This is a genomic window from Rhodoglobus sp., assembly GCF_053580035.1.
This window is the reverse complement of the sequence record NZ_JBMDVL010000002.1, coordinates 57,672-173,014: the sequence shown is the minus strand read 5'-3', so window position 1 is coordinate 173,014 and position 115,343 is coordinate 57,672. Positions and strand designations below refer to the sequence as shown.

Here is a 115,343-nt window from a genome sequence, read left to right as displayed (position 1 = left end):
TCCCCTCGTGCGTGGCGAAAGCGGAATTGCTGGCGAAACGACTCTCGCCCAATATCAGCCTGAACTTTCCGGTCGCGAAATAGAAATCGTGGACCCGACACCACAGCCAGATCAAGGTTCCGTACAGTCAGTGGTGCTCATCGCCACCACTGCAGTAGTTCTGCTGCTGGCACTGCTGATTCCCACAATCATTGGTCAGGTTCGTGAGCGCCGAGAGCGTCTAGCTGAGGCTGAGGGCGGTGCTGCTGAGCGCGGTGCTGCCGGCGACGCGGGTGATGCGCCTGTCACGGATCCTGCGGGTGCTGCGGTTGACACGGATGCCACGAGTCCTACGGATGCTGCATCTGACGAAACGAACGCCGATGTTCAGTCTTCGACACCGGCAGCTTCGACGCCGGATGTCTCCGAAACAGCTACCTCAACCGTGACGACGGCAGCGACCATCGCGGCAACGAGAGCACCAGCGAAGAAAGCCGCGGTGAAGAAGGCGCCAGCCAAAAAGGCGCCAGCCAAGAAGTCGACGCCGAGCAGTTCTACGACCAAGACGACCGCGGCGAAAAAGCCTGCCGCTAGTAAGGCGACTGTAGGGGCTAAGAAGTCCACGGCTTCGACGTCCACCAGCAAGGCTTCGACGTCCACCAGCAAGGCTGGGTCAACCAAACCAACAGCAACCAAGCGGACAGCAGTCAAGCCGGCCGGAACGAAGCCTGCGGTGAAAAAGGCTACGCCGGCAACGAAGACTGCGCCGGCAACCTCGGCCGCAGCGACGAACGCTGCACCCGCGAAGAAGCCGGCCGCAAAGAAGCCGGCCGCGAAAAAACCTGCCGCGAAGAAAGCGGCGCCGTCAAAGCCTGCAGCGTCACCGTCGCCCAAGGCGACAGAGTCGTCGACAGACTAGCCAGTAGTGAGCCTGCTGCACTCGCCACTTGACCGGGATATCCGGCGCCTTGCGTTACCGGCGCTCGGCGCGCTCGTAGCGGAACCAATCTTTCTCCTCACCGACACCGCTCTCGTTGGTCATCTCGGCAGCGCGCAATTGGGCGGGCTCAGCGTTGCCAGCGCCGTACTGCAAACAGCGGTGGGGTTGCTCATCTTTCTGGCCTACTCGACCACTCCTGCTGTTGCACGCTGGCTCGGCGTCGGCAACCGTGCCCGAGCGGTCGCGGCAGGCGTCGACGGAGTTTGGCTCGCAATCCTGTTGGGTCTCCTATTGGTCATCATTGGAATCCCAGCGACCCCGTGGCTGATCAGCCTCTTCGGAGCAGACCCCAGCATCGTCGGCTTCGCCAACCAGTACCTCGCAATTTCTATTCTCGGGCTGCCGGCGATGCTCATCACTTTTGCGGCCTCCGGACTCCTGCGGGGTTTGCAAGACACCCGAACGCCACTTATCGTGGCGGTCGCAGGATTCATCTCAAACGCCCTGCTCAACGTTCTCTTCATTTACGGATTCGGGTGGGGGCTCGCCGGTTCCGCCATCGGCACCGTAGTGGCCAGTTGGGGAATGGCGATTGCCTACCTCGTGATGCTCATCGTCATCGCGCGCCGGGAAGACGCGCGAGTGCGGCCCCACCTCGGCGGGATGCTCATTGCCGGGCATGCTGGCGCGTGGCTGCTGCTCCGCACGGCATCCTTGAGGGCAGCGATGCTCGCAACAATTGCGGTCGCAACGGGATTCGGGGTTCAGGAACTCGCAACGGTTCAGATCGCCCTCACTATCTTCGCCACCCTCGCGTTCGTGCTTGATGCCCTCGCCATAGCCGGACAAGCAATGATTGGCAAAGAGTTGGGGGCCAGTGATGTTCCTCAAGCGCGAGCGATCACCCGCAGACTCATTGAACTCGGAATCTTCAGCGGCGTCGTGTTGGGAATCGTGATTCTGGCGATGTCACCCTGGCTTGGCTTCGTGTTCAGTAGCGATTCAGAAGTTCGCACAGGGCTAGCGGCTCTTCTTCCCGTGCTGGCTCTCGGCATCCCTGTCGCCGGCTACGTGTTCGTGCTCGACGGGGTGCTAATCGGTGCGGGGGATGCGCGCTACCTTGCCCTCACGGGTCTCATTAACCTTGCCGTCTATCTCCCACTCCTCTGGTGGGTTTCTCTCGCAGAACTCACCGCCGCACCAGCACTGGTCTCACTGTGGTTCGCCTTCGGACTGGGATACATCGGGGCACGAGCAGTGACACTGGGACTGCGAGCTAGAGGCGAGCGGTGGCTCGTCACAGGGGCGACACGGTAGCAACTACCGCGCCGCCCACCAACTCCGCTTAGTCACGGCAGACCTCTCCTGGGTGAAAGCCTCGCAGCGCTACTTCTTTTCGGTCACTGCTCCGTGCTTCAGCTGCAATCGACGCTCAGCCCGCTTCGCAACAGCAGAGTCGTGCGTCACGATAATCAAGGTCAGCCCCTGATCGCGCCACAAGCCCTCAAGCAGTTCCATGATCTCGTCCCGGGTCTGCTCGTCGAGGTTTCCGGTCGGTTCGTCGGCTAGCAACACGGAAGGTTCCTTGACGAGTGCCCGAGCGATCGCAACACGCTGCTGCTGACCACCAGAAAGCTCAGACGGATGGTGAGCTAAACGCTCGCCCAAGCCGACCTTCTCGAGCGCTTCGGTCGCGCGACGCTTACGCTCAGCGTTCGCGAGTCCGAGCGGCGCAAGGGCCGTCTCCACATTCTCTTGAGCAGTAAGAGTGGGGATGAGATTGAAGCCCTGGAAAACAAACCCAATCGTGCGCGCGCGAATGTCTGCAAGTCGAGCATCCGGCATCGCAGACAGTTCGCTATCACCCAGAGTGACCGTGCCGCTGGTCGGACGCTCAAGTGCACCAAGCATTTGCAGCAGTGTCGACTTTCCCCCGCCCGTCGGTCCCTGAATCGCGACCATCTGTCCGGTCGGGATGCTGAGGGTTACGCTGTTGAGTGCGCTGACGGGGCCACGTTTGGTCTCGTAGGTTTTGGTGAGATTAGCTAGTTCGTACATAGAAGGTCTCCTACTGGTCAGAAAAAACGGTGGGATTAGGCAACGCTGCGCAGAGCTTCGGCTGGGCGCAGTTTGGCTGCGCGCCATCCACCGAAGGCGCCAGCGATGAGGCCGCCGAGTATGGCGAGGGCCACGGCGATGCCGATGATGCCGAGAGTTACCGGAATCTGTAGAGCGATCTCGGTCGAGGCAGCAGCAGCCGTGGCCGCGGCATCTCCGAATCGTCCGCCTCCCCCCGGTCCGGCCCCTGGGCCGAACGGAGTAGTCGTTGTCGCGCTCGCGCTCAAGGCGGGGGCCGCTAGATTGATCGCAAGAATGCCCAGCAGCCCAACGGCGACGCCAATCACCCCGCCGATTGCCCCCTGCACCAGTGACTCACCAGCAACCTGACGCACGACCGCACCATTGCTCCAGCCGATCGCCTTCAGGGTGCCAAACTCACGGGTGCGACGAGCGACGCCAGAAGTAGTGAGAAGAACAGAGATCAGGAACGCAGCGGCGAGCACAATGATCGACAACCACGTTCCGAGCTTGCCGACGAGGTCGGAGGCCGTTGACAGCGAGCCGGACACGCTCGAGGCAAGATCCTCTTGAGTCTTGACTGCTGCATCCGGAAGTGCGCTCTGCAGCGAGGCTTGAACTGAAGCAATGTCGGTCGACGATGAAGCCTGCACGTAGACGGTCGAGATTTGACCCTCAAGCTCTGAGATGCGCTGTGCTGTATCAAGCGGAATGTAGGTGTTGGATGCCGTGGTGGCGTCCGATGAAGTGGATGAGACGGTTCCGATGATCTCGAACTTCTCACCACCAATTTCGAGGGTGTCGCCGACGCTGAGTTCGCTCGTTGTGGCGTAGCCGGAGTCCAGCACTACGACGTTGGTTGCAGCATCCGTTGTCTCAAACGCGCGACCGTCGACGAGCCCGACGGAAGTGAGGGGGCCAACACTTTCGCCAGCAACATCAATTCCGGTAACGGTGAAAGTGTCGACGCTGAACGAGCTTCCGCCAGCACCGTCTGGTCCGCCAGGGCCCATTTGCCCTGCCCCGGGCGCTCCGCCCTCTTCGGTAGCGGTAGTGTCGCGGGTCGGAATCTCGCCCGAGAAACTCACGTTGTTGAGCGTCAAGGTGGCAGTGGCTGCGGCAACGTTATCGAGTGCGGCGGAGGTCGTGAGAGCATCCGCATCGAAGGTAGTGCTGCCAACGCCACTGGTCAGACGAGACTGCGCCAGGGCGGTTGTACCATCGGCGGTGGCGCCGTCGTCAGCGCCAAACTCAAAGCGAGGCTGCTGCTGTTGCCCCGCTTCTCCTTCGGCGGGTAATTCTGGTTCTTGAGTGACGGTGATGTCGGTGCCGACACCGTAAATCGATGCGAGCACGCTCGCTTGGGCGTCTCGCACACCAGCAGCGACGCCGCTCACGATCATCACGAGGGCAATGGCGAGAGCCATGCCGGCCGCAATAATTGTTGTCTGTTTGCGTCGGTTGCTGAGTTCTCGATACAGGTACGTTCCGAACATGGGTCTCCTCGGTGCTTCGGGTGGTCAAGGCAAAGGTAGGAAGGAGCCTTATCAGTGCCCTATGGCCAACCTGAGAACTAGCCTTGAGCCGCGAAAGCGTTTCTCAGCGATGACACCAGAAATTCGTACACAGAAATTTCATAGGAAACTCCGAATAACTAGAAGACATGAATCAGTCACGCCACCTTCCGGCAGTCCAGGCGCAACCGCGTTTGAGCCGAGCCGACGGTACAGCCATTCGTGCGGTAGTTGTCGACGACGAAGATTCGCTAACAGACCTTCTCTCGATGGCCCTTCGTTATGAGGGCTGGGATGTTCGGCTCGCCTCTGATGGACATCAAGCCCTCACCACCATTCGCGAATTTCGCCCAGACGTCATCGTTCTCGACATCATGATGCCTGGACTAGATGGGCTTGCAGTTCTCACTCGACTGCGAGCTGACGGCATCGAGACGCCCATACTCTTCCTCACAGCAAAAGACGCTGTCGAGGATCGCGTTGCTGGACTCACGGTTGGCGGCGATGACTATGTGACCAAACCTTTCAGCTTGGAAGAACTCGTGGCACGACTGCGCGCACTCTTGCGTCGTTCTGCGATCACGATTGCTGGCGATGCCGATCCGGTGATTGAAGTCGGGGATCTCTCGCTGGATGAAAGCACGTACGAAGTGAGCCGGGCAGGCACCAAAGTTGACCTCACCGCCACCGAATTCGAGCTCTTGCGCTACTTGATGCGCAACCCCAGGCGTGTGCTCAGTCGCGCGCAAATCCTTGACAGGGTGTGGAGCTACGACTTTGGCGGACGAGCAAGCGTTGTAGAAATCTATATCTCCTACCTGCGCAAGAAGATTGATGTTCTTGGCCCTCCGATGATTCAGACAGTTCGCGGGGTCGGGTACATGTTGCGGGCTGCCGAGTGATCCGACCTCGAGAAGTGAAGGCCCCGGGGACGGGCCGCAGGCTTAGCCTCCGCAATCGCCTAGTCTTGGGCAGCGCCGCACTCATTGCGCTCGCCGCAGTGCTTATCGGCGTCGTGAGTGTGCTTGCGTTGCAGGGCTTTCTGGTTGACCGTCTCGATGTTCAATTGGTTTCCGCTTCAAGCCGTTCCCAAGGTGCGCTTGATGGTCGGCCAACAGGAAACACCCAAAACATTCCCCCGGCTGGCGACTTTCTAGCGCTGCCGGGCCAGCGTGAAGGAACAATTGCGGGTCTCGTGACCTCCAATGGAACTATCACGGCTGGAGTCTTGGGAACCCGGGGCGCACCGTCGCCCTTGACCGCGGATCAGCTCGCAGCGCTGTCTGCTCTGACCGAATCAAGTGAACCGGTCACGGTGAATCTCGGGGGTACGCTCGGCGAATATCGGGTCATCGTTTCGAGCACTCCGTTCAATGGAGAGTCTCTCATCGTTGCGCTACCGCTCGCTGATGTCAGTGACACCGTGTTGCGGCTTACCCTGTTGGTCATTGGCATTGGAATTCTCGCCGTCGTCATTGCCGCAATTGCGGGTGCCATTGCGGTGCGGTTCGCCTTGCGCCCCCTCGAACGAGTTGCCGGCACAGCAACCCGTGTCACCGAAATCCAACTCGATCGCGGAGCTGTTGCGCTTGCCGAACGGGTCTCGCTTGATGACGCTGACCCGCGCACCGAAGTTGGGCAAGTGGGGGCAGCACTCAACCGCTTACTTGAGCATGTGGCATCCGCCCTCAATTCCCGCGAAGCTAGCGAGAACAAAGTGCGTACCTTTGTGGCGGATGCGAGTCACGAGTTGCGCACCCCGCTCGCGTCGATCCGTGGCTACGCGGAACTAACGCGTCGCGGTGGGCATGAGATTCCCGATGATATCGCCCACGCCATCGGTCGAATCGAAGCGGAGTCCGTGCGCATGACGGGACTCGTGGAGAGCCTGCTGCTCTTAGCGAGGCTCGACGAAGATGTGGCAATTCAACATGAGCCAGTCGATCTCTCCCGCATCATCATCGATGCCGTGGGGGACGCTTACGCTGCAGGTCCCGACCATGTCTGGGAGTTGGAGCTTCCGGATGACGCTGTCATGGTCAGCGGTGACCGCCTGCGACTGCACCAGGTGATAGTCAACGTGCTCGCGAATGCGCGAGTGCATACTCCAGCGGGCACTATTGTCACTGCGTGTCTGCAGCGGGAGGGCAAGCGCACGATCATCGAGATTCGCGATACCGGCCCCGGCATCGCTCCAGAATTGCAGTCAACGATATTTGAACGGTTCGTGCGCGGAGATAGCTCGCGCTCTCGGGCGGCCGGCAGCACCGGACTGGGGCTCGCGATCGTTGCCGCAGTCATTGCGGCGCACGGGGGCACGACGAGCGTTTCCAGCGTTCCGGGTAACACGGTGTTCCGCATCGAGCTTCCCTGATTTGCGGCTACGCCGGTGATCCCGTAGTCTTACCGAAGCCAAAGACCGCCGGTCGTTTGCATGCGCGAAAGTGTGTGCGATCGAAGTTCGTGAAAACGAAGGCCAGCGCAGGTGTGTGAAGTAGTTTTTCGGCCAGATCTGGCCGCAACTCAGCTCCGTGCCTCTGCGTTAGCGCAGTAGAGCCGGAGCTTTTCTAGTTTCCAGCCACTCTTTACACTTCCGTGCGGCTCTGAGGCAGACACACATCAACCAGTAGGGAGCACCATGGCGAACAAGGAAGCATCGGTCGCCGAGCTTACGGATCTATTCCGCAACTCGACCGCCGTTCTGCTAACCGAGTATCGCGGACTCACTGTTGCCCAGCTCAAGACGCTGCGCAAGTCAATCAGTGAGCACGCAACATACGCCGTGGTGAAGAACACGCTGACAAAGATTGCAGCTAACGCCGCAGGAATCTCGTCATTCGACGAGGAACTTGTTGGTCCATCTGCAATCGCATTCGTACACGGGGACCCAGTCACCGTTGCGAAGGCTATGCGTGACTTTGCCAAGGCAAATCCTCTTCTCGTGGTGAAGGGTGGTTACTTTGACGGTAACGCGCTCACCGCTGCAGAGGTCACCAAGCTGGCCGACCTGGAAAGCCGGGAGGTGCTCCTTGCGAAGTTTGCAGGAGCAGCAAAGGCTTCACTGTTCGGCGCCGCGTATCTGTTCAACGCACCGCTCGCTCAGGCCGTTCGCACGGTCGACGCGCTGCGCGAGAAGCAGGATTCCGCGCAGTAACGCGCGGGTTAATTAGCTTAAGAAATATAGGAGAAAATCATGGCAAAAATGTCAAGCGACGACCTCATTGAGGCCTTCAAGGAACTGACCCTCATCGAGCTCAGCGAGTTCGTTAAGAAGTTCGAAGAGGTCTTCGAAGTTACTGCTGCTGCCCCGGTTGCTGTTGCAGCTGCTGGTGCACCTGCTGCCGCTGAAGAAGTTGAAGAGAAGGACTCATTCGACGTCGTTCTCGAGTCAGCGGGCGAGAAGAAGATCCAGGTCATCAAGGAGGTGCGCACCCTCACGAGCCTCGGTCTCGGTGAGGCGAAGGCAGTTGTTGATGGCGCACCTAGCGTTGTACTCGAGGGTGCAAGCAAGGACGCTGCGGAGAAGGCAAAGGCTGCTCTTGAAGAAGCCGGCGCAACCGTAACCCTTAAGTAGTCACATCCTTTAAAGAGGATCTGGCCTCATTAGAGGCATGCTTAGCCAGAAAAGCGTCACCCTTCGGGGTGGCGCTTTTCTGCGTTAACGCGCAGAACGGGAGACCACTTGGTGCGTGTGCGCTGACGAACTCGCCAGTCGCAGGCTGGAGGAGAAAGCCGGGAAGAGGGGGTGGGGCGCCTGGTAACCAGCCGAGCGCCCCACCAACGTGCCGATTCCGTTGACACCAGGGATCAGGTTCCGGAGACGGAAATACGGCACGAGAACCGCTGGCCACGCAACGATATGCGGAACCAGCGGAAGTGGTCTACCAAATGTATCGAGGGCAAACATATCCGGCAACACCCGAAAGGGTGAATGGCGGGTTAGTCGCGGGTGATCTCCACTTGGAGCCCCAACTCCCGAGATTTATAGATCGCTTCGGTCCGCGAGGTCACTCCAAGCTTTCTGTAGATGTTCTTAAGATGCGACTTCACGGTATTGACCGAAATGTAAAGGGTCTCAGCGATCTGAGCAGAACTGCTTCCCCGAACGAGTTCCTTGGCGATGGCACGCTCCCGATCGCTCAGCGACAACGAATCTTGAGGCCGGATGACTACCGTTAGGCCATCGAGCCGCTTCACTAGGGCGCCAACCTCCAGAGGCTGGTTTCGGGCAGCCGCCCGAGTGAGCATCGACTGAACAGTCTCACTTGGCACGAGCCGGAAAGGGCTGAACAGACGATTGCGCGCCGCCAGTCGCAAAGATCGATCGAAGGCGACATCCGATGCCTCTTCGTTTCCCAGGCAGAAGTTCGCTGCGGCCTTGAGAAGAAATACATCGGCAAGGTTTCGGCTCGAGTGAGCGTCGCCGAGAGTTTCGCAATCGCGCAACGCCTCTAGCGCACCGCGGTAGTCACCCGTGACAAATCGCAAGTGAGCGACGAGCCGGCTCGGGCACACGGTGTGATGTTGCGTGGGGAAGAGCTGTGCCAAAACATCCCACGCTGTCCCAGAGTCGCCAAGCTGCAGGAACGCTGCCGTTCGCGAACCGCCAATCTCGGTAGCAACGAATCCGACAGGTTGCCAACCGTCGAGGGCATGAAGCGACGAACGCAACAGGTCGAGGCCTTCGTGGGGTTTGCCAACGAACAGCTCAACGAACGCTTGCGCATAGAGTCCTAACGGCTCCCAGTCGGTTTCAACAATCGCCGATTTCACCCGCGCGATCTTGCCGTCTGCGGCGTCAGCACCCCGCTGGTTTACGCTGATCAGTAGGTCGGCGATCAACGCAGGAGCGTTAAAGCGGCTGTCCCGGAGCGCCGGACTAGCGCCGGTGGACTCTGCCCTCGAGACATAGCTCAACGCATGTTCAAAGTCTCCGAGGAAGAACTGGATGAGCGCCAGGCCACCGAAAACCTCAAGCTGATCTGCTACACCTAGATTCGTTTCGGCGAGCGACCCTGCAATGCGATAGTCGGCCTTCGCACGGTCGAAGTCACCACCGTGCAGGTAGACGGCGCCGCGGTGCAACGCGATTTCGGCAGTGAGCGGAATTCGTTTGGCCAGGGGAATGACGTCGGGACTCTCGACAATTGAGTGCGCGATGGTAATTGATGCCAATGCTTCGTCAAGTCGTCCGAGCGAACGGAGGGCCGCAGAATGATGAAGGTGATGCGTGGCGCGCACCAACGGGGGAGTTGTTGGACTGAGTAACGCTAGCGCTGCCTCGAAATAAGGAAGGGCGGCTGACCGGTTTGTTGCATCAATCGATCGAAAGCTTGCGGCATAACACGTTACGAGCCATGGGTCGTTGTGCCACAGTTCGGGAGCTGCGGAATCGAGGAGTTGACGGATTCGTGAGCCATCGGAGCCCACCAGTTGCGGCCAAACCTTGCTGAGTTCAGTGAGCGCGGCGGCAATACCTTCGTCGGTTTGAGCCGCGTCGAAGGCGCGCTCAAGCGTTCTCACATCGGCTGTCGCCATCTTCTACCCCCTCTTCGAAACTATTGTCTCGATGAGTTCGTGGTTCTCGCCTAGTCGGGTGGGTGACGCGAGAGTAGTAAGACTACCCCGCCGCAGGTATCGGCGTGTCTGGCTTGCGTTTGTTTCTGTGAACCCCCCATAATGGGCACGTTGCATTATTGACCCCCGAACGTGTGACACATCCCGATAGAGCTACCCGGAATCCCCCGCCGGTCTGACTCGCTTCCCCGCGCGTCAGGTTCGAATATGTTCCGAGTCGTTCGCTACCCGAGAGCGAATCCCGAAGTGAATAACTTTAAGGTGCGTTGGCGCGCCGCAAATCGAACCCCCCGATTCGATAAGTCCACTGGACAACCGCGAAAGCGTTGGTCTTTGCGTGACACTCGCGGTATTTCCGCGATCGTTGCTTTGGCCCTGGTAGTTGGATCTGGCTTGGCTGTTGTCTCTGTGTCATCGGCTGCCGAAGCTCACACGCCGAGCATCTCTGTCACGTGTGAAGGCGTCACGGTAACCGGTAAGTACTACGAGGCAAGCGGTTCTCGCGAAGGCCAGCAAAACCTCATCAAGTTCCAGCTTGAGGGTGGCAAAGAGCAAGTAATTCCCTTCAGCAAGAACGGTGAGCACTTCTTTGCGTTCCCCAACTCCACTGATGCCCACACCTTCACCGCATCGGTGACAGCGTGGAACGACCCGACGAACACCAGTTGGAACCGTACGTGGACGAAGACGTCAACGCCGTGTGTCTCTCAGAGCATCGTCAACGTCACGGCATCGAGCTGTGATGTACCCGGCGGCACCACCGGAATCACTGCAACCTTCAAGGGACTCGTCGCGGATCGCAAGTATGAACTGACTCTTTCTGGCGGCGCTGCGGGAACCCAAACAGTCATGTACACGCCGACTCAGACCACTGGTAGCTACACGTGGCAGGGAATGGTCGCAGGCGGAACCTATGAGGTGAAGATCACAGACACCACCAACCGTGCTCTTACGGCCTGCAAGACGGTTCAGTCGCTCGCTTGTCCCGAGACTTCAGGAATCGCCATTGTTCCCAACGAGTGCAGCGTTCCTGGTGAAGGCGCATCCATCAAGGTGAACCTCAGTGGCCTCGTCATTGGTCGCGAATACCGCGTCAGTATCGTCAACGCTGGCTCAGACGCCGTCGTTGACAGCCACACCTTCGTCGCTAACTCAGCAACAGGTGCCTACAACTCACCGGCAACACCCTCGGCTAGCTACTACGCGACTGTTGTAGACACGGGGGCAGCAAAGGCTGTGCCGCTGAAGAGCGCAACGCACACATTCCTTCCGTGCCCCGAACTGCTCGTCAAGCCGACCCTGATGGCTACCCAGTGCAACGTCGTCTCTGGCGATGCTGAAGGCGAAATCACGGTTGCGGTTGAGGGCCTCGTTCCTGGCCGCTCGTACACCGTGGTCATCACCGACCCGGCTAACAAGCCGGTACTCACGAACAGCAACTTTGTTGCGACTACTGACCGTTTTGATGCTGAACTGAAAAACCTCGCCGAAGGCACGTACACGGCAACGGTTACTGATGTCATGTTGCCCAACAACACAGCGAGTGCTTCTGCAACGCTGCTTCCGTGTGCCACTAACGACACGACGGTCGAACTGACCGCCGAACAGTGCACGGCTCCTGGTGGCACCGCGGCACTCACCGCTACCGTGTCCAACTTCAGCGTCGGCCGCGACTACACCGTCACACTCATGCGCGACAATGTCGCCGTTGGTGCAGCCCAGAAGCTTGATTCGCGAACCGCTGACGCACAGAAGTTCACCTTCGACGGGCTCGCCCCGGAGAAAAGCTACCGCGTAGTGGTAACGGACACGCTGTCGGATCCCACTGTCACCGCTGCTGCCGACATGTATCTCGCCGCATGCCCGGGAAACCCGATCGTGATGATTAGCCAGACCGAGTGCAACGTACTGGGTGCATCGACAATCGCGGTCTCCGCAAGCGAGCTCGTTGTCGGCCAGAACTACACCGTCACAGTCATCAACAAGGTGACCGGCAAGGCAGTCGAAGGAATCGCACCGATTACCTTCGAAGCGGACCTGCCCACACTTTCGCTCAACATCACCGACGTGCCGAACGGAGAGACCTACACCGTCTCGATCGTCAACGCCGACAAGACATTGAGCGCCGAAGGCGACATCACGCTGGAACTGTGCGACCTGCCCACGTTCCCGCTTCCCCCCGAGGAGCCACCCACAACGGTGCCCCCGACGGTTGACTTGCCGACACTAGACCTGCCGACATTGGCGTTCACAGGCTCGAGCACAATCGCTCCGACACTCGCTGGACTCGGGTTCCTGCAGCTCGGATTGGTGCTCGTAGGGTTCAGCGTGGCGCGACGACGTTCGGTAGTTCGCGAAGGCTGATCCCGACTGTTCGGCGGGTAACTTCGGTTGCCCGCCGAACCTTCTCTCACGGTTTCTCGCACAGCGCACTCTTGCGCTGTGCGATTGGCCGTTAACGAGGTTTTCGCGAACTAGTCTCGAACTATGAGCACAGTAGGTGGCCCCCATCGTGGCGGTCGGGTCAGCGGCGGCGACTATTCGGCACAGAAAGCCGCCAACGCAGCAGCCCCCAAAGTTCCTCACCTCTTGCGGCGTATCGCAGAACTCTTTGAGCCCCACCGCGCGGCTCTAGCGCTCACCATCACGCTCGTGCTCATTGGCGCTGCGGTTAGCGTTCTCCCACCATTGCTCACGAAGCAAGCGTTCGACGAGGGGCTGTTCCCCGCTGGCGGGCCCAACATTCCCATATTGATGCAACTCGTCAGCATCATGGTCGGACTCTGGGTTGCATCCGCAGCCCTCGGCGTGTGGCAGACCTTTCTCACAGCAACAGTCGGCAACAAGGTCATGGGTGCCCTTCGGGTACGGCTTTTTGACCAACTCCAGCACATGGAACTCGCTTTCTTCACGCGAACCAAGACCGGCATCATCCAATCACGACTCCAGAACGACGTCGGTGGTGTCGCCGGAGTATTGAACAACACTGTCTCGAGCGTTATCGGCAATACGGTGACAGTGATCGCCGCGTTCATCAGCATGCTGGTTCTCAGCTGGCAGCTCACGATCGTCGCCATCATCGTGCTGCCAGGCATCGTTATTGCCCAACGCCGAGTCGGTCAAGTTCGTGCGCGAATCGCCACCAAAACTCAAGAGTCACTGAGCAACATGACGGCGATCACTCAAGAGTCACTCAGTGTTTCAGGCATCCTGCTGTCGAAGAGCTTCAACCAACAAGACGTGGAAACCGAACGCTACTCCGACGAAAATGAGCAGCAGGTTGGCCTTCAAGTGCGCCAACAGATGAGTGGGCAATGGTTCTTCGCGACCGTCAACATCTTCCTCTCCATCATCCCCGCGATTGTCTACGTCGTCGCCGCCTATCTGATTACCGATGGTGTCGATGTCACTGCGGGCACAATTGTTGCCTTCACTACAGTTCAGGCGCGGCTCATGTTCCCCCTGCTTGGTCTCATGCGCGTTGCGCTTGATCTGCAAACATCTTCGGCACTCTTTGCCCGCATCTTCGAGTACCTTGACCTCAAGCCGGCCATCACCGATAAGCCTGATGCCCACGAGGTCCGGCCCAAAGCGCTTGGCGCCGTCGCGTTCGACAACGTGACCTTTAGATATCCGGATGCTGACGCATCCACTAAGGCCACTCTCGACTCGGTCTCATTCTCGATCGAGCCTGGGCAGTACGCTGCCTTTGTCGGGCCGTCTGGTGCTGGAAAGACAACGGTCTCGTATCTGATCCCTCGTCTGCACGAAGCGAGCGAGGGCAGAGTACTTTTCGCCGGCGATGATGTGCGAGATCTCACGCAAGACTCACTCATCCAAAACATTGGCATCGTGAGTCAAGAGACGTACCTCTTTCATGCGACGATCGCCGAAAACCTCTCCTATGCACGACCGGACGCCACAATCGATCAACTCGAGGCGGCCGCCCGCGCGGCCAATATCCACAACACGATCATGTCGTTCCCCGAAGGGTACGCAACCGTGGTCGGGGAGCGCGGTTACCGCCTGTCGGGCGGGGAGAAGCAGCGCATCGCGATCGCTAGGGTGCTTCTCAAGGACCCGAGCGTGCTCATCCTTGATGAAGCAACTAGTGCCTTGGATTCCATTTCGGAGCGCACCGTTCAAGGTGCACTGGACACTGCATCGCGGGGCCGTACGACCATTGCTGTAGCGCACCGCTTGTCGACGGTGCGTTCCGCCGACGTGATTTTCGTTGTTGATGGTGGTTCGATCGTGGAACGGGGAACCCACAGCGAGCTCATCACTCTGGGCGGCGTCTACTCGCGGTTGTATGCGGAACAAAACCGTACCGACTAGTTGACGTGTCTTAACCCGACTTTTGCGGCGTCGCAGAGTCCGTCGAAGCGGGCGTAGGCTGGCATAGTCCTCGGGGTTGCGGACACATTGCTTTCTGTCGCGCCCACATCGGGCACTCTCTACGCAAGGATTAGATTGACTACCGTTGTTCATCCCGGTGACTCGCTCTCTGCTCGCCAAAGACTTGTCTATGTTTTGGTGCTTGGGGCGCTGACTGCCCTCGGCCCGTTCACCGTTGATCTCTACCTCCCAGCATTTCCGCTGATTGAAGCAGATCTGCAGACAACGGCTGCCGTTGTGCAGCTCACCCTTACCGCGACCACGCTTGGTTTTGCCCTCGGTCAACTGATTGTCGGCCCGCTGAGCGATCGCCTCGGTCGGCGCCTGCCACTGATCGTTGCTACAAGCGTTCACTTGTTAGCGAGTCTCGGAGTGGCGCTCGCCGGCAATATCGAGTTGCTGTTCGTGTTCCGGCTCATTCAAGGCATGGGCGCTGCTGCGGGCGCTGTGGTCGCCATGGCTGTCGTTCGTGACCTCTTCGGAGGTTTACCGCTCGTGCGCATGTTGTCTCGGCTAGCGCTCGTGCAGGGCTTGGCACCGATTCTGGCCCCGCTCATCGGTTCGCAACTGCTACTGATTACCCCGTGGCGTGGAATGTTTGTCTTCCTCGCAATCTATGGCGCACTCGTGTTGATGGCTGCCTGGTTCTTCATCGTCGAGACCCTCCCAGCCGCACGTCGCCGCGACTTCGGCCATGCCACCACTCGTGAGCGCTACAAGTCACTCTTCACCGACCGCGTATTCGTGGGCACCGCAATCATTGCGGGCATGACGTTCTCCGGGCTATTCGCCTACCTCGCTTCGTCTCCATTCCTGCTACAAAACGTCTATGGTCTTGACCCGCAAGCTTTTGGGCTTGTTTTTGCCGTGAACTCCATCGGCGTCGTAATCGGTGTTCAAACGAGTGCATTCCTCATGCGGTATGTCGGCCCACAGTGGATCCTTGCGGGGGCTGGTGTCATGCTGCTGCTGTCTGCATCCACCATCGTCTTCTTGGATGTGGTGAACGGCGACCTGATTACCGTGCTGATTCCTCTGTTCTTCTTTGTCATGGCGTGTGGTTTCTCGTTCCCCTGCACCCAAGTGTTGGCGCTGGCAAATCACGGGGGAGAGGCTGCTACTGCAGCATCCGTTCTGGGAGCCGTGAACTTCGGTTTGGCCGGTCTTACCTCGCCCATTGTGGGAGCGTTCGGAATTACCAACGCGATTCCTATGGGCATCGTTATGGGAAGCACCGCGATTGTCTCCATCATCGTGATGTGGACCGTCGTACGTCCGCGCTCGGTGCCCGCCCTCTCGCGGTAGAAAACGATCGATCGCTCTGAGGTCGATCAAGCACTGATCGTGAGCGGCCAGGCACAGTCGTGGGTCGGCACGCATAGAGCGAATTGTGAGGATGCGCCGCTAGCGTAGGAGAGTGAACAACGATCTCCCTCACGCGGACGCGCGCCGCATCACCGCACTGTGGCCGCTCATCAGCGGGGTTGGCGCACTTGCTCTCGCTGTTGTGCTCGGAGTGCTCATCGCTACGCGAAACAGCCCCTTCAGCCTTGATCAGCTCTTGCTCGCGGACTTCGTGAATATCCGCTCCCCGCTCTTCACAATGCCAGCGCTGGCCATGAACTTCATCGGCGGCGGCTGGTTCGGTGTGTTCGTTGTTCCTTTGGGTGGCGCACTCGCGTTTTTTCTTGCCAAGCGACGATGGGCTGCGTTCTATTTCATCGCAGCCGCTGCAGCGAGCGCGGGAGTTGTCCAACTCCTCAAGACCACCTTCGGTCGCGCACGGCCAACAGAGATTCTGGTTACGTCCGATCTTGGTTCATTCCCTTCTGGGCATGTTGCAAACGCGGCGACGCTTGCTGTGGTGCTCATCATCTTGCTGCAACGGCGCTGGGTCTGGATCGCCGGCATTATCTACACGATCCTGATGATGGTCAGCCGCACCTACTTGGGCGCTCATTGGCTCAGCGACACGATCGGCGGTGCACTGATCGGAGTTGGCGTTGCCGTGATTCTGTGGGCACCGTTCGCACGAAAACTTTCCGCCGAAACCGGGTAACAGCGTTGCGATACAGCTCGGGCGCACCGCGACTCATTATCCGAAGGGGCACTCGCGGCCCCGTTCGATAAACTCAGGACATGACGGATGCCGCAGCGCAAGTAGAAGCAGCCAAGAAGGCCCTAGCCGAAGCACAGGCCGCGCTCGCGGCAGCCGAGGCGGCGTCTGCAGAGACGAAGGCAGCGCAGGCGGAAGCAGCGCTAGCGGAAGCAGCGCAGTCCACGACAGCAGCGCCTGAGCCAGCAGCGCAGTCCACGCCAGCCGCGCCTGAGGCGGCCGCGCCTGAGCCAGCAGCGCCCGAGCCGGCCGTGTCGAAGTCAGTTTCGTCGAATTCGACAAGTGGCCCGCTCAGTGCTGATGAAGTTAGCGCGATTCGCGACGGTTATGCGTTCGAGGGCGAGGTGCTCGAAATGGGAGCGCTCGTCAATGGTGATGCTCTCTCTGACGTTCCTGTGCGCATTCCTATTGCGATGCTCAATCGCCACGGCTTGGTTGCTGGCGCAACGGGAACCGGCAAGACAAAGACATTGCAGGTACTCGCTGAGCAGCTCTCGGCTGCCGGTGTCCCCGTTTTCGCGGCCGATGTCAAGGGGGACCTTTCCGGCATTGCCACCGCTGGGACGTCAAGCGAACGGTTGCTGGAACGTACAGAATCGATCGGTCAGGATTGGCAGCCCGCGGCATCCCCGACCGAATATTTCACGCTTGGCGGGATGGGCACTGGCGTTCCGATTCGCGCAACCGTGTCGAGTTTTGGGCCGCTGCTGCTGTCGAAAGTGCTCGGCCTCAATGACACTCAAGAGTCGAGTCTCGGCCTAATCTTCCATTACGCAGATCAGGCGGGGTTGCCCCTTGTCGATCTCAGCGATTTGCGGTCCGTTGTTCAGTATCTGCTGAGTGACGATGGCAAAGCCGAGTTGAAGACCCTTGGCGGGCTTTCTTCGGCAACCGCTGGTGTCATCCTGCGTGAGCTTATTGGCTTCGCCAACGAGGGTGCTGATGCGTTCTTTGGTGAACCTGAAATCGACACTTCGTTGTTCTTGCGCACTACTGCCGAGGGCAAAGGCCTTGTGAGTTTGCTCGAAATTCCGGGAGTAAATGACAAGCCGGCGCTGTTCTCAACGTTCCTGATGTGGCTTCTCGCTGACCTTTTCAATGACCTCCCCGAAGTGGGAGACATTGATAAGCCCAAGCTCGTCTTCTTCTTCGACGAAGCGCACTTGTTGTTCAATGACGCGTCAAAGGATTTCATCGACTCGATCACTCAAACAGTTCGGTTGATTCGCTCGAAGGGTGTTGGCGTGGTTTTCGTGACGCAGACGCCGAAGGATGTTCCGAGTGACGTGCTCGCGCAGATCGGTTCGCGTTTCCAACACCAGTTACGAGCGCACACTCCGGATTCGGCTAAGGCGCTCAAAGCGACTGTGTCGACCTATCCGACCTCAGGCTATGACCTCGGTGAGGTGCTAACAAGCTTGGCCACTGGTGAAGCAATCATCACGGTGATGAACGAGAAGGGTGCACCCACTCCGGTGGCCTGGACTCGTCTTCGCGCACCTCGAGGCTCAATGTCTCCGACGGTTGCGGGTGTTATGGAGGCAGCGGTTGCGGCTTCACCGTTGATGGTGACCTATGGCACTGCGGTTGATCGGGAATCTGCGCGCGAGATCTTGGCAGTGAAGATGAATGCTGCCGCCGAAGCGGATGCCGCGGTTGAGGCGGCCGAAGAGGCAGAGAAGGTGGCGAAAGCGACTGCCAAGGAGCAGGCCAAAGTGCAGGCAGAGTATGAGCGCGCGCTCAAGGACATGAACAAAAAGACTGCGCCAAAGTCGTCGACGCGCACCACTCAGCGCACCTCGACGCGCAAACAACCGAACGTTTTGGAAGGCGTCTTGGGTTCACGAACTGGACAGACGGTAGTGCGAGAGGTTCTTCGCGGGATTTTTTCTACGCTCAAGAGGCGCTAGAGCGAGCGCGCCGTTTGGCGCATTCGCGAGTTGTTTCCGTTCCAGTACGCGGTGCCATACCCCCGCGTTTCTGGGGTTCTCGGCGGCAATTCGTGCGAGAAGTGGGGTGTGGGGCCGGCCCATGCCGTTCGCTGTTGCCAAATTGTGATCATCCAATTTCGCTAAAACTGGTTGCGTTCACTTGTCAAACTCAACGGTTCGCAGTTTACTGGGCAAGGTCCGATTCACTTCTTGAACGGAACAGCACTCACTTTCCAATGGAGGAACACAGAATGCGTAAGCCACTTTCCATTATCGCTGGGGCGGTGGCCTTGGGCCTCGTTCTCGCGGGCTGCTCAAGCAACACCGGGTCAGACCCGGAAAACGCTAACCAGGTTGAGGTATTCACCTGGTGGGCATCAGGATCTGAAAAGGTCGGCCTCGACGCTCTCGTCAAGGTATTCCAAGAGCAAAACCCGGATGACGAGTTCATCAATGCTTCGGTAGCTGGCGGCGCTGGCTCCAACGCAAAGGCTGCGTTGGCATCACGTCTCGAAGCTAACAACCCGCCGGACACGTTCCAGGCCCACGCCGGAGCCGAGCTCACGGACTACATCAACGCCGGTCAACTTCAAGACCTCAGCTCGTTCTATGAAGACAACGGGCTCACCGACGTCTTCCCCGCGAGCCTCGTAGAACGCCTCACCGTTGACGGCGCCATCTACTCCGTCCCCAGCAACATCCACCGTGCCAATGTCGTTTGGGCCAACACTCAGGTGCTCACGGATGCCGGCATCGACCCGATGGCTGCCCCCGCTGACATCGACGCGTGGCTTGCAGACCTCGAGAAGCTCAAGGCTGCCGGAGTCGAGACGCCTCTCGCACTCGGTACCGAGTGGACTCAGATGCAGCTCTTCGAAAACGTTCTCATCGCTGACCTCGGCGCAGACGGCTACTCGGGACTCTGGACCGGCGACACCGCTTGGGACGACGCAGGAGTAGAAACTGCGATCGGCCACTATGGCGACCTGCTCGAATACACCAACAGTGACTTTGCTGGTCTCGACTGGGATGCTGCAACGCAAATCGTTCTTGACGGCAACGCTGGTTACAACGTCATGGGTGACTGGGCCGAGTCTGCGTTCCAGCAGGCTGGCTGGACTTACGACAATGAGTACACCACTTGGGCAACTCCCGGCACCGACGGAGTCTTCGACTTCCTCGCTGACTCGTTCACTCTCTCGGTAGGCGCTCCTCACGAAGCAGCTGCCATTGACTGGTTGACGACCATCAGCTCTGCTGAGGGCCAGAAGGCATTCAACCTTGCTAAGGGTTCGATCCCGGCACGTACTGACACGGTTGCCGCTGACTACCCCGCGTACCAGCAGACCGCTATCAAGTCGTTCGGTGAAGACACCGTTGTTAGCTCGCTCGCACACGGTGCAGCAGCAAGCATTGCTTGGTCGGGAGACATCTCCTCGGCCATTGGTAAGTTCGGTGCCGACCGCGACGCAGCATCGCTGCTTTCCGGACTCGTCGCAGCTTCTGACAAGGCTCAGGGCTAACTAGCACAACGAGACATGGTGGGTGGGGGCAGTAATGCTCCCACCCACTTCTACCGTGGCAACCGAGGAGCTTGCGCGTGAAAAAGGGCTATAAAAACTGGGGGCCACCGCTCCTACTGATCACACCGACGATCATCGTCATAGGCGTATTCGTGTATGGCTTGATCGGAGCTAATATTTCGGTGTCGCTCAGCAACCGGCACAGTCTTGTGCCGGCGACCGAGTTCGTTGGTCTCGACAACTACTTCGCTCTCTTCGCAGAAGAGCGCTTCATCCACTCGCTGCAAAACCTCGGTGTCTTCACCGTGTTCTTCATCGGTGGAACCATGCTTTTCGGCTTCTTGTGGGCGTGGATGCTCGACAAGGGCGTTACCGCTGAGGGTGTCTTCCGCTCGGTGTTCCTGTTCCCGATGGCCATCTCGTTCGTGGCATCCGGTGTCGTGTGGCGCTGGTTGCTCAACAGCGCTGAGGGTGATCGCGCATCCGGATTAAACCGCATTTTCGAGATCATGGGTCTCGACTTTCTCCAAAACGCGTGGTGGAGTGAACCGGGTTGGGGCATGGCGGCAATCGCCCTGCCCGCGATCTGGCAACTTGCCGGCTACGTCATGGCGCTGTTCCTCTCCGGGTTCCGCGGAATCCCGATGGAGTTGCGTGAAGCAGCCCGCATGGATGGCGCAACCGAGTGGAAGCTCTACCGTTACGTGATCTTCCCCCAGCTGAGCCCCGTCGCGCTCTCAGCCCTCATCATCGTTGGCCACATGTCGCTCAAGGTCTTCGACCTCATTATGGCGATCACGAAGTCGATCTACCAGACAGAGGTTCCCGCAACCTACCTGTGGGTTGCTCTCACCGCTAACGACTATGCAAAGTCCGCAACGATCGCGACAATCCTGTTGCTCTTCGTCGCCGTACTGATCGTTCCTTACCTCATCTATACGGCTCGTTCAGAGAGGAAGCAGCGATGAGCGTCACTACTGAAACCAAGAAGCCTCGCATCTCAAGCAAGATGGATATGCCGGGAGATTCGACGCTCCGCAACCGTAAGCGTGTGAGTCGCACCATCAAGTACGTGTTCCTCGTACTGTTCCTGATCGTTGTGCTCATGCCCGTCTACGTGCTTATCGTCACGAGCCTCAAGCCACCACAGGATGTAAACCCGGCAACCTCATGGGGACTACCCGTTCGTTGGCCCTGGGAACCCGCTCTCGAGGGCGGACCCACCGGTTTCGACAACTGGTCGCTCGCGTGGAATGCGCTTTCGGCATCCATTGGTCGCACCTTCTTGTTGGCGATTCCTGCCGCACTCATCGCCTCATTCTTGGGCGCAATGAACGGTTTCGTGCTCGCCCGCTGGCGCTTCCCGTATGCCGACATCGTGTTCACGGTCATCCTGTTCGGAATGTTCATTCCTTACCAGGCGATCATGACTCCGCTGGTGCAGATGAAGACAACGTTGGGGTTGCCGAGCGATATTTCGACCCTGCTGATTGTTCACGTTATTTATGGTCTGCCGATTTGTACGCTGATCTTCCGCAACTACTACGCGAGCATTCCGCACGAGTTGATGGAAGCATCGCGCATGGATGGTGCCGGGATGTTGCGCACCTTTGGCAGCATCGTGTTGCCACTGTCGCTGCCTGGCTTCGTTGTGACCATCATCTGGCAGTTCACCTCGGCGTGGAACGACTTCTTGTTCGCGTTGTTCCTGTCTAACCAGAACGAGGGGCCAGTGTCGCTCTCGCTCAACAACCTGGCACAGGGTGCCCAGCTCGCTAACTACGGTGCTGCAATGGCTGGTGCGCTGCTCGCATCGCTGCCAACACTCGTCGTGTACATCGTGCTCGGAAAGTACTTCATCGGCGGACTCATGAGTGGGTCAGTCAAGAGCTAGTTCCCCGTACGGCAGAGTGCCGCGGTATCGACATTCGCTTCGGCGGTGGCGGTACCGCGGCATTTGTCGTTAAGCGGCGTGACGCGTTGAGCGGCGTGATCCGTCAAGCGGCGTGACCCGTCAAGCGGCGTGATCCGTCAAGCGACAGGTGTCGTTACGCGGAGTGGGCTGCTATGCACCGTGCGCTATGGGCGCTGCTCCGCTAGGCAGTGATGGAACGGATGAGCGCGAGCACACCCATGAGGATTGCCGCCGTAGTGACGGTGCCCCCGACCGCGATGATAGCCACGAAGACCGGGTGGCGCTCCATGAAGTAGAGGGCGTGTGGGTGGTCCTCACGGAGTTCACCGGTAGAGACTGCGCCGGGAATGGTGACGACGGGAACGTCGAATTCTGCAGCAACAACATCCATATCTGCTTGGGTCCAATACTGGCCGCGCATGCGAAGCAGGCGCTTATTGTTCGCGCCCAAGATGACCATTTGCGGGCGCGTCTCTGAGCCATCACTCGTATAAACCTCTGCCCGCAATAGTGAGACAGCATCGGATTTAGCGAAGTGGGTGAGTCGTCCGAAGAAAAACCCACGCTCAGTCACCATCGGTGAAGCAGGACCAATCCAGATTGCACTGCGAAAGTAAGAGACGGATGCCGCAACGGCCGCGACTATGGCCGCAACGTGGGTTAGAGCAACAGCTAGCCACGGGCCGTTGGGCACGGTGAGGGTGTAGAGCACGCCGAATACCGGAATGGTGAAAGCGAGCCCAGCAAACAAACCGCGGCGAAAGAGGGATATTGGTGGCCCGAGTCGACGACGCAAGTCATTTCGCAAAGGTGCGCTGCTGTCGATCTCGTGCGGCAACGGCGTTCCCTTCGTATTTTCGCAAATCGCGATCACAACGGGTTAGAGCGGAGAATGGGGGATTCGAACCCCCGAGGGCTTGCACCCAACACGCTTTCCAAGCGTGCGCCATAGGCCACTAGGCGAATTCTCCTGGCGAATCGAACGCGCGATAGCGCAAACGACCTCATGTGATCATAACGGGGTGAACCGTTCAGCGGTAATCGGGCGCGCGTCGCGGCAACCGTTGTGTCTGCCACGGGCGATCGCGGGCTGCCAAAGATTTGGGTAGACTGGTTTCGGCTCCTCGCGTGGCGCCATCCAGGCCAACTCCCCCAGGACGGAAACGTAGCAAGGGTAACCGGGCTCTGGCGGGTGCGCGAGGGGTCTTTTCTTTTCCGTCACGGACTCCTCTTCTCTGTGCCGGGGAGGATTTTCGGGCCCGTTTCCTGTTCGCCGCGTAGTCTGAAGCGGTGGCGAGGAACATTTACATTACTTCCATCGAGGGCCACGCTGGCAAGTCCACCATCGCCCTCGGTCTGCTTGACACGCTCAGTCGTGAAGCGACACGGCTCGGGGTATTCCGGCCCGTCGCGCGAACCAGCGATGAGCGAGACTATGTGCTTGAGATGTTGCTTGGCCATGATGCTGTCGATGTCAGTTATGACGATGCTGTTGGCGTTGGCTATGACGATGTACATGCCGATCCCGAAGCCGCACTGAGCCGCATCATTGAGCGGTTCAAAGCAGTCGAAGCGCAATGCGACATCGTGGTGATTCTCGGTTCTGATTACACGGATGTTGGCAGCCCGACTGAATTGTCGTACAACGCGCGGGTCGCGGCGAACCTGGCAGCCCCGGTCCTCCTTGTTTTGGGGGGTCAGTCTGAGGATGGCGAGAGCCGTACCCCAGACGACCTTGCTCAGGTTTATGCGATTGCCCATCAGGAACTTGATGCCGCTTTCGCACAATTAGTTGGCGTGGTGGTCAACCGTTCTGATCCAGAGCAACTGCCGGAGATTATCGCCGGGGTGAGTGCTGCGGTCGGTGGGGATACCCCGGTGTGGGCGATCCCTGAAGACCCTTTCTTGATTGCTCCGAGTCTGGCATCGCTACTGGAGGCGGTCGATGGTGAGCTGCTCAAGGGCGATCGCGAACTTTTGTTGCGTGAGGCTCTCGGCGTGGTTGTCGCCGGGATGACGATGGAGAACGTTCTTACTCGATTGATCGAGGGTTCGGTTGTTGTGGTTGCCGGCGACCGATCGGATGTGCTGCTAGCGACTCTGATGGCGCATGCGTCTGAGACGTTCCCGTCGTTGGCTGGCATCATCCTAAATGGCGGGTTTGACCTGTTGCCGCAGATCGAACTTCTCATCGATGGTCTCGATTTGTCGTTGCCGGTTATTCGTACCGGATTCGGCACCTATGACACGGCCCGCATTATTACGAAGACGCGGGGGCGTTTGGCGGCAGATTCGCCCCGCAAGTTCGACACCGCTCTTGCCCTGTTTGAGCAGCATGTTGATGCCGAGGTGCTTGTGCAGCGACTCGATCTGCACCCGTCAACGGTGGTTACACCCCTCATGTTCGAATATGGGTTGCTCGATCGTGCACGACAGAATCGGCAACACATCGTTCTTCCTGAAGGCGGAGATGACCGCATCCTTCGGGCATCGAGCACGTTGTTGCGTCGCGGCGTCGCGAAGCTGACGATCCTGGGAGACGAGGGAGAAATCCGCGGTCGGGCCGCTGAGCTTGGTCTCGATATCTCGGCTTCGAGCATCCTGAGCCCTTGTGATGCGGAACTACGCGAACGCTTTGCGACCGAGTATGTGAAGTTGCGTTCCCACAAGGGCATGACGATGGAGGTCGCCCGCGAGACGGTCACCGATGTGTCCTACTTTGGCACCATGATGGTGCACTTGGGGCTGGCAGACGGCATGGTTTCTGGGGCAGCCCATACAACGGCCCATACGATCCGTCCGAGTTTCGAAATCATCAAAACCAAGCCCGATGTCTCAATCGTGTCGAGTGTGTTCTTGATGTGTCTCGAAGATCGGGTGCTGGTTTACGGCGACTGTGCCGTGAACCCTGACCCGGATGCCGCCCAGCTCGCTGACATCGCAATCTCGTCGGCTGCGACGGCCGCACAGTTCGGGATTGACCAGCGCATTGCGATGCTGTCGTACTCGACGGGGTCGTCTGGCAGTGGTGCAGATGTCGACAAGGTTCGCGCGGCGACAGCTCTCGTCGTCGAACGCCGACCAGATCTGGCCGTCGATGGGCCCATCCAATATGACGCGGCAGTGGATGCTGCGGTTGGCAAATCAAAAATGCCAGACTCAGAAGTCGCCGGCCGAGCTACGGTCTTCATCTTTCCCGATCTCAACACCGGCAATAACACCTACAAGGCTGTTCAACGCAGTGCCGGAGCGGTTGCCATCGGGCCAGTACTGCAGGGCCTCCGCAAACCCATCAACGATCTCTCGCGGGGTGCGCTTGTGCAAGACATCGTGAACACCGTTGCAATCACCGCGATTCAGGCTCAAGGGGTTGCCGCCCAAGTTGAGGCAACCGCCGCGACCGCTAAGGCGACTGCAGCCGTGACTGCGACCTCAGCCGCGACCGGCACCACCGCCGCGACCGGCACCGAGTCCAACACGCACCGAAAAGCAGGCAAGCACTCGTGACAACGGTCTTCGTCGTGAACTCGGGTTCTTCATCCATCAAATGGGAACTTCTGGATGCCGAATCCGGCTCCGTCTACAACGGCGGCATCGTGGAACGCATCGGCGAAAGCGGTGGGGGAGCGGCAGACCACGACGATGGGATGCGACAGATTTTGGCGGAGCTCGGGAACGAGCATCCGGCAGTCGTTGGTCATCGTGTGGTGCACGGGGGAGCGGAGTTCACTGCGGCTACCGTCATCACCGATGAGATCGAGGCGCGGCTTGACGAACTTTCGGTGCTCGCGCCGTTGCACAACCCGGAAAACTTGAAGGGCATTCGTGCTGCGCGAGCTGCCTTCGCAGCTGTTCCCCACGTTGCCGTCTTCGATACCGCATTTCACGGCACGCTTGCGCCCGAGGCCTACACGTATGCAATCGACGCTGACGTTGCCCGGGAGCACGGCATCCGCCGGTACGGGTTTCATGGCACGTCCTACCGCTACGTGGCTGGCAGGGCAGCGGAGCTCCTCGGCCGTGAACTGAGTGAACTCAAACTCATCGTGTTTCACCTCGGCAATGGTGCATCGGCGTGCGCCATCGACGGCGGTCGCAGTATCGATACCTCGATGGGGATGACGCCACTCGAGGGACTCGTCATGGGAACACGGTCGGGCGATATCGATCCCGGGGCGCTCTTCCACCTCGGTCGCGCCGGAATGACTGTGCCCGAATTGGATCAACTCCTCAACCGTAGAAGCGGCCTGCTGGGAATGACCGGAACCGGCGATATGCGCGACGTGCAGTCAGCCGCGGAGTCAGGAAACGAGAGCGCCAAGGCTGCGCTCGCCGTCTACTACCACCGCCTTCGTCACTACCTCGGCGCGTACCTGGTGGCGCTTGGCGGTGCAGATGCCATCGTCTTCACGGCAGGCGTTGGAGAGAACAATCCGAACACGCGCCTCGCAACCGTCGAGGGTCTCGAAGGGCTAGGGATTGTGATCGATCCTGAAGCCAACGCTCAAGCGAGCCGAAGCGAGCGCGTGATTTCGGCATCCGATTCACCGGTGAAAATTCTGGTGATCCCGACGAATGAGGAACTTCAGATCGCCCGCGAATCGGTCGCTGCGTCGAATCTCTAGGTAGATCTGCGTTGGGTATCCGACGCACTCAGCGTCTTTCGTGTGCCCGGTTTGGGTGCCTTGTGCGCCTTCCGCGTGCGCCCTAGCGTTGAGTAAGCCGAAAGGAATGAGGTTTAGGGGAACCAACCATTCCGGCATACGAGTGATCTCACAACTGCAGGATCGTTAACTACTCGGCACAACAGCGGCCGCGGCGCGCAACCACAGGGGCCCGGTCTGTCGTGTCTTGAGAATCGAGCGCGTGCAGGGCTCGCCTCCCCCGGGGAGCCCTGCACGTCTATTCGACAACGTTTGCCACGGATCAGGTGTGGCGGTGATCGGTAACCAGCCGACCACAGATGATTCGGAACCGCCGTAGCGATGGATTGCCCGATTCGTAAAAATTCTTTGCCGAGACTTACTGACGCGACCTGATCGCTCTTCGCGCGTTGGGATCGTCAGTGGGCACGACTACGCTAGGGGCGTGGTTGCTGCCCTATATCGTCGATACCGGCCCGAGACTTTTGCTGAACTCATCGGGCAGTCTCAAGTGACCGATCCGCTGCGCACAGCGTTGCGCACCGACCGTGTGAATCACGCCTATTTGTTCAGTGGGCCGCGAGGCTGTGGCAAGACGACATCCGCCCGAATTTTGGCACGCTGTTTGAACTGTGCTGAGGGCCCGACCGACACTCCGTGTGGCGTCTGCCCATCCTGCGTTGAACTTTCTCGTGACGGTGGTGGATCGCTCGACGTTGTTGAGATTGACGCGGCAAGCCACAACGGTGTTGATGATGCCCGTGATTTGCGCGAGCGTGCTGTGTTTGCTCCGGCCCGTGACCGTTTCAAGATTTTCATTCTCGACGAAGCCCACATGGTTACTCCTCAAGGCTTCAACGCGATGCTCAAAATTGTGGAAGAGCCGCCCGAGCATGTGAAGTTCATCTTTGCGACAACCGAGCCAGACAAAGTGATTGGCACGATTCGTTCGCGCACTCACCACTACCCATTCCGGTTGGTGCCGCCCGCTCAAATGCTTGACTACGTTCAGCAGCTCTCCGAGAGCGAAAAGGTAGAAGTTGAGCCAGGTGTTTTGCCGCTCGTCGTGCGGGCAGGTGGCGGATCGGTTCGAGACACGCTCTCGCTACTCGATCAGTTGATCGCCGGCTCAGACACCGCGATGGTCGGCTACGAACGTGCCGTTGCCCTGCTGGGCTATACCCATGCAGAACTGCTTGACGAAGTGATTGATGCCCTCGGCTCTGGTGACGCCGCTGCCGCATTCTCTTCAGTTGATCGCGTCATTCAGACCGGTCAGGATCCGCGCCGTTTCGTTGAAGATCTTCTTGAGCGGATGCGCGACCTCATTGTTGTTGCGGCAACCGCCGACCATGCAGCAAGTGTTTTGCGAGGTATCCCGCAGGATCAACTTGAACGCATGGCCCAACAGGCACACACTCTGGGCGCTGCTGAACTGTCCCGCGCCGCCGACGTCATCAACTCGGCCCTCTCTGAGATGACGGGGGCGACATCCCCACGACTGCACCTTGAGCTGATGATTGCGCGCATTTTGGTTCCGGCGAGCGACAACACCCAGCGCGGTGCGCTCGCTCGTGTCGAACGCCTCGAACGCCGAATCGGCATCGAGGGTGACGGATCGTTGCCCGCGGCAGCTGCCACACCATCCGCTCCCGCGCCCGCAGCGACACCCGCTGCGTCACCAATGACTCCTCCCGTTACGGCGCCAGCGGCGCGTGTCGAGCCACCAGCGCCGGCCGCGCCCTCGGTCTCGTCCCCGGTCTCATCGAAACCCGCGGAATCCGGCAGCGTACTGTCGACTCCTCCCGCAGCAGCGCGCACCACTCCCGTCTCAATCCAGCAGGTGAAAGACGCCTGGCCAGAAATCTTGGATGTCGTGCAAAAGCTCAAGCGCACGGCGTGGATGGTCGTCTTCACCGCCAAGCCGCTTGAGCTTCGTGATGACAAAATTCTGGTACTTTCCTTCCCCAGTGAACGCGATGTTGATGCGCTCAAGCAGCGCAGCGCCCCTGGCGAAGGTGTCGGGGATTACCTCAAGAAAGCCTTCATCCACGTGCTCGGCTTTGAACCGGCACTTATGGCACGCGTTGAAGGCACCTCTCCGGCTCCTGCCGCAACTGCTCCTCAGAACTCATCGGCAGCTCCGACCCCCACGGCTGAATCTCAGCCTCGCGCCACTCCACCCGCTCCGCCAACTCCACCCACTCCGCCCGCCGGCGATGAAGGCCCGGAACCGGAGGAACCAGCGCCAGCGGAAGATCGTGAGCCTGGCGGATGGGCGGTAGCGGCCATCCCCGAGTCCGAGCCAGAGCCAGAGGGTGATCCTTCGATGTCGCGCAGCGCGGCAGCTGCAGCATCGAGCGCGGCCAAACAGGACGTCCCCAAGGCATCGACACCGGCGTCAACTCCCGACGCGGCATCCGCCCCGCCAGCGGAAGAGCCACGACCATCAATGTCAGCTGCGGCAGCAAAGATCGACAAATCTCGCTACGGAGAGTCAGTGGTGCGCGAACTATTGAATGCCACCTTTATCGAAGAGCAGCAGGTTGCTCCACGCGTAACGCCCCAGCCGAGAGACGAGTAACCCGTGTACGACGGAATTGTTCAAGAACTGATCGACGAACTCGGGCGTCTCCCCGGCATTGGTCCCAAATCTGCCCAGCGCATTGCATTTCATATTCTTCAGACGGAAAGCTTCGACGTTCGTCGACTGGCAGAACTGCTCAACGACATCCGTGACAAAGTACATTTCTGTGCAATCTGCGGCAATGTTACCGAGCACGAGACCTGCTCCATTTGTCGTGATCCGCGCCGCTCACCCGCAACAATCTGCGTTGTTGAGGAAGCAAAAGATGTCGTCGCCATCGAGCGCACTCGCGAATTTTCTGGGCTGTATCATGTACTCGGTGGAGCTATCAGCCCCATCGACGGAATCGGTCCAGACCAGTTGCGCATCAAGCAACTCTTAGGCCGGTTGGCTGACGGCGTCGTCACAGAAGTCATCATCGCGACCGACCCCAATCTCGAAGGTGAAGCAACCGCTACCTATCTGACGCGGCTTCTGGTTCAGCCCAACCTTCGAATTTCGCGCCTCGCATCGGGTCTTCCGGTCGGCGGAGATTTGGAATATGCCGACGAGGTCACACTCGGCCGTGCCTTCGAGGGCCGCCGAACAGTAGACCGCTAGCGCATCCCGTAACGAACTCGGCGGGGCGTGCGCACACCGTTAGACTCGCACTTTGGGCAGCATTTGCCCGCCAAATCCCGCTTCAGGAGAACAATGAGCCTCATCGTTCAGAAGTTCGGTGGCTCATCCGTTGCCGACGCTGAGAGTATTAAGCGCGTCGCAAAACGGATCGTCGAGACCCGTAAAGCCGGAAACGACGTCGTTGTCGTAGTTTCTGCGATGGGCGACACCACAGACGAACTCTTTGACCTCGCCGAACAAGTCGTGCCCGTACCGACTGGCCGCGAGCTTGACATGCTACTGACCGCGGGCGAACGAATTTCTATGGCGCTCCTCGCGATGGCCATCAAAAGTTTGGGCGTTGACGCCCGCAGCTACACCGGCAGCCAAGCCGGTATGGTCACGGATGCCCAACACGGGGCCGCACGCATTGTGGAGGTTTCGCCTCGTCGCGTGCAAGAAGCGCTCGATGATGGCGCGATCGCGATCGTCGCCGGGTTCCAAGGCTTCAATCGCGGAACCGGTGACATCACTACTCTCGGTCGCGGAGGATCCGATACGACAGCGGTTGCGCTTGCGGCAGCTCTCGGTGCCGAGACCTGCGAAATTTACACCGATGTTGATGGCATTTTTACGGCCGATCCCCGCATCGTGAAGTCGGCCCGCAAAGTCAATGTCGTCACGTGTGAAGAAATGTTGGAACTGGCCGCTTCTGGCGCAAAGGTTCTCGACGTGCGCGCGGTTGAATACGCTCGTCGGCACGGGGTAACAATTCACGTGCGGTCGTCGTTCAACAACAACACAGGCACGTTAGTAGTCAATCCGAAGGATGGAGAGAGCGTGGAAGAAGCAATCATCACAGGTGTTGCCTCCGATCTGAGCGAAGCGAAGATCACGGTAGTTGGGGTTCCCGACGTGCCAGGTAAGGCCGCGCAAATCTTTACGATCGTGGCCTCGGCAGATGCCAACATCGACATGATCGTTCAGAACGTTTCGCTGGCATCCACGGGTCGCACCGATATTTCATTCACCTTGAAGAAGTCGGATGCCGAAGACGTGCTTCGTGCGTTGACGTTCCATCAAGAAGAAGTTGGCTTTGAGTCGCTGCAGCACGATGACCAGATCGGAAAGCTCTCGGTCGTTGGCGGCGGAATGCGCACGAATGCTGGTGTTTCGGCGCGACTCTTTACGGCGCTATTTGAGGCCGGGATCAACATGGAGATGATTTCCACCAGTGAGATTCGCATCTCGGTTGTCACTCGGGCCGATACGGTTGCAGAGGCGGTGCGGGTTGTCCACACCGCATTCGGGCTTGATGGCGATGAAGACGCGGTCGTTCACGCAGGCACTGGTCGCTAGTCGGCCATAATTGTTCATCGTTTGCTGCGATGGTGGCGAACACAGAGTTTCAGGTAGAGGGTCTCATGGTTAACGCGGGCATCCGTATTGGTGTTGTTGGTGCAACGGGTCAGGTTGGCGCTGTTGTGCGTCGTCTGCTTGAGGAGCGCGATTTTCCGGTTGCAGAGATTCGCTTCTTCGCGTCGGCACGAAGCGCTGGCACGACTCTGCCGTTCAAGGGTGAGCAGATCACTGTTGAAGATGCGTCGATTGCCGACCCAACGGGCCTCGATATCGCGATTTTCTCGGCCGGAGCCACGACGTCGTTGGCGCAGGCTCCGCGGTTCGCTACTGCCGGTGTCACCGTGATCGATAACTCTTCGGGCTGGCGCATGGACCCTGACGTTCCTTTGGTCGTCAGTGAGGTTAACCCGCACGCGATTGATCAGGCAGTCAAGGGAATCATTGCGAACCCGAACTGCACCACGATGGCCGCAATGCCCGTATTGAAGGTTCTGGATGCCGAAGCGGGCCTTGAACGCCTCATCGTGAGTACGTACCAGGCTGTGTCGGGCGCTGGTCTTGCTGGTGGCGAAGAGCTGCTCGAGCAGGCTGCTGCTGCGGTCGCCCAAAACACGATGGGACTCGTTGAGGATGGCGCGGCGGTCACGATGCCGGCCCCGAACAAGTTCCCCAAGAACATTGCGTTCAACGTTGTACCTCTCGCGGGCAACATTGTCGACGACGGGCTCAACGAGACCGACGAAGAGAAGAAGCTGCGCAACGAGAGCCGTAAGATTCTCGAACTGCCCGGCCTGTTGGTCAGTGGCACGTGCGTTCGCGTCCCGGTGTTCACGGGTCATTCGCTGTCGATCAACGCCGAGTTCGGCAAGCCCCTGAGCCCGGAGCGGGCGAAGGAATTGCTGGCGGATGCTCCGGGTGTCAGCCTCAGCGACATCCCGACGCCTCTCGACGCTGCCGGTGCCGACCCGAGTTTCGTGGGCAGAATTCGCGCGGACGAGGGTGTACCGAACGGCCGTGGTCTTGCGCTCTTCATTAGCAATGACAACCTACGCAAGGGTGCGGCTCTTAACGCTGTTCAGATTGCCGAGCTCGTTGCCGCCAAAATCGCCGCGAAGGCATCGGCGTAACGGGAACCACTTCCCGCTACAGTCGCACAGAATTCCCGATGAGGTTCGACACTTTCACTCGCACGATCATGGTTGCCGTTCTTGTCGCGGTCACGCTAGGGCTTGCGTCGTGTACAAGCGCCGCAGCAATGAACGAACCCGCCCTTTTTGCCGCTGCCGACTCCGAAGCGCCTCGAGTCGCTTTCTATGGGGATTCCTACACGCGAGGAACGGGAGCTACAGATCAGGCCTCGCGGTGGTCGACCGTTCTCAGCAACCAGAATGGCTGGAGCGAATTCAACCCGAGCGTTAGCGGCTTAGGCTTCATGCGAAATCGCACACTGTTTGGGCAGGGTGACCTTCCTGACCTCATCATCGAAGAGAATCCTGACGTGGTGATTGTGGTGATGGGCCTTAACGACAACTTCACTTTCGATGCCTTTGCCGATGAGCTTCCCGGCCAGATATTGAGCGACTTCGAGCGTCTGTCGGCAGAGCTTCCTGATGCGCGACTCGTCGTCGTTGAACCGTTTTGGTACAAGGAAGAACGTCCAGCTTCCGTCGAGGCAATTATTTCGTGGGTGCACGATGCCGCGGCTGAAGTCGATGCCGATTATGTGCCCTATGCGTCATATTGGCTGACGGGGCATCCGGAATGGATGTCTAGTGACAACCTTCATCCGAATGACGCCGGTCACGCCGCAATTGCCGCACGGATGGAGCGCGCACTCCGCGCCTTGGATTTCTAACGGGTTCACTGTGCGGTCGAGGCGAAGTGCAAGCAATCGCTTGGGGCGTCTGCGTCGAACTCCTGTCATGAAATTTGATTCCGTTGCACGCACTATTGCGGCGACAGTTGCCATGGCCGCAGCTCTTGGCCTCGCGGGCTGTAGTGCGACAGAGCCAGCGGATGACCGTGACCCGAACGCGGTGCGTGTCGCGTTCTATGGTGATTCCTACACTCTCGGCACCGGTGCATCCACTGCCGAGAACCGCTGGTCGACCGTGATCTGCCAGCAACGGGGCTGGAGCGAGTTCAATCCGAGCGTCAATGGGCTGGGGTTTATCAACAATCGCGGCGCCTTTGGTGACGGTGACCTACCGAGTCTTGTGATTGCCGACGATCCCGACATCGTTTTCGTAACCATGGGCCTCAATGACAATTTCAGTTTCGATGCTCGAGCTAGCGACATCCGCTCGCAAATTAGCGCCGATTTTGATCGATTGAAGACAGCCCTTCCTGATGCCCGATTCATTGTTGTCGAGCCATTCTGGTACACGGATGCGCGCCCAGAGTCCGTGGCAACGATCATTGGTTGGGTAGAGGATGAGGCCTCCGCGATCGGCGCCGACTACATCTCCGGTGCCTCGCACTGGATCGAGGGACACCCTGAGTGGATGGCGAGTGACGGACTGCACCCCAACGACGACGGTTACGCGGAGCTGGCGCGGCGGATGGATCAGGCGCTTCGCAACTTAGGTCTCTAATGGACGGCTAAAGTAGAGCCGTGAAGAAAACCGTCGACGTCGCGCTTATCGGCGGCGGAATTATGAGTGCCACCTTGGGAACGCTGCTTCAGAAGCTGCAGCCCGACTGGGATATCCAGATCTTCGAGCGTTTGGGCGATCTTGCCCAAGAGAGTTCGAACCCGTGGAACAATGCTGGCACCGGTCATTCCGCGCTGTGCGAGCTTAATTACACTCCGCAAAAGAGCGATGGCTCTATTGAGATTTCGAGCGCGGTGAAAGTCAATGAGCAGTTCCAGGTGTCGCGCCAGTTCTGGTCATACCTCGTGAACGAGGGTGCGTTGCCCGAGCCCAGCTCATTCATCAACCCGACCCCGCACATGAGCTTCGTGTGGGGCGAAACAAACGTCGAGTACCTGCGCAAACGTTTTGATGCGCTCAAGGATCATCCACTATTCGCTGGCATGGAATACAGCGAAGACCCGGCAGTCATTCATGGGTGGGCACCGCTCATGATGCCGGGTCGACGCAAGTCGGAGCCCATAGCCGCTACCCACATTCCTTCGGGGACTGATGTTGACTTCGGAGCGCTCTCGCACTTCATGGTTGACACTCTTGTCGAGTCTGGCGCACAGCTTAATACCGGAATCCGGGTGACCAATCTCAAGAAACAGCGGGATGGTCTCTGGAATCTCTCGCTTCGTCATGACGTGGGCGGAACCCCGGTGGAATCCGTAGCCGCCCGATTTGTTTTCGTTGGCGCCGGCGGTTATGCCCTCAATTTGCTTCAGAAGTCTGGCATCAAGGAGATCCGCGGTTTCGGCGGCTTCCCAGTCAGCGGCGAGTTCTTGCGCACTGACAATCCAGAAGTTGTTGCCGCCCACAGTGCCAAGGTCTATGGCAAGGCTGCCGTCGGTTCACCTCCAATGTCGGTTCCTCACCTCGATCTTCGTGTGGTCGATGGTCAGGGCAGCCTGATGTTTGGCCCCTACGCCGGATTCAGCCCCAAGTTCTTGAAAACTGGGTCAGTTCTTGACCTCTTTGCTTCCATTCGCTGGCACAACCTGCTGCCGATGGTTGCCGCAGGCATCAGCAACCTCTCGCTCGTGAAGTACCTCATTGGGCAACTCCTCGCGAGCCCAGAGACGAAGTTTGATGAACTCAAGAACTTTGTTCCCAATGCCAAGCCTGAAGACTGGTACCGCATTACGGCCGGTCAACGCGTGCAGGTGATGAAGAAAGACCCGAAGAAGATCGGCGTCCTGCAGTTTGGTACCGAGGTGGTGTCGTCGGCTGACGGCAGCATTGCTGGTCTTCTTGGAGCGTCTCCAGGCGCGTCTACCGCTGTTCCGATCATGCTGGGTTTGGTGGAGAAGTGCTTCCCTGAGCGCATGAACGACTGGCGTCCGAAGATCGAGAAGATGATTCCGAGCTTCGGGCAACAGCTTTCGGACTCACCTCAGCTTGCACACGAAACACTCGAACGCACAGCGAAGGCTCTCCACATCCACCCGTAGCACTGCCGCTCGCGCTGATGCAGAGCAAGGCGCGTAGACGTACCCCGAGAGTGGGGTACGTAACGTACCCCGATAAGTGGCATACTGTAGCTGTTGTTGCAGTATGGCGAAGGGGGTGGGCGGATGTCTATTGGCTTGCCCGCGCACTTGCGCCAAGAGAGCGTTCGCCGTGCCTTTGCCCGTACCGCCAATACCGTCGCATTTCTTTTGCTTTCGCTTGCATTTGTCGGAGTGCTCAGCATTTACGCCAACGACGACGCTATTTCGCTCTGGTCTGCATCACTTGCGCTGATTCCGCTGCTCGTTACGGTGTGGCTGGTCAACTCCAACCGAACGCCTTTTTTCTCTGTCGCACACGTCTTAATCGGCGGCCCAGCACTCTATTGGTACGCGCTCACTGTCGTCTCGCAGCTCAGGCCGTTGGGGGACGCGGGCCGGTATCTCCTCGATCTCCCTCAAATCGCGATCATGCTTATCGGTGGTTCGGGACTTACGTTAGTTTCCGCCATCGTTTGGTGCACTATTGGGCTCGTGGTGGCCGAGCTCGCCGTAACGCTAGCGGTCTGGCAAGTGCTCGGCACATTTGCACTTCAACCTGCCGTGTTGGTGACCTATTTCGTGGTCGTCGCGGTCTTAATCACGTTGCGGTTCAGTCAGCGCGGTGTTCGCCGCGTTCAATCAAATTTGCATCGGGCCGCCCGTGATGAGGAGATGGCATCGTTGCGATACGGGATCGAAGCAACGTCGGCCGCAGTGATGCACGATACGGTGCTCGGGCATCTTGCTGCGATTGCTCACGCACCCTTTGGTGCGATTGACTCTCGGCTGCAAGTTCAAATCAATCGCGATCTCGAAGTGCTCGTTGGCGAGGAGTGGCTCTCCGAATCGAACTCCGACGGTATTGAATCAGCACGAGCGGACTGGCACAGCAGCGAGTTGCTTGTTGCGGTGACTGAAGCTCGTGAACTTGGACTTGAGGTCGAAGTCACTGGGGACTTGACCGCACTCTCATTGCTCGATGCGCGCGGAGCTTCTGCCCTCGGGCCTGCGGTCAAGCAGTGCCTTGTCAACGTCATCAAGCACTCGGGAACGCTGCACGCTGAGGTGGCGATCTTTGGATCCGCTGACGAAGTGAGTGTTCTCGTTGTGGATGCGGGCAAAGGTTTCGAAGAGGCGGAAACGGGGGAGGACCGTCTCGGTTTGCGGCAGTCAGTGCGTCGTCGAATCGAACTCGTCGCCGGAACCGTTCAAGTGTGGTCGACTCCCGGTCGAGGAACATCCGTAATGATTCGTGTACCAACCGGATCGACCAACTCCGTCACTTCACCGGGCGGAACGCTATGAATGCGAAGACTGCCCCGACACCGATTGCGGGCGCCTCATCGCCGCAGACCGGATCAACGCGGGTGGCGATCCAGCAACTCGATCCGCTGGGAACTCTCGACGGGCGCCCCATTAGCGTGACCGCAGGCATTGCCGTGGTGTTGTTCACGGCTCTCATGCTGTGGAGCAGCGCGGGTGACCCTGTCGATCCCTGGCTCGCTGGCTTGGCGCTTATCGCCGTGCTGGTTACAGCAGTGGTACTGATTTTGGGAACGAGCCCCCTGAGGGCGCCGTTTACGGGCGCTATGCACGCGCTCGGGGTGGGGTCGTCCATCATAGCTTTCGCCTTGATCTCGGCAGCCCTAGGCGGCGCAACCGCACTCCCCACGGCGTATTGGGCACCTCTGGTTGTTGGCACGACGTGCATTGCGCTCGCACCCTATCGCCCGGTGCGTGAACTCGTTGCCGTGGGAATCGTGGCGTCCATTTTCACTGGATTTGCGGCTCTCGTGTGGTCGAGTGGATCGACGAATACGAGCCAGATGATCGTGATTCTATTTTCGATCACACCAGTGCTGACGATGTCGCTCGGCGGCGCCGCTTTCGCCCGCTCACTGGCATTGAGCCACCAGCGGTGGGAGTCGCGGGCAGTCTATGGGGCTCGTCGTCTGCGTGAGCGTCAGCACGTGAGCGTTGCCCGTTCTGTGCAGCAAGACCGAGTAACCATTCTGAATCGCTTTGTTGTGCCACTCTTTGCCGAACTCTCCTCCCGAGGAATAGTGTCACCAGACGATCGCGCGAAAGCGGCAGAATACTCTGCATCGCTTCGCGAGCTCATGGTCACGGAGGTCAATCGCAGTTGGCTTGAGTCCGTGGTGGCGCAAGCGTTCGGTTCCCTGGATGACGGCACTCTCGTGCAAGACCCTCATCGGCTGGCGAACGCCATGACAGCTCACCAGCGCACAGCGCTGCGGGCAGCAGTGCTTGCTGTGGCAACGGGGGGAGAGCTCTCCCGTGACAGCGTGCGGCTCTCAATCGAGAAAACGTCAACGGGAGCGATGATCGTTGTGCGGGCAACAGTGACTTCGTCAGAATCGTCTTGGCGGTCATCCCTTGCTCCCTATTTTGCGGTACTTCGCGTGGTATTTACTGGACTTCAGATTTCCTATCGATCACCCTCACTCACCGTTAGGTTCACTTATGACACCCCCTGATTCTCAACTCAGTGCGCATCTTGGGGATCGCGCACCGATTCGACTGGCGATCTTGGACGATCACGAAGTTCTCCTCGACAGTCTCAACAGTTGGATAACCAACAACGCCCCAGACTTCGACGTAGTGCTCACGGCCAGCACGTGGCTGCAATTGGTGCACAGCGACCGTTTCCCGACCGAGTTGGTCTTTCTTGATTTCCAGCTCAAGGAGCCGGTATCAATCGAAGCGCGAGTGCGCACGTGTCGAGCTGCTGGCGCCAAAGTTATCGTGCTCTCAAGCCTTGATAGTCGAGAAGCACGCGAACGAGCGCTTTCGGCGGGAGCGGCGACGTTCTTGTCAAAATCGTTGCCGATGCAAGAGGTGATGGATGCTGCTCGCGAAATCATGGGCGTAGAGCCCGAGGGTGGTGCGCAGCTTGATTGGCGGCCGCTACCCTCTGGCTCCGCTGACCAATCAAAGCCAAAGCTCAGTGCCGGTGAGGCGGATGCTCTAACGCTGTACGCTTCTGGACTAAGCACACCCCAGGTCGCAGAACGCATGAATGTGCAATACGAGACTGCGAAGACATATCTTCGTAGGGTGCGTGAAAAGTACGCAAAGGCAAACCGGCCGGCAAGCAAAAAGGCTGACCTGATCCGTCGGGCCGCTGAGGATGGATTTCTACGCTGATGAGCAAACTGTATTTCCGCTACGGAGCCATGAACAGTGGCAAGAGCACCGCGCTGCTGCAGGCTGCGTACAACTACGAGGAACGCGACCAGCAGGTGCTTCTGGCCAAGCCTCACGTCGATACCAAAGGCGACAACTACATCATTTCGCGCCTCGGTGTCACCCGCCAGGTCGATTTCACCGTTTCTCCAACCGATGACGTCTACGAAGTCTTTGCCCGAGAACGCGCCAGAGTGTTTGAGAAGACCGGTTTGCCTGTGAGCTGCCTGCTCGTGGATGAGGCGCAGTTCTTCACCGAGGCTCAAGTGGATGACCTCTTGCGTATCGCGATCGTTGAGCGCGTGCCCGTGTTGGCGTACGGCATCCGTACTGACTTTCAGACTGTAGCTTTTCCGGGCAGCCGGCGGTTGCTTGAGATCGCCCACTCGCTTGAAGAACTCAAGACCATCTGTCGTTGTGGGCGCAAGGCTGTTTTCAATGCACGCACGGTCGGTGACGAGTTCATCTTTGATGGCGATCAGGTCGCCATTGACGGCGTGGATGTCGGCTACCAGTCGCTCTGCGGAGCCTGCTACCTAGAAGAGAGCGGCGGCGTTCTCAATAGTGGGTGGCGCCCGAAGATCGATTTCAGCTATGGAAGCGCGCCCGACGCAGACTTCTCGTAGATAGCAGCAATTTGCACACGCTTTAACGACTAAACGCCTTCCCGAGGGAAGGCGTTTAGTCGTCTCTGTGATGAAACAGATTTTTTGTCGGGGTAGCGGGATTTGAACCCACGACCTCTTCGTCCCGAACGAAGCGCGCTACCAAGCTGCGCCACACCCCGATCATTAACCACTGACGTGATCAACAGATCAAGAATAGCCGATATCTCCGGCGGTGAGAGTCACAACCACCGCTTCTGGCTTGCAGGCGAAGCGAACCGGGGCATAAATTGATGTTCCGAGGCCTGCGCTGACGTTCAAGAACGCGGCGCGACGCAAGTGGTGCCAGATGCTGAGACCGCTAGCCTGCTCGCGAGGAATGTCGCAATTGGTGACCAAGGCCGGCATTCCGGGAATCCGCACCTGACCACCGTGAGTGTGTCCAGCAAAAATCGCATCGGCACCATTCGTGACCAGAGCGTCGAGCACGCGGCGGTAGGGGGCGTGTGTGACACCGAGCGCGACAGTTTCTGGGCCGTGACGGTCATCTGCCCACCCGACGTTTTCGCGCATCTCTTCGATGTTGGCTGGCAGGCGATCTAGGCGCTCCCAGCCGCGGTGTGCGTCGGCGGTGCCAAAGAGTTCAAGGCGGGAACCGCGGAGTTCGATGGCACGAGCATGGTTGTTGAGGGAGAGCCAGCCGAGTTGATCCTCGAAGTACGCATTAAGGGCATCCGTGTCGAGGTGTTCGACGGGCCGGTGATTCGAGGTTGGCGCAGTGAAGTAGGTGAACGGGTTCTTGAACTGAGGACCGTAATAGTCGTTCGATCCGTGAACGAAGACTCCCAGGGTGCCCTTAAACGGCTCGAAAGCACGCTTAATGCCGAGGATGCCGTCGGCGTGCCCCAAATTGTCACCCGTGTTGATGATGAGGTCGGGTTCGTAGGCGGTGAGGCCGCGAACCCAGTCTTGCTTACGGGTCTGCCACGGTGCCATGTGCAGGTCGGAGATGTGAAGCACCGTGATGTCACGTGCGCCAGGGTCAAGGATCGGCAGCGTCTCGTGACGAACAGTGAACGCGTTGCGCTCAACGAGCGAACCCCAGGCGAAGGCAGCTACCCCTGCTGCGGCTATCGCACCGAGTGCGGTAGCCGCAGGGGAGAGATGTCGGCTCATGGACAAGGCGTAATCTGACCCACGGTTAGGGTGATCGTTGTCGATAGCTTCACTTTCAAACCAGCCGCGGGGCTTGAAGATATGACCTTTCCGTCGCGAGGATCCCCAGGCGGAACGGTTTCGCAGCCCTGACTCACATTCGAGAATCCCGCGTCGTTCACAATGCTCTTGCCGGCGTTGTAACTGTTAGATTGACCATCGCCGACCGCGTCGGGAATCTCTCTCAAATTTTGTTTGCTGGTGTAAACGGTGATCGTTGCACCCGCAGCGGACTGCGTTCCCGCTGCAGGATTAGTTTGTACAACCTGTCCAGCAGGTAAATCGGAGTCGATTGCACCGCCATCTTTAACGGTGAAGCCTAAGCTCACAAGCACCGACTTCGCTTGCTCTAAAGTTTGCAGTCGCACGTCGGGCACTTCAGTGCCAGAGCCGGTCAGCAGGGATGGGTCTGGTTCGCTAAAGGCAGTACCGGGGTACTTCGCGTTGAGTACTGTATCGGTCGCTTTCGTAATGTAGTGACGTAAGCGATACCCCTGTACGCCCGCATACGAGACGCGGCTGATGTCTTGCTCTCCGATGCTATTACCTACCCAGGTAGCAGTGCCATAACGGGTAGTTCCAGTCGCCATCCACGTTTGGTTTGCACCGTCAGTGGTTCCCGTCTTACCGAAGATCGGAATGCCATCGTTCGGGTCTGCATACGCGGCGTTTCCGCGGTTCAGAACCTCTTTCATGACAAACGCAGCAGTGGCAGCGACTTCTGGCGAAATCGCTTGACGGCAGTTCTGCTCTTGTCCTCCCAAATCGTTGTTTCGGGAGTCAATTGCTTTGTCGATGATGATTGGCTCGCACCACAGCCCTCCAGCGCCGATCGCTGCATAGGCAGAGGCCAGACTTAGAGGGGTAACAGTGTTTGTTCCAATTACCGAGGACGGGTAACTTTCTAGCTCTTTGCCATCGGCGCGTTGGACGCCCAAAGCTGCAGCGACGTTGCGGATATTGCATTGGTCGAGTTGGCTGGCCATCGAAAAGAAGATTCCGTTGATCGATTCTGCAGTGCCCTCAGCAACGGTATAAATTCCGCGCTCACCACCGTTGTTCTTGAATTCCACGGGACCCGAGTATGGTCCGTTGCAGGTATCAAGGAACTGTGAACCTTGCATCGTGCGCGCGGTTCCCTCGAGGCGGTCATAGATTCCGTTGCCCTGATTGAGCCACTCGATCAGGGTGAATGCCTTATAAGTGGAGCCGGGCTGGAAACCTGTCGAACCGCCGTAGTTGAAGCTGGTGTTGTAATTGACGGCTGAGGTGTCGACACCACCACCGCTAGCGGTGTCGTCGAAGACCTTATTTTCGGCCATCACCCGTACGCGACCCGTGCCGCCTTCAACGGTCGAGGTCGCGCTACCGAGCGCATACGAAGTCTCGCTTGGTGGAGCGTAAGTCCAAGTCGCGTTTTGTGAGGCAATCTGCGCGTCGAGATCGAGGGTCGTGTAGAGCTTGTAGCCTCCCTTTTTCCAGTTGGCAGCGCGTTCATCAGGAGTGTCGCCCAAGAATCCGAAGTCGCCAACACTCTTGACCACGTAGTCGCAGAACCACTTGGCGTATTTATTAGCAGCGATGCAGCCGTTCTTGGGTGCTGACGGAACGACGCTTGTCTCATCCACTTGAATCGCTACAGCTTCGTCATACTCTGCCTGCGTGATCGATCCCACTTCGAGCATCGCGTAGAGAATTACATCGCGACGCTCTTGATTGGCGGCGAAGTACTCAGGGTCTGCGAGGTTGCGCACGCTTGGCTCTTGCACGATTGCGATGAGGCTCGCTGATTGCTCAAGCGAAAGGTCCTTAGCGTCGACACTGTAATAGCGTTGTGCAGCCGCTTGGATGCCATAGGTGGCATTGCCGAAGTTGGCGATATTGAGATACGCGGTGACGATCTCTTTCTTCGTGTATCGCTTCTCTAGCCCGATCGCTAGCTTCATCTCTTTCAACTTGCGGTCAAATGAAGTGGCGACAGCCTTCTCGTAGGCGGCTTTGCGCTCGTCTTCGTTTGGCAGTGATTCCGCTTCGGAAATATAGGTGTTCTTCACCAGCTGCATGGTGAGAGTAGAGGCACCACTCTCAATTCCGGAGCTGATGACGTTGCCCAGGGCTGCACGCACGAGGGACGTGAGGTCAACCCCACCGTGATCAAAGAAGCGACGGTCTTCACCGTCAACGGTGGCGTCAATCGCGTACTGAGAGATCTGGTCGTAACTGACCTCTTGGCGGTTCTGGTCGTAGATCGTAGCTATGGGGTAATAGCCATCAACGTTGCCCTTGCCGGTGAAGTTGGCATAGATCGTGTTGCGCTCTGGCTGCTGGTCGATCTCGAGATAATCCGGGAGACCATCAAAAATGCCGATAGTACTGGAAGCAGTGATGCCGGTCACGGCGAGGGCGGGGGCGACCATCGCGGTAATGAGGAGACCAGCGAGCGCACTGAAGCTAACAAGTCCGGCAATTGCCGACACTATGCCACGACGCGGAATATTTTGGGCAGACATATGATCAAGAGTAAGGGATCATTGATAACGCCATGCTGAACGGGAGCCGCAAATATGCCCACTTGGGAGTACCTGACTACACCACTGATGGTGCACAATTCCACCGCAATCCTCAATAACTGGGGTTCTGAGGGCTGGGAACTCGTGCAAGTCGGCACCGGCCCCGAGGGCGGCCCGGTTGCTTATTTCAAACGCATCAAGGAAGAGAACAAGTAATGTCACAGCTTGATGAGCGTCTTGCCGAGCTTAATCTCACCGTTCCTGAATTTTCGAAGCCTCTCGCTTCCTATCTGCCAGCGATGGTCACGGGCAACCTTGTCTTCACCTCGGGCCAGTTGCCTCTGGTTGACGGTGCGCTTCCTGCTACCGGCAAGGTTGGCGCGGAAGTGGATGCTGATGCAGCCCACGAGTACGCCAAAACGTGTGTTCTCAACGGCCTCGCTGCCGCTAAGGGCGTCATCGGGTCTCTCGATCGCATCACCCGGGTAGTGAAGGTCGTAGGCTTCGTAGCGTCCGACCCCAGCTTCACGGGGCAGCCTGGAGTCATCAATGGAGCTTCGGAACTGCTCGGCGAGATCTTTGGTGAGGCAGGCAAGCATGCTCGTAGTGCTGTTGGTGTTGCCGTTTTGCCCCTCGATGCTCCCGTTGAGATCGAGTTCGTTTTCGAGTTCGCGTGATCGAAGTGTGGTACCCCGGCCAAGCTGGGGAGAACGCTCCATTTCGCCGATTTGAGTTGGGCGAGTGGGATCCGACGCATGCTGGCGTAACTCTCAGCGCGCGCCGACTCGTGCAAGATAGCCGTGAAGTGGGGGATGGCGACATTTTTGTTGCCATCGGCACTGCGGCATCCCCGGCACTGCCCTACATTGCCCCGGCGCTCGAGCAGGGCGCTGTTGCGGTGCTCGTCGATGCGGCGGCCGCTGACGGTGCGAGCTTTGGCGAACGTGTGTTTGCGATTGAGAACCTCCGTGACGTGATCGGTGTCATGGCGGATGCGTTTGTCGGGCATCCATCGCGGTCGATGTCGATGGTCGGCATCACAGGCACAAACGGAAAGACATCAACCGCTCACTTGTTGACGCAGGCGTGGCATCGGTTGGGAGTGACATCGGCGACGATCGGCACTCTCGGTGCGGGTATCACGGGAGAGCACCGCATCAACATGGGGATGACGACTCCGCAGGTTACGGCTGTTCACCAATTCTTGGATGATTTTCACCGTGCCGGGGTAGAAAACGTCGCCATGGAGGTCAGCTCCCATGCGCTAGAGCAGCGTCGTGTCGACGGCGTCGAGTTCGACATTGTGGCGTTCACCAACTTCACGCGCGATCACCTCGACTATCACGGGTCGATGGAGGAGTACGCGGCGCAAAAGGCGAAGATCTTCTCTCTCCCCGGTGTACAAACCGCCATCCTCAACTTGGATGACGCGGCGGCCGAGAATCACTTTCATCACACGCTTCCTGAGGGAATGCGTGGAATCGGAATGACCTCAAATGGTCACTCTGAAGCCATTGTTCGAGCAGAGAACGTGCAGCTCACGACTGAGGGTCTCGAGTTTGATCTCGTGATCGACAGTGAACGCCATCACGTTGCTAGCGGACTTATCGGCCGGTTCAACGTCGACAACTTGCTGACGTGTGCGGCAGTCTTGTGGGCTCAGGGCAGTGAGCCGCGAGTGATCGCTGAAGTGCTTGCCCCACTTGAGCCGGTGCTTGGTCGGATGACCCGCATCCGTGAAAACGACCAGCTGCCATTGGTCGTTGTGGACGCTGGGCACACCCCCGATGCCGTGCGCCACGCCGTCACGGCATTGCGCGAGTCTGGCCATGCTCGAGTCGTCACGGTATTTGGCGCGACCGGTGATCGTGACCCAGGTAAGCGCCCCGAGATGGCGCGCATCGTCGAAGAGGGCTCCGACCTGATCGTTGTTACCGACGACGACGTGCACAACGAAGATGGCGACCAGATTGTGGCGCACATTCGGGCCGGCTTCGAGCATCCGGAACGTGTTGTCGAAATTCGTGATCGGGCCACAGCAATTGCCTATGCGATCGATGCTGCGAATGCCGATGACGTTGTGTTGTTGCAGGGCAAGGGTCACGAGCCGTACCAAATTGTTGGCAATGAGCGCGTGCCATTCAGCGATATTGACACGGCTATTCGGCTGCTCAAGGAGCGCGCGAAGTAGCAGAACTACACGAAGGCCGGGTCGCAATCGCGACCCGGCCTTCGTGTGTGCTCCAGCGAACTATTTGAGCTTGTCGGAGATGATCTGCATCACTGTAGTGTCAGCGAGGGTGGTGGTGTCACCAATCTCGCGACCCTCCGCGACATCCTGAAGCAGGCGGCGCATGATCTTGCCAGAACGTGTCTTGGGCAGTTCAGAGACGATGAAGATCTCGCGCGGGCGTGCAATCGCGCCGATCTCCTTCGCGACGTGCTGACGCAGTAGGGCACTAGCTTCGGCTGCAGTCTGGGCGTGCTCTTGGTTCGACTTGATGATGACGAAGGCAACGACGGCCTGACCTGTCGCTTCATCAGCGGCGCCGACGACTGCGGCTTCGGCCACGATCGGATTCGAGACGAGAGCGGATTCGATCTCGGTGGTCGACAGGCGGTGACCGGAGACATTCATGACGTCATCCACTCGGCCAAGCAACCAAATGTCACCATCTTCGTCGACGTGGGCGCCGTCGCCAGCAAAGTACTGTTCGCCGTCGAGCTGGGGGAACTTCGACCAGTACGTTTCCTTGAAACGCTCCGGGTCGCCCCAAATGCCGCGCAGCATTGCAGGCCACGGTTCGGAGACGACAAGCAACCCGCCATTAGGTGGGTCAACCCGGGTGCCATCTTCGCCGAGGATATCGATTTTGATTCCCGGGATCGGAACCTGCGCCGAACCGGGCTTGAGTGTCGTCAGGCCAGGCAACGCCGAGACCATGATCGCGCCCGTTTCGGTCTGCCACCACGTATCAACGATCGGGGTGGAGCCTCCACCGATCACGTCGCGGTACCAAATCCACGCTTCCGGGTTGATGGGCTCACCCACGGAACCGAGCACGCGAATCGAGCTGAGGTCGTACTGCTCGGGAATCTGACGCCCGGCCTTCATGAACGAACGGATGGCGGTGGGCGCCGTATAAAAAACGCTCACCCCAAATTTTTGGATGATCTCCCACCAGCGGCCCTGGTTGGGAGCGTCAGGGGTTCCTTCGTACAGAACCTGCGTTGCGCCGTTCGCGAGGGGACCATAGGTCACGTAGGTGTGGCCGGTGATCCACCCAACGTCGGCGGTGCACCAGTACACATCAGTTTCGGGCTTCAGATCGAACACGTTCTTGTGAGTGAAAGCGGCCTGCGTGAGGTACCCACCACTCGTGTGCAGGATGCCCTTCGGCTTGCCCGTCGTGCCCGAGGTGTAGAGCACGAAGAGAGGGTTCTCGGCGGGGAACCCCTGTGCCTCGTGCTCGGGCTCCGCTGCCTCAATCTGATCGTGCCACCACAGGTCGCGGCCCTCGGTCCACTCGACATCGTTGTCGCCGCGCTTGACGACCAACACATTGGTGACACTGGATTCCCCGTTGGCGAGTGCGGCATCCACTGCGGATTTGAGGGGAAAGACTTTACCCTTGCGCCAGCCACCATCGGCGGTGACAACAAGCTTGGCGCTCGCGTCGTCGATGCGGCTGCGCAGGCTTTCGGCACTGAAGCCGCCGAAGACCACCGAATGGGCGGCGCCGAGGCGAACTGTGGCAAGCATCGCGATGACCGCTTCGGGCACGAGGGGCATGTAGATGGCAACAACGTCGCCCTGACCAACGCCGAGCGCTGACATTGCATTAGCGGCGCGCTTTACTTCGGCGGTGAGTTCGGCGTAGGTGATGCTGACGCTGTCGCCTGGCTCGCCTTCCCAGTGGATGGCTATGCGGTCGCCGTTGCCAGCGAGGACGTGACGGTCAAGGCAGTTGTAGGCAACGTTGAGCTCGCCGTCGGCGAACCACTTGGCGAATGGAGGAGTAGACCAATCTAGGGTTTCGGTGAATGGCTTGTGCCAGTGGACGTATTCCCGAGCTTTATCGGCCCAGAATTCGACACGATCCTCTTTGGCTGAGCTGTAGAGGTCGGCGCTCGCCTCCGAGGCAGCAGAAAAGGCCTCTGACGGGGCAAAACGGCGAGATTCGTGCAAAAGACTGTCAATGGAATTACTGGGCATTTGATCCTCTTCGATCGTGTGATTACGTTTCTTGACCACGTGCTTTCTGAAAGTATTCCACCGATTCTAGAACCTCCATTGCGGCCGCATACCGTTGCGTTACACTGAAAGTCGTCGAATGCAAGTTCGGCACGCGGCAATCTTGATTCCCCCCAATCGATTGCCGCGGTGGCGGCGTCTATTCCCCCCAATGGACGCCGCCCCTCTCTCGTTAACGGGCAGTCGTCGATTAACGGGCAGTCGTCGATTGATGGGCGGTTGTCGATCAGCCGAAGCAACTCCTCCACACTCCTTGCCATTGTCGTTGGGACACGAGTTCGAGCGGGCGCCCGTTCCTGTCGGATGATCGCTCTTACTGTTGCGGCGTGACTGAGACAGCGAGTGCCCCCGATACCGTTCCTTTTGTCGCCCGTCGACAACTGACTGCCGAGACCACTCGCAGGGTGGGTGTGCCCGTTGGCGGTACACACCGGGAGAGTGGGCCTATGCCGAGCGCGCCAGAGCTGAGTGGGTCAGAACCGAGTGGGCCGCTCGATGTTTCGGCGTCTGTCAACTCGGGAATCAGTCGCGCAATTGCCCCACCTCATGGAGGGCTGGTTCGGGATACCGCAGCACAGGTTGTGCACGAATTCGGGCCACTCGCCCCCTACGTCGGCCGGCCCAACATCACTGACGTATTTGTGAATGGTGCAGCGCACGTCTGGATCGACCGGGGTGGTGGCCTAGAGACGGTCGGCGACGTGGGGATGACCGAGGCGGATTTGCGCGCGCTCACGGTGCGCCTCATCAACCTTGGCGGCCGCCACATTGATGAAGCGACCCCCTGCGTCGACGTGCGGTTGGCCGGGGGCATCCGCGTGCACGCCGTACTGCCACCGATTTCACCAACCGGAACACTGCTATCGATTCGGGTCCCCAGCCGCCAACCATTAGGGCTTGGCGAACTCGACCTCGCCGGGTTCTTCTCCGAGGTGCCGCTTGCGCGAGTGAAGGCCCTCATCGACGGGCGCTCGAATGTTCTCATTTCTGGAGCATCGGGAGCAGGCAAGACCACGTTTCTTGGCGCACTATTAGGGGCGGCATCCGAGTCAGAACGCATTGTGGCCATTGAAGATGTTGCTGAGCTTCGAGTGGAGCATCCCCACTTCGTCTCGCTTGAGGCTCGGCAAGCAAACCTTGAGGGTGCTGGCGGCTATGGTTTGCCCGCTCTCGTGCGAGAAGCACTGCGGATGCGGCCAGACAGGCTCGTCTTAGGGGAGTGCCGTGGAGCGGAGATCCGCGAACTTTTGAGTGCGTTGAACACCGGCCACGATGGCGGTGCTGGCACGGTGCATGCGAATTCGCTCAAGGATGTTCCTAGCCGTCTTGAGGCGCTTGGCGCGCTCGCGGGGTTGGATGCTCCCGCAATCGCGCGGCAGGCAGTGAGTGCGATTGGGGCGGTGCTCCACATCGATCGAATTGATGGCAAGCGCAGGCTCACCCATGTTGGGCGGCTCGTGCTCGATGATCATGACCGGCTAGCGATAGCCGATCTCGAATGAAACGCGCTCCCTCGCAACTCCCTGAAGTCGCCAGTGTTACGCAGCGTTTGGCGGTCCTCCTGAACGCGGGGCTCGCTCCGTCGTCAGCGTGGCGGCACGTTGCTCGAGGGCGGCCAATCGAGAGCATTGCGGCGGCGGTAGCTGCGGCAGGTGATGATTCCGGTGGTGCTCCCGAACGGATCGTGCGTGCATCCGAGACTCTGCCCGCACTTGATCGGCAGGCGTGGAACTCTCTCGCTGCGGCTTGGTTCGTGGCTGGCCAGGTCGGAGCACCTCTTGCTGGTGCGCTCCGAACACACGCGAGGGCGCTGCGGATGCTCGTGCAGGTGCAGCGCGAAGTTGCCACAGCCCTCGCCGCCCCGGTAGCGACAGCCCGCATGGTGTTGGCGTTGCCTGCGGTCGGACTCCTGTTCGGCGCGCTGCTGGGTTTTGACACGTTCGGAGTGCTCGCAACAACTCCGATCGGGTGGGGCTGTGTGGTGATCGGCGTCGGACTCATTCTTGTGGCAGTGCGGTGGAACCGGCGGCTTGTGACGTCCGCGACACCCACTCGGGCGGCTCCGGGTTTGGAGTGCGAACTTATGGCAATCGCTGTCACTGGTGGTGGGTCACTTGTGCAGGCGCGGACTGTTGTGGCGCGGGCTCTTGAGCGATTCGAGCTTCCCGGCGACGGTGATCACCTAGACGAGGTGTTGCAGCTCTCACAGGAGGCAGGAATTCCGGCAGCTGAGCTATTGCGCGCCGAAGCCGATGAACTGCGCTTGACGGCAGATGCGGATGCCCGTGCCCGAGCCGCAGCGCTCTCTGTGCGGCTCATGCTCCCGCTTGGGCTGTGTGTGCTTCCCGCTTTCATGGTGCTCGGGGTGCTGCCGCTTATGGTCGCGGTCATCTCATCCACCGTCGCCGGATTCTGACCGTGTTCCACACCTTGGGGGCTGGCGCCTCGAGTGCTGCTCGGGCTCGACAGGCTAAAGGGACTCGGCCGCAGACTGCGCTACAGCGCACGAAGGAGTACTTCATGAACGATCCGCACCTTGCCCGTTTTCCCGCCCTCGAACCGGGTCGGGGGAGTCGCCGACGATTGTTCGAGCAACGAGCGCAGCCGCAGCGTACTCTAGGGCTCCGCGCTCGAGATCGCGGTCGAGCCTCGGTTCTACTCCGCTCCGAACGTGGCGCCGCCACCGCCGAATACGCCATCACCACCCTTGCGGCGGTCGGCTTCGCTGGCCTTCTCGTCGTTGTGCTTCGTTCTGGAGAAGTGCGTGGCATGCTCACCGACCTCATCCGCAGTGCGCTCTCCATCCCCTCCTAGAACTGCGAGACAGGGCAACGGCGAACGCCTTGGCCTCCCCGACCGTGGCAGCGTCACCGCAGAATTTGCTCTGGCGCTGCCCGCCGTCGTCCTTGTACTCGTGTGTTGCCTCAGCGGGGTGCAACTGGCCGGGCTGCAAGTGCGACTGCAGGATGCAGCAGCAGCGTCAGCGCGCAGTCTCGCTCGCGACGAAAGTGTCGCAAGTGTCGCAGCCACGGCATCCGCCCTCGTCTCCTCGGCACGACTCACCCCTCAACACCGCGACGACCTCGTGTGCGCCACCGTAAGCGCTCCAGCGCGCAACGCCCTGCTCGGGTTGCTGCCGATCACGCTCAGCGCCAGCAGCTGCGCGCTCGCAGGAGGTAAGTAGTGTCCTTCGGGCTCGAGCGGCCGGGTGCGAAGCGGCCCGGAGTGCGCAGTCAGGTGAGGGAAGCACGGGGCGCGGGCACCATCCTGATGGTCGGCCTCGTCGCTACCGTCATCGCACTTACCGCGCTCGTCATCCCGCTCTACTGGGCGCTGAGCGTGAAGCACGCGCTCGCCGGAGCAACCGATGCTGCTGCACTTGCGGCGGCCGACACCGCTAGTGGCCTCATCGCGGGTTTTCCCTGCACCAACGCCGAGCGACTCGCGGTCGCAAATGACGCCCATATAGAGGAGTGCACAGTTGATGGGCGTATTGTCACGGTTACCGCTAGTCGCCGCATCCTCGGCATACTGGTCACAACGAGCGCCACAGCAGGGCCACCCCCAACCAGGGCGGATTAGGCAACTGAGCGGTCGGTGTGTGTATTGTGTCGCTGACAGTGGCGCTGCCACCGGTCAAGTGCGTCATCACCCAAGGAGTCCCGTGTCTGGCACCAAAAAGCTTGTCATTGTCGAGTCGCCCACCAAGGCCAAGACGATAGCCAAGTATCTCGGTGACGACTACGACGTGCTCTCCTCGGTCGGCCACATTCGAGACCTCGTCGAACCTCGCAACCTGCCACCCGAGCTCAAAAAGGGTTCCCTTGGCAAGTTCTCTGTCGATGTCGACAACGACTTTGAGCCCTACTACGTCGTTTCCGACGCCAAAAAGAAAACCGTTTCCGAACTCAAGAAAGCGCTCAGCGGAGCCAACGAGCTCTACCTCGCAACTGATGAGGACCGCGAAGGAGAAGCCATCGCGTGGCACCTCCTCCAAGTGCTCAAGCCCAAAGTTCCCGTCAAGCGCATGGTGTTCCACGAAATCACCGAAGACGCCATTGAAGCGGCCATCAACAACACCCGCGACGTCGATACTGCACTTGTCGACGCTCAAGAAACCCGCCGCATCCTCGACCGCCTCTACGGTTACGAAATCTCCCCAGTGCTCTGGCGCAAAGTCGGCCCCGGCCTCTCCGCCGGCCGCGTCCAGTCAGCCGCCACCCGCCTCGTTGTTGAGCGCGAACGTGAACGCCTCGCCTTCATCACCGCCAACTACTGGGACCTCATCGCTCAGCTCTCGCCAGATAGCGAAACCAACGGCTTCGAATCAAAGCTTGTTCGCCTCGACGGCAAGCGTGTAGCCGCCGGCCGCGACTTCGACGACCGCGGAAACCTCAAGGGCGACGCTGTAGCGCTCGACGAGAAAGCTGCCCAAACCCTCGCAGACGCACTACGGATGCCCAGCACCACCATCACCGTGAAGACGGTTGAGACCAAGCCATACACGCGTCGCCCCGCAGCACCATTCACCACATCGACGCTGCAGCAGGAGGCCGGCCGCAAGCTGCGCTACTCCGCACGCCAAACCATGAGCGTCGCGCAGTCGCTCTACGAAAATGGTTACATCACCTATATGCGAACCGACTCTTCGTCGCTGTCGCAACAGGCCATCACCGCCGCGCGCACTCAAGCCGTCGCGCTCTACGGTGCTGACGCCGTGCCAGACAAGCCCCGCGTCTACGCCAGCAAAAGCAAGAACGCTCAAGAAGCCCACGAAGCAATCCGCCCTTCCGGTGACACTTTCCGCACCCCAAGCGAATTGCAGTCAACGCTGCGCGGCAACGACTTCAAACTCTATGAACTGATCTGGAAGCGCACCGTCGCCTCACAGATGGCCGATGCCAAAGGCTCAACGGCATCCATCACCATCACTGCCGGTGAAGCGCCCGTCGCCGAATTCTCGGCAAGCGGAACCATCATCACCTTCCGCGGCTTCATGCAGGCCTACGAAGAAGGCCAAGACGAAGAGCGCAACGCCACCGCCGAGCCAAAAGAAGCAAAGCTGCCTCCGCTCAAAGAAGGTCAGACGCTCACGCTGCTCGAGGTCGAAGCCAAAGGCCACGAGACCAGCCCGCCGCCTCGCTACACCGAGGCAAGCCTCGTCAAGAAGCTTGAAGAGCTCGGTATCGGTCGCCCATCAACCTACGCGTCGATCATCTCCACGATCATCGACCGGGGCTACATAACCCCGCGTGGCCAAGCACTTGTGCCCAACTGGATCGCCTTCTCGGTCATCCGTTTGCTCGAAGAATATTTCGGCGACTTGGTGCAATACGACTTCACCGCTGGCATGGAAGATGACCTCGACCGCATCGCCGGTGGCAGCCAGAACCGGGTCGAATGGCTCAAGTCGTTCTACTTCGGCGACGACAAGTACCGCGGCCTTCGCACTGTTATCGACAACCTCGGCGAAATTGATGCCAAGGAAATTAACTCGATGAAGCTGTCGGATGAAGTGACCCTGCGCATCGGAAAGTACGGCCCGTACCTGGAGACCCCCAGTGACGACCCCGAGAAACCGCGCCGCGTCAACATTCCCGAAGCACTTGCGCCAGACGAACTCACACTCGCTAAAGCCGTCGAACTTATCGAGGCCCCCGTTGTCGGCGACCGCGTTATCGGCGTGAACCCCGAAAACGGCAAAGAGATTGTCGCCAAGGATGGACGCTTCGGCCCCTACGTCACAGAGCTCGAACCAGAACCTGAGCCCGTTCCTGAGCCAGTCGAAGAGATTGACCCCAAGACTGGCGAAGTAAAAAAGGCTAAGAAGCCTAAAAAGGTCGCCGTCGTAAAGCCGCGCACTGCATCCATCTTCAAAACGATGGAACTCGACGCAATCGACCTCGATACTGCGCTCAAACTGCTTAGCCTGCCCCGCGTTGTTGGTGTTGACCCCGAAACCGGTGTGGAAATTACCGCCCAAAACGGACGCTACGGCCCCTACCTCAAGAAGGGCGTAGAGACTCGATCACTCACCAGCGAAGACCTCATCTTCGAGATCGACGTAGCCGGGGCTGTTGAACTTTACGCGCAGCCCAAATACGGAAACCGCGCAGCATCCAGTGCCCTCAAAGAGTTCGATGCCGACCCTGTCAGCGAAAAGCCGATCAAGATTAAGGATGGCCGCTTCGGTGCTTACGTAACCGACGGCACGACTAACGCCACGATCCCTCGCGGCGAAACTGTCGAAGACGTCGACTTTGAGCGCGCCGTGCAATTGCTCGCCGACAAGCGTGCCAAGGGGCCAGTCAAGCGCAAGACGGCAGCAAAGAAGCCTGCCGCGAAAAAGCCCGCAGCCAAGAAGCCCGCAGCCAAGAAGCCAGCGGCCAAGAAGCCAGCGGCCAAAAAGCCTGCAGCCAAGTCGGCCACCGCAAAAACGACTGCGGCAAAGACCACCGCTGCGGCAAAGAAACCGGCGGCCAAGAAGCCGGCAGCCGTGAAAGCTGCCGCATCGTCGGCTGACGAAATCAAGTAGCGTGCCCGGACTCTTCATTACCCTCGAGGGCGGAGATGGTGCGGGTAAAACCACACAATCGAAACTTCTCGTTGAGTGGCTTACCGCTGCCGGTCACACTGTAGTCGTCACCCGCGAACCCGGCGGAACCGACCTAGGGCTTGAGCTGCGCGAAATTGTCTTGCACCGCCGCGGCGAGATGAATCCGCGCGCTGAGGCACTGATCTATGCCGCCGACCGTGCGCATCACATCGCGACGGTGGTTCGCCCGGCGCTCGAACGCGGCGAAATTGTGGTTCAGGATCGCTACATCGACTCATCTGAGGCCTACCAAGGTGCCGGGCGAGTGCTCGGCGCTGACGAAGTACGCGAGCTGTCGCTGTGGGCAACGCAGGGGCTACTGCCCGATGTGACTGTGCTGCTCGACGTCGACCCGACCGACGGCCGCAAGCGCCTCGATAGCGCCCGCACCCGCTATGACCGGCTCGAAGCTGAGAAACAAGATTTCCACACCCGCGTGCGTGACGCCTTCCTCACTCGGGCTGCTCAGGAGCCCGATCGCATCCTTGTCGTGGATGCCGCACGCGACCTGAATGAGATCGCCGCCACAATCCGTGAGCGCATCCAGAATCACCTGCCACAACCCGCTTAGACTGAGCGCATGTCGTTGTGGGAGGGCCTAACAGGTCAAACTGAGGCGATCGCCGTTCTGTCGGCGGCAGCATCATCGTCGGCTTTGGGAAGCACAGACGAATCGTCAATGACTCACTCGTGGCTGATCACGGGGCCGCCCGGTTCCGGCCGGTCAAACATTGCCTACGCGTTTGCTGCCGCACTACTCGGCACCCGCGGCGACGAGACCGAAGAATCTGTGTACAAGCAGGTCCTGGCCCGCACTCACCCCGATTTGGGAGTCCTCAGCACCGAACGCGTCATCATCTCGATTGACGAAGTGCGCAAACTCGTCTCGTCATCGCAATTTTCGCCCTCGGTTGGCCACTACCGCGTGATGATTATCGAAGATGCCGACCGCATGGCTGAGCGCACCTCCAACGTGCTGCTCAAAGCGTTAGAAGAGCCGCCGCCGCGCACCGTCTGGATTCTGTGTGCTCCAAGCGAAGCAGACCTCATCCCCACCATCCGCTCACGCGTGCGCAGCGTTCGCCTTCGCACCCCCGCAATTGACGATGTCGCGCAACTGCTGCAAGACCGCGATGGTGTTGCCCCCGACATCGCCTTGCGTGCCGCGCGTGAAGCTCAAAGCCACATCGGCATGGCACACCGTCTTGCCACCAATTCGGAGGCCCGCGAACGACGCGAACGCACCCTCACCACCGTTCTCGACATCCGTTCGGTGTCCAATGCTGTGATTGCTGCCACGACTTTGCTTGACCTATCGAAGGCGGATGCCACAGCGCTCACCGAAGAGCGGGATGCCCAGGAACGTGAGTCAGCGCTTCGCTCGCTCGGTGTCGCCCCCGGCGGAACTATCCCGCCAGCGCTGCGCGCTCAACTGAAAACGATGGAAGAGGACCAGAAGCGTCGAGCTACCCGTGGACTGCGTGATGGCATCGACCGCATCATGGTTGACCTGCTTTCGCTGTATCGCGACATTCTGCTGACCCAGATCGGCGCTCCTGGCGAACTCATCAACCTCAGCATCCTCAACAACATCAACGCGGTCGCTGCCAGAACCACGCCCGTAGCGACCCTTGCGATCATGGATGGTATCGCTGAAGCGCGCCGCCGGATCGAGAGCAATGTCGCGCCAGCGCTCGCGCTCGAGGCAATGCTCGTGAAGGTCGCTGTTTCCGGTCGCGGCGCATGAGGCGCATCTTCGGCGTCACTGCCGCTGCGATTGCTGTCTCGCTCTTGCTGAGCGGTTGCGTCTCGTGGTTCATGCCGCCGGCATCAAACATGACGTCAACACCGACCGACGAGCCAGTGACTCCGGGACTTGAGCCCTACTACCAGCAGGTGTTGGAATGGGCGAACTGTGGTGATGCGCTGCAGTGTGCCACGGCGATTGCGCCGGTGGATTGGGAGAACCCCGAGGGCGAAAAAATCGAGTTGGCGCTAGTTCGTCAGACAGCGCGCGGCAATGACCGCATCGGTTCGTTGTTGGTGAATCCTGGTGGTCCTGGTGGCTCTGGGTTTGATTTCATCGCCGACAGTGTGGATTACGCCACGAGTGAGGCGCTCCAGTCACAGTTCGATGTGGTTGGTTTTGATCCTCGTGGGGTGAACCGTTCGACGCCGGTGTCGTGCTACTCAGAGCCGGCGGAGCTCGACGAGTACATCTACGGGATTACACCGGGGGAGAAGGGCAGCGACGAGTGGCTTGCGGCTTCCACGGAGGCATCTGCTCAGTTTGCGGAGCGCTGCCTTGAGGAGACGGGGCCTCTTCTGGGGTTTGTCGACACTCTGAGTGCTGCCCGCGATCTCGACATGCTTCGGGCCGCGCTTGGTGACACCACGCTGAACTATTTGGGCTACTCCTACGGAACGTTGCTTGGACAGGTCTACGCGGAGTTGTTCCCGGAGAAGACGGGGAGACTCGTTCTTGACGGTGCGGTTGACCCCGCGGCATCCGAATTTGAGGCAACGAAGGCTCAAGCTCAAGGCTTTGAGGGTGCACTTGATGCGTTCTTGGAGGATTGTGCTGGCGCCAACGATTGTCCTTTCACCGGATCGACTGAGCAGTCGCGGGCATCGATTCGCACTCTGCTAGATCGCCTCGATCAGAGTCCACTTGCGAATGCTGATGGTCGCCAGCTGGGCAGTGCGACGATGTTTACCGCGATCATTTTGCCGCTCTATAGCCAGGGCAATTGGGCGTATTTGCGCCAACTTTTCACCACCGTGATGGAGGGCGATGCGAGCATTGCGTTCGATCTCGCCGACAGCTACAACGGTCGTGGCGCAGATGGCAGCTATGCGGAGAATCAGACGGAAGCGTTCGTTGCAATCAATTGTTTGGATGCCCGCGAGCCCGCCGATTCTGCCCGCATGCGCGAACAGGCTGCTGCCTTAGCTGTCGCTGCTCCGATCTTTGGGCCGCAGATGTCTTACGGAGATCCGGGGTGCGCTAATTGGCCGGTGGAGGCGAAGCGCGAGCGGGTGGCGATTGCGGCTCCTGGAGCGGCCGACATGTTGGTGATCGGTACGACAAACGATCCCGCAACTCCGTATGCGTGGGCGGAGACTGTTGCCGCCAATCTTGAGAGCGGGCACCTCATTACCTACAACGGTGAGGGCCACACAGCATACAACAAGTCGAACGACTGCGTGAATTCCACCGTGGAAGACTTTCTGTTGAAGGGCGTGGTTCCGGCCGCCGACCCCAACTGCTAACCGCTAGGCTCAGGGCCGTGAAGTTCACCCGTGCTAGTTCCTCTGTCCGCGCCCGCAGGTTCAGCCTTGTGGCGACTGCCGCGGCAGTGACGGTGCTGCTGAGTGGCTGTGTGAATATCCTCGACTTGCTCGTCGGCGAACGTTCGGAACCAACCGGCGAAACGGTTTCCGCGGAACTTGCCCCGTACTACGAGCAAGTACTCACGTGGGTTGACTGTGATGACGGCGCTCAGTGCGCGACGGCGACAGCGCCAATGGATTGGGCTAATCCCTCGCCCGAAACAGACATCACTCTGGCGCTTGCTCGACATGAGGCGACCGGCGAAAGCTTGGGGTCGCTGTTTGTGAATCCTGGTGGGCCTGGGGCTTCAGGTTTTGATCTCATTCATGATGATGTCGATTTTGCGGTGAGTTCGACGCTTCGCGAAAATTACGATGTTATCGGATGGGATCCTCGCGGGGTTGGCCGCTCGACTCCGGTGACGTGTCTCGACGACGATGGACTCGATGATTTCGTTTACGGGATCCCGGATGCCGAGGTCGGCAGCGATGCGTGGCTTGCTGAGAGTGAAGAAGCGGCGATCAGCTTTGGTCAAGCGTGCTTTAACAACACCGGTCCGATCCTGCAGTTCATCGACACCCAGAGCACGGTGCACGATCTCGACATGTTGCGGGCGATTGTTGGCGACGAGAAGCTGCAGTACTTGGGTTATTCCTATGGCAGCGATATCGGTTCGTACTATCTAGAAAACTTTCCCCAGAACGCTGGGCGCATTGTGCTCGACGGTGCAACAGACTCGTCAATCTCGGTGTTCGAGGTGGGGCTCGTGCAAACGGCGGGATTCCAGCGGGCGCTCGAAAACTATTTGGCAGCCTGCCCCACGTCGTTTGACGATTGTCCTTTCACAGCGGGCGTGGATGCCGCACTCGCGACCATCCGCGAACTTTATGACCGCTATGACGCTCAACCGGTTGCTGCCCCCGATGGCCGCATGATGGATGCCGGTGTCATCGATATTGCGATGAGTACTGCACTCTATTCTCAAGATTCGTGGCCGTTTCTTAACGATCTCTTCTCAGAGGCTGCTCGAGGCGGAACGGATACCGCATTCTTCTTGGCCGATTTCTACTACAGCCGCGATAGCGATGGCACCTACACCGACAACTCGCTTGAAGCTTTTATCGCGATTTACTGTGTTGACTACCCGGTCGAGACTGACCCTGCCGTGTTAGTCGAACAACAGAAATTGATGCAGGCGGCATCGCCAACCACGTATCGGGACTTCCCCCCGACCGCAGACCTCACGTGCCTGAATTGGCCCTATAAGTACATCGGCCCTGGTATCACTGAGCTGACAGGTGCCGGGGCACCACCGGTCCTCATCATTTCGACAACCGGTGACCCAGCGACACCGTACGAGTGGGGGGTCGCCTTGAGTAAGCAGCTTCAGAGCGCTCAACTCATCACCTACAACGGAGAAGGGCACACCGCCTACAACGGCGGAGTTGCCTGTGTGGATGATGCTGTCGACAACTACTTCGTGCGCGGAACGGTGCCCAATACCGACCCCAACTGTGGCGCCAAGCGCTGACTTCACGGTGACGGCTTTGGAGCCCCGAATCTTCGGCTAAGCTATCTTGCTGTGCCTCATGAAAATGCGGCCGGCCGCCTTAGCTCAGTTGGTAGAGCATCTCACTCGTAATGAGAAGGTCGTCAGTTCGATTCTGACAGGCGGCTCCACCAGAGTGCAGCTACGTCGCCAGTTCGCCGATTTCAAGGCTTGTCAGGCAAGCTCCCATGCCCGTCTCTTAAACTCGGGTTATGAAGTACCGAAATGAGCCGATCTATACCGCAGCGATTGGCGCTGGTCGCGCAATGTTTGGTGCCCTCCGGGTGCGTCGCACCGTTATCGGTGCGGAGAATATGCCCGATACGGGCGGTGCCGTCATAGCGATGACCCACTTTGGGTATTTGGAATTTGCTCTCGTCGAGTGGGCGACCTGGTTGCATAACCGCCGCCGCATCCGCTTCATGGCGAAGAAGAGTGTCTTCGACAAACGGGTGGTCGGGTCATTCATGCGCAACATGAAGCACATCCCGGTCGATATGAAGGCGGGAGCAAGCGCATATGCCGCGGCCGTGTCAGCACTGAAGTCTGGCGAATTGATCGGAGTCTTTCCCGAAGCCGGGGTGAGCGCGTCATTCACGATTCGTGATTTTAAGACTGGCGCGGTGCGATTGGCCGCTGAAGCTGGAGTGCCCCTCATTCCGCTCGCGGTGTGGGGCGGGCAACGCCTCATGACCAAAAACCGCAAGATCACACTGCGCGAGCGAATCGGTGTTCCCATCATGATGGTCGTCGGTGAGCCCATCATGGTGTCGGTTGCGGATGACGCGAATGCCGCAACCGCGCAACTCAAGGCAACTATGGAACGTCTCCTTGAAAAGGCGCAACAGAACTATCCGCTTGAGGGAACCGGGCAGTGGTGGCAGCCACGCCAGCTCGGGGGAACAGCCCCGACCCCAGAAGAGGCCGCGGCAGCCGATGCCGAGCGCGAATTGCGCCGGGCTCAGTCTTCTCGCAATCGTCGATAGTCGAGCAATGCCCTTGGGTTGTGGTCCCGTCCCCAACTGGGGCTACCCGTGTGGATGAAATCGCCAGCAGGTCTGCTTAGGATTAGATTAACCAACGACATGCGATTGCGGCGCGACTCTACAGAGCTGACCGCGTTCGCATCCATCTAAACGGCATACCCGGTGTGAACCGGCGATGCTACGCCACGGGACCTCACAAAGGTTGGCCGGGTTATTGAACTGAAACTTTATTTGTCATGCGCAAGAACGTCCCCACTGCTAAATCCGTTGCGTGTACCGGCGCCGCTGAGGCTGCTATCGAAGTCTTGGATCGCGACAGGACGGTTGCGCCGGTTGCTACCACGTCGCCAAGGAGCGCCGTACGAAGCTGGCTTTCCTCATTCGTTCTGCGCGCGGGCGTCGCAGCCGGAGAGAGACGTGCTCGGGATCTTCCGAGCCCCACTGACCATCCCAGCGGGCACGCACGGGGCGCGAACAGCCAGAGGTTGCTCCTGGTGGGATCTGGACCAGCAGTTGGTTGGGGGGTCACCAGTCACGAACTCGCCCTGCCCGGTGCCCTCGCCCGGGCCTTATCGAATCTGACCGGTTTCGGCTTCACGGTAGATGTCATCGCCGATCCGAGCATGGATGCTGCCAGCGCTCTCGACGCGATAACATCCGTTCCCTCCCATCGCTACGACGCTGTGATTGTCACGGTCGGGGTCAACGACGCTCTGACTCTTACGCCGCCGAGGCAGTGGAGAAGCCGGATACGCGAAATGATGGATGGATTTGTGGCCAGTTTCCCGATGGATTCGCCACTTTTTGTTGTGGGCATTCAGCCCATCGAGTCCATCCCCCTCTTTAGCGCCAGGGTTAGCGCGATAGCTGATGCTCATGCGCGCCTTCTCAACCAGGCGACTGTGGATCTGACATCGCTCGAACCACGTGCCGTGTACCTGCCGCTGCAGCCTCCTTCCGCTCAGGATTCTCCCCTAAATGACGACCGATATCGGACAGGGCAGGAGTACGCGCGTTGGGCATCACAGCTCGCCCCCGAGATCGTCGACCATCTTGGTGGTGCTCCGCGCGACACCCGTGATACCGGCACTCCGATTTCGGGGGAGGAAAGTGCTCGCCAGCTCGCTGTCGACCTTCTCTCCGCTGCTCCTCACGACAATGACCTCACTCTCAGCCTTAATCGCATTGCCACGCTAGCGAAAAGCGCGTTTCAGGCCCAAACGGCTCTCATTACCGTCCTCGGCCCAGACTCTCAATGGAATCTTGCCCAATCCGGCCCTGAGCTGGGGGAAGTGCCACGCAACGTTTCGCTCTGCGAAACCACTATCCAGTTCGGCGACATCTTCGTCATCCCTGACACGCTTGCGGATGCGCGTTTTCGCGATAATCCGCTGGTAACTTCCGGCCCCCAGATCCGCTTCTATGCAGGATTTCCGATAGAGGCGCCCTCCGGCGTCCGGATTGGGGCTCTCTGCGTCATAGACACACGAGCCCGGAGCCACGACGGCGACCTGAATGAGCCGCTGTTGCGAGAATTGGCCCTCATGGCTCAGCGGGAACTCTGGCGACACTTGCGTGCAGACGGGCCGTCTGAATCATGATCCGCAAAGTTCACGATGCGGTTGTGGACGCTCAACTAAGGCGACCTAAATAGCGAAAGCCCGCTCTTCACGCTCGAGCAAAGTCGTGGACTCGGCCCGATTTGGGTCAACTCGCAGTCAAGCTCCTCATGCTGAATTTGGGCCACGGACCTGTCCCCCAAAGGGAGGATAGAAGCGTCACCCAGACCCCCCATTAACGGGTATTTCCGCATGTTTCCGGGGTTTTTTCCTTGCAAATCGGGAACTTCACGCCTAGTTTTGGGCCTAGGACGCAGGGGGAACTGCGTCCAATCATTCGTCTGGGGGACGATTTTCATGGGGAGAGTTCCGTGGTTAACGGCGGCATTTACTGTCGTACTTGTTGGGGTAGTTCCATTCGTCGGGGGAGGCGGACCGGGTCTCACTGACAGCGCAACCGCAAACGCGGCAGCACGCTCACCGTTGTTCGCATCGACCGCAACTGGTCCGATCGAACAATCGACGACCGCGATTGCGATCGCCAGCGTTGAACGTGTCACTGAAGCATCATTGGCGGCAGAGCTTAAATCAGAAGCCAAAGCGCTCACCGTCGACTCTGAGCACCTCGCGCAGAAGGCAGTGCCCAAGCCGAAGCCAATCGTCGTTGCAGCGGCAATCGGAGGCAGCGCATCCATCGCTCAAATTCGTGCAGTGTATGCCGCAGCCGGCCAGTCTTGTCCCGGTAACGTTGGTGGTGGCGTACCTGGTGCACCAAGCCGCAGCTCATCGCAGGGTGTACCCGGCACTACATCGGGCGACCTTGCATCCTTCGCCTACACCTATAACTCGATCCGCGTCGCTAACTGCTTGCAGCCAATCGCGCTGTCGAAGTTCCGCTACGACTCCTGCATGGAAGAGCGTCTCTTCTGGATGGCGGAGTCGCCAAGCTCGAACCCGCTCGACGCTTGGGGTCACATGGGAAGCACACGTGCCGATGGTGTTCCTTCGCGCGGTTGTGACGGAAACCTCGCAGGAGGTTCAGGAAACAGCGGAGCGACGGTGGCATCCAAGTGGTGGGCATCCAGCTCGCACCGGGCATCGCTTTACCGCCCGGGTGCCAGCACCGCAGGCGCTTGTATCGCTTTCGCTATGACGCACGGTGGAATCGATGAACCATACAGCTTCACCCGCGCCGCAGCACGATGGACGTGGTGCTAGGCCCACTCGCACAAGCTGATTCGGGCATCCGGGTACTATAACCGGGTGACTGAATCAGCTAGCAGTGAGCCGAAGGCGCCAGGAGGAATCCGGGCGTTGTTCGCCAAACACCCCACCGCATTCACGGTGACGGTCGCGGCACTAGTTTTTGTACTGCTTGGAGTTGGAGCAGTATTCGCCGGAATTTCGGTTGGCTCCGCCAACTCGGCAGATGATGTCACCCCAGACGAAGTCACTGCTGAGCAGCGGAGCCAACCGGATGTTACACCCGCGGGAACTACGGTGCGCACTTGTTCAGTAGAAAACTTTGCGACAGTAGCAACTTTTCCCAGCCTGGTTGGCATAGTTACGGATGCCGCAACGGGTGAGGCGCTGTGGAGTCGCTCAGGAAAAGAAGCGGCAATCCCCGCGCACATTGTGACCGCATTTACGGGCGCTGCCGCCCTGCAAGCACTCGGCCCTGACACTCGGATCAGTACGAAAGTGATCGACGGCTCGACACCGGGAACCATTGTTTTGGTGGGTGGCGGAGATCCGACACTCGCGACGACGAACGCGTCGTTCTACCGCGATGCCCCTCAAATTTCCGATCTGGCCTCGCAGGCTATGACACGTTATGACGAGCTTCACCCGGCGACACCCATCACGCAGATCGTGCTCGATTCCACGCTGTGGAACTCGAGCGACGCGTGGAACGCAGACTGGCCGGAGCGGGAGCGCACAGGCGGATATCATTCCGCGGTGACCGCTCTCATGGTGAATGGCGATCGGGCCGATCCCACAATTGCGATCAGTCCGCGCGGCACTGACCCCGTACAGTCTGCCGGCGAAGCGTTCGCGCAGGCCGCCGGACTTCCCGCTGTCTCATTCACCAAGGGTGCCGCCGTTGGCAGCACTGTTCTTGCTGAAGTGAAATCGCAGCCGGTGAGCATTCTTGTGGAACAAATGCTGCTCAGCGGCGATGACTCCCTCGCAGAGTCTTTGGCACGACTTGTCTCCAAGAAGCTCAATCTCAACGGGTCGGCATCCTCCCTCACCCAGGCGCTCTCTAGCGCTCTGACAGATGCTGGACTCGAAGACACCTCGACGATCACCATCGCCGACGGCTCGGGTCTCAGCCCCAAGAATCAGGTACCGCCGGTATTTGTCACGCAGTTCATGTCTGAGGGCGCCTCGGGGAATGGGGCGATTGCCGCCGTCTTCGCGATGCTGCCGGTTGGCGGTGAGAGCGGTGACCTGTACAACCGCTTTGTGGGGGATTCTGCTGCGGCATCCGGTCAGGTTGTAGCGAAGTCAGGTTGGACTAATCAAGAACATTCGCTCGGCGGTGTCGTGAATGCTGCAGACGGCACTGAGTTGGCGTTCGCGTTTTATGCGATCGGCGAGGGCATCTCGAGCGACGCTCGCACTGCGCTCGACAATCTCGTCGCCGGGGTTTACGCGTGTGGAAACAATCTCTCCAACTACTAGCGAGAGCAACCTAGACTTGAAGTGTGGTTGCCGCACTGTTCATTATTGACGTTCAAAACGACTTCACTGAGGGCGGGGCCCTCGGCGTTGCGGGTGGTGCTGCCGTCGCGGCCGATATCACCACGTATCTGTGGGCACATGCGCAGCACTACGCCGTGGTGGTTGCTTCCCGCGACTGGCACGATGCGAATAATGACAACGGTGGCCATTTTGCGACCGACGCCGAACCCAACTTCGTCGACACCTGGCCTGTTCACTGTGTCGCTGGCACTACCGGTGCCGAGTATCATCCGGCGATCAACACCGGGCAGATTACTGTTCATGTGCGCAAGGGGCAGGGCGTGCCTGCGTACTCAATCTTCGAGGGCGTTACGGACGACGGTGAGCCTGTGCCTGCCCTGCTCGATCGCCTAGAAATCGACAGAATTGATGTTGCGGGAATTGCGACTGACTATTGCGTGCTCGCCTCAGCGCTGGATGCCGCAGCCACGGGCCGTGAGGTCCGAGTGCTCACTGATCTGATTGCGGGAGTTGCGCCGGAGTCGAGCGCTGCTGCTCTTGAGACGATGAGTGAGGCGGGCATCACGCTTGTGTCCGATGATGAGTGACGCCGAAGAGCTGACCCTTCCTGGCTTCATCGCCGAATCGGAGGTGCTGCCTCCGAGCAAGAATTTGGGGCTGCGGTTACTTGCTGTTCTCATCGGTCTTGGGCTTCTCATCGGACTCTCGGTCGCCGGCGGCGCTGCGGTTCTTACCGCAATCTGGCCTGACCGCGCAGGGATGTGCGATGCCTCAGCCGGACCATGCAGCGACCTCACTATTGAACAGATTTCCTCGTTCTCGGGAATCGATCTGCCGTCGACGGCAACGATTGACGCCGCCGAGTATGAGCGGGTGGATGGCACCGGGCTGCTTTCCGCAACCGTTGTCTTGAGCGCTGGCGAGGTGGATCCACTACTCAATGGTGACTATCGGGTGTCTCCAGCACTCTCGTGGGCGTCGGAAGCGGATGCGCTCAGGCTCGACAATTTGGTGCTCTACGAAGGTGTCGATTCCCTTACCGGGCCCGGCTATGAAGCGGCCAGTGGTCAGCGTGCCGATGGCAGCACCGTTATTCTCATTCGCACCGCTCGGGTCATCTAGAGTGCCGATTATTGCCGTCACCGAGCTCAGCGATCCGCGGCTTGCTGACTATTCGCACCAGACCGACGTTGCTCTGCGCAAGGCGAGAGGAACTGAACACGGCCTCTACCTCGCTGAGTCGTCGCTCGTGTTGCAGCGGGCGCTCCGCTCTGGCCATCGCGTGCGCTCAGTGCTTGCCCTCGACACTTCCGTAGAAGAGATCGTTGAGCTTGTCGGCGACGACGTACCGGTCTTCACGGGCGGTGGATCGCTGCTCGCCGAACTGACAGGCTACGTGCTGCACCGCGGAGTGATCGCGTCGATGCATCGCCCGCCCCTGCCGACTCCCGAGGCTTTGCTGACGGATGCTCGCCGCATCGTCATTCTCGAAAACGTCGTTGATCCCACCAACGTCGGCGCGATCTTCCGCTCGGTCGCCGGCATCGGGGCGGATGCGGTGCTCGTCACCGAGCAGTGCTCCGACCCGTTCTACCGGCGCGCAATCCGTGTCTCAATGGGGACCGTGCTGCAGGTGCCGTGGACCCGCATCGGCAACTGGACTGACATTCGTACGCTGCTCACGGCATCCGGATTTCAGATTGCGGCGTTAGCGCTCGAAGACGGTGCGGTGTCGCTGCGTGACTATGCGGCGGATGCTCCCGCGAAGGTTGCGCTCGTGCTCGGCACCGAGGGCCACGGTCTCACCTGCGAGGCTATCGCTGCCGCTGACACGATCGTGCAGATTCCGATGCGTCACGGCATCGATTCGTTGAATGTTGCCGCGACCGCTGCGGTCGCGATGTTCGCGCTGGCGGTGGAGTAGCGGCTGCGGCAGACCTGCACCGGCAGCACAGAGCTGCGGCGCACTAGCAGGCGGGCGCACGGCCGAAGCAGTACACCCGCGAGCCGCTACACGAGCAGTTGGTGCTTGGCGAGGTCCTTGTAGAGCGGGGTCGACTTCACGAGTTCGGAGTGAGTGCCGACGCCAACAACCTTGCCCTTGTCGAGCACGACGATCTGGTCGGAATCAACGACCGTCGAAAGGCGGTGGGCGATCACGATGAGGGTGCGGTTCTCGGCAACAGCGTCGATGGCTTCGCGGAGCATCTGCTCGTTGAGCCCGTCCAAGCTGGAGGTCGATTCGTCGAGCAGCAGAATCGGGGGAGCCGCGAGCAGCGTGCGGGCGATCGCGAGACGCTGACGTTCTCCACCGGAGAGCATTACTCCGTCTTCGCCGACCGCGGCATCCAAACCGGCAGGGTTGCGGTCGAGCACAGCGGTGAGGTTCACGGCAGCGATGACCTTGATGCATTCTTCGTCGGTCGCGTTGGGGGCACCGATCAGTAGGTTCTGGCGGATGGTGCCCGCGAGCACGGGAGCGTCCTGTTCGACGTAGCCGATCTGCGCGCGCAGCTCTTCACGGTTAAGACCGCGAAGGTCGTCGCCGCCCAGACGCACAACGCCACCCGTTGGGTCGTAGAAGCGTTCGATGAGGGCCAAGATGGTGCTCTTGCCGGCGCCCGATGGGCCAACAATGGCGGTGCGCTCGCCACGGTTGACGGCGAAGCTAACTCCGCGCAGAACGGTGAGGTCGATTTCTTCGCCTGTGGGTTCGGTGCCGGCGTGCTTGAGTTCGGCCAGTTCGGTTTCAGCTTGTACAAGTACCGAATCGCGGGGGTACGAGAATTCGACGTTGTCGAAAGTGATCGCGGCATCCAATTCGACGCTGGCGACGGCAACGACGTTGGCATCTGACTCGAGCTCACTGGGCAGCTTGATGATCTCTTGGATGCGACCAAGGGCACCAAGAGCCTGGTTCACGGCAGTAATCGCGCCGAAGGCTTGGCCGAGCGGCATGATCATGAGGAAGAGGAACAGGATGAACGCCACCAGGTTCGCGACCGTGATCGCACCGCTGGCGACACGGTAGCCACCAACGCCGAGCACGACCAGGAACGAGACCTGCAGAGCGATCCCCGCGATCGGAACAACGAGGGCCGAGATCTTCGCAACGCTGATGCCCATCTTCCAGGCACCGAGGGCATCCTCGTTCACAGCCTCAATTTCACGTTCAGTGGCGTTGGATGCTCGCAGCGTGCGAACCGCAGAGATGGCGCGTTCTACGGCAGCCGCCAGATCGCCGACCTTGCGCTGGGCCCGCTGGCTCGCAATCCGGATGCGCTTCGACAACGTTGTGACGGTGACAACGGCGATGGCAACCACCAGCACGGTGAGGCCGAGCAGCACGGGGTCGATGATGAGCATCGCGATGAGTGCACCAACGAAGGTGATGGAACCACCGATTGCCTCGACGAGTCCTTGCGTGAGTACAGCGCGCAGCAGGGTCGTATCGCTGCCGACGCGCGAGACGAGGTCACCGGTGCGGCGACGGTCGAACTCTGAGATGGGGAGATTGAGCATCCGACTCACTAGACGGCGACGGCTGGAGAGCACGACACCTTCACCGGTGCGCTGGAGGAGGTAGTGCTGATAGCCGCTGATGAGGCCCGAGACGACGACGAGACCGACGAGCAACCAGACGAGCGTGCCGAGCGATTTGTTTGCCTCGACGATCGTGATGACTTGGCTGACGAGCAGGGGTTGAGCCAGCGAAGCGCCGGCGCCGAGGATGCTCAGGATGATCACAAAGATCAAAACTTTGCGATGTTCCAGGAGGTAGGGAAACAGTTCGCTGAACTTGGCGCGAGGGCCGTCATCGGCGTTGTCGCGTGATGCAGAACGTCCGCGACGAGGAGCAGAGGTGTGTGAAGTCGAGCTCATGAGATTTCTCGTTGTCCCAAAAATGTAGGGCGAAGGTGCCGCGGAAAATCAGCGACATCGGCATCAGCAATCAGCCTCTAAAACACTAAGCCTTCTGTCTGGGCGCTGCGTACAACATCCGGTGTATCTGTGGACCGGTTGCTACTCCCCGGAGAGCGCTAGGAGGCGAAGAAGATCCCGATCACGGCGAACACCGCACCGAGGATGGCAAGCACAAACACGGCCAGCGCCCAGAGAAAGAGCGGTGCCGCGCTTGCCAGACGAATGCGGTCGGTGGATGCCTGCACCAGTGTCGTATGCACGGCGCGGTATCTACGGTGCCCGACCCAAAACAGCACGGCGGTCATGATGAGGCCGAGAGCGGCAACAGCGTAGCTTCCGATGCTCACGGTGTTGAGCAGGAGCCGGGCAGAGACCAGCGCGGCAATGGCAAACGACAGCACGGTGCGTTGCCAGGCGAGGGCGGTGCGTTCCGCTTGCAGGCCGGCATCGAAGGGGCGGTCGAAGGCGCGCGTCACTGGAGGAGGGTACCGATCGCGAGCAGCAGCCCGGCCACGACAACGCCGCCGCCGATGGGGCCAGCAAGATTGGGGGAGGGCAGCGGGCGTCCGAGACGCAGCGACTGCTCGGCTTTCATCCAGCCGAACCACGCCTGCATCGGCGCGAGTACGCCCAACAGAATCAGCAGCACGGATGCGCCCAAACGGAACCCCGGAGCGATCGGCAATACGAATGCCTCCAGCGCCACACCCGCAGCGATCAGCGCGAGGGCAGTGCGGATCCATGCCAAGAACGTGCGCTCGTTCGCCAGGCTGAAACGGGCATCCGGTTCTGTGCCGACTCCGTAGACGCGGCGCGGAAAGCGGCGAGGAGGCGGCTGTACTGGTTCGGTCACGAGCGATCCTTCATGCGTCGAGCCTAGCGTCTGGCTTCCGGGTCATCCCCGGTTGCGAAGCTTTCGGAGGACGTGCGGCTCAGCCTTAGCCCTGTGAAGCGGCTAGTGGTCGGGAGTGGTCTTCGCGGAGCTCGAATACAGCCACAGCGATCCAACCGCGATAAGCAAGACCACGGGCACAGCGGAATTAATGCTGCCCTCCGCCAACCAGCCGACCCACCCTGGTTCGATCCCTACCGACGCGCCAACCTTCGGTCCCCTCAACGGACCAAGTAGGAACGAAACAGAAAGCAGCAGTATTGTCGCGGAGCTAAACCCCACCACTAATGCCACCCGGAATCGTCTGAGCCTGTTTTTCGCCGCCACGGTCAGTAAGAACGTCACAATGGTGCTCAGCACAGCGATCGCAATCATCGGCAGGAATGGGACGGTGGATGAGGAAACTGCCGTCACCATATTGTTGAGATCGAGAATTGCGCCCAGCTTTCGGGCTACAACCTGAGCGCTGAGCAAGCCGATGATGAAGACGAACACCACTCCGAGCAGCATCCCGTAGATGCCCCAGGCTGCACTTCTCAGCGGGATGTTAATGGGCCTCGGCATTGACGCTGTTGCGTCACGATGTGTGGGCTTGGGGCTTTTGGAGTGCAGCCATAGCAAGCCAACAGACAGAAGAAGTACTAGATGAACGGCGGAGCTGCTCCCTCCGCGATTCAGCCAGCCTTGCCATCCCGGCGCTACGCCAATCATTGGGGTTTCCGGCGTCATGCCGGTGGCAGCGAAGGCGAAAGACGCAATGATGAGGAGCAGTGTCGCGGCGCTAAAACCGCTCGTGAATGCCATCCGCGAGACAGCGGAACGGTTTCGCATGGCCACGGTAAGGGAAAAGACAACCGCGGCGCTCAGCACCGCGAGGGCGCCCATCATTAGGTAAGGAACGCGTGGAGTAATAATCGAAGCAAGGGAATTGTTGAGCGCATACTGCGCGCCGGCCGCAAGCCCCGACGCTTGAATCGTGAGGAGGCCAGCGACCAGTACGAACACCGCACCAGTTGCGATTCCACTGATTCCCCACGCCTCGCTCTTCTTCAAAGAATCCCCTTAGCACTTTGCGGCAGAACTAGGCATCCGGCAGGTACGCCCGGACTACCGAGCCATCGAGTACTAAAGCTTTCATCAATTTCAGTGGGTTGCAAGCGTGAGGGGCGGGGAACCGACCGGCCCGGACAGTTACTCCCCGCGAAGCTGCCTCAATAGCACCGCGGTCGCGATAGCGGCGTTGGCGGCTTCTTCGCCCTTGTCCTCTTTCGAGCCTTCTAGCCCAGCACGATCGAGGCCCTGCTGTTCGTCGTCGAGCGTGAGCACGCCAAAGCCCACCGGCTTGCCGGTCAGGATCGATACTTGCGTGAGACCGCTGGTGGCGGCATCCGACACGTATTCAAAGTGGGGTGTTCCACCACGGATGATGACGCCGAGCGCAACGACGGCATCCGCCCCAGCATCCAGGGCTGCCTTGCTCGCGACGGGCAGCTCGAAGCTGCCGGGAACCCGCACTTCGGTCACCTCGGCATTCGCTGCGGCGAGGGCGCGGTGGGCGCCGGCAAGCAGCCCATTGGTGATGACCTCATGCCACCGCCCGGCGATGATCGTGACCTTGAGGCCGGTTGCGTCGGTAACAATTTCGGGGGATCCTGCGCCACTCATGAGAGGCCTTTCGTGGTGAGTCGTGCTTCATTGAGCACGGCGGTGGAGGGGAGTTGGTGACCCATGCGGTCACGCTTCGTTTCGAGGTAACCCTCGTTGCTGGCGCCAACGCCCACAACGAGCGGCACGAGATCGCCGACAATCACGCCGCGCTCTTCGAGCTGACGCTTCTTCTCGGGGTTGTTGCTGAGCAGGCTGACCGTCGAAATTCCGAGATCCTTGAGGATTCCGACAGCGGCCCCATAATCGCGAGAATCAGCAGGTAGGCCTAGGGCCAGGTTCGCGTCGAGAGTGTCGAGCCCATCTTCTTGCAGGCGGTAGGCGCGCAGCTTGTTGATGAGTCCGATACCGCGACCTTCGTGGCCGCGCAGGTAGATCACAGCGCCACCATCACGCTGGATAGTCTCGAGCGCAGAATCGAGTTGAGGGCCACACTCGCACTTGAGCGAACCGAACGCTTCACCCGTGAGGCACTCGGAGTGCACGCGCACGAGAGTGGGGCCATCGCCCGTGTGCTCGAGTGTTCCTGGCGCGATAAAAGCCACGTGGTCGGCGCCCGTCGAGTTATCGCGGTAGGCGCGAACGGTGAAGGAGCCATGCACGGTCGGGATCGTCGTCTCGACTTCGAACTGCACGCGACTCATCTCCGGGATCGGTTCGATCGGTGCCGGGATGGTGTCGCAACGGTTCTCTTCGAGCCACCGCATGAGCTCTAGGATCGTGATGACGAGCACATTCTCACGGGCGCCGAATTCGATCAGCTCGGGCAGGCGCATCATCTCGCCTGAGTCGAGCACAATCTCCGAGATCGCCGCAACGGGGCGCAACCCGGCGAGCTTCATGAGGTCGACGGATGCTTCGGTGTGGCCGTCGCGCTCACGCACGCCACCATCGACCGCGCGCAGCGGCAGGATGTGGCCGGGGCGGTGCAGGCTTGATGGCATCGAGAGCGGATCGGCCAGCACTCGCAGGGTGTGAGCCCGGTCAGAGGCACTGATGCCGGTGCTGAGACGGTTCGCGGCATCCACGGAGACGGTATAGGCAGTGCCGCGGGGGTCTTCGTTCACCGACACCATCGGTGGCAGCGCGAGTGCGTCAGCGATCTCGTTGGTCATCGGGGCGCAAATGAAGCCCGAGGAGTGGCGGACCATCCAAGCAATCCATTCTTGGCTGGCGAGCTCGGCGGAGATGATGACATCGCCCTCGTTCTCGCGGCCCTCATCGTCAGCAACGATGACGGGGCGACCAGCGCGGATCGCTTCAATGGCCTGGGGGATGGTGGCGAGGCTCATGACCCGCTCCTTTCGTGACGCTGATCAGCGTCGGTGAACTCCGCCATCCGGGCCACATGGCGCGCCAGGATGTCTGTTTCGATGTTGACGGAGTCGCCCACAGCGAGCGCTCCCAACGTTGTTGCGGTGAGAGTTTCGGGAATCAGCGAGACCTCAAACCAGTCGCGCCCCACAGCACTCACCGTGAGCGAGACGCCGTGCACCGCGATCGAACCCTTGCGGGCAACCAGCGGGGCCAGCTCTTCGGTAAGGCTGAAGCGCAGGATGCTCCAGCTACCCTCATCGGTGACGCTCAGTACCGTGCTCGTTCCGTCGATGTGGCCCTGCACGATGTGGCCGCCGAGGCGATCGCCGACCTGCAAGGCGCGCTCGATATTCACGCGGGCGCCGGCAGCGAGCGAGCCAAGCGTGCTCATGTCGAGGGTGACGCCCATGACGTCAGCCGTGAACCAGTCGGGGCCCTTATCGACAACGGTGAGGCACACGCCGCTAACGCTGATCGAGTCACCGTGGCCGGCATCCGACACCGCATTCGGAGCGCGAACTGTCAGACGCGCACCATCATCGGTCGCCGCAAATTCGACGACATCGCCGAGCTCCTCAATGATTCCGGTAAACATGGTTACGCTCCTGTCTCTGCCGCCGGGCGGGCGACAATCAGCACGTCATTGCCCAGCGGGCGAAGTTCAGTGATGCTGAGGTCTTTCGCCTCAGCCATGGTCGATACCCCGAGCTCGCCGAGCGCCACCTTGGGGCCGCCCAACAGTTTCGGGGCCAGGTAGATGAGCAGTTCATCCGCAAGCCCCGCAGCGATGAAAGCGCTCGCGACAGTCGGGCCACCTTCAACGAAGACACGACGGATGCCCGCCTCAAACAGTTCGCTCAGTCCGGCGTTGAGGTCGCGCCCGTCAAATTGACGCAGTTTTGCGGGGTGCTGGCGCAGCTGTGCATCCGCCGGAATCTCGCGCCGACCGAGTACCACCGGCTGCGGTTGCGACTCGAGCAGTTCGCCGGCGTCGCCCCGCGCGGTCAGGCTCGGGTCATCGGCGAGTACTGTGCCCGTACCCACGACGATTGCATCGGCGCGCGCCCGTTGCTCGTGCACGTGCTGGCGGGCGGCGGTGCCGGTGATCCACTGGCTCGTGCCGTCGGCGGCCGCAGCACGGCCGTCGAGGGTGGATGCCCACTTCACGGTCACATGCGGACGCTGCAGCCGCGCAGCAGTCAGCCACGAGTGCAGAAACTCTTCGGCCTCGGCCTGGGCGACACCGGCGATCACTTCGACGCCACCGTTGCGGATCCGTTCGGCACCGCCAGCGGAATGCGGCCCAGGATCTGACACCGCATACACAACGCGGCTCACGCCAGCATCGAGGAGGGCTTGAGCGCAGGGACCGGTGCGGCCGTGGTGGTTGCAGGGCTCGAGAGTGACGATGGCGGTGAGGCCCGCAGCGTTGCCGTTGCGTGTAGAAGCGCTCAGCTTGGCGAGAGCATCCACTTCGGCGTGGGGAGTGCCAGCACCGCGGTGCCAGCCTTCGGCCACGATCTCGCCGGCAGCATCGACAAGAACACAACCGACTTGGGGGTTGCCGCCGGTGATCGGCCCGTGGCTCGCCAACGACAGCGCATGGCGCATCAGCTTCTCCAGCTGTGCCTGCTGCTCTGGTGTGCTCATCCGGGCTCTCGTCTCGTTGGACGCGCTCCGGGAAAGTGGGTTCGAAAAACCCGCCGACCCATTCTGGGCTCCCAAATTTCGGGCACCACAGATGGTTCGGCTCGTGCTTCCTCTTATCCGGACTGAGAAATCTTGCGACTTCATTACCGTCGGTCCCGGAGTTTCACCAGGTCAACCGTTTCGAAGTTCTCACTTCGGCGCGGGTCGCGGACTATAACCGCCGGTTCGGATTCTCACCGAGCCCCGGAGCACGTTTTGCTTTGCTTAGTCTACTCAACGCGGCTGGGCAGAAAGTATTCCCACGAAATGTGACGACGCAACGTCAGTCGAGCAGCCCGGCCAACTCATCAAGCGAGTGGATGACGCTGACGCCGCCCGCCCGAGCTTCGTCGAGCTGGTCGGTGGTTGCGCTGCGCTCGCGGTCGAGCCACACTCCGGTGAGTCCGGCGTTCGCGGCTCCCAGCGCATCCGTGGCTAGCCGGTCGCCGATGTAGACGGCGCTGGCGGGTTCGACGTTGAAGAGTCCGCAGGCGTGGTGAAAGATGCGCGGGTCAGGTTTGGTGTGCCCGAATTCGCCGCTGGCGACGAGGTGTTCGATGCGGTGGGCTATGTCGACCGTCTCTACTTTGCGCGTTTGAAAGTCGAGTTCACCGTTGGTGATGATGCCGAGGCGGGTAGCGGGGGAGCGGGCCTCGAGTGCGTCGAGGCAGGCCAGAGCATCATCGTGCAGGTGCCACGCTGCGCGGTACGCCTCGAAGTAGGTGTCGAACCAGAGGCTGGATTCGGCATCGGTGAGGGTCACGCCGTAGGGCTCGACGAAGCCGCGGGCGCGAGCTTGCCGTTGCCCTTCGAAGGTCAGTTCGCCGCCGAGGTAGCGGTGGTAGTGGTGTTCTTCGAGCGCGGTCCAGCGCACACTCTCAGCCGCGTCGTCAGGCCACACGACGCTGCCGTCGCTGGTCGGCCCCGCAGCGAACGCAGCGCCGAGTGAGCGACGGTGGTTACGAATGCCGAGATCGACGGATGCCCGGTGGGCAAACAGGGTGTCGTCAAGGTCAAAGAGGGCGACGGTGATGCTCATACAGCGACCGAAGTCAGAGCTAGACCGGCCACGGCTGGCCGGATTCGACCTCATACGTGGGGTTCTCATCCGGTGCGGTGAGGGTTGCCCACCACGACGGTGGGTGTGTTCCGCCACGGTATTCGCTCGAGGCAGGTTCGATGCCGGTGTAGATGAAGCCGAGGCTCTTTGCGATGGCAGCGGAGGCTTTGTTGCCGACGAGGGCTTCCCAGCGCACTTCGGGGCGGCCGGTCGAGAAGACCCAGCGGCAGACCTCAGCGACAGCTTCTTTCATGAAGCCTTGGCCGCGGTGCGGTTCGCCCATCCAGTAGCCGATGGTGTCGTTGTAGAGGCGAAAGCTGATGACGCCGAGCAGTTCAGGCTTGCCGGTTTCGCGGATCGCCCAAGTGTATTCGTCGTCATCTTCCCACCACTGTGCCACCAGGTTGTTGATGAAGAATTCGGCATCCGACTTCACGTAGGGCCAGGGGATCGTGAGCGTGTGCTCAAAGATTGGGTCTTGGCAGTAGGCGGTCATAAGCTCAGCATCTTCACCGGTGAGGGCGTCGAGAGTGAGGCGTTCGCTCGTGAGAGTAAAAGTTTGCATTAGCGCACCCGCGGCAGGAAGCCGATTCTGTCGTAGACGCGGTCAAGCGTCTTTTGGGCCATTTCGTTAGCACGTTCAGCGTTTTTGCTGAGCATGCGGTCGAGCTCGGCAGGGTCATTCAGTAGCTCAAGGGTGCGCTCGCGCACGGGGGCGAATTCAGCTGTCACAACCTCGGCAACTTCCTTCTTGAGGTCGCCATAACCCTTGCCCTCGAACTGCGCTTCGAGGTCGGCAATGGATGTGCCGCTAAACGTGGAGTGCAGAGTGAGCAGATTCGAGACGCCCGGCTTTGCCCCGCGGTCGAACCGAATCTCGCGGTCCGCATCCGTCACGGCAGATTTGATTTTCTTGGCCGTCTTGGAGGGCTCGTCGAGTAACCACAGCACGCCAGCATCCGTCGTCGCCGATTTGCTCATCTTCGACTCGGGGTTCTGCAGGTCGTAAATCTTGGCCGTGGCCTTCTGAATCTGAGGCTCGGGCATCACGAAGGTGTCGCCGAACCGCGAATTGAAGCGGGTGGCGAGGTCACGCGTGAGCTCGATGTGCTGACGCTGATCTTCGCCCACCGGCACAATGGCGGTGTCGTAGAGCAGGATGTCGGCGGCCATGAGCACGGGGTAGGTGAAGAGGCCAACGGAGGCGGCATCCGATCCCTGCTTTGCTGACTTGTCTTTGAACTGGGTCATGCGCGAAGCCTCACCGAAGCCGGTGATGGTGTTCAGCACCCAGGCAAGCTCGGCGTGCGCCGGAACCTGCGACTGAACGAAGAGCACCGAGTGCTCGGGGTCGATGCCACCGGCAATGTACTGCGCGGCGGTGCGACGAGTTTGGGCGCGCAGCAGCTCGGGCTCCTGCGGAACGGTGATGGCGTGCATGTCGACAACGCAGAAGACTGCGTCGTAGTTCTGCTGCATCTCGCGCCACTGCATGAGCGCGCCAATGTAGTTGCCCACGTGGAGCGAATCGGCAGACGGCTGCATGCCTGAAAACAGGCGAGGTGTGGTGCTCATGGGCTAATTCTTTCAGATCGAATAGTCAACAACGACGGGAGCGTGATCGCTCCAGCGCTCATCCCAGGCGCCGGCCTTGTCGATGCGGTAATCCGCAACGGTGGCTGCAAGCGCGGGGGTGGCGACGTGGTAGTCGATACGCCAACCGGTGTCGGTGTCGAAAGCTTGGCCGCGCTGCGACCACCAGGAGTACGGGCCGTCCACTTCTCCAGCGAATTGGCGGCCGACATCTACCCAACCGAGGCCGGGCGCGGTCGTGCCATCAACGCACTCAATGGTCTCGCCAGCGGCGCCGAAGAAGCGGTCGAAGTAGGCGCGCTCCTCGAGCAAGAAGCCGGCCTTCTTGCGGTTGCCGCGCCAGTTCTTGATGTCGAGTTCGCGGTGACCCACGTTGAGGTCGCCGACGATGAGGGCGTGGTCGCTGTGGGCGGCAAGCTCGGGCAGGCGCACGAGCATGGCCTCTAAGAACTTGTACTTCTCGACCTGCTTCGGGGTATCGACAACGCCCGAGTGAACGTAGGTGCTGACGACGGTGACGGTCTTACCGTTGACGTCGAAGTCAGCTTCGAGCCAGCGGCCAGCGCTGTCGAAGTCGTCGGCGCCGAGCGCTACGCGGTGAGCAAGAGGGGCGGATGCCGCAGAACCCTTGCGTGAGGCCAGCGCGACTCCCGCGCGCCCCTTGGCGGTCGCGGCGTCGTGCAGGATGTTCCAGCCATCGCCGAGCAACCCTTCGATGTCGGCGTCGGCGGCACGAACCTCTTGAAGCGCCAGAATGTCGATGTCACGGGCATCCAACCAGTCGCCCATGCCCTTGCGGTAAGCGGCGCGAACACCATTGACGTTGACTGATGCGATGCGAAGACGTGTTGCCATGCCTCAAGACTACCGACGCGCACTGACCGTGTGCTGCTCGCGCCCTCGAGCAATTCGCGTCACTTGCGCTTGTTGCGTTTCATCATCCGTGTGAAAGTGCGCTTGAACTTCACTTCACTCGCTCGATCACTATCGCTGCGATCCTCTGGGGTGTTCTTAGCCTCGCGACTAGCCTCGCGAATAGCCTGCCGTTCGGCCTTCTTCGCTTGAGCGTCATCGGTCGCTTTAGTCGCGGTAACCGCCCGCGGAGCATCCTCATCGCGCTTTTCACCGCTGAGGTCAAGTTCGGCATCGTCGGCACCGACGGCAATCCACGCAGACCCGATCAGGATGATCTGACAAATCAAGTTGAACCAGATCAGCAGACCGATGATTACCGCGAAAGATGCGAGAAGTGGGTTGCGGGTTGCCCCCTCGAGAAGGAAGCCTCCTCCGAACTTGAGGGCGCCGAGCGCGAGCGCCGCGATGATCGTTCCCTGAGCGAGCATCCGGAAAGGAATCTTGATTCCCGAGATCACACGGTAGAAGATTCCGAGCGTTGCCGTATCGAGAACGAGAACAATGACAAGGGCAATGATTTGCGCCCCCGCTCGTGAAGCAATCGAATTTTCGTTGATCGAGAGAAGCCCGAGTAGCCAGTTCAGCGCGGCCGAGCTGGCGATTGACGCTGCTGCGGAGGCCACAATCGCAAGCCCAAAGCCGATCGCGAGCCCGGCATCCTTCAATTTCAGAAGCAAGAAATTTGTTTGTGAGCTCTCAAGCCCGAACATTGTGCGGATCGCGCTGCGACCCGATGCGATCCAGCCCAGAGCGGTGAAGGCTAAACCTCCAGCCGCGATCGCTCCAGTGATACCCAGTATTTGAGTGTCAGCAAGGGTCTCTCGGGTGATTGCACCGTTGCCGCTTCCGTCACCGATGAGGCCCGGAATGTTCGTAGAAATGAAGTTATAGACCGCATTGAGCAGTATTGGATCGCCCTGCACAATAAAGCCGGCGACCGCAAACCCCACCCAGAGAGCAGCGAATACAGCAAAGATTGCCTGGTACGAGAGCCCGAAAGACAATAGCGGGCCAAGCTTCTCGGTGTAGTGCAAAAAAACTCGCACCGGGCGGAGGGCCAGTACCCACTCAATGGCTGGTTTCAGTCGTTGCGCAAGCTGCATCCCTCAAGAATAGCTAGGCTGTCTGTGCGTAACTCAGAGGAGAGGTCAGATCATATGGAGCTTCAGGGTGTTGGAGTTGGACGATCGGTAGCCATCGGGAAAGTCGTGCGTATGCCCGACCCGCTTCCTGAACCGAAAGATGCACGCCACTCTGGCGATGCCGCAGCAGAGAAAGAATCCGCGGCCTCAGCGTTGACGTTTGTGGCAGCAGATCTTCGTGCGCGCGCCGAAAAGGCGGATGCCGAGGCAAACGAAGTGCTCACGGCAACAGCGCTCATGGCTGAAGACCCCTCCATTCTCGATAGCGTCAACGACATCATCGATGGTGGCAAGACCGCTGAACGCGCTGTCTTTGAAGCGTTCGGCCAGTTTCGCGAGATGTTGATTTCTCTCGGCGGCATGATGGCTGAGCGCGCAACCGACCTCAGTGATGTCAGCCAGCGCGTTGTTGCCCGCCTCCGTGGTGTCGAAGCCCCCGGTGTTCCTCAGCGCGATGAGCCTTTTGTGCTCGTTGCTGACGACCTTGCCCCAGCGGACACTGCTCTTCTTGAACTCGACAAGGTTCTCGCCCTCGTTACGCGTCAGGGTGGCCCAACCAGCCACACTGCGATCCTTGCGCGCTCTAAAGCTATCCCCGCGATTATGGGCGTTGCTGAAGCTCTCGATCTTGCTGACGACACTCTGGTGATCGTGGATGCCGGTACCGGTACCATCACGACGGAACCGACCGCTGACCAGCAGTCCGCCGCCGAAGCCCGCATTGCTGAGCTCGCCGCCGCAGCTAGCGCCCCCATTACTGACGGTGAGCTCGCCGACGGCACCATGGTGCCTCTTCTTGCAAACCTCGGTACACCGTCCGAGGCTGCTCAAGCCGTTGAGCTCGGCGCTGAAGGTGTCGGACTGTTCCGCACCGAACTGATGTTCCTCGATGCCACGAGCGCACCGACCGTCGAAGAGCAGACCGCAGAGTACACAGAGATGCTGAAGCACTTTCCCGGCAAAAAGGTTGTCGTGCGTGCCCTCGATGCTGGCGCAGACAAGCCGCTCAGCTTCATGGACATGGGCGAAGAAGCAAACCCCGCCCTCGGGCAGCGCGGACTGCGCTCTCTGCGCGTTAACGAGAACATCCTGCGCGACCAACTCACGGCACTCGTCAACGCTCAGAATGCTACCGACGCCGACCTCTGGGTCATGGCCCCGATGGTGTCGGATGCCGAAGAGACCGAATACTTTGTCTCCCTGGGTCGCGAACTCGGCCTCAACACCGTCGGTGTGATGGCGGAGGTGCCGTCGCTCGCCGTGCTCGCCGATCAGATCGCCGAACGCAGTGACTTCGTCTCGATCGGCTCTAACGACCTCACCCAGTACACGCTGGCAGCAGACCGGATGCTTGGCACCCTGGCCAAATTCCAGGACCCGTGGCATCCTGCAGTGCTTCGTCTCGTGAAGATGATCGGTGCTGCTGGTGCGGCCGCCGGTAAGCCGGTCGGTGTGTGTGGTGAAGCCGCAGCAGATCCGCAGCTCGCCGTCGTGCTTGTCGGTCTTGGAGTGACCAGTCTTTCTATGACCCCTGCGGCGCTCGCCGACGTGCGTGCCGAGCTCAAAACGGTAACGCTTGAGCAGGCCAAGGTGCGAGCAGAAGCAGCGATCAACGCGACGACGGGGCCAACCGCTCGCGAAGCCGCTGCGAACGCTAGCTAGCGGTACTCAGGGTTCGCGTCAAAACCGAACCGCTTGCCGTCTTTCCACTCGGCGGGCACGTTTCCTTCGGCCGGAATTCCGCCGTTGGCGTTCAACATCGTGGCTAGGTGAATGAGGTTGTGCGCCATGAATGTGGTGTTGCGGTTAGTGAAGTCGTTCTCTGGACCGCCAGATCCCTCATCGAGGTAACTGGGTCCTGGTCCGACCTCGCCGATCCACCCAGCGTCAGCCTGCGGCGGAATTGTGTAGCCGATGTGCTGAAGGCTGTACAGAATGTTGGAGGAGATGTGCTTGACGCCGTCTTCGTTTCCGGTGACTAGCGCCCCGCCGACTTTGCCGTAGAACACATATTGGCCTTTGTCGTTGGTCTCGCCGCTGTGGGCGTAGAGCCTTTCGATGATTTTTCGCGACTCTGATGACTGGTCGCCAAGCCAAATTGGTCCAGCCAGAATGAGAATATTTGCTCTCTCCACGCGCGGCCAGAGCTCGGGCCAAGCATCAACATCCCATCCATGATCGCGCATATCGGGGTACACGCCGGGGGCAATTTTGTGGTCGACCGCGCGAATAACTTCCGTCGAAACACCCGAATTTTCCATGACTCGGCGGCTCCGCTCGATGAGCCCGTCTGTGTGGCTCAGCTCGGGGGAACGCTTGAGTGTCGTGTTGATATACAGCGCTGTAAGTGTCGTCATGTGGTCTAGATTACGCGCCGGGTCTGAACGTGAACAGGTAACGTGAGCATTGCTAAGTGGGGGAAACGTTAGGGCCAGAATGACCTGTAGCCCCCAAATGGGGGCACAGATTTTTCACCAATCTGGATAGTCTGCGTCATAAAACAGGAGTTTCTCCGTCTCTCTAAATATGAAGGCAAAAATCTCCACCGCCTTCGTTCCGCAGGGAAACAGAGAGGCCCAAAAATGGATCAGGGGGATGAGCGGAATCGTGGCTCTGAAATTAACCACTTCGGACGAACAGCTGCTGGCGCAAGCACGTACGGGGGTACAAAACGCTTTCGCCGAGCTGTGGAGTCGCCACTACCGCTCGGGTATCTGTGTCGCTCGTCAGTACACGTCGATAGACGCGGACGATCTCGTGTCTGAGGCGTTCGCGCGTATTTACCAGCGTGTGCTGGCGGGCGGCGGCCCCCGGGGAGCCTTTCGCCCCTACTTGTATACGACCATCCGCAATCTCGCCTCAACATGGGGGGCAGCTTCACGTGAAGTGCAAGTGGATGAGATCGCCGACTATGAAGACCCAAGCACTATCGATGACCCCGTTACTCTCGCGCTCGACCGCACGCTCACCGCGCAGGCATTTCGTGGACTCCCCGAGCGTTGGCAATCAGTGCTGTGGTACACCGAGGTAGAAGGGATGGACCCTCACGAGGTTGCACCTATTCTTGGCATGAGCGCCAATGGCGTCGCAGCGCTGTCGTATCGCGCACGTGAGGGTCTTCGCAAGGCGCGGTTGCAGGCTCACATCAACGATGCTTCGGCATCCGGTGAATGCCAGTGGGCGATGTCCAAATTTGGTGAGCATGCCCGTCAGAGTCTGAGCGAGCGGGATTCGCGTCGAGTGAATTCTCATCTCGAGTCCTGCGCGCGCTGTGCGATTGTCTGTGAGGAAATTGACGAGGTTGGGTCACGCCTCGCACTCGTCATGATTCCGTTGCTGCTCGGTGGCGTTGCCGGTGGTGGTTTCTTAAGTGCGTTCGCGCAGTCCGGGGCAGTCTCTCTCACAGCGGCAGCCGCGCCAGCAATGCCGGCAGCGGTGCTCGGTGGAACCCACTTTGCTGGTGTCACAGCGGGGACGGCCGCGAGTGGGGCAACCGTCGGAGCGCTGCCGGTAGCTCTTGCCGGTTCACTTGCCGCTGCCGTTGCCCTCACCGGCTCTCTCGTTGTGATGGGACCTCGCGATGATGCTCCTTCGATTGCAGCACCGACTACGCAGTCGTCTGACACTCAGGGCGAAGTTAGCGCGTCAATTTCGCCGGTGAATGACGATCTAGGCGCCGGTCGTTCAGCTCCCGGAAACCTGGTCATTCCGACTGTGCCGTCGATGGAGGCTGGAACCGGGGATAGCGCAAATTCGACCGGAGGTCTCGGGGGAGTCGTTGGCGGTGTTGGCAATGCGATTGGCATTCTCGTCGACTCTGTTGTCGGCAGTATTAGCGGGGGAGCAGCGCCGGAAGGGCACACGGCACCCGGCGGGGTGGTCGGCGCCGACATCGACCTGAACCTTGCAGGAACCGCGACCCCGGGAGCACATCTCTCGTTGCAGGGGGCAGGCATTGTCTATGCGACCACGACGGTTTCAAGCAACGGGACGTTCGTTCTCACAGTCACCGGGGTTCCTGGAGGGCTCGCGTCGCTCGACCTCGTGCAAACTGTTGACCGCAATTACCTTGCGGGAATTGTCGGTGGTGGAGGACTGCTGGGTGGCATTCTTGGGAGTCTCGATGGTCTCATCAATGACCTCATCAAGCCCCTGAGCCTTTCGAGCGGAGCCAACCAGGGCATCACCATCCACTTGCTGAATTAGAGACTGCTTTTCAGTTCCCCAAAACAGTTTCAGGAATGGCGTCATAGTTCGGGCTCAACCCAGTCTCTATAGTGAGCCTCCTGAGGCTTCTGCCTAGTCGTGCGCCGTGGGTGACGCACGTTAAGCGACATCGGCCCTGTGGCTACCGCGGTAGCAACAGGGCCGATCTCAAGTCGTACAGGGAACGCCGCTACGGTCGTCCCTTGATGATGGCCTGCTTCACTTCAGCAATCGCCTGAGTGACTTGGATGCCGCGGGGGCAGGCGTCGGTGCAGTTGAAGGTAGTGCGGCAACGCCACACGCCCTCTTTGTCGTTGAGGATGTCGAGGCGAACCTGCGAACCCTCATCGCGAGAGTCGAAAATAAAGCGGTGGGCATTCACGATGGCGGCAGGACCGAAGTACTGTCCATCAGTCCAGAACACGGGGCAGCTCGACGTGCACGCAGCACACAGGATGCACTTAGTGGTGTCATCGAAACGTGCGCGCTCCACCGGGCTCTGCTTGCGCTCTTTGCCACCCTTGACAGGGCCAGCCATCAAGAAGGGGTTGACCTCCTTGAAGGAGTCAAAGAACGGCTCCATGTCGACGATCAAGTCTTTCTCCAGCGGGAGACCCTTGATGGCTTCAACGGTGATCGGCTTCGAGATGTCGAGATCTTTGATCAGCGTCTTGCACGCCAGGCGATTGCGGCTGTTGATGCGCATTGCATCAGAACCACATACCCCGTGAGCGCACGAGCGACGGAACGTCAGCGAGCCATCCATCTCCCACTTGATCTTGTGCAGAGCGTCCAAAATCCTGTCGGTCGCGAGGACCTCCAAAGCAAAGTCTTCCCAGCGCGGCTCGTCGTCAATTTCCGGGTCAAATCGACGGACGCGCAGCGTTATGTTCAGGGTAGGAATGGCCTGTGGTGCGGCAGGCTTTTTGTCAGCGACGGCAGTGCTCATTAGTACTTTCTCTCCATCGGCGGGTAGTTGGTGATCACTACTGGCTTCCAATCAAGTCGGATGTGGTCACCCGCCTCTTCTGATTCTGGGTCGCCCGTGAGGTACGCCATCGTGTGCACGAGGAAATTCTCGTCATCACGGTTGGGATAGTCCTCACGCATGTGGCCGCCACGGCTTTCCTTGCGTGAACGAGCCGAGAATACGAGTACTTCGGCGAGGTCAAGCAGGAAGCCAAGTTCTACGGCTTCGAGCAGGTCGGTGTTGAACCGCTTGCCCTTGTCGTGAAGTTGGATGTTTCGGTAACGAGCACGCAGGTTCTGGATGAGCGTGGTGACCTCAGCGAGGCTCTCATCGGTGCGGAAAATCTGGGCGTTGCGGTCCATCGAGACCTGCAACTCTTTACGGATCGTGGCAATACGCTCGGTGCCATCACCAGCCCGAACCATGTCGAGGATGTCCTTAACGCCGCCGGCAGGATTCTCGGGCAGCGGCACAAACTCGGCAGTCTTCACGTATTCGACGGCGGCCTTTCCGGCCCGCTTTCCGAAGACGTTGATATCGAGCAGCGAATTAGTGCCCAGACGGTTGGAGCCGTGAACGGAAACACACGCACACTCGCCGGCGGCGTAGAGGCCCTTGACGACATCCGTGTTGTTGCGAAGCACTTCGGCCTGAACGTTGGTCGGGATGCCACCCATGGCGTAGTGCGCGGTCGGCAGCACAGGAACGGGCTCGGTGTAGGGCTCAACACCGAGGTAGGTGCGAGCGAACTCGGTGATGTCTGGCAGCTTTTCGTCAATGACGGCGGGCTCGAGGTGCGTGATGTCGAGGAACAGGTAGTCCTTGTCTGGACCAGCTCCACGACCTTCGCGAATCTCGGTGGCCATCGAACGCGCAACGATGTCACGCGGAGCGAGGTCCTTGAGCGTCGGCGTGTAGCGCTCCATGAAGCGCTCACCCTCGGAGTTGCGCAGGATAGCGCCCTCTCCACGTGCAGCTTCGGAGAGCAGGATGCCGAGACCAGCCAACCCGGTGGGGTGGAACTGGAAGAACTCCATGTCTTCGAGAGGCAGGCCCTTGCGCCAGATGATCCCGACGCCGTCACCGGTGAGGGTGTGAGCATTGGATGTGGTCTTGAAAATCTTGCCGAATCCGCCAGTAGCAAAGATGGTGGCCTTCGACTGGAACACGTGGAGGTCACCGGTGGCGAGTTCGTAGGCAACGACGCCAGCGGGCTCTTCAACGCCGTCGACCTCGGTCATGATGAGGTCGAGTACGTAGAACTCGTTGAAGAAGTTGATGCCGAGTTTGACGCAGTTTTGGTACAGAGTCTGAAGAATCATGTGACCAGTGCGGTCAGCGGCGTAGCAGGCACGGCGTACAGGGGCCTTGCCGTGCTCGCGAGTGTGACCACCGAAGCGACGCTGATCAATCTTGCCGTCGGCGGTGCGGTTGAACGGAAGACCCATATTTTCAAGGTCGACCACGGCGTCGATTGCCTCTTTGGCGAGGATTTCGGCTGCGTCTTGGTCAACGAGGTAGTCGCCACCCTTGACGGTGTCGTAGGTGTGCCATTCCCAGTTGTCTTCTTCAACATTGGCAAGGGCCGCTGCCATGCCACCCTGCGCTGCACCGGTGTGCGAACGCGTGGGGTAGAGCTTGGAGATGACCGCAGTCTTGGCGTGCGGGCCGGCTTCAATAGCGGCACGCATGCCAGCGCCGCCGGCGCCAACGATCACAATGTCGAATTGGTGGTAATGGACTCCATCGATGATGGTTCCGTCGGCGATATCGCCAGTATTAATCGTAGACAATTAGCGTCCCTCACAGATGCTGGCTAACAGAGCTGGGTCAGCTCCGGCGGGGCAGGGATCGAAGGTGGTAATCACCAGGGTTCCCAAAAGGATCAGGATCGCCGTGGATGCGGCGATTCCAATCAGTAGAACTTTTCGCACCTTGGGGTTGGTTGCGTAGTCGTTGACGAGCGTGCGCATCCCGTTACCGCCGTGGATCAAAGCGAGCCACAGCATGAGGCCATCCCAGACTGCCCAGAACGGGTCGGAGAGCTTTCCGCCGACAAACGCGAAGTCAATTGCCTTGACGCCTTCGCCGGCAACAAGGTTGACGAAGAGGTGGCCGAAGATGAGAACGATGAGCACTACGCCAGAGGCGCGCATGTAGATCCATCCCCATTTTTCCCAGTTGACTCCGCCAGTGCGGCGGCCACGGGTGGGGGTGCGGGGGGCTTCGATGAGACTCATGCTCAACCTCCGAAGACGTGCATTAGCTGGCGGGGAATGAATCCGGCGAGCAGAACAAGCCAGAGTCCGATGACCACCCAGAACATTGCGCGTTGGTGTTTCGCGCCGAATGCCCAGAAGTCGATCAGGATGATGCGCAGGCCGTTAAAGGCGTGGAAGGCAATTGCCGCAACCAGAGCGATCTCTCCAAGACCCATCAACGGAGTCTTGTAGGTCGAAATAACGGCGTTGTAGGCCTCTGGACTCACGCGAACAAGTGCGGTGTCAAGAATGTGAACAAGAAGGAAGAAGTAGATGGCGACACCGGTAATGCGGTGAAGCACCCACGACCACATGCCCTCGTTGCCCCGGTACAGGGTGCCGGCAGGTCTTTTGGGTGAGCGGATCTTCGGGGGAGACTGCGGCTCCGCCACTAGGTTGCTCGCCGACTTCTCTGGCACGAGGACCCTCCTTGCGGTGTGGGGTCGCGTCCACCGCGACCGATGAGTGTCCGCACAGGCGGACCTACCCAGTCTATTCCTGCGCGGAGCGCCTTGCTTCCCACCTCACGCTAAATAGCCGCAAATCCGGGATGATTTCGTGAATTCTCGGAAAGTTAACGGGCTACAGTCTTTTCCCGCGCAGTTTCTTTCGATACTTCACTGCTGACGGCTGTCTCGTCATCATCGCGCACGGCCAGTGATGCTCGATACCACTCAATCTTCTGAGTGATTCCGGCAAGGTGTTGCTGTTGCTCGGCCAGTTCGCGGGCAACATTCTCTCGATGTTGTTCGAGCAACCGCATCCGGTCTGCGGAGGTGTCTTGTGGGCTGCGAACGAGATCGGCATACTCGCGAATGGTGCGGATAGGCATCCCGGTTCGTCGAAGGTGACTGATGAATTCGACAGCTTTCACATCGATCTCGCGGTAGCGGCGTTGTCCGTTTGCTAGCCGCGGCACGACCAGGATGCCCGCCTTTTCGTAATAGCGCAGCGTGTGGTCAGTGACGCCTGTTGCTGCAGCAACCTCACCGATTGTTAGTACGCGTTCTTTCGTGTCGCCCATGAGGTCCCGTCGTCTCCGAAGTGTGAGCCAAGCCCATCCTTCTGCCTAGAGTGCACTCTAGGTCACGGCGTTCGAGGAAGCCAGGGAGTATGGTCAGCGCGATCGCGCGTGAGCCCGCTCAGAGGCGCGAACAACTCCAGCGGCAATCGTTGCCGTGTAGTAATCGACGAGCTGCGCACAGACACCGCTCCACGACTTGCCAAGCACTGTGCGTCGACCGGCCTCGCCCATACGGGAGCGCAGCTCAGGGTCGATCACCAATGCCTCAACGAACGCCCGCAGCTGACTTTCGTTGTCTGCCTCGAAGAGAAAGCCGTTCGTGCCGTGATCAATCAGATCGATAGGCCCCCCGGAGCGGGGTGCAACAACGGGCAATCCCGCCGAGTGCGCTTCCTGAAGCGTCTGGCCAAAAGTCTCCTCCGTGCCCGTGTGCACAAAGACATCGAAGGCCGCATACGCCGTTGCCAGCTCTTCGCCGCCCAAGCGACCAAGCCACGTGACCGGGATGCCGGCAAGCTCCTTCTTGACATGAGGAGCCGATGAACCGTCTCCGACAATCGCGACGCGCACCCCGTCGAGACCGCGAAGCGCTCTCAGCCGTTCCACTTGCTTCTCGGGCGCGACGCGCCCGACATAGCCAACGACTACCTCCCCGTGGGGAGAGAGCCGCTTGCGCAGCTTTGCCGTTTCGGGGGTCAGTTTCTTTGCAGGGTGATACATCGCGAGGTCAACACCGCGACCCCATCTCTCAAGCTTTGTCAGCCCGATGGCTTTCAGATCGGCCATAGCGGTGCTCGACGGAGCGAGAGTGAGTTGAGCACCATCGTGGATCCAGCGCACGATGCGCCACGCCAGTTTCGTTGCCGGACCGAGGCGATGGCGGCGAGCGTAACCGGCGACATCCGTCTGGAAGATTGCGACGGTGGCAATGCCGAGCCGATTGGCGGAGGCAATTGCCTGCGCCCCTAAGAGAAAAGGTGCTGCCGCGTGAACGACATCCGGCCGAAAGTCGGCGATGAGTTTGTGCACCTGCGGGTTGGGGAGCCCGACCGGAAATTGGCGGTAGGCGAGCGCTGGTACCGAGTGAACGGTGAAACCCGCATAAGTGGCGGGGGCGCCTGCCGCGGGACAAATCACGATTGCTTCGTGGCCCTCGGCGCTCAAGTAGTCGAGCACCTTGCTCACGCTATTGGTGACGCCATTGACCGTGGGAAGAAAACTTTCGCTAACAATGGCGACCCGCAAATTCAGCACCTCAATCGGTTGTCGTACTGGTCACGCTAGGAGGTGCGAACAACGGGCGAGTTAACGGGCGCTGAAGTCTAGGGTGGATGTATGAGCCAACTTCAGGCACCTTTCGACAATTTCTACAGTGTGATCCCTGCCGGTGGCATCGGATCGCGACTGTGGCCGCTGTCGCGGGCAGATGCTCCCAAGTTTTTGCACGATCTCACCGGGTCAGGTCAGACACTGCTTCGCGACACCTGGGATCGACTCGCACCGCTATCTGGCCCCGACCGCATCATGGTCGTCACGGGGCGAGCGCATCGTGCAGCTGTCGAAAAGCAGCTTCCCGAATTGAGCGACGCCAACGTTGTGCTGGAGAGTGAACCGAAAGATTCCTCCGCCGCCATCGGGCTTGCCGCCGCGATACTGCTCAAGCGCGACCCCAACGTCGTTATCGGGTCGTTTGCTGCTGATCACGTTATTCGCGACATCCGCGGATTTCGTCGCAGCGTGCGCGAAGCTATTGCTGTCGCGAACGCTGGCTACATTGCGGCAATTGGAATCACACCGTCCGAACCGGCAATCGGGTTTGGATACATTCACTGCAGCGGCGCGATTGATGTTGATGGCGCTCCGAGCGCCGTCTCTGTTGAATCATTCGTCGAGAAGCCAGACTTTGCGACCGCTGAGTCCTATTTGACCAGTGGCGACTATCTCTGGAACGCCGGGATGTTCATCTCGCGTGCCGATGTCCTGCTTGAGCAATTGGGCAAAGCCGAGCCAGAGTTGCTCGTCGGGCTCACCGAACTTGCCGAAGCTTGGGATACCCCAGCTCGCGGCGCTGTTGTTGACCGGGTGTGGCCGCACCTCGCCAAGATCGCGATCGATTACACGGTTGCAGAACCTGCTGCCGCGGAGGGGCGACTTGTTGTTGTTCCTGGCGACTTCGATTGGGACGACGTTGGAGACTTTGCGTCGATCGCTAAATTGCACTCCGGCGGTCGCAAATCTGACCTCGCGATTCTCGGTGAAAATGCTCGCGTACTCGCCGACAAATCCACCGGAGTAGTGATTAGCCAGACTGACCGGCTTATTTCCCTAATTGGGGTAAACGACATTGTCGTGGTCGATACTCCAGACGCTTTGCTGGTTACGACAACTGCGAACGCTCAACGCGTCAAATCTGTAGTGGATGCTCTAAAAATCTCTGGCCGCAACGATGTGTTGTGACGATGTGATTTCGCATTTGTAACCATTCGGCTTCAGCGCTCATATTCGCACATTCGTTTTCTTGATTCTTCGGTAGCGTAGGTGAATCATGTTTCGACAATTTCTGTCGAACAGCATCTTGGAGGACACCTTGAGAATCAGCACTCACGGCCGCACACTCAGCGGCATGGCGCTCGTTGCAACGAGCGCACTCGTACTCGCCGGTTGCGCAGCAGCACCGGAAGAGTCCGCAGAGGGTTCGGGCGAAGCGCTCGACTTCCTCCCCTGCATGGTTTCTGACTCTGGCGGATTCGACGACAAGTCGTTCAACCAGCTCGGTTATGAAGGTATCGAAAAGGCAGCCGACGAACTCGGCGTTGACTTCCTCACTGTTGAGTCGACTAGCGACGCAGACTACGCACCCAACATCGAGAGCCTCATTGCCGAGGGTTGCGACCTGATCGTTACTGTTGGGTTCAACCTTTCCGCTGCAACCGTTGAGTTTGCTCTGGCAAACCCCGACGTCAACTTCGCAATTGTTGATGACGCCGCTGACAACGACTTCGACGGCACGACCGACGCAGACAACATCAAGCCGATCCTCTTCGACACTGCAGGCGCAGCGTTCCTCGCAGGATACGCAGCAGCAAGCTACTCGACCACCGGTGTTGTTGGAACCTACGGCGGAATGAACTTCCCGACCGTTTCGATCTTCATGGATGGCGCAGCACAGGGTGTTGACTACTACAACTCCGAAAAGGGTGCAGCAGTCACGGTCCGCGGTTGGGATGTCGCAGCACAGGACGGAACGTTCATCGGTAGCTTCGCTCCCGGAACCGACTCGCGTGCAGCAGCACAGAACCTGATCGACCAGGGTGCAGACGTTCTGCTTCCCGTCGGTGGCCCGATCTTCCAGAGCGCAGTTGAGGCAATTCGCGACTCCGGCAAGGACATCGCCATGATCGGTGTTGACGCTGACCTGACCGAGACCGAGACCGCAGCAGCGGACTTGTTCCTCACCTCGATCCTCAAGCAGATCAGTGTTGCTGTTGAAGAGGTCGTAATGGAAGCATCGAGCGGTTCGCTTGACACCACTCCCTACATTGGAACCCTCGAAAACGGTGGAGTTGGCATCGCGCCGTTCCACGACTTCGAGTCCAAGGTTGACGGCGGCCTCGAGGCAGAGCTCGTCGCTGTAAAGGACGGCATCATCTCCGGCGACATCGCCGTGAAGTCGTACCTCAACTAGGTATAAAGAACTGAGGGGGCTGGCCTGAGGGTCAGCCCCCTTCGTTTTGGACTAGTCTTCTGAGGCTAATCTTGTGAAATCAAACGACGGCGACGACGCCGAATCAGCACTGAGGAGAGATTGTGAAACTTGAGCTGCGAGGTATAACCAAGCGCTTTGGTGACCTAATCGCGAACGATCATATTGATCTCACAATCGAAGAGGGCGAGATCCATTGCCTCCTCGGCGAGAACGGCGCGGGCAAGTCAACGTTGATGAATGTTCTCTACGGCCTGTATCAGGCTGAAGAGGGCGAGATTCTCATCGACGACGAAGTACGCCACTTCGCCGGCCCTGGAGACGCTATGCGTTCCGGCATTGGCATGGTCCACCAGCACTTCATGTTGATCCCTGTCTTTAGCGTCGCGGAGAACGTGGCGCTCGGGCACGAAGAGGTCTACGGACCAGGGCTACTGAATCTCGACGCCGCGCGCACCCTCGTGCGAGACATTTCGGCACGATTCGGATTCGACATCAATCCCGACGCCCTTGTCGAAGATCTCCCCGTGGGAGTTCAGCAGCGGGTTGAGATCGTCAAGGCGCTCTCCCGTGAGGCGAAGGTTCTCGTTTTTGATGAGCCAACCGCCGTATTAACGCCCCAAGAGACTGACGAGTTCATGGCCATCATGCGCCAACTCAAGTCAGAGGGCACTTCCATTGTTTTCATTACGCACAAACTGCGTGAGGTTCGCGAAGTCGCTGACCGCATCACGGTCATCCGCCTAGGCAAGGTTGTTGGTGAAGCCGACCCCAGCGCCGACAAGGAAGAACTTGCATCGCTCATGGTCGGTCGTGCCGTAGACCTCACGATCGATAAGGCACCTGCGCAACTTACGGAAAATTCTCTCGTCATCGAGAATCTGTCGATAGCTGATGAGTTCGGCAACCGTGCTGTGAAGGACCTCAGTGTCACTGTTCAGGGTGGTGAGATTCTCGCAATTGCAGGTGTGCAAGGTAACGGACAGACCGAGCTCGCCGAGGCACTGTTGGGGATGCAGCCACGCGCATCCGGTTCGATCTCTCTGAATGGCAAAGAACTATTGGGCCTCAACGCCCGCCAAATTCTTGATGAGGGTGTTGGCTACGTGCCGGAAGACCGCACGCTTGATGGTCTGGTTGGCGGGTTCAGTATTGCCGAGAATCTCATGCTTGACCGCAGTGACGGGGCACCCTTCGTGCAGTACGGCACTCTCAAGACAGACACGCTGAATGAGTTTGCCGTCGACAAGCTCGAAGCGTTCGACATTCGCGCCCAGAGCATTCACGAAAGCGTTTCCCAGCTTTCGGGTGGTAACCAACAGAAGGTTGTATTGGCGCGCGAACTGAGTCGCGAGCTATCACTTCTCGTCGTCTCGCAACCAACCCGAGGTCTCGATGTTGGATCTATTGAGTTCGTTCACGAGCAGATCGTTGGCGTGCGCGATCGCGGACTTCCCGTGATTGTCGTGTCGACAGAACTCGACGAAGTTGTCTCCCTAGCTGACCGTATCGCGGTCATGTACAAGGGCCAGATTGTTGGAATCGTACCGGCGGACACCCCCCGCGAAAAACTCGGCCTCATGATGGCCGGCGAACGCATTACGGAGGAGGCAGCATGAGCGAGCCAACGTCCCAGAAACCAGAAGATCAGAAACCAGAAGATCAGAATGCTGAAGATCAGTCGTCTGTAGATCAGTCGTCTGAAGCGGCAGCGTTGACCCAGGGTGCCGAGAACTCGGAGACCAATCAGGACACCGCTCGGTGGACGAATGCGTTCCGCGAAATTGCGTCGGGCAACGCTCTCCTTTCGGTGCTTGCCGTCCTTCTGGCAATCATTATCGGCGGAGTGCTCATTGCCCTGACCGACCCTGATGTTCAGGATGCGGCCGGATACTTCTTCGCCCGCCCCGGCGACCTTTTTGCCGCGATCGGAAGCGCCGTTGGTGGCGCCTACCTCGCTCTCTTCCAGGGATCGGTGTATGACTTCCGCCGCGATGACTTTCTCTCTGCGATCAAGCCACTGACGCAGACACTGGTCTTCGCGACGCCGCTGATCGCAGCCGGTCTCGGTGTTGCCATCGCGTTCCGTGTTGGACTGTTCAACATCGGTGGCCGCGGCCAGATCATCGTCGGTGCAGCATTCGCGGGCTATGCGAGCTTCGCGTGGGATCTGCCCATTGTCATCCACGTTGTAGTCGCCGTCATCATGGGCATCATCGGTGGCGCTCTGTGGGGCGCTATTGCTGGCGTTTTGAAGGCAAGAACCGGAGCGCACGAGGTGATCGTGACGATCATGCTCAACTACGTCGCCTACTACCTGATCAGCTTCTTGCTGCGCACTGATCTACTTAAGAACCCCGGATCCAACAACCCGAAGACTCCGCCCGCCGCTGATAACGCTGTACTTCCGCCGATTTTTGGTGACGGTTTCAAACTCCACTGGGGTTTCATCGTCGTTATTGCGGCCACGGTGTTGGCATGGTGGTTGATTGAACGTTCGAGTCTCGGCTTCAAGTTCCGCGCTGTGGGGCTCAACCCGCATGCGGCTCGAGTTGCCGGCATCAAGGTGGAGCGTCTCTACATCTACGTGATGCTGATCGCCGGTGGCTACGCCGGTCTTGCGGCAAGCACCGAAGTTCTCGGAACTACGACAAGTGGTTTCACTTCTGGGGTGGATGCCGGTATCGGCTTCGACGCTATTACCGTTGCATTGCTTGGCCGCTCAACGCCGTGGGGAACGTTCGCCGCCGGTGTACTGTTCGGGGCGTTCAAGGCTGGTGGATTCACCATGCAGGCTTCGCAGAGTATCCCGATCGACATCGTTCTGGTTGTTCAGTCGCTGATCGTTCTGTTTATCGCAGCTCCGCCGCTCGTGCGTGCTGTGTTCCGTTTGCCGCAACCCGGCGCTCGCGCAAAGAAGGTGGTCAGCTAATGACTCTCACCAAGACTTCAGACAGCAAGAGCCTCGCCGGCTCGAAGATTGATCGCCGCAGTTGGAAGATGCCGATTGCGTTCGCGATTGTCGCCGTGATTTCGGGAGTGTTGTTTATCGGCTTTGCCGAGGATGCGCCTACAGGGTTCAACCTCTCGACTGGGACTGATCTCTTCCAGTTGCCTGTGGTTCATTTGCCTGCGCTGGCCACTGGCATCGTTGTCACGATACTGATGGCGTTGATCTCCATCGTCTCCGCGTACATGATTTCGCAAGACCGTACAGTGCCGACCTGGGTTCCTGTTCTTGGCGCACTATTCGCTCTCACCGGATTTCTTACGTGGGCCGCTGCCGACGAAACGCTGCGCGTTCCTGAACTGCTCGCTGGGGCCCTTGTTCTCGCTGTGCCGCTCATCTTTGGTGCACTCGGCGGTGTGATCTCCGAGCGTGTTGGTGTTGTCAACATCGCCATTGAGGCTCAGCTGCTCGCTGGAGCATTCGTCTCAGCGGTCGTTGGCACAATCACCGCATCCCCCTTTGCTGGACTGTTCGCGGCTGCGGTTGCGGGAATGCTTGTCTCGTTCCTGCTCTCGGTATTCGCAATCAAGTACCTTGTCAACCAGATCATCGTCGGTGTTGTCATCAACGTTCTGGTGTCTGGCCTCACCGGGTTCCTCTACTCGCAGTGGCTTGTTGAGAGCCCAGAGCGGTTGAATAATCCAGAAGGGTTCTCGGTATTGCCGATTCCTTTCTTGAGCGGTATCCCGATTGTCGGACCGGTTCTCTTCAAGCAGACCCTCATCGTTTACTTGCTCTACATCATCGTGGCGGCTGTTGCCTTCGCGCTGTACCGCACTCGCTGGGGACTCCGCCTACGCGCGGTGGGCGAGCACCCCAAGGCTGCTGACACTGTTGGTATCAACGTGACCCGCACGCGATTCTGGAATGTTGCTCTCGCGGGAGCAATTGCTGGACTCGGTGGAGCATTCATCACGCTGAGCCAGACGGGCCAGTTCGGAAAGGACGTCACGGCTGGAGCCGGCTTTATTGCTCTCGCCGCTGTCATCTTCGGCCGCTGGGATCCGATCAAGGCGACGCTCGCCGCACTGCTCTTCGGTTTCGCCAGCAACCTGCAGAACGCTTTGAGCGTTGTCGGTTCGCCGGTGCCGAGCGAGTTCATGCTCATGCTGCCGTACGTGGTGACAATCATTGCCGTAGCCGGCTTGGTCGGAAAGTCTCGGCCGCCAGCCGCATCCGGAACACCGTACATAAAGGGGTAACGCTATGACGATCGAGCCGCAATCAATTGACTGGGATGCGCTGAGGCTCGTCGCCACAGATGCCCTGAGTCACGCCTACGTTCCCTATTCGAAGTTTCCGGTCGGCGTCGCCGCCATTGTCGACGATGGCCGGATAATTTCGGGAGCCAACGTAGAAAACGCTTCCTATGGCCTCACGCTGTGCGCAGAGTGCACCATGGTCTCCGCACTGCACATGACGGGCGGCGGCAAGCTTGTCGCCTTCACTTGCGTGGATGGCAAAGGCAACGCTCTCATGCCCTGTGGCCGCTGCCGCCAGCTGCTGTTTGAGCACTCCGCTGAAGGCATGCTGCTCGAAACAGTTTCTGGCATCAAAACAATTGACGAAGTAATTCCCGACGCGTTCGGGCCACGCACTCTTGAGGAGTACCGCAGTGAATAACAGTGAAGAAACAGCAATTGAACGATTCGATGCCGTCGATCTCATCCACACCAAGCGCGACAAGGGCGTACTCAGCACCGACCAAATCAACTGGCTCGTGGATGCTTACACTCGCGGTTATGTCGGCGACGAACAGATGGCTGCCATGACAATGGCCATCTTCATCAACGGTATGGAGCGCGAAGAGATTCGCGACCTCACCCTCGCAATGATCGCCAGTGGCGAGACCCTGAGCTTTGACGGACTCGGCAAGCCAACAACCGACAAGCACTCGACCGGTGGTGTCGGTGACAAAATTACGTTGCCGCTTGCACCCCTGGTTGCGTCGTTCGGCGTTGCCGTGCCGCAGCTTTCCGGCCGCGGCCTTGGCCACACGGGCGGCACACTTGACAAGCTCGAGAGCATTCCCGGCTGGCGTGCCGACCTCAGCAACGAAGAGTTTTATGCGCAACTGCGTGGCGTTGGTGGAGTGATTTGTGCCGCCGGTTCTGGCCTCGCTCCGGCAGACAAGAAGTTGTATGCCCTTCGCGACATCACCGGAACTGTCGAAGCTATTCCGTTGATCGCATCCTCCATCATGAGCAAGAAAATTGCCGAGGGCACCTCTGCTCTCGTGCTTGACGTGAAGTTCGGTTCTGGTGCGTTTATGAAAGACGCGGCTCGCAGTCGAGAACTCGCCGAGACCATGGTTCGCCTCGGTAACGACGCTGGTGTCAAGACAGTTGCCCTGCTCACCAACATGAACGTTCCCCTTGGTCTCACGATCGGAAACGCCAACGAGGTTCGTGAATCTGTTGAGGTGCTCGCCGGTGGTGGACCCGCCGACGTTCGCGCCCTGACTGTCGCATTGGCCCGCGAAATGCTCGCTCAGGTTGGCCAACCCGACGCAGATGTTGAGGCTGCTCTCGACAACGGTCAGGCAATGGATGCTTGGCGCGGCATGATCGCCGCGCAAGGCGGAGACCCGGATGGTGCGCTACCCCAACCCAAAGAAAGCCACGTTGTTCTTGCTGACCGCGACGGTGTTCTCGTCGAACAGGAAGCTCTGCCATTCGGTGTTGCTGCCTGGCGCTTGGGTGCAGGCCGTGCGCGCAAGCAGGACCCGGTTCAGCACGCTGCGGGAATCGATCTCCACGCCAAGCCCGGCGACACGGTGCGAAAGGGTGAACCGCTATTCACTATGCACGCGGATGAGCCGGCTCGATTCGAGCGTGCGCTTGAGTCTCTTGATGGCGCGTACCGCATCGGCGACGCCGGCGACACCGTGCACGATGGCGGACCGCTGATCGCGGGACGCATCGACTAGAACAAACGGAAGTCGCACTAATTTCGGGAGCTTGACTCGGTAAAGGCTGAACGAGGGGTCTCATTTGCTGACGTAAAGTTAGACAAATGACTAAAGCGGATCAGACCACCGCGGGTGCCGGAGCGGCTCTCAGCGACACCGATAAATGGCGTGCCTTTTGGGTTTGTGTCGTCGTTGCGGCGATCACGATCCTGGATCTGTCGAAGGTCAACGTAGCACTACCCTCGATTGAAGATGCACTGGGAGCAAGCTCCACTCAGTTGCAGCTGATCGTCTCTGGCTACGTCTTGACGTTCGGTTTGATTCTGGTGCCGGCTGGCCGGCTGGGAGATCAGCGATCTCGCAAGGCGCTGTTCTTGACCGGACTGACGCTGTTCACTCTCGCCAGTATTGCGTGCGCTATTGCGCCGACGGCCGAACTTTTGCTGGCGTCTCGACTTCTGCAGGGTGTCGCGGCCGGCATCCAAATGCCCCAGGTGATTGGTCTTATCCAGCAGTTGTTCCGCGGGCCAGAGCGTGGTCGGGCCTTCGGTTTGTTCGGCGCAATGATCGGGATCGCAACTGCGTTCGGCCCGACCCTCGGTGGGCTCATGATTGCTCTTGGTGGTGCCCAAGACGGCTGGCGCTACATCTTCTGGATGAACGTTCCTCTCGGCATTATCGCTCTCGTTCTGGCTTGGCGCATCCTTCCCGCGACCTCCAAAGCAACCTATGGGCGCCTCGACCTCGACCCGATCGGTATCGCAATATTTGGCGTCACCGTCTTGGCGCTAATGTGGCCATTCTTGTTCACGACGGGAGCGCCAACTGATGATCCCAACCGATGGTGGTTGCTTGTGGTCTTTGTGCTCGCCGCTGCAGCATTCGTCGCGTGGGAACGTCGCTATGCCGCAGGGGGCCGCGCGCCCCTCGTTCCGCTAAAGCTCTTTCGTATTAGTTCGTTCCGCAATGGAACCATGCTCGCTACGGTCTACTTTGCCGCGATGCCGGCGATGTTCCTCCTCACGACCCTCTACCTGCAACTCGGTCTCGGTCTCGAGCCCGTCTTTGCCGGAATGGTGACAATCGGGTTCGCCCTGACGAGCGCGTTTTCGTCGTGGCGCGGTGGTCTCTTGGTTGAGCGCTACGGTCGCTCGCTGGTTGTTGTGGGACTCGCCATCCTGTTGGTGGGGCTTGGACTTCTCATGGCCGCGGCGATCCTCACTCCGCCGGCAATCACTCCATTCGTGATGGCAGCCGCATTCCTCATCGGAGGAACCGGCGGTGGACTAGTGATTTCGCCCAATCAGACACTCACACTGAACGACATCCCGCCGGTCGAGGGCGGACTTGCTGGATCCGTCGGTCAACTGGGGCAGCGCATCGGCACAGCAATCGGAACTGCTGTAGCACTCTCGCTCTTCTACTCCACGCTCTACAACGAACGAAACAGCAGCCAAGGTACCGTCGCGCTCTACCACCACGCTTACGGTGTCGGGATGCTCTCTGCGACCCTGTTCTTCGCTATCGCAATGCTCATCGGCGTCGTCGACCTTGGTGCGCGAAAGCGTCGCGCACGGCAAAGCAGCAACGCCTAAAGCTGCGGATCTCCGATGCGCTCGAGAGCGTCGACAACCATTCCCCAGAACTTGGGATGATCGAGGTTGCGAGCGACCTGAGTCGTGCAGTCGGCGGGAGCCGGAGCGCGAAAATCGGCAACGGTCATGCCAAGCGTGAGAGTTCCCGTGAGTTCGACATCCAAGGGCACCTTCACGACCTGCATGACGCTCGGATCGATGACGAAAGCCACGGCACACGGGTCGTGTACCGGCGGGTGGTCGAAGCCTTGCGCATCACGGTAGGTCTCGCCGAAGAAGTCGAGGAGTTCGCCGACGAAACGAGCGGGGCCGGTGCCGACGGCCGCGATGGATGCCGCAACTTCGTCAGTCGCGAGAGCTTCGTGGGTGAGATCAAGGCCCACCATCGTGAGCGGCCAGCACTCGTTGAAGACAATGTGCGCGGCTTCGGGGTCGATCACGATGTTGAATTCGCTCGTTGCGCTCCAGTTGCCGACGTTGACGCCTCCACCCATGAGCACGACTTGCTTCACGCGTTCGGCAATGCGGGGTTCTTTACGGACAGCGAGAGCGATGTTGGTGAGGGCGCCGGTGGGCACTAGCGTTACGGTGCCTGGCTCGTGGGCCATGACGGTGTCAATAATGAAGTCGACGGCGTGCCGGGCATCCAACTCGATTGTGGGTTCGGGGAGTACGGGACCGTCGAGGCCGGACTCGCCGTGGATAGATTCGGCGACTTCGATTCGGCGAACGAGCGGGCGATGGGCGCCGCGGGCAAAGGGGACATCAGTGATGCCGGCGACGCGAGCAATCGCTAGAGCATTGCGAGTGACCTTCTCGATGGTCTGATTGCCCATCACGGTAGTAACGCCGAGCAACTCGATCTGGGGATTGCCATGGGCGAGCAGCAGCGCAATCGCGTCGTCGTGCCCGGGGTCGCAGTCGAGGATAATCTTCTCAGCCATGCCTAAAAGCATATATGAAAATAAGATTCATATATGTAGAGTGGCGTCATGACTAGTGAACTTGTTGAACGCGCAGCCGCCCGTCTCACGTGGATTCGCTCACGCATGACTCTGCTCGCCGAAATGCGCACACACTTCGCCGAGACCCAACCTTTCGCTGGTCGCCGTATCGGTATGTCTCTGCACCTAGAGCCCAAGACGGCTGTGCTACTCGAAACTCTGGCCGCTGGGGGCGCCGAGATTGTGGCCACCGGAAACCATGGATCGACGCAAGATGACATCGTCGCGTTCTTGCGCGAACAAGGAATGACTATCTTCGGTAGTCGCGATGACACTGCCCATGAGCACCACGGGCACATTGTGAACGTGATCGCCGCCGAGCCAGACATCCTGCTCGACAACGGAGCCGACCTCGTTGCCACGGTTGCCGAGTCCGGACTCGCATCCCACATCATTGGTGGAACCGAAGAAACCAGTTCTGGCGGCTACCGCCTCCGGTCAGAACTCGCGGAATACGTGCCGTTTCCTATGGTGCTCATCAACGACAGCCCGCTCGCGCTGCTCGGTGAGAACAAACACGCGGTCGGTCAGTCCGTGGCCGAGAGCTTTATGCGCATCACCAATCTCATGGTTCCCGGGCGACGATTCGTGGTCGCAGGATACGGCTGGTGCGGTCGCGGAGTCGCTCACTACCTTCGCGCCCTTGGCGCAAAAGTTGCCGTAGTAGAAGTTGATGAAATCAAAGCGTTTGAAGCAGCGCTAGACGGCTACCGCGTGGCAAACATGCTCGATCTGGCGCAGTGGGGCGAAGTATTCATCACCGCGACCGGGCATCCGCAAGTTTTGGGAACCGACTTCTTCGAGGTGGTCGCTGACGGTGCAATGCTCGTCAATTGCGGTCACTTTCCTTGGGAAATCGATGTGCTCGCCCTGCGCGATCTCGCCATCAGCAGCACCGTAATCGACACCGTTATCGAGCGAATCGATCTTCCAGGAAATCGTCACGTCACGCTCCTAGCTGACGGACGCATGATCAATCTCGCCGGCAGTGAACCCAAAGGAAACTCGATCGAATCAATGGACCTCGGGTTTCTGCTCCAAGCGATGTCGCTCGAACGGGTGGCTACTGCCCCTGAGACTCTGGTGTTGGGAGCGCAACCGGTTCCTGACCCCATCAATCGCGAGATTGCCCGCCGCATGCTCATCGCAATGAAGGCAGACCGCTAGTGGTCGCTACACCGGAGTACCCAGCCCCGGCCCTGGAAAAGGGCCTCGACATTCTCGAATTGCTCGCGGAAACTCCGGGGTCGCTGAGCCAGTCAGAGATAGCGGATGCCACGGGACGAAGTACCGGTCAAATATTTCGGGTGCTATCGACCCTGGAGCGTCGCGGTTTTGTGTTCCGCGACAAGCAGTCCGGACTCTATGTGCTGGCGATGAAGCTGCTTGACCTTGCGCACAAGCATTCGCCACTGCGAGGACTGATCAGCGTCTCCTTGCCGATCATGCGGCAGCTAGCGGAGCAGACTCGGCAGTCCTGCAACCTTGCGGTGCTGGATGGAAACAGGGTGCGAGTGATCGCCCAAGTGGAGTCTCCCGCAGACTTTGGTTTCGGCGTGCGCGTGGGGGCTACATTTGAGATCGAGACCACAGGAACCGGTTTCGTGCTTGCAGCAGACAATGCCGAACCCCTCGTGCGCGCAGACACGTTTCATCCCGGCATCACCGATGTTGTCGCTGCTGTGCGGAGCTCGACTGGGACCGTCGCAGCGATTACCGTGCCCTACGTAGCAACCGCTTTCAGTGAAGTTGAAGCAGAACGAGTGCTCCAGCTCGCAGCGGATGCCGCGAAAGAAATCTCAGAAGTGCTCCAAGGGCGAGCATTTACAGAATCTTAACGTCATCCAGCAAAACCACAGAGGGCTTTCAGAGTTTGGCACGGTAGATTTGTGGGTATGAACGCCGCTGTTGAGAATTTTCTGATGCCCGGAGGCAGCGCAAGCATTACTGCGCTCCCCAAGGTTTCCCTGCACGATCACCTCGATGGCGGATTGCGGCCGCAAACAATCGTGGAACTTGCCGAGGAGATCGGCTACGAGATCCCCGAAACAGACCCAGCGAAACTCACTTCCTGGTTTGCTGAGCAAGCAGACTCCGGCTCGCTCGTCGATTACCTCAAGACCTTCGACGTGACTATTGCTGTCATGCAATCTCAAGAGAACCTCAAGCGAGTTGCCCGCGAATTCGTGCACGACCTCGCCGACGACGGTGTTATTTATGGTGAGATTCGGTGGGCACCAGAACAGCACCTGCAGAACGGTCTCGACCTCGATCAGGCTGTCGCTGCGGTGCAAGAGGGGCTCGAAGAAGGAACTGACGCTGTTCGCTCAAGTGGCCGCAGCATCCGTGTTGGCCAACTCTTGAGCTCAATGCGCCAGACCGATCGTGGCACCGAAATTGCCGAGCTCGCGATTCGTCACCGGGATCGTGGAGTTCTCGGTTTCGACATCGCCGGGCCAGAAGCGGGCTACCCCGCTAGCCGAATGCGCGGTGCGTTCGATCTGCTCGCCCACAACTACATTCCGGCCACAGTGCATGCCGGTGAAGCGGATGGCCTCGACAGCATTCGCAGTGCCCTCTTTGACGGCCGCGCCCTGCGATTGGGACACGGAGTGCGCCTAGCCGAAGACATCACGATCGCTCGTGAAGATGACGAAAACACGTACGTCTCACTCGGCGACCTCGCGCAGTGGGTGAAGGACCGTGAGATTGCTCTCGAGCTCAGCCCATCATCCAACCTACAAACCGGTGCAATCGAACAGTGGGGTGACGAACTTGTCGATCATCCCTTCGACCTGCTTTACCAGCTCGGATTCCGGGTCACGGTAAACACCGATAACCGACTGATGAGCGCAACGAGTCTGAGCCGCGAGCTCTCGTTACTGACAGAAGCCTTCGGATACGACCTGACCGATCTTGAGGTCTTCCAGATCAATGCTGCTGCTGCCGCTTTCTTGCCCATCGAAGAGCGCGAGGACCTCGCTGAGGCCATCAGCGCTGGATTCGAAAGCGCGTAACGATGTCGCTGCCTCCGCTTCCTGAATCCGCAATCGACATCGGAGCATTCGCCGCTGACTGGCGTGCCGCCGTTTCGCTCTCCGGGGCGGCATTGGCACGATCCGGTGCTGCCAAGCCCGGCTACGCCATCGAAATGATCCGGATGATCGAAGATCACGGCCCCTACGTCGTGATCGCTCCTGGCCTCGCTTTGGCTCACGCCCGCCCGGGACCACAGGTTATAGCTAACGGACTGTCGATCGTGACGCTCAAGGAGCCAGTTCGTTTTGGTCACGCCCACAACGATCCCGTTCGGGTTGTGCTCGGGCTAGCGATCTCTGAAGCAGGCGCGCATCTCGCGGCTGTTGCGGCCGTCGCAAATATCTTCAACGACTCTTCGGCGATTGACCAGCTCGCCGAAGCAACAACCGCAGCAGAAGTTCAACACACTATGGGGGTCGTTCCGTCATGAAAATTGTGACCATTTGCGGTGCCGGAATTGGCTCCTCTGGAGTGCTCAAGGTGAACGCCGAGCGCGCACTGCGTGCGCTCGACCTCGAAGCGACCGTTGTCGCCGCTGACGTGAATTCAGTGCGCACTGTCGCAGCCGACGCTCAGATCATTCTCACGAGCCAAGAGTTCGTCGAGGCCATCGGCAAGACAAACGCCGACGTCATCGTCATCGTCAATCTCTTTGACACCTCAGAACTCAAGCAAAAGCTTGAGGACGCCCTCGGGTAAACCCCTCAGACGCCCTCAGCGTTGCTTCGCGCAGGATGCGCGTGGTGTGGAAGTGGGCTCTAGGCCAAAAGCTCCCGCATGCCAGCCTCAAGTTGACTCGCGACAGCTTCTGCAGCAGCCTGACGCTCGGCGCCGTTGCCGGAAGTGCTCATCGCATCCACATAGAACTTCAGTTTTGGTTCGGTGCCGCTTGGTCGCACGATCACGCGAGCGCCATCCTCGAAATCCATGCGCAGAATGTCGCTGGGGATGAAGCCATCGACGCCGTCGATGAAGTCGGTGAACGTGACAACCCGGTGGCCTCCGACTTCAGCCGGAGCATTGGTGCGCACCTTCGTCATCATGTCGCCAATTTCAGAGATCTTGGCGAAGCGCATCGACACTTGACGTGAAGCAAAGGCACCAAACTGTGTGGTGAACTCATCGAGGCGGTCGAGCACCGTCTTGCCTTCAGCCTTGAGTTCGGCAGCAAGCGAGAGGAAATCGACCGAGGCTGAAATGCCATCTTTGTCTCGAACCTTCGCGGGGTCGACAAGGTAACCGAGTGCTTCTTCGTAGCCGAACGTCAGCCCGTCAATGCGGGAAATCCATTTGAAACCCGTGAGGGTGTCGTGGTAATCCAGACCGTAAGCCCCCGCGATTGTGCGCAATGCTGGCGAGGAGACGATGGATGCCGCGAGCACACCTTTGCCGTTAGCGCGTTCTGCCGCGCGCCACCCCAGCAAGATACCCACTTCGTTTCCGCTCAGCCGACGCCACTCGCCGTCTCGACCCGGCAGCGCAACCGCGAGGCGGTCAGCGTCAGGATCGTGAGCAATAGCAATGTCGGCGCCAACCTCGCGAGCTTTAGCGAAGCTGAGATCCATGGCTCCCGGCTCTTCAGGATTGGGGAAAGCGACCGTGGGGAAGGCAGCATCCGGGTGGGCCTGTTCTTCGACAACGGCGGGATCGGTAAAGCCGGCCTGTGAATAGACAGCTTTGCTGGTCTCCCACCCGACACCGTGCATGGCGGTGTAAGTGTAAACAATCTCCGTGGAAGGACCAGCGAGAGCTGCTGTGCGCGCAATGTACTCGTCAACAACACCGTCATCAGTCGTGACAAAGTCGGTGGAGCGAGGCAGGTCTGCAATCGACCCCTTGGCAACGATGTCGATAGCGTGGGCAATGTCGGCGTCAGCCGGTGGCACAATCTGCGAACCGTGGTTATCCCCACCGAGATAAACCTTGTAGCCGTTATCGTTTGCCGGGTTGTGGCTCGCCGTCACCATCACGCCGGCGCTCACATTGAGATGACGAACAGCGAACGCCAGAACTGGCGTGGGGAGCATCCGCGGCAACAAAATGGCACGAACACCGGCGCCAGCCATGATCGTGGCCGTATCGCGGGCAAAGACTTCAGAGTTAATGCGGCCGTCGTACCCAATAACGATGCTCGGGCTGAGTTCATGAGTGAGCAAATAGGCGGCAAGTCCCGCAGCCGCCTGAGTGACCAAAACCCGGTTCATGCGGTTCGGGCCGGCACCCAGCTCCCCGCGTAACCCGGCAGTGCCGAACGCGAGCCGCGTGTCAAAGCGGTGGTGGAGTCCGGTGATTGCTGTCTCGTCACCGTTGACGGCATCCGTAATCAGCGCTTCGAGTTCGGTGTGGGTGACAGCATCAGGGTCTTGCTCAAGCCACGCGTTGGCGGCTGAGATGAGTTGTTCGGTATTCAGCGTTTCGGTGCTCATAGTGCGGTCACAATCTGTGCGAGCAGGGTGCTGATCTGCACTTCAGCGTCTTTGCCTGCCTGAATGACTTCTTCGTGGCTGAGGGGAGTCGACTGGATGCCGGCAGCAAGGTTAGTGATGAGCGACATTCCCAAGATTTCCATGCCTGCTTGGCGCGCGGCGATCGCTTCGAGCGCGGTGGACATTCCCACGATGTGGCCGCCCATGGTCTTGGCCATCTGCACTTCGGCGGGGGTTTCGTAGTGGGGGCCACGGAACTGGGTATACACGCCCTCGTCGAGGGTTGAGTCGATCGACTTAGCGATCTCTCGAAGACGCTTGCTGTACAAATCGGTGAGGTCGATGAACGTTGCACCCTCGAGAGGGGAGTCGGCGGTGAGGTTGAGGTGGTCGCTGATAAGAACGGGGGTTCCGGGCTTCCAGGTCTCTTTGATGCCACCGGCACCGTTGGTGAGGATCATGGTGGTTGCACCGGTTGCCGCTGCGGTGCGCACGGAATGGACAACCCGGCGAACACCGTGGTTCTCGTAGTAATGGGTGCGGGCGCCAATCACGAGAGCGCGCTTGCCGCTGGGGAGCAGAATGGAGCGCAGCGTGCCGACGTGGCCTTCCAGCGCTGGCTTCGAGAATCCAGGGATGTCGGATGCCGCGATGGTCGCCGTTGTCTCGCCGATGAGGTCGGCGGCTTTGCCCCACCCACTCCCGAGGGTGAGGGCGATGTCGTGCTTCTCGACTCCTGTTGCTGCGGCGATAGCGTCAGCCGCTTCTTGCGCGACCGCGAATGGGTCTGCGTTGGGGTCGTCGAGGGGGTTTGTGGTTGGCGACTGTGACATGGCATCCACTCTAAACCGTGACTGTTGCGACACGCCTTGGGGTTCGATGCGAATCTGAGCAACGCCCACGAGTTGGCCGCGGTTTGTCGCTGGGCCAGAAGCGCGAGAGAATTGCTGCATGGCCTATGAGTTCGAGCGCACCCAACGTATTGCAATACTCGGCGGTGGCCCTGGCGGCTACGAAGCAGCCCTGGCGGGAGCGCAATTGGGGGCCGAAGTCACCCTCGTTGAACGCGCTGGCGTTGGTGGAGCGGCAGTTCTCACCGATGTGGTTCCCTCGAAGACCCTCATCGCGACGGCTGAAGCGACAAATGCGATTCGGGATGCGGCTGACCTCGGTGTGCAGTTCTACTCTCGCGGTGATTCTGGCCGTGTAGTCCGCCCCGAAATTACCGTCAATCTTGCCGCCGTCAACGCGCGCCTCATGCGGCTAGCCCAGCAGCAATCTGACGACATGAAGTCTCAGCTCATCAAAGCCGGGGTTCGCGTCATTGAGGGTGAAGGCCGACTCGACGGGCCCCAGCGACTCGTGGTCTCGACAGGTAAGGGCAAGTCCGCAACCGATTTTGACGAAGTCGACGCCGACACCGTCATCGTTTCCGTTGGTGCACGACCGCGCCTGCTCGATTCGGCGATGCCTGACGGCAAGCGCATCCTCACCTGGACCCAGCTCTACACCCTCAAGGAAACCCCTGAACACCTCATCGTGGTCGGTTCCGGGGTAACGGGTGCTGAATTCGCCTCCGCCTATACGGCCCTGGGTGCCAAAGTAACCCTGATTTCGTCTCGCGACCGCGTGCTACCCGGCGAAGATGAAGACGCCGCCCGTGTGATTGAAGACGTCTTCAAGCGCAACGGTATGACGGTACTTTCCAAGTCGCGCGCCGAATCCGTCACAACCACTAAAGACGGTGTCACGGCGACGCTGCAGGATGGAACGACCGTTGAAGGCTCCCACTGCCTCATGGCTGTCGGTTCCCTCCCGAACACTGAAAACCTTGGACTCGAAGAGGCTGGTGTGCAGCTGACAGAGTCTGGCCACATCCGTGTCAACCGTGTCGCGCGCACATCGATGCCGTCGATCTATGCCGCCGGTGACTGTTCAGACTTTTTTCCGCTGGCATCCGTTGCTGCTATGCAGGGCCGCACTGCCGTATTCCACGCGATGGGCGACGGTGTAACTCCGATCGAACTTCGCAACGTGGCATCCAACATCTTCACGCAGCCCGAGATTGCCACCGTTGGTTGGTCGCAGAAGCAGATCGAAGATGGTCTCGCGCAGGGAACAATTTACAAATTGCCTCTCGCCTCGAACCCTCGCGCCAAGATGATGGGCATCAAAGACGGTTTCGTAAAGCTGTTTGCACGCACCGGTTCAGGAACTCTCATCGGTGGAGTCATTGTGGCGCCCAACGCTTCGGAACTCGTCATGTCTGTCACGTTGGGCGTCGAGCACCGCCTCACCGTTGATCAGATTGCTCGGGCATTCTCCGTGTACCCGTCACTGACGGGAAGCATTACGGATGCCGCTCGCGCCATGCACATTGTGAACTAGCGGTCAGTTCTCGACGTGATCCGCATTCTCGGCGTGGTCGGTCTTGAAGGCGATTTCTTCGGCTGATGCTGCCCCATCCTTGAGCTGCATGACGTGCTCCACAAGTTTCGTTGCCGTTTGTTCATCGACCACCAGATCGGTAATTACACCAGCTCGCAAGGCTGCCAGCAGGGGAACAACCTTGTTGTCGCCAGCTACACCGCAGATTCGCCGGGGGATTGAGCGCAACTCTTCCGGGGTCGGCCCGGTTGCACGTGCGTTCATGGAGAGGTCTTCATAGGTGCCGTCTTCCCGCAGGAAAATTGTGCACACGTCGCCGACGATTCCTTCTTTGTCGAGGGTCTGGATGTCGCCGGCTTCGAGGTAGCCAGCGGAGTAGACGTGGCTGGGTACTTCGCCCGCGATCGCACCGATCGAGAACAGGGCAATGTCTGCTCGGCGTTGGTACTCGAGCACGCGCACAATTGACCGTTCTGACCACATGGCGTTGCGGGTTTCGGCGAAATCAAAGAACGCGGGAACCGGGAAAAGGTGCACTTGGGCATCGAACGCTTCGCCAAATCTGGCGATAAGGTTGCCCGCATATTCGACTCCCGAGGTGCGCACATTGGCTGCTCCATTGAGCTGAACGATGGCGCTTCCGCGGGTCGGTTTCTTGCCTAAGTGGCGCGCGATCGCCGCCAAAGTGGTACCCCAAGCGACGCCCATAATCATGTCGGAGTCGAACCATCCCGTGACTATTCTGGCGGTGGCTCTGGCTACTTGATCGAGACGTTCAGCCTCGTCGGCGAGGTCGGCAACCGGCACAACGTGGGCTTCGATCCCGAAGCATCCTTCGATTTTCTTGGCGAGCCCTGGGCCGCGCGTTGGGGTCGGGCGCAGGGTGATTTCAACGAGACCACTTTCGCGCGCATCGCGGAGCAATCGAGAGACGCTCGACCGTGACATATGCAGGTGGTTGGCGATGGTGTCCATCTTGATGTCTTGCAGGTAATACATCGACGATGCGGACAGCATTGCCTCTTCGCGTTCCATGTCGTCCATCCTTGCACGTTCGTGCAGATGTGCTGCTCAGTTTGTCATTAGGTGCTCCTACCGTAATACGCTGCTGAGCAGTGGATCATCCCAGAAGATTCACAGCCGCTCCGGCGGAAGCCACCACCAGAAAGAAACACAGCTTTCATGACTGATCAGTCCCTGACACGAGCAACCCGCGACAGCGCCATCCAGCGCCTCGTCGACAGCGCACAGCCGGGTCACGAGCTCGATGTCCTCGTCATCGGTGGCGGAATTACCGGAGCAGGAATTGCGCTGGATGCGGCGACCCGCGGTCTCGACACCGCTGTTGTCGAAGCCCAAGACTGGGCTGCCGGATCGTCCAGCCGTGCAAGCAAGCTGATCCACGGCGGGCTGCGCTACCTGCAGATGTTGGACTTCAAGCTCGTGCACGAAGCGCTCACCGAGCGTGACTTGCTGCTCAACAACGTTGCACCACACTTGGTTCGCCCGCTGCCTTTCCTTTACCCGCTCCGTCACCACGTGTGGGAGCGCGCCTTCGTCGGTGCCGGAATCGCGCTCTACGATTTTCTCGCCACCGTGACAACCAAGAACGTCAAGGGCAAGCGCAGCGTGCCGTGGCACCGTCACTTGTCACGCAAGCAGCTTGCCGTCCGCTTCCCTGGACTCGCCCACGATGCCGCCGTCGGCGCCATCGAATACTGGGATGCCAACGTTGATGACGCCCGCTACGTTGTGAGCGTCGTTCGCACGGCTCATGCTCATGGCGCCAACGCTGCTAGTCGCACTCAGGTAGTCGAGATCACTAAGAACGACGACGGTGCCGTCAATGGCGCAGTGCTCGTCGACCTCGAGACCGGCACAACCTTCCCGGTGCGCGCCAAGGCCGTCATCAACTCCACTGGCGTCTGGACCGGCGAGACTCAGGCTCTTGCCCACGAAAGCGGCGGCCTCAAAGTTCTCGCCTCCAAGGGCATCCACATTGTTGTTCCGCGTGAACGCATCACGGGTGAAGCCGGGCTCATCCTGCAGACTTCGAAGAGCGTTCTGTTCGTCATCCCGTGGTCGCGCTACTGGGTGATTGGCACGACTGATACTCCCTGGAAAGAGAACCTGCTCAACCCCGCAGCGACAGCGGATGACATCGATTACGTCATCTCTGAAGCAAATGCTGTGCTTGCTAACCCCATCGATCGCTCCGACGTTATCGGCACGTGGGCTGGTCTACGCCCCCTGCTGCAGCCCGGCACCATGGAGGGCACCAACTCTGCAAAGGTGTCGCGTGAACACACCGTCGCGTCACCCATTCCTGGTTTGACTGTTATTGCCGGTGGCAAGTTCACCACCTACCGGGTGATGGCCAAGGACGCCGTTGACTTTGCTCTTGGCAAAGACGCAGCGCAAGCAAACCCTTCGATCACTCAATCAGTGGCGTTGCTCGGGGCTGAGGGACTCGACGAGGCCCGTGACAGCACTCGTGCCCTGAGCGAGCGTTTCGGCTGGAGTGACCAGATGATCGATCACCTGTTGCACCGTTACGGCGCCAAGATTTCAGAGATCGCCGCCATTGCGGATGCTGACCCGACGATGTCGCAGCCGCTCGCGGAAGCATCCGCTTACCTTCGTGCCGAGATTGCGTACGCGATCACGCATGAGGGAGCACTGCACCTCGAAGACCTCATGGTTCGTCGCACCCGAATGAACTATGAGTACCTCAATGAGGGACTCGCCGTAGTGCCCGAGGTCGCAGAGATTGCCGCGAAGCTACTCGGGTGGACAGAAGAGACCACCGCCCATGAAGTCGCTGTCTACCACCAGATGGCGGATGCCGTAGAGGCAGCGTCACTCACGCGCGACGACGAAAGCGCTTCTGACGTTCGCGAGGCAGCACCCCAAATTGTGCCACTCGCAACGCCGGCCGGCCACGAAACCCAGCACACGCAGAACCCGTAAAAAGCACCAAATACGAACGTAACGCGCACTCGAACGCACGTTGACTATCAATGGAGATACGCCAAAAATGACACAGTACATTTTGTCAATTGACCAAGGAACGACGAGCTCTCGCTCGATCATCTTTGATCATGACGCGCGCATCATTTCGAATGGGCAGCTCGAGCACGAACAGATTTTTCCGCGCGCCGGCTGGGTCGAGCATGACCCTATGGAGATCTGGGACAACGTTCGCGAGACGGTTGGTCTCTCTCTGGCGCGTGCCAACCTCACCTATCAAGACATTGCCGCGGTCGGCATCACCAACCAACGCGAAACTACCGTGGTGTGGAACAAGCTCACGGGCAAGCCGGTCACGAACGCGATCGTCTGGCAAGACACGCGCACCCAGAACATTGTGAACGAACTCGCCGGTACCGAGGGGCTCGAGAAATACAAGGCCATCACTGGGCTTCCGCTTGCACCCTATTTCGCTGGACCCAAGGTCACCTGGATTCTGCGCTACATCGACGGCGCCCAAGAAGCGGCAGACCGCGGAGAGCTACTCTTCGGAACCATTGACACCTGGCTGCTCTGGAACCTCACCGGCGGCGTCGATGGGGGAGTGCACGCGACAGACGTGACTAACGCCTCCCGCACCATGCTCATGGATCTCGACACCCTCCAGTGGCGAGAAGACATTGCAGCCGACATGGGTATCCCGATGTCGATGCTGCCCGAGATTCGTTCCTCGAGCGAGATCTTTGGCCACTGCCGCGATCACGGTTCGCTACCGGGAGTGCCCATTGCGGGCATCCTCGGCGACCAGCAGGCGGCCACGTTTGGCCAGGCTTGCTTCAGCGAGGGCATGGCGAAGAACACCTACGGCACCGGAAACTTCTTGCTGCTCAACACCGGTGCCAAGCGTGTGCACAGCAACAACGGCCTCATCACTACCGTCTGCTACAAAATTGGTGATGCCGCTCCGATCTACGCGCTCGAGGGATCAATCGCTGTCACCGGATCGCTCGTTCAGTGGCTGCGCGACAACCTCGGCATGTTTGCCGACGCCCCAGACATCGAGCGTCTCGCCCTGGAAGTCGAAGATAACGGCGGCGCCTACTTTGTGCCGGCCTTCTCTGGACTCTTCGCCCCCTACTGGCGACCGGATGCACGGGGGGCCCTTCTCGGGCTCACTCGCTATGTCACCAAGAACCACATCGCGCGCGCCGCGCTCGAAGCCACCGCGTACCAAACACGCGAAGTCATGGATGCCATGAACGCGGATGCCGGAGTCGACCTCGCTGAGCTCCGAGTCGACGGCGGCATGGTGGCAAACGAACTTCTCATGCAGTTTCAGGCCGACCAGCTAGGGGTGGATGTCATCCGCCCCCGCATCACCGAAACGACCGCTCTCGGTGCAGCGTTCGCCGCCGGGATCGCGATCGGTTATTGGGAAAGCGAACACGATGTGATCGCGACCTGGAACGAAGACAAGAGGTGGACGCCGCAGATGGCTCGCCTCGAACGAGATCAGCTTTACCGCAACTGGAAAAAAGCGGTAACCAAGACCATGGGCTGGGTTGATGAGGACGTGGAGACCTAATCTGCCTGCCAAAACCCATGAAGGACGTGCTGTCAGTCACGTTCGTAATCACACAGCAATCGATACCCACGAAGGGGTAGGGAATCAATGAAAACCTCGTTAGTTAAGAGGAACAGCTTTTGGCTCGTTCTCTCGCTAGTAATGATGTTGGTCGCGTCAATTGGTGCGTCCATCGTGCAAACCGGTGCGGGCTCAATCAGCGTTAAGGACATGCGCTGGGAGACCTCATCGGGTCAGATGATGAGCGCTCTGCTCTTCAAGCCTGACACCGCGACCGTCGACAACAAGGTTCCGGCAATCGTGGTCAGCCACGGTTGGTGGAACAACCGCGAAATGCAAGACGCCAACTATGTTGAGCTTGCCCGTCGCGGTTATGTTGTTGTGTCGATCGACATGTTCGGTCACGGCAACTCATCGCCGCTGACTCCCGATGTCACGCTCGGCGGAACCGGAATGTACGACGCTGTTAAGCTCGTCGCCGACTTGCCCTACGTCGACACCGACAAGATTGGTGTCAGCGGTCACTCGAACGGTGCGCGCGCAGCAAACTTCTCGATGTTCATCGACAATGCAGCCGACGAACAGCTCATCTCGGCTGTTCTGCTGGTAGACAACGACGCTGTGTACACGGATGCCGAAGCTGAGAACGCATACTTCAACCTCTACGGTGCCCGCGATGTCGGAATCGTTGCTGACCAGTATGACGAGTTCTTCTTCCGCAGCTACAGCCCCGAGGGTGCAGTTCTGACCCCGCCGCGTGACTACATCGGAACCCCGAATGCTCAGTCGTTCTTGCACTTTGGTGCTAACCCGGAGGACGTCTCCTCTGACGAGCGCCAAGCTAGCGAGTTCTACACCGACTCCGTTGATGGCCAGCAGGCTCTCCGCGTTGTGTACACGCCGGCAGAAAACCACCCGTGGGGAACCATCTCCAAGACGACGGTTGCTAGCCAGATCGAGTTCTTCCAAGAAGCATTTGGTGCTCCCAACGAAATCGCATCCGGCTCGCAGGTGTGGCAGGTCAAGGAGACCTTCACCCTCTTCGGTCTGATCGGCTTCGGAATCTTCCTGCTCGCCTTCACTCGCGCCATGCTCTCGACCCGTGCCTTCGCTGGTCTTCGTGCACCGGCAGCAGCAGTGGTACCGGCGACCCGCAAGGGACTCGCGTGGTTCTGGGGCGGACTGGTTGTTTCGGCAATCATCTCCGGTTGGAGCTGGTTGATCCTCGCTAACACCCCGTGGGTGGGCGCGATCGCGTTCAACATCGTTCCGTTCTTCATGCCTCAGGGTGCTGTGTTCTTCGTAGCCTTCTGGGCCGCGATCAACGCGATCGCCGCGATCATCATCATGACGATCTCGTACCTCGTCTTCGGACGCAAGAACGGTCTTGACCTTCGCGCATCCGGAGTACTGCCTGGTTGGAAGAAGTTCTTCCACGGAATCGGTCTCGCACTGGTCGTCGTTGTTTCGGCATACGCGATCGTCTTCGTGCTCGACTACTTCTTCAAGACGGACTTCCGCTGGTGGGTCATCGCTGTCAAGGCCTTCACTCCTGACAAGGTCGGCATTGCGCTGATGTACCTGCCACTGTTTGCGATCTACTTTGTCGCCAACTCGGTTGCGGTCAACGCCTTCAACCGCTTCTCCATCCGCGGTAAGGAATGGATCAACACGGCACTGCTGGCGCTCTTCAACGCTCTGGCACCCATCGTTCTCGTCGTTGCTCAGTACACCAACTTCTTCACCACGGGGTACACGATCGACGGCTTCGGCGGAATCTTCAGCATCTGGCTGTACCCGGTCATCCTCATCTTGGCTGTGACCGCAGTCATCTCGCGCAAGATCTACCGTGAGACGAACAACCCGTACATCGCCGGCTTCATCAACGCGGCAATCGTTACCCTCATCTCGGTATCGAACACGCTCACCGCAGCGTAAGTACACCCTCTCCGATCAACTGATCGGCTCCTGCAGTGCCCCGGTCGATATCACGACCGGGGCACTGTTGCGTTCGGCTGGTGCGAGCGGCATCCTGAAACCGCCATCTGGCGGGTGGGGTCGGCGCAATCGCGGAATAGCGGATGCCCGGCTACGGTTTTGCCTAGAGACGCGATTGGCGTCTCAGCGAAAGGGAGCTCGTGAATCAGCACGTTCAGTTTGGACTCGGCACGTTTGGTGATGTCTCGGTAGACGAGAGCGGCAGCCTGCTGAGTCAGGCCCAGGTCATCCGCAATGTTGTTGCTGAAGGTGTGTTGGCCGACGAGCTCGGTATCGACTACTTCGGTGTCGGAGAACACCACCGCGACGACTTCGCGATCACGGCACCGGAAACTGTTCTCGCAGCGCTCGCTGTCGCGACCAAGAACATCAAACTGGGCTCGGCGGTTACCGTCTTGAGCTCCGACGATCCCGTGCGTGTCTACGAACGTTTTGCTACCGTCGATGCGCTCTCGAACGGTCGCGCCGAGATCATCCTCGGGCGTGGTTCGTTCACGGAGTCGTTCCCGCTCTTTGGGTACAACCTCAACGACTACGAGACATTGTTCTCTGAGAAGCTCGACCTCTTCGCCGAACTCATCAAAGAGGAGCCCGTCACGTGGAAGGGCACTCTCCGGGCCAGCCTCAACGAACAGCCAGTATTCCCGCGCACCGAATCGGGCAAGCTCAACACGTGGATCGGCGTTGGCGGAAGCCCAGAGTCTGTCGTGCGCGCAGCCCGCTACGGGATGCCAATGGTCCTGGCCATCATTGGTGGCCAGCCAAAACGATTTGCGCCGTATGCCGAACTATTCCACCGCGCGCTTGCTGAACTCGGTCAGCCTGACCTGCCCATCGCCGTGCACTCGCCCGGCTACATCACCGACTCCGATGAGAAGGTCGTTGATGAATTGTGGCCGCACTACCGCGTCATGCGCGACCGTATCGGTCGGGACCGGGGATGGCCAGAATCGAGCGTTGACGAGTTCATCGATGAAGTGCAGCACGGGTCGATGTATGCCGGATCGCCGGAGACCGTAGCGCAGAAGATGGCCAAGACCATCTCCGCACTCGGCATCCAGCGATTCGACATGAAGTACAGCGCTGGCACTCTGCCTCACGAGCAGATGATGCGGAGTATCGAACTGTACGGAACCGAGGTCATACCTCGGGTTCGGGAACTGCTCGCTGACGCTTCTTAGTCTGACCGAGCTGTCTCTGGCGCTTCTTAGTCTGACTGAGCTGTCTCTGGCGCTTCGCCCTCGATGACCTCAGTTTCAGTAATTTCACGGTCAGTGTTTTCTGTCGCGCGGCTAGTGCGTCGTGAGCGGCGCTTCGAGCGCACGATCAGGATGACGACTCCGGCAATGAGAGCACCGAAGATCAGCCAAGGAACGAGCACTCCAAGCGCGACCAGCAGGCCAGCGAAGAATGCGACGAAACTGTTCCAGCCGGTTACGAGACCATCAAAGAAGTTGCCAGGCTCAATAGTGGGAGCGTCGGCCTCGGAAACGAGGTTGAGTGTGATCGTCGACATCGTAATTTGGTCATCAAAGTAGCGCTTCTGCGACTTCAAGCTTTCGAGTTCGCCTTGACGGCTAGAAATTGCGGTTTCTAGTTTGATGAGAGTGTCAGTGTCCTCGGCAGAAGTGAGCAACGCAAGCAGACGCTCGACTGAAGCATCCAGTGCTTTAATGCGGGCATCTAGATCGCGCGATTGCATCGTGACGTCGACCGCATTGATAGAGATCTCTTGGAGGACGCCAAGCTCTTTGAACTTGTCCAAGGTGGCGGTGAGCTCTGACGCCGGGATACGCAGCGTCAACGTTGCACTCCCACGGTTGCCATCGTGGGGCGCATATTCACTTCGACCGTCAATGCGGCCGCCGACAGACTCGGTGATGCGGATCGCATCAGCGCTCGCCTCATCCGGACTCTTCACGGTCACCGACATGTAGCCGGTGGTAATCACGTCGCGGCTCGAATCAGGAACTGCTTGGTCGTAGGCGATGCCACCATCGGCAGAACTCTCCGCGCTGCCGGCCCGAACCTCTGCTGGTTGCTCAAGTACATACTCTTGAGTGTCACCTGGAGCCATTTCGTCGACTGCCGCCGAGCATCCAGAAAGTGTAATTGCCGATAGGGCAAGTGCTGTGGTGATGAATAGTGTGCGCCTCATGGTTTCACCGTAGAGCGGTGAACCCCAGAAAAACTACCCAACGTTTTCGACTTTTCGGCCGTCACCGTTGAAGATGCACGG

Annotated in this window: 98 protein-coding genes, 3 tRNA genes, 1 other RNA gene, 1 pseudogene and 1 riboswitch (1 of these 104 only partly in view); of the genes and pseudogenes, 69 read left to right on the top strand and 34 right to left on the bottom strand. The window is 59.5% G+C overall.

The annotated features are described in order from the left end of the window. Both ACOH1Z_RS10090 and ACOH1Z_RS10085 read left to right on the top strand, forming a co-directional pair. Positions 1-898 carry the 3' portion of a hypothetical protein gene (locus ACOH1Z_RS10090; protein ID WP_449648363.1) on the top strand. Its footprint begins 539 nt before the window's first position, so 898 of the gene's 1,437 nt are visible here — the last part of the coding sequence; its start codon lies beyond the left edge, outside the window; its stop codon occupies positions 896-898. A 6-nt stretch (positions 899-904) separates the two neighbouring features. Then, a complete protein-coding gene (locus tag ACOH1Z_RS10085) occupies positions 905-2,236 on the top strand; it encodes an MATE family efflux transporter (RefSeq protein WP_449648362.1) in 1,332 nt (443 codons plus the stop codon). Positions 2,237-2,305: 69 nt separating this feature from the next. Here the strand turns inward: ACOH1Z_RS10085 and ACOH1Z_RS10080 are convergent, their stop codons facing one another. Together ACOH1Z_RS10080 and ACOH1Z_RS10075 are read right to left on the bottom strand one after the other, a co-directional pair. Then, entirely contained in the window at positions 2,306-2,977 is a 672-nt protein-coding gene (locus ACOH1Z_RS10080) for an ABC transporter ATP-binding protein (RefSeq protein WP_449648361.1), read from the bottom strand. A 35-nt stretch (positions 2,978-3,012) separates the two neighbouring features. After that, complete coding sequence (locus ACOH1Z_RS10075; protein ID WP_449648360.1) at positions 3,013-4,494, bottom strand: ABC transporter permease; 1,482 nt, start codon at positions 4,492-4,494, stop codon at positions 3,013-3,015. 167 nt (positions 4,495-4,661) lie between these two features. Here ACOH1Z_RS10075 and ACOH1Z_RS10070 point away from each other — a divergent pair, with 167 nt between their 5' ends. The 4 genes from ACOH1Z_RS10070 (at position 4,662) to rplL (ending at position 8,086) form a co-directional block, all read left to right on the top strand. Then, complete coding sequence (locus ACOH1Z_RS10070; protein WP_449648359.1) at positions 4,662-5,414, top strand: response regulator transcription factor; 753 nt, start codon at positions 4,662-4,664, stop codon at positions 5,412-5,414. A 65-nt stretch (positions 5,415-5,479) separates the two neighbouring features. Continuing rightward, entirely contained in the window at positions 5,480-6,886 is a 1,407-nt protein-coding gene (locus tag ACOH1Z_RS10065; RefSeq protein WP_449648358.1) for a sensor histidine kinase, read from the top strand. Positions 6,887-7,150: 264 nt separating this feature from the next. Beyond that, positions 7,151-7,666, top strand: a complete 516-nt coding sequence (gene rplJ, locus ACOH1Z_RS10060; RefSeq protein WP_449625201.1) for a 50S ribosomal protein L10 — start codon at positions 7,151-7,153, stop codon at positions 7,664-7,666. 39 nt (positions 7,667-7,705) lie between these two features. Continuing rightward, positions 7,706-8,086 (top strand): 50S ribosomal protein L7/L12, encoded by a 381-nt coding sequence (gene rplL, locus ACOH1Z_RS10055; RefSeq protein WP_449648357.1) that lies wholly within the window; start codon positions 7,706-7,708, stop codon positions 8,084-8,086. A gap of 365 nt (positions 8,087-8,451) precedes the next feature. Here rplL and ACOH1Z_RS10050 read toward each other — a convergent pair whose 3' ends face one another. Further along, positions 8,452-10,050: a helix-turn-helix transcriptional regulator gene (locus ACOH1Z_RS10050; protein WP_449648356.1), complete on the bottom strand. Its 1,599-nt coding sequence runs from the start codon at positions 10,048-10,050 to the stop codon at positions 8,452-8,454. Between the two features lie 372 nt (positions 10,051-10,422). On the opposite strand from ACOH1Z_RS10050, the gene ACOH1Z_RS10045 reads away from it, so the two are divergent. From ACOH1Z_RS10045 to ACOH1Z_RS10010, 8 genes are all read left to right on the top strand, one after another. Beyond that, positions 10,423-12,453 carry an RTX toxin gene (locus ACOH1Z_RS10045; protein ID WP_449648355.1) on the top strand — a complete coding sequence of 677 codons (2,031 nt, stop codon included), beginning with the start codon at positions 10,423-10,425 and terminating at the stop codon, positions 12,451-12,453. A 123-nt stretch (positions 12,454-12,576) separates the two neighbouring features. Continuing rightward, positions 12,577-14,427, top strand: a complete 1,851-nt coding sequence (locus tag ACOH1Z_RS10040; protein ID WP_449648354.1) for an ABC transporter ATP-binding protein — start codon at positions 12,577-12,579, stop codon at positions 14,425-14,427. A 135-nt stretch (positions 14,428-14,562) separates the two neighbouring features. After that, entirely contained in the window at positions 14,563-15,792 is a 1,230-nt protein-coding gene (locus ACOH1Z_RS10035; RefSeq protein WP_449648353.1) for a multidrug effflux MFS transporter, read from the top strand. 112 nt (positions 15,793-15,904) lie between these two features. Then, positions 15,905-16,546: a phosphatase PAP2 family protein gene (locus tag ACOH1Z_RS10030; RefSeq protein WP_449648352.1), complete on the top strand. Its 642-nt coding sequence runs from the start codon at positions 15,905-15,907 to the stop codon at positions 16,544-16,546. An 80-nt stretch (positions 16,547-16,626) separates the two neighbouring features. Next, complete coding sequence (locus ACOH1Z_RS10025; RefSeq protein ID WP_449648351.1) at positions 16,627-18,513, top strand: helicase HerA-like domain-containing protein; 1,887 nt, start codon at positions 16,627-16,629, stop codon at positions 18,511-18,513. A gap of 272 nt (positions 18,514-18,785) precedes the next feature. Continuing rightward, positions 18,786-20,057, top strand: coding sequence for an ABC transporter substrate-binding protein (locus ACOH1Z_RS10020; RefSeq protein ID WP_449648350.1), 1,272 nt, complete (start codon positions 18,786-18,788; stop codon positions 20,055-20,057). Between the two features lie 77 nt (positions 20,058-20,134). Then, positions 20,135-21,025: a carbohydrate ABC transporter permease gene (locus ACOH1Z_RS10015; protein ID WP_449648349.1), complete on the top strand. Its 891-nt coding sequence runs from the start codon at positions 20,135-20,137 to the stop codon at positions 21,023-21,025. After that, the gene (locus ACOH1Z_RS10010) at positions 21,022-21,951 is read left to right on the top strand and encodes a carbohydrate ABC transporter permease (protein ID WP_449648348.1); all 930 of its coding nucleotides are present in this window, start codon (positions 21,022-21,024) and stop codon (positions 21,949-21,951) included. Before ACOH1Z_RS10015 ends, ACOH1Z_RS10010 begins: the two co-directional genes overlap by 4 nt. A gap of 202 nt (positions 21,952-22,153) precedes the next feature. Here the strand turns inward: ACOH1Z_RS10010 and ACOH1Z_RS10005 are convergent, their stop codons facing one another. Then, entirely contained in the window at positions 22,154-22,810 is a 657-nt protein-coding gene (locus tag ACOH1Z_RS10005) for a hypothetical protein (RefSeq protein ID WP_449648347.1), read from the bottom strand. Positions 22,811-22,858: 48 nt separating this feature from the next. Further along, positions 22,859-22,943 (bottom strand) — tRNA-Ser (locus tag ACOH1Z_RS10000). Between the two features lie 144 nt (positions 22,944-23,087). Between ACOH1Z_RS10000 and ffs the strand changes: the two genes are divergently transcribed. From ffs to ACOH1Z_RS09930, 14 genes are all read left to right on the top strand, one after another. Further along, an RNA gene (gene ffs / locus ACOH1Z_RS09995) (signal recognition particle sRNA small type) lies at positions 23,088-23,184 on the top strand. Between the two features lie 78 nt (positions 23,185-23,262). Further along, a complete protein-coding gene (gene pta / locus ACOH1Z_RS09990; protein WP_449648346.1) occupies positions 23,263-25,479 on the top strand; it encodes a phosphate acetyltransferase in 2,217 nt (738 codons plus the stop codon). Then, a complete protein-coding gene (locus tag ACOH1Z_RS09985; RefSeq protein WP_449648345.1) occupies positions 25,476-26,597 on the top strand; it encodes an acetate/propionate family kinase in 1,122 nt (373 codons plus the stop codon). Before pta ends, ACOH1Z_RS09985 begins: the two co-directional genes overlap by 4 nt. 463 nt (positions 26,598-27,060) lie before the next feature. Further along, entirely contained in the window at positions 27,061-29,199 is a 2,139-nt protein-coding gene (locus ACOH1Z_RS09980; protein ID WP_449648344.1) for a DNA polymerase III subunit gamma and tau, read from the top strand. A 3-nt stretch (positions 29,200-29,202) separates the two neighbouring features. Beyond that, a complete protein-coding gene (gene recR, locus ACOH1Z_RS09975) occupies positions 29,203-29,802 on the top strand; it encodes a recombination mediator RecR (protein ID WP_449648343.1) in 600 nt (199 codons plus the stop codon). 93 nt (positions 29,803-29,895) lie between these two features. Beyond that, on the top strand, positions 29,896-31,161 hold the full coding sequence (locus tag ACOH1Z_RS09970; RefSeq protein ID WP_449648342.1) for an aspartate kinase: 1,266 nt from the start codon (positions 29,896-29,898) through the stop codon (positions 31,159-31,161). A 29-nt stretch (positions 31,162-31,190) separates the two neighbouring features. Further along, positions 31,191-32,291, top strand: a complete 1,101-nt coding sequence (locus tag ACOH1Z_RS09965; RefSeq protein WP_449648341.1) for an aspartate-semialdehyde dehydrogenase — start codon at positions 31,191-31,193, stop codon at positions 32,289-32,291. Between the two features lie 38 nt (positions 32,292-32,329). Further along, a complete protein-coding gene (locus ACOH1Z_RS09960; RefSeq protein ID WP_449648340.1) occupies positions 32,330-33,019 on the top strand; it encodes an SGNH/GDSL hydrolase family protein in 690 nt (229 codons plus the stop codon). Positions 33,020-33,086: 67 nt separating this feature from the next. Next, positions 33,087-33,758 carry an SGNH/GDSL hydrolase family protein gene (locus tag ACOH1Z_RS09955; RefSeq protein WP_449648339.1) on the top strand — a complete coding sequence of 224 codons (672 nt, stop codon included), beginning with the start codon at positions 33,087-33,089 and terminating at the stop codon, positions 33,756-33,758. Positions 33,759-33,778: 20 nt separating this feature from the next. Next, positions 33,779-35,254 (top strand): malate:quinone oxidoreductase, encoded by a 1,476-nt coding sequence (locus ACOH1Z_RS09950; RefSeq protein ID WP_449648338.1) that lies wholly within the window; start codon positions 33,779-33,781, stop codon positions 35,252-35,254. A gap of 123 nt (positions 35,255-35,377) precedes the next feature. Then, complete coding sequence (locus tag ACOH1Z_RS09945; protein WP_449648337.1) at positions 35,378-36,598, top strand: sensor histidine kinase; 1,221 nt, start codon at positions 35,378-35,380, stop codon at positions 36,596-36,598. Further along, positions 36,595-37,791 (top strand): hypothetical protein, encoded by a 1,197-nt coding sequence (locus ACOH1Z_RS09940; RefSeq protein WP_449648336.1) that lies wholly within the window; start codon positions 36,595-36,597, stop codon positions 37,789-37,791. The genes ACOH1Z_RS09945 and ACOH1Z_RS09940 overlap by 4 nt, the downstream gene beginning before the upstream one ends. Then, a complete protein-coding gene (locus ACOH1Z_RS09935; RefSeq protein ID WP_449648335.1) occupies positions 37,778-38,461 on the top strand; it encodes a response regulator transcription factor in 684 nt (227 codons plus the stop codon). Before ACOH1Z_RS09940 ends, ACOH1Z_RS09935 begins: the two co-directional genes overlap by 14 nt. Beyond that, complete coding sequence (locus tag ACOH1Z_RS09930) at positions 38,461-39,126, top strand: thymidine kinase (RefSeq protein ID WP_449648334.1); 666 nt, start codon at positions 38,461-38,463, stop codon at positions 39,124-39,126. Before ACOH1Z_RS09935 ends, ACOH1Z_RS09930 begins: the two co-directional genes overlap by 1 nt. Before the next feature lie 87 nt (positions 39,127-39,213). Here the strand turns inward: ACOH1Z_RS09930 and ACOH1Z_RS09925 are convergent. The 3 genes from ACOH1Z_RS09925 to ACOH1Z_RS09915 form a co-directional block, all read right to left on the bottom strand. After that, positions 39,214-39,287: transfer RNA gene (locus ACOH1Z_RS09925), tRNA-Pro, on the bottom strand. 28 nt (positions 39,288-39,315) lie between these two features. After that, on the bottom strand, positions 39,316-40,281 hold the full coding sequence (locus ACOH1Z_RS09920) for a metallophosphoesterase (RefSeq protein ID WP_449648333.1): 966 nt from the start codon (positions 40,279-40,281) through the stop codon (positions 39,316-39,318). Continuing rightward, the gene (locus tag ACOH1Z_RS09915) at positions 40,278-42,830 is read right to left on the bottom strand and encodes a transglycosylase domain-containing protein (protein ID WP_449648332.1); all 2,553 of its coding nucleotides are present in this window, start codon (positions 42,828-42,830) and stop codon (positions 40,278-40,280) included. Before ACOH1Z_RS09915 ends, ACOH1Z_RS09920 begins: the two co-directional genes overlap by 4 nt. Before the next feature lie 54 nt (positions 42,831-42,884). Here ACOH1Z_RS09915 and sp36 point away from each other — a divergent pair. The 3 genes and pseudogenes from sp36 to ACOH1Z_RS09900 form a co-directional block, all read left to right on the top strand. Continuing rightward, positions 42,885-43,025: pseudogene (sp36, locus tag ACOH1Z_RS09910) on the top strand (Sp36 family protein); the annotation flags it as partial. Between the two features lie 20 nt (positions 43,026-43,045). Beyond that, the gene (locus tag ACOH1Z_RS09905; RefSeq protein WP_449648331.1) at positions 43,046-43,507 is read left to right on the top strand and encodes a RidA family protein; all 462 of its coding nucleotides are present in this window, start codon (positions 43,046-43,048) and stop codon (positions 43,505-43,507) included. Next, positions 43,504-45,021, top strand: a complete 1,518-nt coding sequence (locus ACOH1Z_RS09900) for a UDP-N-acetylmuramoyl-L-alanyl-D-glutamate--2,6-diaminopimelate ligase (RefSeq protein ID WP_449648330.1) — start codon at positions 43,504-43,506, stop codon at positions 45,019-45,021. Before ACOH1Z_RS09905 ends, ACOH1Z_RS09900 begins: the two co-directional genes overlap by 4 nt. 60 nt (positions 45,022-45,081) lie before the next feature. On the opposite strand, the gene acs is transcribed toward ACOH1Z_RS09900, so the two are convergent. Continuing rightward, entirely contained in the window at positions 45,082-47,046 is a 1,965-nt protein-coding gene (gene acs, locus ACOH1Z_RS09895) for an acetate--CoA ligase (protein ID WP_449648329.1), read from the bottom strand. A 365-nt stretch (positions 47,047-47,411) separates the two neighbouring features. Here acs and ACOH1Z_RS09890 point away from each other — a divergent pair, with 365 nt between their 5' ends. The 18 genes from ACOH1Z_RS09890 (at position 47,412) to ACOH1Z_RS09805 (ending at position 65,741) form a co-directional block, all read left to right on the top strand. Beyond that, complete coding sequence (locus ACOH1Z_RS09890; protein ID WP_449648328.1) at positions 47,412-48,587, top strand: TadA family conjugal transfer-associated ATPase; 1,176 nt, start codon at positions 47,412-47,414, stop codon at positions 48,585-48,587. Next, complete coding sequence (locus tag ACOH1Z_RS09885; protein ID WP_449648327.1) at positions 48,584-49,501, top strand: type II secretion system F family protein; 918 nt, start codon at positions 48,584-48,586, stop codon at positions 49,499-49,501. The genes ACOH1Z_RS09890 and ACOH1Z_RS09885 overlap by 4 nt, the downstream gene beginning before the upstream one ends. Before the next feature lie 104 nt (positions 49,502-49,605). Then, on the top strand, positions 49,606-49,899 hold the full coding sequence (locus tag ACOH1Z_RS09880; RefSeq protein WP_449648326.1) for a DUF4244 domain-containing protein: 294 nt from the start codon (positions 49,606-49,608) through the stop codon (positions 49,897-49,899). Then, positions 49,877-50,269, top strand: a complete 393-nt coding sequence (locus ACOH1Z_RS09875) for a TadE family type IV pilus minor pilin (RefSeq protein ID WP_449648325.1) — start codon at positions 49,877-49,879, stop codon at positions 50,267-50,269. The genes ACOH1Z_RS09880 and ACOH1Z_RS09875 overlap by 23 nt, the downstream gene beginning before the upstream one ends. Next, on the top strand, positions 50,269-50,667 hold the full coding sequence (locus ACOH1Z_RS09870) for an Rv3654c family TadE-like protein (RefSeq protein ID WP_449648324.1): 399 nt from the start codon (positions 50,269-50,271) through the stop codon (positions 50,665-50,667). Before ACOH1Z_RS09875 ends, ACOH1Z_RS09870 begins: the two co-directional genes overlap by 1 nt. An 82-nt stretch (positions 50,668-50,749) precedes the next feature. Next, complete coding sequence (gene topA, locus ACOH1Z_RS09865; RefSeq protein ID WP_449648323.1) at positions 50,750-53,620, top strand: type I DNA topoisomerase; 2,871 nt, start codon at positions 50,750-50,752, stop codon at positions 53,618-53,620. A gap of 1 nt (position 53,621) precedes the next feature. Then, positions 53,622-54,251 carry a dTMP kinase gene (gene tmk, locus ACOH1Z_RS09860; RefSeq protein WP_449648322.1) on the top strand — a complete coding sequence of 210 codons (630 nt, stop codon included), beginning with the start codon at positions 53,622-53,624 and terminating at the stop codon, positions 54,249-54,251. A gap of 9 nt (positions 54,252-54,260) precedes the next feature. Next, positions 54,261-55,427, top strand: a complete 1,167-nt coding sequence (locus ACOH1Z_RS09855) for a DNA polymerase III subunit delta' (RefSeq protein WP_449648321.1) — start codon at positions 54,261-54,263, stop codon at positions 55,425-55,427. Continuing rightward, the gene (locus ACOH1Z_RS09850; protein ID WP_449648320.1) at positions 55,424-56,953 is read left to right on the top strand and encodes an alpha/beta hydrolase; all 1,530 of its coding nucleotides are present in this window, start codon (positions 55,424-55,426) and stop codon (positions 56,951-56,953) included. The genes ACOH1Z_RS09855 and ACOH1Z_RS09850 overlap by 4 nt, the downstream gene beginning before the upstream one ends. Before the next feature lie 17 nt (positions 56,954-56,970). Next, positions 56,971-58,545, top strand: coding sequence for an alpha/beta hydrolase (locus tag ACOH1Z_RS09845; RefSeq protein ID WP_449648319.1), 1,575 nt, complete (start codon positions 56,971-56,973; stop codon positions 58,543-58,545). 73 nt (positions 58,546-58,618) lie between these two features. Further along, positions 58,619-58,694, top strand: a tRNA-Thr gene (locus ACOH1Z_RS09840). 81 nt (positions 58,695-58,775) lie between these two features. Further along, complete coding sequence (locus ACOH1Z_RS09835; RefSeq protein WP_449648318.1) at positions 58,776-59,549, top strand: lysophospholipid acyltransferase family protein; 774 nt, start codon at positions 58,776-58,778, stop codon at positions 59,547-59,549. A gap of 494 nt (positions 59,550-60,043) precedes the next feature. Further along, positions 60,044-61,150: a GAF domain-containing protein gene (locus tag ACOH1Z_RS09830; protein ID WP_449648317.1), complete on the top strand. Its 1,107-nt coding sequence runs from the start codon at positions 60,044-60,046 to the stop codon at positions 61,148-61,150. 315 nt (positions 61,151-61,465) lie between these two features. Next, positions 61,466-62,326 (top strand): hypothetical protein, encoded by an 861-nt coding sequence (locus ACOH1Z_RS09825; RefSeq protein ID WP_449648316.1) that lies wholly within the window; start codon positions 61,466-61,468, stop codon positions 62,324-62,326. A gap of 45 nt (positions 62,327-62,371) precedes the next feature. Further along, entirely contained in the window at positions 62,372-63,796 is a 1,425-nt protein-coding gene (locus tag ACOH1Z_RS09820; protein ID WP_449648315.1) for a D-alanyl-D-alanine carboxypeptidase/D-alanyl-D-alanine-endopeptidase, read from the top strand. Positions 63,797-63,819: 23 nt separating this feature from the next. Beyond that, the gene (locus ACOH1Z_RS09815; protein ID WP_449648314.1) at positions 63,820-64,404 is read left to right on the top strand and encodes an isochorismatase family protein; all 585 of its coding nucleotides are present in this window, start codon (positions 63,820-63,822) and stop codon (positions 64,402-64,404) included. Continuing rightward, positions 64,397-64,939 carry a hypothetical protein gene (locus ACOH1Z_RS09810; RefSeq protein ID WP_449648313.1) on the top strand — a complete coding sequence of 181 codons (543 nt, stop codon included), beginning with the start codon at positions 64,397-64,399 and terminating at the stop codon, positions 64,937-64,939. The genes ACOH1Z_RS09815 and ACOH1Z_RS09810 overlap by 8 nt, the downstream gene beginning before the upstream one ends. Before the next feature lies 1 nt (position 64,940). Next, entirely contained in the window at positions 64,941-65,741 is an 801-nt protein-coding gene (locus ACOH1Z_RS09805) for a TrmH family RNA methyltransferase (RefSeq protein ID WP_449648312.1), read from the top strand. An 86-nt stretch (positions 65,742-65,827) separates the two neighbouring features. Here the strand turns inward: ACOH1Z_RS09805 and ACOH1Z_RS09800 are convergent, their stop codons facing one another. The 13 genes from ACOH1Z_RS09800 to ACOH1Z_RS09740 form a co-directional block, all read right to left on the bottom strand. Next, positions 65,828-67,699, bottom strand: coding sequence for an ABC transporter ATP-binding protein (locus ACOH1Z_RS09800; protein ID WP_449648311.1), 1,872 nt, complete (start codon positions 67,697-67,699; stop codon positions 65,828-65,830). Positions 67,700-67,857: 158 nt separating this feature from the next. After that, the gene (locus ACOH1Z_RS09795; protein WP_449648310.1) at positions 67,858-68,217 is read right to left on the bottom strand and encodes a DUF202 domain-containing protein; all 360 of its coding nucleotides are present in this window, start codon (positions 68,215-68,217) and stop codon (positions 67,858-67,860) included. Then, complete coding sequence (locus ACOH1Z_RS09790) at positions 68,214-68,594, bottom strand: YidH family protein (protein ID WP_449648309.1); 381 nt, start codon at positions 68,592-68,594, stop codon at positions 68,214-68,216. Before ACOH1Z_RS09790 ends, ACOH1Z_RS09795 begins: the two co-directional genes overlap by 4 nt. A gap of 102 nt (positions 68,595-68,696) precedes the next feature. Beyond that, positions 68,697-69,686, bottom strand: coding sequence for a hypothetical protein (locus ACOH1Z_RS09785; RefSeq protein WP_449648308.1), 990 nt, complete (start codon positions 69,684-69,686; stop codon positions 68,697-68,699). Between the two features lie 138 nt (positions 69,687-69,824). Continuing rightward, positions 69,825-70,298, bottom strand: coding sequence for a 6,7-dimethyl-8-ribityllumazine synthase (ribH, locus tag ACOH1Z_RS09780; RefSeq protein WP_449648307.1), 474 nt, complete (start codon positions 70,296-70,298; stop codon positions 69,825-69,827). Continuing rightward, on the bottom strand, positions 70,295-71,590 hold the full coding sequence (gene ribB, locus ACOH1Z_RS09775) for a 3,4-dihydroxy-2-butanone-4-phosphate synthase (protein ID WP_449648306.1): 1,296 nt from the start codon (positions 71,588-71,590) through the stop codon (positions 70,295-70,297). The genes ribH and ribB overlap by 4 nt, the downstream gene beginning before the upstream one ends. Further along, entirely contained in the window at positions 71,587-72,210 is a 624-nt protein-coding gene (locus ACOH1Z_RS09770; RefSeq protein ID WP_449648305.1) for a riboflavin synthase, read from the bottom strand. Before ACOH1Z_RS09770 ends, ribB begins: the two co-directional genes overlap by 4 nt. Positions 72,211-72,212: 2 nt before the next feature. Next, complete coding sequence (gene ribD / locus ACOH1Z_RS09765) at positions 72,213-73,265, bottom strand: bifunctional diaminohydroxyphosphoribosylaminopyrimidine deaminase/5-amino-6-(5-phosphoribosylamino)uracil reductase RibD (protein ID WP_449648304.1); 1,053 nt, start codon at positions 73,263-73,265, stop codon at positions 72,213-72,215. Between the two features lie 100 nt (positions 73,266-73,365). Beyond that, positions 73,366-73,520, bottom strand: a riboswitch (FMN riboswitch). 67 nt (positions 73,521-73,587) lie between these two features. Further along, complete coding sequence (locus tag ACOH1Z_RS09760; RefSeq protein ID WP_449648303.1) at positions 73,588-74,343, bottom strand: HAD family hydrolase; 756 nt, start codon at positions 74,341-74,343, stop codon at positions 73,588-73,590. 19 nt (positions 74,344-74,362) lie between these two features. Continuing rightward, complete coding sequence (locus ACOH1Z_RS09755; protein WP_449648302.1) at positions 74,363-74,929, bottom strand: GNAT family N-acetyltransferase; 567 nt, start codon at positions 74,927-74,929, stop codon at positions 74,363-74,365. Further along, entirely contained in the window at positions 74,929-75,939 is a 1,011-nt protein-coding gene (gene trpS, locus ACOH1Z_RS09750) for a tryptophan--tRNA ligase (protein WP_449648301.1), read from the bottom strand. The genes ACOH1Z_RS09755 and trpS overlap by 1 nt, the downstream gene beginning before the upstream one ends. A 12-nt stretch (positions 75,940-75,951) precedes the next feature. Beyond that, the gene (locus ACOH1Z_RS09745) at positions 75,952-76,812 is read right to left on the bottom strand and encodes an exodeoxyribonuclease III (RefSeq protein WP_449648300.1); all 861 of its coding nucleotides are present in this window, start codon (positions 76,810-76,812) and stop codon (positions 75,952-75,954) included. 59 nt (positions 76,813-76,871) lie between these two features. Next, complete coding sequence (locus ACOH1Z_RS09740; RefSeq protein ID WP_449648299.1) at positions 76,872-77,975, bottom strand: YihY/virulence factor BrkB family protein; 1,104 nt, start codon at positions 77,973-77,975, stop codon at positions 76,872-76,874. 54 nt (positions 77,976-78,029) lie between these two features. Here ACOH1Z_RS09740 and ptsP point away from each other — a divergent pair, with 54 nt between their 5' ends. Next, on the top strand, positions 78,030-79,676 hold the full coding sequence (gene ptsP, locus ACOH1Z_RS09735) for a phosphoenolpyruvate--protein phosphotransferase (RefSeq protein WP_449648509.1): 1,647 nt from the start codon (positions 78,030-78,032) through the stop codon (positions 79,674-79,676). Here the strand turns inward: ptsP and ACOH1Z_RS09730 are convergent. Next, positions 79,673-80,371 carry a flavodoxin family protein gene (locus ACOH1Z_RS09730; RefSeq protein WP_449648298.1) on the bottom strand — a complete coding sequence of 233 codons (699 nt, stop codon included), beginning with the start codon at positions 80,369-80,371 and terminating at the stop codon, positions 79,673-79,675. The two genes, ptsP and ACOH1Z_RS09730, sit on opposite strands and share 4 nt — an antisense overlap. Positions 80,372-80,609: 238 nt before the next feature. Between ACOH1Z_RS09730 and ACOH1Z_RS09725 the strand changes: the two genes are divergently transcribed. After that, entirely contained in the window at positions 80,610-82,220 is a 1,611-nt protein-coding gene (locus tag ACOH1Z_RS09725; protein WP_449648297.1) for a sigma-70 family RNA polymerase sigma factor, read from the top strand. A gap of 190 nt (positions 82,221-82,410) precedes the next feature. Here the strand turns inward: ACOH1Z_RS09725 and ACOH1Z_RS09720 are convergent, their stop codons facing one another. The 6 genes from ACOH1Z_RS09720 to ACOH1Z_RS09695 all read right to left on the bottom strand — a co-directional run bounded on the left by ACOH1Z_RS09720 (position 82,411) and on the right by ACOH1Z_RS09695 (position 87,720). Beyond that, entirely contained in the window at positions 82,411-83,169 is a 759-nt protein-coding gene (locus ACOH1Z_RS09720; RefSeq protein WP_449648296.1) for a succinate dehydrogenase iron-sulfur subunit, read from the bottom strand. Then, complete coding sequence (gene sdhA / locus ACOH1Z_RS09715) at positions 83,169-84,983, bottom strand: succinate dehydrogenase flavoprotein subunit (RefSeq protein WP_449648295.1); 1,815 nt, start codon at positions 84,981-84,983, stop codon at positions 83,169-83,171. The genes ACOH1Z_RS09720 and sdhA overlap by 1 nt, the downstream gene beginning before the upstream one ends. Then, a complete protein-coding gene (locus ACOH1Z_RS09710) occupies positions 84,984-85,430 on the bottom strand; it encodes a succinate dehydrogenase hydrophobic membrane anchor subunit (protein ID WP_449648294.1) in 447 nt (148 codons plus the stop codon). A gap of 2 nt (positions 85,431-85,432) precedes the next feature. Next, a complete protein-coding gene (sdhC, locus tag ACOH1Z_RS09705) occupies positions 85,433-85,843 on the bottom strand; it encodes a succinate dehydrogenase, cytochrome b556 subunit (RefSeq protein ID WP_449648508.1) in 411 nt (136 codons plus the stop codon). Between the two features lie 182 nt (positions 85,844-86,025). Beyond that, positions 86,026-86,475 (bottom strand): MerR family transcriptional regulator, encoded by a 450-nt coding sequence (locus tag ACOH1Z_RS09700; RefSeq protein ID WP_449648293.1) that lies wholly within the window; start codon positions 86,473-86,475, stop codon positions 86,026-86,028. A gap of 93 nt (positions 86,476-86,568) precedes the next feature. Continuing rightward, a complete protein-coding gene (locus tag ACOH1Z_RS09695; RefSeq protein WP_449648292.1) occupies positions 86,569-87,720 on the bottom strand; it encodes a glycosyltransferase family 4 protein in 1,152 nt (383 codons plus the stop codon). 90 nt (positions 87,721-87,810) lie between these two features. On the opposite strand from ACOH1Z_RS09695, the gene ACOH1Z_RS09690 reads away from it, so the two are divergent. The 8 genes from ACOH1Z_RS09690 to ACOH1Z_RS09655 all read left to right on the top strand — a co-directional run bounded on the left by ACOH1Z_RS09690 (position 87,811) and on the right by ACOH1Z_RS09655 (position 97,694). Next, positions 87,811-88,932, top strand: a complete 1,122-nt coding sequence (locus ACOH1Z_RS09690; RefSeq protein ID WP_449648291.1) for a mannose-1-phosphate guanylyltransferase — start codon at positions 87,811-87,813, stop codon at positions 88,930-88,932. Between the two features lie 88 nt (positions 88,933-89,020). After that, entirely contained in the window at positions 89,021-90,160 is a 1,140-nt protein-coding gene (locus ACOH1Z_RS09685; protein ID WP_449648290.1) for a BMP family lipoprotein, read from the top strand. A 122-nt stretch (positions 90,161-90,282) separates the two neighbouring features. Further along, entirely contained in the window at positions 90,283-91,797 is a 1,515-nt protein-coding gene (locus tag ACOH1Z_RS09680; protein WP_449648289.1) for an ABC transporter ATP-binding protein, read from the top strand. Continuing rightward, the gene (locus tag ACOH1Z_RS09675) at positions 91,794-93,110 is read left to right on the top strand and encodes an ABC transporter permease (RefSeq protein ID WP_449648288.1); all 1,317 of its coding nucleotides are present in this window, start codon (positions 91,794-91,796) and stop codon (positions 93,108-93,110) included. The genes ACOH1Z_RS09680 and ACOH1Z_RS09675 overlap by 4 nt, the downstream gene beginning before the upstream one ends. Then, on the top strand, positions 93,110-94,390 hold the full coding sequence (locus ACOH1Z_RS09670) for an ABC transporter permease (protein WP_449648287.1): 1,281 nt from the start codon (positions 93,110-93,112) through the stop codon (positions 94,388-94,390). The genes ACOH1Z_RS09675 and ACOH1Z_RS09670 overlap by 1 nt, the downstream gene beginning before the upstream one ends. A gap of 4 nt (positions 94,391-94,394) precedes the next feature. Next, entirely contained in the window at positions 94,395-94,811 is a 417-nt protein-coding gene (locus ACOH1Z_RS09665) for a cytidine deaminase (protein ID WP_010205718.1), read from the top strand. Beyond that, positions 94,804-96,117 (top strand): thymidine phosphorylase, encoded by a 1,314-nt coding sequence (locus ACOH1Z_RS09660; RefSeq protein ID WP_449648286.1) that lies wholly within the window; start codon positions 94,804-94,806, stop codon positions 96,115-96,117. Before ACOH1Z_RS09665 ends, ACOH1Z_RS09660 begins: the two co-directional genes overlap by 8 nt. Positions 96,118-96,203: 86 nt before the next feature. Continuing rightward, a complete protein-coding gene (locus tag ACOH1Z_RS09655) occupies positions 96,204-97,694 on the top strand; it encodes an MFS transporter (RefSeq protein ID WP_449648285.1) in 1,491 nt (496 codons plus the stop codon). Here the strand turns inward: ACOH1Z_RS09655 and uriH are convergent. Then, positions 97,691-98,638 carry a uridine-preferring nucleoside hydrolase UriH gene (gene uriH, locus ACOH1Z_RS09650; protein WP_449648284.1) on the bottom strand — a complete coding sequence of 316 codons (948 nt, stop codon included), beginning with the start codon at positions 98,636-98,638 and terminating at the stop codon, positions 97,691-97,693. The genes ACOH1Z_RS09655 and uriH overlap by 4 nt on opposite strands. A gap of 48 nt (positions 98,639-98,686) precedes the next feature. Here uriH and ACOH1Z_RS09645 point away from each other — a divergent pair, with 48 nt between their 5' ends. Genes ACOH1Z_RS09645 through ACOH1Z_RS09625 form a run of 5 tightly spaced genes read left to right on the top strand, consistent with a single transcriptional unit; the run spans position 98,687 to position 102,436 of the window. Further along, positions 98,687-99,865 (top strand): adenosylhomocysteinase, encoded by a 1,179-nt coding sequence (locus ACOH1Z_RS09645; RefSeq protein WP_449648283.1) that lies wholly within the window; start codon positions 98,687-98,689, stop codon positions 99,863-99,865. Continuing rightward, positions 99,865-100,536: an IclR family transcriptional regulator gene (locus ACOH1Z_RS09640; RefSeq protein ID WP_449648282.1), complete on the top strand. Its 672-nt coding sequence runs from the start codon at positions 99,865-99,867 to the stop codon at positions 100,534-100,536. The genes ACOH1Z_RS09645 and ACOH1Z_RS09640 overlap by 1 nt, the downstream gene beginning before the upstream one ends. A gap of 57 nt (positions 100,537-100,593) precedes the next feature. Continuing rightward, on the top strand, positions 100,594-101,715 hold the full coding sequence (locus ACOH1Z_RS09635; protein ID WP_449648281.1) for an adenosine deaminase: 1,122 nt from the start codon (positions 100,594-100,596) through the stop codon (positions 101,713-101,715). A 2-nt stretch (positions 101,716-101,717) separates the two neighbouring features. Further along, positions 101,718-102,167 (top strand): PTS sugar transporter subunit IIA, encoded by a 450-nt coding sequence (locus ACOH1Z_RS09630; RefSeq protein ID WP_449648280.1) that lies wholly within the window; start codon positions 101,718-101,720, stop codon positions 102,165-102,167. Next, the gene (locus tag ACOH1Z_RS09625) at positions 102,164-102,436 is read left to right on the top strand and encodes a PTS sugar transporter subunit IIB (RefSeq protein WP_449648279.1); all 273 of its coding nucleotides are present in this window, start codon (positions 102,164-102,166) and stop codon (positions 102,434-102,436) included. The genes ACOH1Z_RS09630 and ACOH1Z_RS09625 overlap by 4 nt, the downstream gene beginning before the upstream one ends. A gap of 59 nt (positions 102,437-102,495) precedes the next feature. On the opposite strand, the gene ACOH1Z_RS09620 is transcribed toward ACOH1Z_RS09625, so the two are convergent. Together ACOH1Z_RS09620 and ACOH1Z_RS09615 are read right to left on the bottom strand one after the other, a co-directional pair. Then, positions 102,496-104,163: a phospho-sugar mutase gene (locus ACOH1Z_RS09620; RefSeq protein ID WP_449648278.1), complete on the bottom strand. Its 1,668-nt coding sequence runs from the start codon at positions 104,161-104,163 to the stop codon at positions 102,496-102,498. After that, the gene (locus tag ACOH1Z_RS09615; RefSeq protein ID WP_449648277.1) at positions 104,160-104,996 is read right to left on the bottom strand and encodes a purine-nucleoside phosphorylase; all 837 of its coding nucleotides are present in this window, start codon (positions 104,994-104,996) and stop codon (positions 104,160-104,162) included. The genes ACOH1Z_RS09620 and ACOH1Z_RS09615 overlap by 4 nt, the downstream gene beginning before the upstream one ends. 118 nt (positions 104,997-105,114) lie before the next feature. Here ACOH1Z_RS09615 and ACOH1Z_RS09610 point away from each other — a divergent pair, with 118 nt between their 5' ends. Next, positions 105,115-106,551, top strand: coding sequence for an NAD(P)H-quinone dehydrogenase (locus tag ACOH1Z_RS09610; protein ID WP_449648276.1), 1,437 nt, complete (start codon positions 105,115-105,117; stop codon positions 106,549-106,551). Between the two features lie 3 nt (positions 106,552-106,554). On the opposite strand, the gene ACOH1Z_RS09605 is transcribed toward ACOH1Z_RS09610, so the two are convergent. Beyond that, positions 106,555-107,586, bottom strand: a complete 1,032-nt coding sequence (locus ACOH1Z_RS09605) for a sugar-binding transcriptional regulator (protein ID WP_449648507.1) — start codon at positions 107,584-107,586, stop codon at positions 106,555-106,557. Between the two features lie 147 nt (positions 107,587-107,733). On the opposite strand from ACOH1Z_RS09605, the gene ACOH1Z_RS09600 reads away from it, so the two are divergent. The 4 genes from ACOH1Z_RS09600 (at position 107,734) to ACOH1Z_RS09585 (ending at position 114,285) form a co-directional block, all read left to right on the top strand. Further along, a complete protein-coding gene (locus ACOH1Z_RS09600) occupies positions 107,734-109,521 on the top strand; it encodes a glycerol-3-phosphate dehydrogenase/oxidase (RefSeq protein ID WP_449648275.1) in 1,788 nt (595 codons plus the stop codon). Positions 109,522-109,588: 67 nt separating this feature from the next. Continuing rightward, positions 109,589-111,106 (top strand): glycerol kinase GlpK, encoded by a 1,518-nt coding sequence (gene glpK, locus ACOH1Z_RS09595; RefSeq protein ID WP_449648274.1) that lies wholly within the window; start codon positions 109,589-109,591, stop codon positions 111,104-111,106. An 87-nt stretch (positions 111,107-111,193) separates the two neighbouring features. Then, positions 111,194-113,044: an alpha/beta hydrolase family protein gene (locus tag ACOH1Z_RS09590; RefSeq protein ID WP_449648273.1), complete on the top strand. Its 1,851-nt coding sequence runs from the start codon at positions 111,194-111,196 to the stop codon at positions 113,042-113,044. Positions 113,045-113,244: 200 nt separating this feature from the next. Beyond that, a complete protein-coding gene (locus ACOH1Z_RS09585) occupies positions 113,245-114,285 on the top strand; it encodes an LLM class flavin-dependent oxidoreductase (protein WP_449648272.1) in 1,041 nt (346 codons plus the stop codon). Between the two features lie 26 nt (positions 114,286-114,311). On the opposite strand, the gene ACOH1Z_RS09580 is transcribed toward ACOH1Z_RS09585, so the two are convergent. After that, on the bottom strand, positions 114,312-115,262 hold the full coding sequence (locus ACOH1Z_RS09580; protein ID WP_449648271.1) for a DUF4349 domain-containing protein: 951 nt from the start codon (positions 115,260-115,262) through the stop codon (positions 114,312-114,314). Between the last annotated feature and the right edge of the window lie 81 nt (positions 115,263-115,343).

What these genes read in the sequence shown, in the direction of transcription:
- ACOH1Z_RS09745 (WP_449648300.1), bottom strand. Translation starts at nt 76,812, where the DNA reads ATGGCAACACGTCTTCGCATCGCATCAGTCAACGTCAATGGTGTTCGC.
- ACOH1Z_RS09755 (WP_449648302.1), bottom strand. Translation starts at nt 74,929, where the DNA reads ATGCAAACTTTTACTCTCACGAGCGAACGCCTCACTCTCGACGCCCTC.
- ACOH1Z_RS10010 (WP_449648348.1), top strand. Translation starts at nt 21,022, where the DNA reads ATGAGCGTCACTACTGAAACCAAGAAGCCTCGCATCTCAAGCAAGATG.
- ACOH1Z_RS09620 (WP_449648278.1), bottom strand. Translation starts at nt 104,163, where the DNA reads ATGAGCACCGAAACGCTGAATACCGAACAACTCATCTCAGCCGCCAAC.
- ACOH1Z_RS09635 (WP_449648281.1), top strand. Translation starts at nt 100,594, where the DNA reads ATGAACGCCGCTGTTGAGAATTTTCTGATGCCCGGAGGCAGCGCAAGC.
- ACOH1Z_RS09685 (WP_449648290.1), top strand. Translation starts at nt 89,021, where the DNA reads ATGTTTCGACAATTTCTGTCGAACAGCATCTTGGAGGACACCTTGAGA.
- ACOH1Z_RS09770 (WP_449648305.1), bottom strand. Translation starts at nt 72,210, where the DNA reads ATGTTTACCGGAATCATTGAGGAGCTCGGCGATGTCGTCGAATTTGCG.
- ptsP (WP_449648509.1), top strand. Translation starts at nt 78,030, where the DNA reads ATGGAGCTTCAGGGTGTTGGAGTTGGACGATCGGTAGCCATCGGGAAA.
- ACOH1Z_RS09760 (WP_449648303.1), bottom strand. Translation starts at nt 74,343, where the DNA reads ATGAGCATCACCGTCGCCCTCTTTGACCTTGACGACACCCTGTTTGCC.
- ACOH1Z_RS09730 (WP_449648298.1), bottom strand. Translation starts at nt 80,371, where the DNA reads ATGACGACACTTACAGCGCTGTATATCAACACGACACTCAAGCGTTCC.
- ACOH1Z_RS09580 (WP_449648271.1), bottom strand. Translation starts at nt 115,262, where the DNA reads ATGAGGCGCACACTATTCATCACCACAGCACTTGCCCTATCGGCAATT.
- ACOH1Z_RS10050 (WP_449648356.1), bottom strand. Translation starts at nt 10,050, where the DNA reads ATGGCGACAGCCGATGTGAGAACGCTTGAGCGCGCCTTCGACGCGGCT.
- ACOH1Z_RS09740 (WP_449648299.1), bottom strand. Translation starts at nt 77,975, where the DNA reads ATGCAGCTTGCGCAACGACTGAAACCAGCCATTGAGTGGGTACTGGCC.
- rplL (WP_449648357.1), top strand. Translation starts at nt 7,706, where the DNA reads ATGGCAAAAATGTCAAGCGACGACCTCATTGAGGCCTTCAAGGAACTG.
- ACOH1Z_RS09960 (WP_449648340.1), top strand. Translation starts at nt 32,330, where the DNA reads ATGAGGTTCGACACTTTCACTCGCACGATCATGGTTGCCGTTCTTGTC.
- trpS (WP_449648301.1), bottom strand. Translation starts at nt 75,939, where the DNA reads ATGAGCACCACACCTCGCCTGTTTTCAGGCATGCAGCCGTCTGCCGAT.
- ACOH1Z_RS09690 (WP_449648291.1), top strand. Translation starts at nt 87,811, where the DNA reads ATGAGCCAACTTCAGGCACCTTTCGACAATTTCTACAGTGTGATCCCT.
- ACOH1Z_RS09590 (WP_449648273.1), top strand. Translation starts at nt 111,194, where the DNA reads ATGAAAACCTCGTTAGTTAAGAGGAACAGCTTTTGGCTCGTTCTCTCG.
- uriH (WP_449648284.1), bottom strand. Translation starts at nt 98,638, where the DNA reads ATGGCTGAGAAGATTATCCTCGACTGCGACCCCGGGCACGACGACGCG.
- ACOH1Z_RS09970 (WP_449648342.1), top strand. Translation starts at nt 29,896, where the DNA reads ATGAGCCTCATCGTTCAGAAGTTCGGTGGCTCATCCGTTGCCGACGCT.
- ACOH1Z_RS09855 (WP_449648321.1), top strand. Translation starts at nt 54,261, where the DNA reads ATGTCGTTGTGGGAGGGCCTAACAGGTCAAACTGAGGCGATCGCCGTT.
- ACOH1Z_RS10075 (WP_449648360.1), bottom strand. Translation starts at nt 4,494, where the DNA reads ATGTTCGGAACGTACCTGTATCGAGAACTCAGCAACCGACGCAAACAG.
- ACOH1Z_RS10025 (WP_449648351.1), top strand. Translation starts at nt 16,627, where the DNA reads ATGACGGATGCCGCAGCGCAAGTAGAAGCAGCCAAGAAGGCCCTAGCC.
- ribH (WP_449648307.1), bottom strand. Translation starts at nt 70,298, where the DNA reads ATGAGTGGCGCAGGATCCCCCGAAATTGTTACCGACGCAACCGGCCTC.
- ACOH1Z_RS09915 (WP_449648332.1), bottom strand. Translation starts at nt 42,830, where the DNA reads ATGTCTGCCCAAAATATTCCGCGTCGTGGCATAGTGTCGGCAATTGCC.
- ACOH1Z_RS09630 (WP_449648280.1), top strand. Translation starts at nt 101,718, where the DNA reads ATGTCGCTGCCTCCGCTTCCTGAATCCGCAATCGACATCGGAGCATTC.
- ACOH1Z_RS09965 (WP_449648341.1), top strand. Translation starts at nt 31,191, where the DNA reads ATGGTGGCGAACACAGAGTTTCAGGTAGAGGGTCTCATGGTTAACGCG.
- ACOH1Z_RS09885 (WP_449648327.1), top strand. Translation starts at nt 48,584, where the DNA reads ATGAAACGCGCTCCCTCGCAACTCCCTGAAGTCGCCAGTGTTACGCAG.
- ACOH1Z_RS09700 (WP_449648293.1), bottom strand. Translation starts at nt 86,475, where the DNA reads ATGGGCGACACGAAAGAACGCGTACTAACAATCGGTGAGGTTGCTGCA.
- ACOH1Z_RS09920 (WP_449648333.1), bottom strand. Translation starts at nt 40,281, where the DNA reads ATGAGCCGACATCTCTCCCCTGCGGCTACCGCACTCGGTGCGATAGCC.
- ACOH1Z_RS09670 (WP_449648287.1), top strand. Translation starts at nt 93,110, where the DNA reads ATGACTCTCACCAAGACTTCAGACAGCAAGAGCCTCGCCGGCTCGAAG.
- ACOH1Z_RS09610 (WP_449648276.1), top strand. Translation starts at nt 105,115, where the DNA reads ATGGCCTATGAGTTCGAGCGCACCCAACGTATTGCAATACTCGGCGGT.
- ACOH1Z_RS09665 (WP_010205718.1), top strand. Translation starts at nt 94,395, where the DNA reads ATGACGATCGAGCCGCAATCAATTGACTGGGATGCGCTGAGGCTCGTC.
- glpK (WP_449648274.1), top strand. Translation starts at nt 109,589, where the DNA reads ATGACACAGTACATTTTGTCAATTGACCAAGGAACGACGAGCTCTCGC.
- ACOH1Z_RS09605 (WP_449648507.1), bottom strand. Translation starts at nt 107,586, where the DNA reads ATGGAACGCGAAGAGGCAATGCTGTCCGCATCGTCGATGTATTACCTG.
- ACOH1Z_RS09600 (WP_449648275.1), top strand. Translation starts at nt 107,734, where the DNA reads ATGACTGATCAGTCCCTGACACGAGCAACCCGCGACAGCGCCATCCAG.
- ACOH1Z_RS09850 (WP_449648320.1), top strand. Translation starts at nt 55,424, where the DNA reads ATGAGGCGCATCTTCGGCGTCACTGCCGCTGCGATTGCTGTCTCGCTC.
- ACOH1Z_RS09880 (WP_449648326.1), top strand. Translation starts at nt 49,606, where the DNA reads ATGAACGATCCGCACCTTGCCCGTTTTCCCGCCCTCGAACCGGGTCGG.
- ACOH1Z_RS10020 (WP_449648350.1), top strand. Translation starts at nt 18,786, where the DNA reads ATGCGTAAGCCACTTTCCATTATCGCTGGGGCGGTGGCCTTGGGCCTC.
- ACOH1Z_RS10070 (WP_449648359.1), top strand. Translation starts at nt 4,662, where the DNA reads ATGAATCAGTCACGCCACCTTCCGGCAGTCCAGGCGCAACCGCGTTTG.
- ACOH1Z_RS09710 (WP_449648294.1), bottom strand. Translation starts at nt 85,430, where the DNA reads ATGAGTCTCATCGAAGCCCCCCGCACCCCCACCCGTGGCCGCCGCACT.
- ACOH1Z_RS09955 (WP_449648339.1), top strand. Translation starts at nt 33,087, where the DNA reads ATGAAATTTGATTCCGTTGCACGCACTATTGCGGCGACAGTTGCCATG.
- ACOH1Z_RS10040 (WP_449648354.1), top strand. Translation starts at nt 12,577, where the DNA reads ATGAGCACAGTAGGTGGCCCCCATCGTGGCGGTCGGGTCAGCGGCGGC.
- ACOH1Z_RS10080 (WP_449648361.1), bottom strand. Translation starts at nt 2,977, where the DNA reads ATGTACGAACTAGCTAATCTCACCAAAACCTACGAGACCAAACGTGGC.
- ACOH1Z_RS09725 (WP_449648297.1), top strand. Translation starts at nt 80,610, where the DNA reads ATGAGCGGAATCGTGGCTCTGAAATTAACCACTTCGGACGAACAGCTG.
- ACOH1Z_RS09930 (WP_449648334.1), top strand. Translation starts at nt 38,461, where the DNA reads ATGAGCAAACTGTATTTCCGCTACGGAGCCATGAACAGTGGCAAGAGC.
- ACOH1Z_RS09905 (WP_449648331.1), top strand. Translation starts at nt 43,046, where the DNA reads ATGTCACAGCTTGATGAGCGTCTTGCCGAGCTTAATCTCACCGTTCCT.
- ACOH1Z_RS09655 (WP_449648285.1), top strand. Translation starts at nt 96,204, where the DNA reads ATGACTAAAGCGGATCAGACCACCGCGGGTGCCGGAGCGGCTCTCAGC.
- rplJ (WP_449625201.1), top strand. Translation starts at nt 7,151, where the DNA reads ATGGCGAACAAGGAAGCATCGGTCGCCGAGCTTACGGATCTATTCCGC.
- ACOH1Z_RS09720 (WP_449648296.1), bottom strand. Translation starts at nt 83,169, where the DNA reads ATGAGCACTGCCGTCGCTGACAAAAAGCCTGCCGCACCACAGGCCATT.
- ACOH1Z_RS09625 (WP_449648279.1), top strand. Translation starts at nt 102,164, where the DNA reads ATGAAAATTGTGACCATTTGCGGTGCCGGAATTGGCTCCTCTGGAGTG.
- ACOH1Z_RS09615 (WP_449648277.1), bottom strand. Translation starts at nt 104,996, where the DNA reads ATGTCACAGTCGCCAACCACAAACCCCCTCGACGACCCCAACGCAGAC.
- ACOH1Z_RS09945 (WP_449648337.1), top strand. Translation starts at nt 35,378, where the DNA reads ATGTCTATTGGCTTGCCCGCGCACTTGCGCCAAGAGAGCGTTCGCCGT.
- ACOH1Z_RS09645 (WP_449648283.1), top strand. Translation starts at nt 98,687, where the DNA reads ATGACTAGTGAACTTGTTGAACGCGCAGCCGCCCGTCTCACGTGGATT.
- ACOH1Z_RS09935 (WP_449648335.1), top strand. Translation starts at nt 37,778, where the DNA reads ATGACACCCCCTGATTCTCAACTCAGTGCGCATCTTGGGGATCGCGCA.
- ribD (WP_449648304.1), bottom strand. Translation starts at nt 73,265, where the DNA reads ATGAGCACACCAGAGCAGCAGGCACAGCTGGAGAAGCTGATGCGCCAT.
- ACOH1Z_RS09810 (WP_449648313.1), top strand. Translation starts at nt 64,397, where the DNA reads ATGAGTGACGCCGAAGAGCTGACCCTTCCTGGCTTCATCGCCGAATCG.
- acs (WP_449648329.1), bottom strand. Translation starts at nt 47,046, where the DNA reads ATGCCCAGTAATTCCATTGACAGTCTTTTGCACGAATCTCGCCGTTTT.
- ACOH1Z_RS09675 (WP_449648288.1), top strand. Translation starts at nt 91,794, where the DNA reads ATGAGCGAGCCAACGTCCCAGAAACCAGAAGATCAGAAACCAGAAGAT.
- ribB (WP_449648306.1), bottom strand. Translation starts at nt 71,590, where the DNA reads ATGAGCCTCGCCACCATCCCCCAGGCCATTGAAGCGATCCGCGCTGGT.
- ACOH1Z_RS09835 (WP_449648318.1), top strand. Translation starts at nt 58,776, where the DNA reads ATGAAGTACCGAAATGAGCCGATCTATACCGCAGCGATTGGCGCTGGT.
- ACOH1Z_RS09825 (WP_449648316.1), top strand. Translation starts at nt 61,466, where the DNA reads ATGGGGAGAGTTCCGTGGTTAACGGCGGCATTTACTGTCGTACTTGTT.
- ACOH1Z_RS09800 (WP_449648311.1), bottom strand. Translation starts at nt 67,699, where the DNA reads ATGAGCTCGACTTCACACACCTCTGCTCCTCGTCGCGGACGTTCTGCA.
- ACOH1Z_RS09940 (WP_449648336.1), top strand. Translation starts at nt 36,595, where the DNA reads ATGAATGCGAAGACTGCCCCGACACCGATTGCGGGCGCCTCATCGCCG.